Source organism: Rhizobium sp. PP-CC-3G-465 (assembly GCF_004343445.1).
Lineage (GTDB): Bacteria > Pseudomonadota > Alphaproteobacteria > Rhizobiales > Rhizobiaceae > Ferranicluibacter > Ferranicluibacter rubi.
In genome coordinates, this window is record NZ_SLYH01000001.1 from 510632 (window position 1) to 624186 (window position 113555).

At 63.4% G+C, this 113555-nt stretch carries 99 protein-coding genes, 2 tRNA genes and 1 other RNA gene (1 of these 102 cut by a window edge); 59 read left to right on the plus strand and 43 right to left on the minus strand.

Features of this window, described 5'->3' with window-relative positions:
• From C8J33_RS02335 to C8J33_RS02345, 3 genes are all read left to right on the plus strand, one after another.
• Window positions 1-323, plus strand: the end of a protein-coding gene (locus tag C8J33_RS02335; RefSeq protein WP_132447522.1) for an SfnB family sulfur acquisition oxidoreductase. 946 nt of this gene lie to the left of the window's left edge; only the last 323 of its 1269 coding nucleotides appear in the window; its start codon lies beyond the left edge, outside the window; it ends in the stop codon at window positions 321-323.
• Between the two features lie 272 nt (window positions 324-595).
• Window positions 596-1810, plus strand: a complete 1215-nt coding sequence (locus C8J33_RS02340) for a DUF2778 domain-containing protein (RefSeq protein ID WP_132662979.1) — start codon at window positions 596-598, stop codon at window positions 1808-1810.
• A gap of 228 nt (window positions 1811-2038) precedes the next feature.
• Entirely contained in the window at window positions 2039-2713 is a 675-nt protein-coding gene (locus C8J33_RS02345; RefSeq protein ID WP_132662980.1) for a spermidine synthase, read from the plus strand.
• Between the two features lie 4 nt (window positions 2714-2717).
• On the opposite strand, the gene C8J33_RS02350 is transcribed toward C8J33_RS02345, so the two are convergent.
• Window positions 2718-5276: a UvrD-helicase domain-containing protein gene (locus C8J33_RS02350; protein ID WP_132662982.1), complete on the minus strand. Its 2559-nt coding sequence runs from the start codon at window positions 5274-5276 to the stop codon at window positions 2718-2720.
• A 232-nt stretch (window positions 5277-5508) separates the two neighbouring features.
• Between C8J33_RS02350 and C8J33_RS02355 the strand changes: the two genes are divergently transcribed.
• The 4 genes from C8J33_RS02355 to C8J33_RS02370 all read left to right on the plus strand — a co-directional run bounded on the left by C8J33_RS02355 (window position 5509) and on the right by C8J33_RS02370 (window position 15510).
• Window positions 5509-6741, plus strand: a complete 1233-nt coding sequence (locus C8J33_RS02355) for an efflux RND transporter periplasmic adaptor subunit (RefSeq protein ID WP_132662984.1) — start codon at window positions 5509-5511, stop codon at window positions 6739-6741.
• On the plus strand, window positions 6738-9893 hold the full coding sequence (locus tag C8J33_RS02360; RefSeq protein WP_132662985.1) for an efflux RND transporter permease subunit: 3156 nt from the start codon (window positions 6738-6740) through the stop codon (window positions 9891-9893). Before C8J33_RS02355 ends, C8J33_RS02360 begins: the two co-directional genes overlap by 4 nt.
• Window positions 9894-10080: 187 nt before the next feature.
• Window positions 10081-11490: an FAD-binding oxidoreductase gene (locus C8J33_RS02365; RefSeq protein ID WP_132662987.1), complete on the plus strand. Its 1410-nt coding sequence runs from the start codon at window positions 10081-10083 to the stop codon at window positions 11488-11490.
• Between the two features lie 198 nt (window positions 11491-11688).
• On the plus strand, window positions 11689-15510 hold the full coding sequence (locus C8J33_RS02370; protein ID WP_132662989.1) for an AsmA family protein: 3822 nt from the start codon (window positions 11689-11691) through the stop codon (window positions 15508-15510).
• 119 nt (window positions 15511-15629) lie between these two features.
• Here C8J33_RS02370 and C8J33_RS02375 read toward each other — a convergent pair whose 3' ends face one another.
• The 5 genes from C8J33_RS02375 to C8J33_RS02395 all read right to left on the minus strand — a co-directional run bounded on the left by C8J33_RS02375 (window position 15630) and on the right by C8J33_RS02395 (window position 18289).
• Window positions 15630-15884 carry a ribbon-helix-helix domain-containing protein gene (locus tag C8J33_RS02375; RefSeq protein ID WP_132664420.1) on the minus strand — a complete coding sequence of 85 codons (255 nt, stop codon included), beginning with the start codon at window positions 15882-15884 and terminating at the stop codon, window positions 15630-15632.
• Between the two features lie 73 nt (window positions 15885-15957).
• Entirely contained in the window at window positions 15958-16182 is a 225-nt protein-coding gene (locus C8J33_RS02380; RefSeq protein ID WP_132662991.1) for a DUF4169 family protein, read from the minus strand.
• Window positions 16183-16188: 6 nt separating this feature from the next.
• Window positions 16189-16731 (minus strand): SspB family protein, encoded by a 543-nt coding sequence (locus C8J33_RS02385; protein WP_132662992.1) that lies wholly within the window; start codon window positions 16729-16731, stop codon window positions 16189-16191.
• Window positions 16732-16928: 197 nt separating this feature from the next.
• Window positions 16929-17326: a transfer-messenger RNA gene (gene ssrA, locus C8J33_RS02390) on the minus strand.
• A gap of 84 nt (window positions 17327-17410) precedes the next feature.
• Complete coding sequence (locus C8J33_RS02395; protein ID WP_092934351.1) at window positions 17411-18289, minus strand: transglutaminase-like domain-containing protein; 879 nt, start codon at window positions 18287-18289, stop codon at window positions 17411-17413.
• Window positions 18290-18638: 349 nt separating this feature from the next.
• Here C8J33_RS02395 and C8J33_RS02400 point away from each other — a divergent pair, with 349 nt between their 5' ends.
• The 5 genes from C8J33_RS02400 (at window position 18639) to C8J33_RS02420 (ending at window position 22827) form a co-directional block, all read left to right on the plus strand.
• Window positions 18639-19433, plus strand: a complete 795-nt coding sequence (locus C8J33_RS02400; protein ID WP_132662994.1) for a thymidylate synthase — start codon at window positions 18639-18641, stop codon at window positions 19431-19433.
• A complete protein-coding gene (locus C8J33_RS02405) occupies window positions 19430-19966 on the plus strand; it encodes a dihydrofolate reductase (RefSeq protein WP_132662996.1) in 537 nt (178 codons plus the stop codon). Before C8J33_RS02400 ends, C8J33_RS02405 begins: the two co-directional genes overlap by 4 nt.
• A gap of 144 nt (window positions 19967-20110) precedes the next feature.
• A complete protein-coding gene (hflK, locus tag C8J33_RS02410; RefSeq protein ID WP_132662997.1) occupies window positions 20111-21250 on the plus strand; it encodes an FtsH protease activity modulator HflK in 1140 nt (379 codons plus the stop codon).
• Window positions 21250-22197 carry a protease modulator HflC gene (hflC, locus tag C8J33_RS02415; protein WP_165910553.1) on the plus strand — a complete coding sequence of 316 codons (948 nt, stop codon included), beginning with the start codon at window positions 21250-21252 and terminating at the stop codon, window positions 22195-22197. The genes hflK and hflC overlap by 1 nt, the downstream gene beginning before the upstream one ends.
• A gap of 243 nt (window positions 22198-22440) precedes the next feature.
• A complete protein-coding gene (locus tag C8J33_RS02420) occupies window positions 22441-22827 on the plus strand; it encodes an ACT domain-containing protein (protein WP_110799174.1) in 387 nt (128 codons plus the stop codon).
• 36 nt (window positions 22828-22863) lie between these two features.
• On the opposite strand, the gene C8J33_RS02425 is transcribed toward C8J33_RS02420, so the two are convergent.
• Window positions 22864-23082 (minus strand): alkylphosphonate utilization protein, encoded by a 219-nt coding sequence (locus C8J33_RS02425; RefSeq protein WP_092934339.1) that lies wholly within the window; start codon window positions 23080-23082, stop codon window positions 22864-22866.
• A 321-nt stretch (window positions 23083-23403) separates the two neighbouring features.
• On the opposite strand from C8J33_RS02425, the gene C8J33_RS02430 reads away from it, so the two are divergent.
• Window positions 23404-25053 carry a DegQ family serine endoprotease gene (locus tag C8J33_RS02430; RefSeq protein ID WP_132662999.1) on the plus strand — a complete coding sequence of 550 codons (1650 nt, stop codon included), beginning with the start codon at window positions 23404-23406 and terminating at the stop codon, window positions 25051-25053.
• Window positions 25054-25101: 48 nt separating this feature from the next.
• Here the strand turns inward: C8J33_RS02430 and C8J33_RS02435 are convergent, their stop codons facing one another.
• Together C8J33_RS02435 and serB are read right to left on the minus strand one after the other, a co-directional pair.
• Entirely contained in the window at window positions 25102-25647 is a 546-nt protein-coding gene (locus C8J33_RS02435) for a GNAT family N-acetyltransferase (protein ID WP_132663001.1), read from the minus strand.
• Complete coding sequence (gene serB / locus C8J33_RS02440; RefSeq protein WP_132663003.1) at window positions 25644-26546, minus strand: phosphoserine phosphatase SerB; 903 nt, start codon at window positions 26544-26546, stop codon at window positions 25644-25646. Before serB ends, C8J33_RS02435 begins: the two co-directional genes overlap by 4 nt.
• On the opposite strand from serB, the gene miaA reads away from it, so the two are divergent.
• Window positions 26545-27441: a tRNA (adenosine(37)-N6)-dimethylallyltransferase MiaA gene (gene miaA / locus C8J33_RS02445; RefSeq protein WP_132663005.1), complete on the plus strand. Its 897-nt coding sequence runs from the start codon at window positions 26545-26547 to the stop codon at window positions 27439-27441. The genes serB and miaA overlap by 2 nt on opposite strands.
• A gap of 25 nt (window positions 27442-27466) precedes the next feature.
• Here miaA and C8J33_RS02450 read toward each other — a convergent pair whose 3' ends face one another.
• Window positions 27467-29512: an ATP-binding protein gene (locus tag C8J33_RS02450; protein WP_132663007.1), complete on the minus strand. Its 2046-nt coding sequence runs from the start codon at window positions 29510-29512 to the stop codon at window positions 27467-27469.
• A 381-nt stretch (window positions 29513-29893) separates the two neighbouring features.
• On the opposite strand from C8J33_RS02450, the gene C8J33_RS02455 reads away from it, so the two are divergent.
• From C8J33_RS02455 to ilvN, 4 genes are read left to right on the plus strand one after another with little or no spacing between them, the layout of a single operon-like run.
• Window positions 29894-31678: an acetolactate synthase 3 large subunit gene (locus tag C8J33_RS02455; RefSeq protein WP_132664421.1), complete on the plus strand. Its 1785-nt coding sequence runs from the start codon at window positions 29894-29896 to the stop codon at window positions 31676-31678.
• Between the two features lie 56 nt (window positions 31679-31734).
• Window positions 31735-32049 carry an AbrB/MazE/SpoVT family DNA-binding domain-containing protein gene (locus C8J33_RS02460; protein WP_110799167.1) on the plus strand — a complete coding sequence of 105 codons (315 nt, stop codon included), beginning with the start codon at window positions 31735-31737 and terminating at the stop codon, window positions 32047-32049.
• Complete coding sequence (locus tag C8J33_RS02465) at window positions 32030-32437, plus strand: type II toxin-antitoxin system VapC family toxin (protein ID WP_132663009.1); 408 nt, start codon at window positions 32030-32032, stop codon at window positions 32435-32437. The genes C8J33_RS02460 and C8J33_RS02465 overlap by 20 nt, the downstream gene beginning before the upstream one ends.
• 18 nt (window positions 32438-32455) lie before the next feature.
• Entirely contained in the window at window positions 32456-33028 is a 573-nt protein-coding gene (ilvN, locus tag C8J33_RS02470) for an acetolactate synthase small subunit (RefSeq protein WP_092934325.1), read from the plus strand.
• A 117-nt stretch (window positions 33029-33145) separates the two neighbouring features.
• Here the strand turns inward: ilvN and C8J33_RS02475 are convergent, their stop codons facing one another.
• Both C8J33_RS02475 and C8J33_RS02480 read right to left on the minus strand, forming a co-directional pair.
• Entirely contained in the window at window positions 33146-33988 is an 843-nt protein-coding gene (locus C8J33_RS02475) for an aldo/keto reductase (protein ID WP_132663011.1), read from the minus strand.
• Between the two features lie 63 nt (window positions 33989-34051).
• Window positions 34052-35146 carry an AbrB family transcriptional regulator gene (locus tag C8J33_RS02480; protein ID WP_132663012.1) on the minus strand — a complete coding sequence of 365 codons (1095 nt, stop codon included), beginning with the start codon at window positions 35144-35146 and terminating at the stop codon, window positions 34052-34054.
• 332 nt (window positions 35147-35478) lie between these two features.
• On the opposite strand from C8J33_RS02480, the gene C8J33_RS02485 reads away from it, so the two are divergent.
• Window positions 35479-36606 carry an ATP-dependent DNA helicase gene (locus tag C8J33_RS02485; RefSeq protein WP_132663014.1) on the plus strand — a complete coding sequence of 376 codons (1128 nt, stop codon included), beginning with the start codon at window positions 35479-35481 and terminating at the stop codon, window positions 36604-36606.
• Between the two features lie 42 nt (window positions 36607-36648).
• On the opposite strand, the gene C8J33_RS02490 is transcribed toward C8J33_RS02485, so the two are convergent.
• The gene (locus C8J33_RS02490; protein ID WP_132663015.1) at window positions 36649-37908 is read right to left on the minus strand and encodes a hypothetical protein; all 1260 of its coding nucleotides are present in this window, start codon (window positions 37906-37908) and stop codon (window positions 36649-36651) included.
• Window positions 37909-38479: 571 nt separating this feature from the next.
• On the opposite strand from C8J33_RS02490, the gene C8J33_RS02495 reads away from it, so the two are divergent.
• Window positions 38480-39235: a pyridoxine 5'-phosphate synthase gene (locus tag C8J33_RS02495; protein ID WP_132663017.1), complete on the plus strand. Its 756-nt coding sequence runs from the start codon at window positions 38480-38482 to the stop codon at window positions 39233-39235.
• 21 nt (window positions 39236-39256) lie between these two features.
• On the opposite strand, the gene C8J33_RS02500 is transcribed toward C8J33_RS02495, so the two are convergent.
• Complete coding sequence (locus C8J33_RS02500; protein ID WP_132663019.1) at window positions 39257-40141, minus strand: SDR family oxidoreductase; 885 nt, start codon at window positions 40139-40141, stop codon at window positions 39257-39259.
• Window positions 40142-40333: 192 nt separating this feature from the next.
• Here C8J33_RS02500 and C8J33_RS02505 point away from each other — a divergent pair, with 192 nt between their 5' ends.
• The gene (locus C8J33_RS02505; RefSeq protein WP_132664422.1) at window positions 40334-40699 is read left to right on the plus strand and encodes a winged helix-turn-helix transcriptional regulator; all 366 of its coding nucleotides are present in this window, start codon (window positions 40334-40336) and stop codon (window positions 40697-40699) included.
• Between the two features lie 11 nt (window positions 40700-40710).
• Here C8J33_RS02505 and C8J33_RS02510 read toward each other — a convergent pair whose 3' ends face one another.
• Window positions 40711-41433 (minus strand): aspartate/glutamate racemase family protein, encoded by a 723-nt coding sequence (locus C8J33_RS02510; protein ID WP_132663021.1) that lies wholly within the window; start codon window positions 41431-41433, stop codon window positions 40711-40713.
• Window positions 41434-41597: 164 nt separating this feature from the next.
• Here C8J33_RS02510 and C8J33_RS02515 point away from each other — a divergent pair, with 164 nt between their 5' ends.
• On the plus strand, window positions 41598-42062 hold the full coding sequence (locus C8J33_RS02515; RefSeq protein WP_110734192.1) for an Lrp/AsnC family transcriptional regulator: 465 nt from the start codon (window positions 41598-41600) through the stop codon (window positions 42060-42062).
• Between the two features lie 4 nt (window positions 42063-42066).
• On the opposite strand, the gene C8J33_RS02520 is transcribed toward C8J33_RS02515, so the two are convergent.
• Window positions 42067-42513 (minus strand): hypothetical protein, encoded by a 447-nt coding sequence (locus C8J33_RS02520; RefSeq protein WP_132663022.1) that lies wholly within the window; start codon window positions 42511-42513, stop codon window positions 42067-42069.
• 176 nt (window positions 42514-42689) lie between these two features.
• Between C8J33_RS02520 and C8J33_RS02525 the strand changes: the two genes are divergently transcribed.
• The 4 genes from C8J33_RS02525 to C8J33_RS27290 all read left to right on the plus strand — a co-directional run bounded on the left by C8J33_RS02525 (window position 42690) and on the right by C8J33_RS27290 (window position 47213).
• Window positions 42690-43334: a TetR/AcrR family transcriptional regulator C-terminal domain-containing protein gene (locus C8J33_RS02525; RefSeq protein ID WP_110734196.1), complete on the plus strand. Its 645-nt coding sequence runs from the start codon at window positions 42690-42692 to the stop codon at window positions 43332-43334.
• Between the two features lie 37 nt (window positions 43335-43371).
• Window positions 43372-44391, plus strand: coding sequence for a ketol-acid reductoisomerase (ilvC, locus tag C8J33_RS02530; RefSeq protein ID WP_132663024.1), 1020 nt, complete (start codon window positions 43372-43374; stop codon window positions 44389-44391).
• 549 nt (window positions 44392-44940) lie between these two features.
• Complete coding sequence (locus C8J33_RS02535; RefSeq protein WP_132663025.1) at window positions 44941-46170, plus strand: PLP-dependent aminotransferase family protein; 1230 nt, start codon at window positions 44941-44943, stop codon at window positions 46168-46170.
• A gap of 95 nt (window positions 46171-46265) precedes the next feature.
• Window positions 46266-47213: an SHOCT domain-containing protein gene (locus tag C8J33_RS27290; protein ID WP_207904003.1), complete on the plus strand. Its 948-nt coding sequence runs from the start codon at window positions 46266-46268 to the stop codon at window positions 47211-47213.
• Window positions 47214-47260: 47 nt separating this feature from the next.
• Here C8J33_RS27290 and C8J33_RS02545 read toward each other — a convergent pair whose 3' ends face one another.
• Window positions 47261-48319: an aldo/keto reductase gene (locus tag C8J33_RS02545; protein WP_132663026.1), complete on the minus strand. Its 1059-nt coding sequence runs from the start codon at window positions 48317-48319 to the stop codon at window positions 47261-47263.
• A gap of 174 nt (window positions 48320-48493) precedes the next feature.
• Here C8J33_RS02545 and C8J33_RS02550 point away from each other — a divergent pair, with 174 nt between their 5' ends.
• From C8J33_RS02550 to arsC, 5 genes are all read left to right on the plus strand, one after another.
• Window positions 48494-49597 (plus strand): endonuclease/exonuclease/phosphatase family protein, encoded by a 1104-nt coding sequence (locus tag C8J33_RS02550; protein ID WP_132663028.1) that lies wholly within the window; start codon window positions 48494-48496, stop codon window positions 49595-49597.
• Window positions 49590-50351, plus strand: coding sequence for an NUDIX hydrolase (locus tag C8J33_RS02555; protein ID WP_132663030.1), 762 nt, complete (start codon window positions 49590-49592; stop codon window positions 50349-50351). The genes C8J33_RS02550 and C8J33_RS02555 overlap by 8 nt, the downstream gene beginning before the upstream one ends.
• 90 nt (window positions 50352-50441) lie before the next feature.
• Window positions 50442-51359, plus strand: coding sequence for a PhzF family phenazine biosynthesis protein (locus C8J33_RS02560; RefSeq protein WP_132663032.1), 918 nt, complete (start codon window positions 50442-50444; stop codon window positions 51357-51359).
• A gap of 98 nt (window positions 51360-51457) precedes the next feature.
• Window positions 51458-51533, plus strand: a tRNA-Lys gene (locus C8J33_RS02565).
• Between the two features lie 225 nt (window positions 51534-51758).
• The gene (gene arsC, locus C8J33_RS02570; RefSeq protein WP_132663033.1) at window positions 51759-52181 is read left to right on the plus strand and encodes an arsenate reductase (glutaredoxin); all 423 of its coding nucleotides are present in this window, start codon (window positions 51759-51761) and stop codon (window positions 52179-52181) included.
• Window positions 52182-52327: 146 nt separating this feature from the next.
• Here arsC and C8J33_RS02575 read toward each other — a convergent pair whose 3' ends face one another.
• The 3 genes from C8J33_RS02575 to C8J33_RS02585 form a co-directional block, all read right to left on the minus strand.
• Window positions 52328-54187, minus strand: coding sequence for a TRAP transporter large permease subunit (locus tag C8J33_RS02575; RefSeq protein WP_132663034.1), 1860 nt, complete (start codon window positions 54185-54187; stop codon window positions 52328-52330).
• Between the two features lie 126 nt (window positions 54188-54313).
• Entirely contained in the window at window positions 54314-55321 is a 1008-nt protein-coding gene (locus tag C8J33_RS02580; RefSeq protein WP_110799150.1) for a TRAP transporter substrate-binding protein, read from the minus strand.
• 327 nt (window positions 55322-55648) lie between these two features.
• Window positions 55649-56386: a GntR family transcriptional regulator gene (locus C8J33_RS02585; protein WP_245507042.1), complete on the minus strand. Its 738-nt coding sequence runs from the start codon at window positions 56384-56386 to the stop codon at window positions 55649-55651.
• A 336-nt stretch (window positions 56387-56722) separates the two neighbouring features.
• Between C8J33_RS02585 and uxuA the strand changes: the two genes are divergently transcribed.
• The 6 genes from uxuA to C8J33_RS02615 all read left to right on the plus strand — a co-directional run bounded on the left by uxuA (window position 56723) and on the right by C8J33_RS02615 (window position 64223).
• The gene (uxuA, locus tag C8J33_RS02590; protein ID WP_132663036.1) at window positions 56723-57919 is read left to right on the plus strand and encodes a mannonate dehydratase; all 1197 of its coding nucleotides are present in this window, start codon (window positions 56723-56725) and stop codon (window positions 57917-57919) included.
• A gap of 3 nt (window positions 57920-57922) precedes the next feature.
• Window positions 57923-59332 carry a mannitol dehydrogenase family protein gene (locus C8J33_RS02595; RefSeq protein ID WP_132663038.1) on the plus strand — a complete coding sequence of 470 codons (1410 nt, stop codon included), beginning with the start codon at window positions 57923-57925 and terminating at the stop codon, window positions 59330-59332.
• Between the two features lie 38 nt (window positions 59333-59370).
• A complete protein-coding gene (locus C8J33_RS02600; RefSeq protein ID WP_132663039.1) occupies window positions 59371-60387 on the plus strand; it encodes a Zn-dependent oxidoreductase in 1017 nt (338 codons plus the stop codon).
• A 160-nt stretch (window positions 60388-60547) separates the two neighbouring features.
• Entirely contained in the window at window positions 60548-62257 is a 1710-nt protein-coding gene (locus tag C8J33_RS02605; RefSeq protein ID WP_132663041.1) for a methyl-accepting chemotaxis protein, read from the plus strand.
• Window positions 62258-62495: 238 nt separating this feature from the next.
• Window positions 62496-63524: a four-carbon acid sugar kinase family protein gene (locus C8J33_RS02610; RefSeq protein WP_132663042.1), complete on the plus strand. Its 1029-nt coding sequence runs from the start codon at window positions 62496-62498 to the stop codon at window positions 63522-63524.
• A gap of 3 nt (window positions 63525-63527) precedes the next feature.
• Window positions 63528-64223: a FadR/GntR family transcriptional regulator gene (locus C8J33_RS02615; protein WP_110728132.1), complete on the plus strand. Its 696-nt coding sequence runs from the start codon at window positions 63528-63530 to the stop codon at window positions 64221-64223.
• A 46-nt stretch (window positions 64224-64269) separates the two neighbouring features.
• Here C8J33_RS02615 and C8J33_RS02620 read toward each other — a convergent pair whose 3' ends face one another.
• The 3 genes from C8J33_RS02620 to C8J33_RS02630 are packed head-to-tail and all read right to left on the minus strand — an operon-like array spanning window position 64270 to window position 67552.
• Window positions 64270-65388, minus strand: coding sequence for an iron-containing alcohol dehydrogenase (locus tag C8J33_RS02620; RefSeq protein WP_110799144.1), 1119 nt, complete (start codon window positions 65386-65388; stop codon window positions 64270-64272).
• A 5-nt stretch (window positions 65389-65393) separates the two neighbouring features.
• Window positions 65394-66359, minus strand: coding sequence for a 4-hydroxythreonine-4-phosphate dehydrogenase PdxA (gene pdxA, locus C8J33_RS02625; RefSeq protein ID WP_132663044.1), 966 nt, complete (start codon window positions 66357-66359; stop codon window positions 65394-65396).
• Window positions 66356-67552 carry a sialidase family protein gene (locus tag C8J33_RS02630; protein WP_132663046.1) on the minus strand — a complete coding sequence of 399 codons (1197 nt, stop codon included), beginning with the start codon at window positions 67550-67552 and terminating at the stop codon, window positions 66356-66358. The genes pdxA and C8J33_RS02630 overlap by 4 nt, the downstream gene beginning before the upstream one ends.
• Window positions 67553-67874: 322 nt before the next feature.
• Here C8J33_RS02630 and C8J33_RS02635 point away from each other — a divergent pair, with 322 nt between their 5' ends.
• The 7 genes from C8J33_RS02635 (at window position 67875) to C8J33_RS02665 (ending at window position 75323) form a co-directional block, all read left to right on the plus strand.
• Window positions 67875-69374, plus strand: a complete 1500-nt coding sequence (locus tag C8J33_RS02635) for an ABC transporter substrate-binding protein (RefSeq protein WP_110799142.1) — start codon at window positions 67875-67877, stop codon at window positions 69372-69374.
• A gap of 96 nt (window positions 69375-69470) precedes the next feature.
• Complete coding sequence (locus C8J33_RS02640; RefSeq protein WP_110799141.1) at window positions 69471-70385, plus strand: ABC transporter permease; 915 nt, start codon at window positions 69471-69473, stop codon at window positions 70383-70385.
• A 10-nt stretch (window positions 70386-70395) separates the two neighbouring features.
• Entirely contained in the window at window positions 70396-71319 is a 924-nt protein-coding gene (locus C8J33_RS02645) for an ABC transporter permease (protein ID WP_092936285.1), read from the plus strand.
• Complete coding sequence (locus C8J33_RS02650; RefSeq protein WP_132663047.1) at window positions 71312-72928, plus strand: ABC transporter ATP-binding protein; 1617 nt, start codon at window positions 71312-71314, stop codon at window positions 72926-72928. The genes C8J33_RS02645 and C8J33_RS02650 overlap by 8 nt, the downstream gene beginning before the upstream one ends.
• Before the next feature lie 39 nt (window positions 72929-72967).
• The gene (locus tag C8J33_RS02655; RefSeq protein ID WP_132663048.1) at window positions 72968-73855 is read left to right on the plus strand and encodes a dihydrodipicolinate synthase family protein; all 888 of its coding nucleotides are present in this window, start codon (window positions 72968-72970) and stop codon (window positions 73853-73855) included.
• 133 nt (window positions 73856-73988) lie between these two features.
• A tRNA-Lys gene (locus C8J33_RS02660) sits at window positions 73989-74064 on the plus strand.
• Window positions 74065-74387: 323 nt separating this feature from the next.
• Window positions 74388-75323: a dihydrodipicolinate synthase family protein gene (locus C8J33_RS02665; RefSeq protein ID WP_132663050.1), complete on the plus strand. Its 936-nt coding sequence runs from the start codon at window positions 74388-74390 to the stop codon at window positions 75321-75323.
• Window positions 75324-75507: 184 nt separating this feature from the next.
• Here C8J33_RS02665 and C8J33_RS02670 read toward each other — a convergent pair whose 3' ends face one another.
• From C8J33_RS02670 to xylF, 4 genes are all read right to left on the minus strand, one after another.
• Window positions 75508-76494 (minus strand): aldo/keto reductase, encoded by a 987-nt coding sequence (locus tag C8J33_RS02670; protein WP_132663052.1) that lies wholly within the window; start codon window positions 76492-76494, stop codon window positions 75508-75510.
• Window positions 76495-76779: 285 nt separating this feature from the next.
• Window positions 76780-77535 carry an ATP-binding cassette domain-containing protein gene (locus C8J33_RS02675; RefSeq protein ID WP_132664425.1) on the minus strand — a complete coding sequence of 252 codons (756 nt, stop codon included), beginning with the start codon at window positions 77533-77535 and terminating at the stop codon, window positions 76780-76782.
• Window positions 77536-77633: 98 nt separating this feature from the next.
• Window positions 77634-78947: a sugar ABC transporter permease gene (locus C8J33_RS02680; RefSeq protein WP_132663053.1), complete on the minus strand. Its 1314-nt coding sequence runs from the start codon at window positions 78945-78947 to the stop codon at window positions 77634-77636.
• Window positions 78948-79129: 182 nt separating this feature from the next.
• The gene (gene xylF, locus C8J33_RS02685) at window positions 79130-80170 is read right to left on the minus strand and encodes a D-xylose ABC transporter substrate-binding protein (protein WP_132663055.1); all 1041 of its coding nucleotides are present in this window, start codon (window positions 80168-80170) and stop codon (window positions 79130-79132) included.
• A 208-nt stretch (window positions 80171-80378) separates the two neighbouring features.
• Between xylF and C8J33_RS02690 the strand changes: the two genes are divergently transcribed.
• On the plus strand, window positions 80379-81608 hold the full coding sequence (locus tag C8J33_RS02690) for an ROK family transcriptional regulator (protein ID WP_132663056.1): 1230 nt from the start codon (window positions 80379-80381) through the stop codon (window positions 81606-81608).
• A 3-nt stretch (window positions 81609-81611) separates the two neighbouring features.
• On the opposite strand, the gene C8J33_RS02695 is transcribed toward C8J33_RS02690, so the two are convergent.
• A complete protein-coding gene (locus C8J33_RS02695; protein WP_132663057.1) occupies window positions 81612-83258 on the minus strand; it encodes a Na/Pi cotransporter family protein in 1647 nt (548 codons plus the stop codon).
• A gap of 176 nt (window positions 83259-83434) precedes the next feature.
• Window positions 83435-84097, minus strand: a complete 663-nt coding sequence (locus C8J33_RS02700) for a TetR/AcrR family transcriptional regulator (protein WP_132447475.1) — start codon at window positions 84095-84097, stop codon at window positions 83435-83437.
• A 116-nt stretch (window positions 84098-84213) separates the two neighbouring features.
• Between C8J33_RS02700 and C8J33_RS02705 the strand changes: the two genes are divergently transcribed.
• The 5 genes from C8J33_RS02705 to C8J33_RS02725 all read left to right on the plus strand — a co-directional run bounded on the left by C8J33_RS02705 (window position 84214) and on the right by C8J33_RS02725 (window position 91161).
• Entirely contained in the window at window positions 84214-85299 is a 1086-nt protein-coding gene (locus C8J33_RS02705; RefSeq protein WP_165929713.1) for an efflux RND transporter periplasmic adaptor subunit, read from the plus strand.
• On the plus strand, window positions 85296-86375 hold the full coding sequence (locus tag C8J33_RS02710; RefSeq protein WP_132663060.1) for an efflux RND transporter periplasmic adaptor subunit: 1080 nt from the start codon (window positions 85296-85298) through the stop codon (window positions 86373-86375). The genes C8J33_RS02705 and C8J33_RS02710 overlap by 4 nt, the downstream gene beginning before the upstream one ends.
• Window positions 86372-89464, plus strand: coding sequence for an efflux RND transporter permease subunit (locus tag C8J33_RS02715; protein WP_132663062.1), 3093 nt, complete (start codon window positions 86372-86374; stop codon window positions 89462-89464). The genes C8J33_RS02710 and C8J33_RS02715 overlap by 4 nt, the downstream gene beginning before the upstream one ends.
• Before the next feature lie 184 nt (window positions 89465-89648).
• Entirely contained in the window at window positions 89649-90350 is a 702-nt protein-coding gene (locus C8J33_RS02720; RefSeq protein ID WP_132663063.1) for a haloacid dehalogenase type II, read from the plus strand.
• 19 nt (window positions 90351-90369) lie between these two features.
• Window positions 90370-91161, plus strand: coding sequence for an aldolase (locus C8J33_RS02725; protein WP_132663064.1), 792 nt, complete (start codon window positions 90370-90372; stop codon window positions 91159-91161).
• A gap of 16 nt (window positions 91162-91177) precedes the next feature.
• On the opposite strand, the gene C8J33_RS02730 is transcribed toward C8J33_RS02725, so the two are convergent.
• The 3 genes from C8J33_RS02730 to C8J33_RS02740 form a co-directional block, all read right to left on the minus strand.
• A complete protein-coding gene (locus C8J33_RS02730) occupies window positions 91178-92659 on the minus strand; it encodes a PAS domain-containing protein (RefSeq protein WP_422038038.1) in 1482 nt (493 codons plus the stop codon).
• 162 nt (window positions 92660-92821) lie between these two features.
• Entirely contained in the window at window positions 92822-92974 is a 153-nt protein-coding gene (locus tag C8J33_RS02735; RefSeq protein WP_110799129.1) for an entericidin, read from the minus strand.
• A 62-nt stretch (window positions 92975-93036) separates the two neighbouring features.
• The gene (locus C8J33_RS02740; RefSeq protein WP_132663067.1) at window positions 93037-93636 is read right to left on the minus strand and encodes a DNA-3-methyladenine glycosylase; all 600 of its coding nucleotides are present in this window, start codon (window positions 93634-93636) and stop codon (window positions 93037-93039) included.
• Window positions 93637-93737: 101 nt separating this feature from the next.
• Here C8J33_RS02740 and C8J33_RS02745 point away from each other — a divergent pair, with 101 nt between their 5' ends.
• Window positions 93738-94043 (plus strand): hypothetical protein, encoded by a 306-nt coding sequence (locus C8J33_RS02745; protein WP_132663068.1) that lies wholly within the window; start codon window positions 93738-93740, stop codon window positions 94041-94043.
• 29 nt (window positions 94044-94072) lie between these two features.
• Entirely contained in the window at window positions 94073-95095 is a 1023-nt protein-coding gene (locus tag C8J33_RS02750) for a YihY/virulence factor BrkB family protein (protein WP_132663069.1), read from the plus strand.
• 107 nt (window positions 95096-95202) lie between these two features.
• On the opposite strand, the gene C8J33_RS02755 is transcribed toward C8J33_RS02750, so the two are convergent.
• Window positions 95203-95379, minus strand: a complete 177-nt coding sequence (locus tag C8J33_RS02755; protein WP_110799126.1) for a DUF2735 domain-containing protein — start codon at window positions 95377-95379, stop codon at window positions 95203-95205.
• 423 nt (window positions 95380-95802) lie between these two features.
• On the opposite strand from C8J33_RS02755, the gene C8J33_RS02760 reads away from it, so the two are divergent.
• On the plus strand, window positions 95803-96843 hold the full coding sequence (locus C8J33_RS02760; RefSeq protein WP_110799125.1) for a glutamine synthetase beta-grasp domain-containing protein: 1041 nt from the start codon (window positions 95803-95805) through the stop codon (window positions 96841-96843).
• A 351-nt stretch (window positions 96844-97194) separates the two neighbouring features.
• Here the strand turns inward: C8J33_RS02760 and C8J33_RS02765 are convergent, their stop codons facing one another.
• The 4 genes from C8J33_RS02765 to C8J33_RS26890 all read right to left on the minus strand — a co-directional run bounded on the left by C8J33_RS02765 (window position 97195) and on the right by C8J33_RS26890 (window position 98899).
• Complete coding sequence (locus C8J33_RS02765) at window positions 97195-97905, minus strand: TerC family protein (protein WP_110799124.1); 711 nt, start codon at window positions 97903-97905, stop codon at window positions 97195-97197.
• 228 nt (window positions 97906-98133) lie between these two features.
• Complete coding sequence (locus C8J33_RS26885) at window positions 98134-98304, minus strand: hypothetical protein (RefSeq protein WP_165929714.1); 171 nt, start codon at window positions 98302-98304, stop codon at window positions 98134-98136.
• 87 nt (window positions 98305-98391) lie between these two features.
• Window positions 98392-98574, minus strand: a complete 183-nt coding sequence (locus tag C8J33_RS02770) for a hypothetical protein (protein WP_092934233.1) — start codon at window positions 98572-98574, stop codon at window positions 98392-98394.
• Between the two features lie 148 nt (window positions 98575-98722).
• Window positions 98723-98899 (minus strand): hypothetical protein, encoded by a 177-nt coding sequence (locus tag C8J33_RS26890; protein ID WP_165910555.1) that lies wholly within the window; start codon window positions 98897-98899, stop codon window positions 98723-98725.
• Window positions 98900-99540: 641 nt separating this feature from the next.
• Here C8J33_RS26890 and C8J33_RS26895 point away from each other — a divergent pair.
• Both C8J33_RS26895 and C8J33_RS02775 read left to right on the plus strand, forming a co-directional pair.
• Complete coding sequence (locus C8J33_RS26895; protein WP_165916921.1) at window positions 99541-99705, plus strand: hypothetical protein; 165 nt, start codon at window positions 99541-99543, stop codon at window positions 99703-99705.
• A 118-nt stretch (window positions 99706-99823) separates the two neighbouring features.
• Window positions 99824-100060, plus strand: a complete 237-nt coding sequence (locus tag C8J33_RS02775; RefSeq protein ID WP_110728106.1) for a DUF6894 family protein — start codon at window positions 99824-99826, stop codon at window positions 100058-100060.
• A 13-nt stretch (window positions 100061-100073) separates the two neighbouring features.
• Here the strand turns inward: C8J33_RS02775 and C8J33_RS02780 are convergent, their stop codons facing one another.
• From C8J33_RS02780 to C8J33_RS02800, 5 genes are all read right to left on the minus strand, one after another.
• Window positions 100074-102107, minus strand: a complete 2034-nt coding sequence (locus C8J33_RS02780) for an acyltransferase family protein (protein ID WP_132663071.1) — start codon at window positions 102105-102107, stop codon at window positions 100074-100076.
• A gap of 172 nt (window positions 102108-102279) precedes the next feature.
• The gene (locus C8J33_RS02785) at window positions 102280-103317 is read right to left on the minus strand and encodes a sulfate/molybdate ABC transporter ATP-binding protein (protein WP_110799120.1); all 1038 of its coding nucleotides are present in this window, start codon (window positions 103315-103317) and stop codon (window positions 102280-102282) included.
• Between the two features lie 17 nt (window positions 103318-103334).
• Window positions 103335-104222: a sulfate ABC transporter permease subunit CysW gene (cysW, locus tag C8J33_RS02790; RefSeq protein WP_110799119.1), complete on the minus strand. Its 888-nt coding sequence runs from the start codon at window positions 104220-104222 to the stop codon at window positions 103335-103337.
• Window positions 104212-105069, minus strand: a complete 858-nt coding sequence (gene cysT, locus C8J33_RS02795; RefSeq protein ID WP_132663072.1) for a sulfate ABC transporter permease subunit CysT — start codon at window positions 105067-105069, stop codon at window positions 104212-104214. The genes cysW and cysT overlap by 11 nt, the downstream gene beginning before the upstream one ends.
• 6 nt (window positions 105070-105075) lie before the next feature.
• On the minus strand, window positions 105076-106032 hold the full coding sequence (locus tag C8J33_RS02800) for a sulfate ABC transporter substrate-binding protein (protein WP_422038040.1): 957 nt from the start codon (window positions 106030-106032) through the stop codon (window positions 105076-105078).
• A gap of 239 nt (window positions 106033-106271) precedes the next feature.
• On the opposite strand from C8J33_RS02800, the gene C8J33_RS02805 reads away from it, so the two are divergent.
• The 4 genes from C8J33_RS02805 (at window position 106272) to C8J33_RS02820 (ending at window position 112511) form a co-directional block, all read left to right on the plus strand.
• Window positions 106272-106826 carry a DUF924 family protein gene (locus C8J33_RS02805; RefSeq protein WP_132663074.1) on the plus strand — a complete coding sequence of 185 codons (555 nt, stop codon included), beginning with the start codon at window positions 106272-106274 and terminating at the stop codon, window positions 106824-106826.
• A gap of 185 nt (window positions 106827-107011) precedes the next feature.
• Window positions 107012-109885, plus strand: coding sequence for a mechanosensitive ion channel domain-containing protein (locus tag C8J33_RS02810; RefSeq protein ID WP_132663075.1), 2874 nt, complete (start codon window positions 107012-107014; stop codon window positions 109883-109885).
• 172 nt (window positions 109886-110057) lie between these two features.
• Entirely contained in the window at window positions 110058-110891 is an 834-nt protein-coding gene (locus tag C8J33_RS02815; RefSeq protein ID WP_110799114.1) for a response regulator, read from the plus strand.
• Window positions 110892-111191: 300 nt separating this feature from the next.
• On the plus strand, window positions 111192-112511 hold the full coding sequence (locus C8J33_RS02820; protein WP_245419860.1) for a diguanylate cyclase: 1320 nt from the start codon (window positions 111192-111194) through the stop codon (window positions 112509-112511).
• Between the two features lie 29 nt (window positions 112512-112540).
• Here the strand turns inward: C8J33_RS02820 and C8J33_RS27870 are convergent, their stop codons facing one another.
• Entirely contained in the window at window positions 112541-113548 is a 1008-nt protein-coding gene (locus tag C8J33_RS27870) for a GlxA family transcriptional regulator (protein WP_110728558.1), read from the minus strand.
• Window positions 113549-113555 lie beyond the last annotated feature (7 nt).

Sequence of the window (113555 nt, forward strand, 5' to 3'; positions counted from 1 at the left end):
GGCTGCACGCCGCCGAAGCCCTGCTGGCGATCGCCGGCGATGCGATCGATGCGGGGTATGAGAACCCGACAGAAGAGGTGATTGCCGATGCGACGGTGAAAACCGCGGAGGCGAAAGTTCTGACGACGGAGATCGCCATTCTCGCGACGAACAAGCTCTTCGAACTGTCGGGGACGCGATCGACGCTGGCGAAATACGATCTCGACCGTCATTGGCGCAACGCCCGTGCGCACACGCTGCATGACCCGGTGCGCTGGAAGTTCTTCCATGTCGGCAATTTTTATCTGAACGGTCTCAATCCGCCGCGTCACCCCTGGAGCTGAAGCAACGAGCGCTGCGCGGTGGTGCCGTGTGGCGTCCGTTTTCCGTCTTTCGCGAAGCCGCGGGCATGCCCTGCGGCTTCTTCATTTTTGACAATCCTCAGATTTCGGGATGCTCGTAAAGGAAATGGTTACCATGTTTCGCCATTCTTTCGCCTAGCCGCAGTGTTCTAGGGAGCGCGCAACTTCAGCGCCAGGCGACCCAAACGGCCGGCTTCGACGACAGTGCGTAGTGCTGTTTTCGGATTGCGTAACCAATTTGGGTAAAGAGTTCCATGGCGCTAGCGATTGAGAATGTTCGACAGGTCGATACGCGTTCGCAGACGCGCCCCCTCCGCCAGCAGTCCCCTTCGCCGCATAAAGCCGGCCCTGCCAAAACGCAGCGCTCGCGTCTCTTTCCTGCCGTTCTCGCCGCAGGCGTCGGCCTTGCCGGCGTCGGCTGGCTCATGGCCACCATCCTCACGATGCATGGCGTTGCCGGCGATCTCGCGACCGGCGGGCGCCCGACATTCCAGACCTCGCTTGGACTCAACGCCATTCCCCGCGGCCCGGTGGGCGAGCGGACGGTGCATGTGGCGAAATTCTCGCGTCTCGTGAAGACGCCGGTCGTCGCCGTTGCCGCAGCCAAGACGCAGCCGCAGATGGCATCCGCCAGCACCGTCCACCGCATCGTTCTCGCCGCCCTGCCGCCCAAGCCGGCAACACCTGCCGCGACGGCAGCCCCTGTTCAGGTCGCCTCGCTCGACGCGCGCGCGGATGTCGCCGTTCCCTTGCGCGAGAATGCGATGCTGGAGTCGGATGCCCGGCCGACCGGATCGCTGCCCAAGCCCTTCAGCCTTGTTCTCAATGACGATGAGACGACGGAGCATCTGCCTGATCTCGGACCGCTCCCGCTATCCCGTCCGGGGATTACGATCGAGGCGGACGACGCGCTGACCGCGAGTGAGCGCCCTCGCAAGCCGCCGGTGCAGCTGGCCTATGCCAAGCCGAACGCGGCGATCGACATGGATGACGACGAGCCGTCCATGGCGCCGCGTAAGCCGCTGTTCGGCAACCGCAAGGGCGTCGCCTATTACGATATCTCGGCCGGCGTCGTGCATATGCCGAACGGCGAGAGGCTGGAAGCGCATTCCGGGATCGGCAAGCTGCGCGATAATCCCGATGCCGTGCACATTCCGATGAAGGGCCCGACACCGCCCGGCACCTACAAGGTGACCATGCGCGAAGCGTTGTTTCATGGCGTGGAAGCTGTTCGCCTGACGCCGATCGACGGGGTCGCACCGCATGGCCGCGTCGGTCTTCTGGCGCACAGCTATCTTTTGCGCAACCGCGGCGACAGCCATGGCTGCGTCGCCTTTGCCGACTATCCCCGCTTCCTCAAAGCCTTCAAGCGCGGCGAGGTGACCCAGATGGTTATCGTCAGGAGCATGAAGGGCGGCTTCTCCAAGCCTGCAAAGACGCTCGCTTCGCTCTTCTCGCGCAACGGGTGAGGTTGGTGTAAAGACAGAAAAACCCTCTCTGGCCTGCCGGCCATCTCCCCCACAAGGGGGAGAAGACTCGGAGCAACGCCCCGCTACCTTGCTGATGGGAGTGGGGCGGTGGCCACAAGTCTTCTCCCCCCTTGTGGGGGAGATGGCTGGTAAGCCAGAGAGGGCCTTGTTTCTTCACAACCACCACGCCGGAGCCTTTCAGGCAGGCGTTTCTGCGGGACTTAAGCGATGCTTCCTTGGATCGAGATCGACACGGCCGATATTCCCGGCGGTGGCGGGCAGTTGCGGCTGAAGAGCCGGGGCCAGGAATTTTCGATCATGCTCGGCAGTAACGAGCTGATGAACAGCCGGCTCAGCGGTTCGGAAGAGGCGCTGGCGTCTCTCGCACGCGAGAAGATCGGCGATCGTCCGCGTCCCGCCTTCCTTATCGGCGGGCTCGGCATGGGGTTCACGCTGCGCGCCGCGCTTGCGATCCTGCCTGGAGATGCCGAGGTTGTCGTGGCCGAACTGGTGCCCGCCGTTGTGCGATGGGCGCGGGGGCCGATGGCGAGCGTGTTCAAGGGCTGTCTCGACGATCCCAGGGTGACGATCTACGAAGGTGATGTCGGTGCGTGCATCGCGGCCGCGCGTTCGGCCTATGATGCGATCCTGCTCGATGTCGACAATGGTCCCGATGGGCTGACCCGTGCCTCCAACGACAGCCTCTACGACCATCAGGGCCTGCGGGCGGCGCAATCGGCGCTTCGACCGGGTGGCGTGCTGGCCGTCTGGTCCTCCGGGCCGGATCCGCGTTTCACGCGTCGGCTGAAAGATTCAGGGTTCGAGGCCGAGGCGGTCTCCACGCGGGCCAATGGCAAGCGTGGCGGGGCACGTCATGTGATCTGGCTGGCGGTCAAACGCTAGGATCTCACACCTTCTCGACGAAACCGTCCAGAACGCGTTTCTGGCCGGCACGGTCGAAATCGATGGTGAGTTTGTTGCCCTCTATACCCGCGATATTGCCGTTGCCGAACTTGATGTGGAACACGCGGTCGCCGACGCCGAATTTCGACGGGGTTTCGACCGTCGAGCGGACGGTCAGTTCGCCCTCGATGGTGCGGGCCTTGGGGCCGCTTTCGCCATAGCCGATGCGGTCGATGGCGACGCCGGAGCGGTTGCCCCAGTTGTCGCGGGTCGCATCGGTCTTGTTGGCCTGCGCGCGCTTCCAGCCCGGTGTCGCATAGGTGTTCTGGAACGGCTCCTGCTTGTCGAAACGGGATTGGCCATAACCGCCGCGCCCGTAGCCGCCATAGGACTGCTCCATCTCGGCCACTTCGACGTGATCGACCGGCAATTCCTCGATGAAACGCGAGGGGATGGTCGATTGCCAGAGGCCGTGGATGCGGCGGTTGGAGACGAACCAGAGGTGGCAGCGACGCTTGGCGCGGGTGAGGCCGACATAGGCGAGGCGCCGTTCTTCCTCCAGCCCCGAGCGGCCGCCTTCGTCCAGCGAGCGCTGATGCGGAAACAGGCCTTCCTCCCAGCCGGGGAGAAACACCGTTTCGAATTCCAGTCCCTTGGCGGAGTGCAGCGTCATGATGTTGACGGCGTCGAGGTTCTCGTTCTGCTCGGCATCCATGACCAGCGACACGTGTTCGAGGAAACCGCGCATGCTCTCGAACGCTTCCATAGAGCGCACGAGTTCCTTCAGGTTTTCGAGCCGACCCGGCGCTTCCGCCGTCTTGTCGACCTTCCACATGTCGGTGTAGCCGGATTCCTCGAGGATGATTTCGGCAAGCTCGGTATGCGGCGTGTTTTCCAGCAGCCCCTGCCAGCGGCGCACCATGGTGACGACGTCGAACAGCGACTTGCGGGCCTTGGCCTTCACCTCGTCGGTCTCGATGATATCGGCGGCTGCCGCGAGCATCGGGATATCGCGGGCGCGGGCATAGTCGTGCAGCAGGCGGATGGTGGTGTCGCCGAGGCCGCGCTTCGGCGTGTTGACGATGCGCTCGAAGGCGAGATCGTCGGCATCCTGGCAGACGAGCCGGAAATAGGCCATCGCATCGCGGATCTCCATGCGCTCGTAGAAGCGCGGGCCGCCGATGACGCGGTAGTTGAGGCCGAGCGTGACGAAGCGATCTTCGAACTCGCGCATCTGGAAGGAGGCGCGCACGAGGATCGCCATGTCGTTCAGCTTGTGCTTGTCGCGCTGGAGTTGCTCGATTTCCTCGCCGACGGCACGCGCTTCCTCTTCCGAATCCCAGGCTGCGTGAACCTGGACCTTCTGGTCCTCGGGGTCGTGCCGATCGGTGAAGAGCGTCTTGCCGAGACGACCTTCATTGTGCGCGATCAGATGGCCGGCAGTGGCAAGGATATGGGCGGTCGAGCGGTAGTTCCGCTCCAGCTTAATGACAACCGCGCCCGGGAAGTCCTTGTCGAAGCGGAGGATGTTGTCCACCTCCGCACCGCGCCAGCCATAGATTGACTGGTCGTCGTCGCCGACGCAGCAGATATTAACGGTATTGTCCGCCGTGCGCGGCTCCCCCTTCGCGGGGCTCGGTCGCTGGGCCAGAAGCCGCAGCCACATGTATTGAGCGGTATTGGTGTCCTGATACTCGTCCACGAGAATATAGCGAAAGCGGCCGTGATATTCGCGCAGCAGGTCGGGATGCTTGCGGAAGATGGCGATGGGGTGGAGCAGCAGGTCGCCGAAGTCGCAGGCGTTCAGCGTGCGCAGGCGTGCCTGATAGGCGGCGTAGAGGTCGCGGCCCTTGCCATTGCTGAACGCGCGCGCGTCGCCTTCCGGGATATCGGCGGGCGTCAGGCCCTTGTTCTTCCAGCCGTCGATCAGCTGGGCGAACTGCTTGGCCGGCCAGCGCTTGTCGTCGATGGACTCGGCCTGCAGGATCTGCTTGATCAGGCGGGTGACGTCGTCCGTGTCGAGAATGGTGAAGTCTGAGCGGATGCCGGCAAGCTCCGCATGACGTCGCAGCAGTTTGACGCCGATGGAGTGGAATGTGCCGAGCCAGGGCATGCCCTCGACCGCGCCGCCGACCAGAACGCCGATGCGCTCCTTCATCTCGCGCGCCGCCTTGTTGGTGAAGGTGACGGCGAGGATCTGGCTCGGATAGGCGCGGCCGGTCGCCATGATATGCGCGATGCGCGTGGTGAGGACGCGCGTCTTGCCGGTGCCGGCACCGGCCAGCACGAGCACGGGGCCATCCAGCGTTTCCACGGCAAGGCGCTGCTCCGGGTTGAGGCCCGAGAGATAATCCGGCGCACGATCGCGGTCGCGAGCAGCCATGGCGCGGGCTGCAAGACCCGAAGGTCCTTGTGCCGGGGCGTTGCCTTGATCCTGCCCGGGACGCCCATCGCGTGCACCAACGGGCGCATCTACCGGGTCAGCGCCTCGGCGTTCGCCTCTCGCGGGCGCGCGTGCGGGCTCTTCGTCGAAGAAGGGGATGTCGTCGAAACCGTTGCTCATGCGGTTCAATGTAGTGATTCGGGTCCGAAAGGCCAGAATTGCGTTCTTCTTTTATTCCCCGGGCAGAAAGGCGGCGATCTCCTGAACCGGGGAAATCCATCATCATTACAATTGCGTAATGATGAGCTTGCGGGATTGCGTGAGATGCGGACTGCCCGGTACTTTGGGACAAACCGTCGCATTCCGCTCATCTGAACCGTCCCTGTCGGGAATGCCCACGTCGGAGACCTGCATGCAGATCTGGAAACAGCTGGCCGTCAGCCTCGCCATTCTCCTCGTCGGCCTCGCCGCCTGGGTGCGCTTCGTGCCGTCCGCCGGGCCGATGCTCGTGTCCGCCGGCGTGCCCGGCAGCGTCGTCGCACTGGTCGCGCCGTCGGCTGCATCCGGCGACAAGGTGCAGGGACAGGGACGGGGCGGACAGAGCGGAACGCAGCGGGCAGCGGCCGGCAACCAGACGCCGCTCGTCGTCACTGAGGCTGCGGGAACCGCGCTCGTCAACGATCGGCTGAACGCCATCGGCAATGGTGAGGCCATCCTCTCGGTGACCGTCACGCCGCTTTCCACCGGCAATCTCACGGAAGTGCTGGTGAAGTCCGGCGAGCGAATCGAGCAGGGGCAGGTGATCGCCAAGCTCGACAGCGACGAGCAAGTGCTCGCCGTCGCACAAGCCAAGGTGCTGCTGGACGCTGCCCGCGACAAGGTGGAGCGCAACCGCCGCCTCGGCAATGCGGTTTCGATCGCCACGCTGCGCGAGGCCGAGTTCGCCGAGCAGGCCGCCGAGTTGGCGCTGAAGACCGCCGAACTCGATCTGACGCGGCGCGACATCGTCGCTCCGTCCAAGGGCATCGTCGGCATCATCACCGTCAATCCCGGCGATTATGTCACCACCTCGACGCCGATTGCCGTGGTAGATGACCGGTCGCAGATCCTCGTCGATTTCTGGGTTCCCGAACGGTTCGCCAACAGTATAAAGGTCGGTCAGGAGGTCTCGGCGGTTGCCGTGGCGCAGGTGACGCGTCAGCTGACCGGTGCCATCCACGCCATCGACAACCGGATCGACCAGGCCAGCCGAACGCTGCGCGTGCGAGCGCGCCTCGACAATCCGGACGACAGCCTGCGGGCCGGCATGTCCTTTTCGGTCAACGTCCGCTTCCCCGGCGACAGCTATCCCACCGTCAATCCGCTCGCGGTGCAGTGGAGCGCCGACGGCTCCTATGTCTGGCGCGTGGTGGACAGTAAGGCGGAGCGCGTGCCGGTGACGATCATCCAGCGCAACTCCGACAAGGTGCTGGTGGATGCCAAGCTCGAAAAGGGCGACATGGTGGCGACCGAGGGCGTGCAGCGGCTGAGGGACGGAGGCGAGGTCAAGGTTGCCAATGCGTCGGCGGGCGCTGTAGGTGATGCGGGCGAGCAGAAGGTTTCGAGCGCGCAACCCGTGGTAACGGGCGCGGAGGCCGCGCGATGAGCGGCCCCCACAAGACAGGGGCGGGCGGGTCTGCGGGGTTTACTGCCCTTTTCATCCGACGGCCGATCCTTGCGCTGGTGGTCAATACGCTGATCATCGTCGCAGGCCTTGCGGCGCTGAACGGCGTCGAGATCCGCGAATTGCCGGAGGTCGACCAGCCGGTCGTGTCCGTCAATACGCGCTTCGAGGGGGCGGCACCCGAGACGGTCGACCGGGAACTGACCTCGGTGATCGAAGGCGCCGTGTCCCGCGTGCAGGGCATCAAGGACATCTCGTCCACATCGCAATATGCCCAGAGCCGGGTGACGCTCCAGTTTTCAGACACGACCGATATCGGGCAGGCGTCCAACGATGTGCGCGATGCGCTCGGCCGGGTGACGAACGATCTTCCCGATGGTGCCGATGCGCCGCAGATCGTGAAGGCGGATGCCGACAGCCAGCCGATCCTGCGCCTCGCGCTCACCTCCGACACGCTGTCGATGGAAGACCTGACGCTGCTAGCCGAAAACGAGGTGACCGACCGGCTCGCCTCCGTCGAAGGCGTGGCCGATGTCCAGCTGAACGGCGAGCAGGAGAAGATCTTCCGTATCGACGTCAACCAGGGCAAGCTCGCTGCCCGCGGCCTGACGGTGGCCGACCTGCGCACGGCGCTGGCCAGCGCCTCGCTCGACGTTCCCGCGGGATCGCTGACCAGCGCCAATCAGGACCTCTCCGTCCGTGCGACGGCGGACCTGCAGACGCCGGAACAGTTCGAGAAGGTCATCCTCGGGCCGAACGTGCGGCTCGGCGACGTCGCGACGGTGACGATGGGGCCGGATATCGGCACCTCGTCGCTCCGCTCCGGCGGCAAACAGGGTATCGGCCTCGGCATCATCCGGCAGGCGCAATCGAACACGCTCGATATTTCGAACGGCGTGAAGACCACGGTGGCCGAGATCGGCAAGATCCTGCCGCCGGGCACGGAGCTCACTATTACCAGCGACGATGCCGTCTTCATCCAGGGCGCCATCCACGAAGTCGAGATCGCGCTCGTCGCCTCCGTCATCATCGTGACGGTGGTGATTTATATGTTCCTGCTCGACTGGCGGGCGACGCTGATCCCGGTGCTGACCATGCCGATCGCGCTGATCGGCACCTGCGCTGCCATCTACATGGCCGGCTTCTCGATCAATATTCTGACGCTGCTCGCGATCGTGCTGGCCACCGGCCTCGTGGTGGATGACGCGATCGTCGTGTTGGAGAACATCGTGCGACGGCGAAGCGAGGGAATGGGACCGCGTGCGGCGGCCGTTCTCGGCACGCTCGAAGTGTTCTTCGCGGTCATCGCGACGACGGCGACGCTGGCGGCCGTCTTTATTCCGCTGTCCTTCCTGCCGGGGCAGACGGGTGGTCTCTTCCGCGAGTTCGGCTTCGTCCTCGCGTTTGCCATCATTCTCTCCGCCTTCGTGGCGCTGACCTTCTGTCCCATGCTCGCCTCGCGCATGCTGAAGGCGCAGCCTGACGGCCATGGCCATAGCGGGTTCCTCGGCCGCATCGGCGGCATGTTTGCCCGTGGTTACAGGCGCTCGCTCAAGGCGTGTCTCGATTCGCCACTCGTCGTGGGTCTCGCCGCCGTGATGGTCGTCATCGCCGGCGGCATCGCGTTCACGACACTGCCGTCCGAACTGACGCCGACGGAGGACCGGGCGCGCATCCTGCTGCGCATGCAGGCGCCGCAGGGTGTCTCGCTTGATTACACGCAGGCGCAGATGCGCCGGGTGGAGGATGCGCTGCAGCCGATGGTGAAGGCCGGCGAGATCGCCAATGTCTATTCCATTTCGGGGCAGGGCGGTTCGGTCAACAATGGCTTCATGGTCCTGTCGCTCTCATCCTGGGGTGATCGCGAACGGACGCAGCAGCAGATTTCGCGCGAGATCTCACGCCTGTCCGCCGAGATCCCCTCGATCCGGGTCTTCCCGGTGCAGCCGAACAGCCTCGGCATTCGCGGCGCCGGCAACGGCCTGCAGCTCGCACTGGTCGGCAACGACTACAAGGCGCTCGGCGACGCCGCCGCCCAGCTGGTGCGGCAAATGGAGGATAGCGGTCGCTTCGAAAACGTGCGTCTGAACTACGAGGCGAACCAGGCGCAGCTGTCCGTGACCATCGACCGGGAGCGCGCGTCCGATCTCGGCATCGATATCAATGGCCTTTCGGCGGCGCTGCAGGCCATGCTCGACGGCAACAACGTCATCGACGTCTATGTCGAAGGGGAGGCCTATCCGGTCAAGCTGCTCTCGACCACCAATCCCGTCAACGACCCGACCGACCTCGAAAACCTGTTTCTGAAGACCGGGGACGGCAAGATCGTGCCGATGTCGTCCATCGCCACCGTGAAGGAGCAGGCCGTCGCGCCGCAGCTGTCGCGCGAATCGCAGTTGCGCGCCGTGTCGCTCTCGGCGGGCCTAGCGCCCGGCACGGGCCTTGGCGAGGCTCTGGCCTATGCCGAGCAGGTTGCCAAGCCGTTGCTGCCGACCGGCTCCCGCGTGGTGCCGCTGGCGGAAGCCGCGACGCTCAACGAGAACTCCGGCGCGCTGTTCGTCACCTTCGGCTTTGCCATCATCATCATCTTCCTCGTGCTGGCGGCCCAGTTCGAAAGCCTGATCAGCGGCCTCGTCATCATGTCCACGGTGCCGCTCGGGCTCGCCTGCGCTGTGTTCGCGATGGTCCTCACGGGCAACTCGTTGAATATCTACAGCCAGATCGGGCTCGTGCTACTGGTCGGCATCATGGCGAAGAACGGCATCCTGATCGTCGAGTTCGCCAACCAGCTTCGCGACCGCGGGCAGGGTCTGCGCGAGGCGATCGAGAATGCTTCCAACATCCGGCTTCGTCCGGTAATGATGACGATGATCGCGACCATCGTCGGTGCCGTGCCGCTCGTGCTCGCCAGCGGCGCAGGAGCCGAAGCCCGTGTTGCGCTCGGCTGGGTTCTCGTCGGCGGCCTCGGCCTTGCGACCGTGGTCACGCTGTATCTGACGCCGGTCGCCTATCTCGCCATCGCCCGCTTCTCCAAGCCCCAGGTAGACGAGGAGCGGCGATTGCAGCGCGAGCTTGCCGCGGCCTACGGCGTGCACGAGGTCGAGCCGGAAGAGAGGCTGCGCGCGGCAGAATAGGCCGGCGCGCTGCCCGATGTCTCGAACCGGCGCAGCTGTGGCGCTTGCGTCCCATGCGTTCCGAAAATGCGCGGTAACGCTCGTGCGACGAAGGAGGCGCTGGACAAAGTGATTCCGGATTCTACAGTAGGGCATTGATATTTCAGCAGGACCGCAGGTAAAGGGCCGGCGGTGGAGGATGCGGTCGATGGCTCTCAAGGCGATCAGGTCGGGCGTTCGCAACGAAGCGGGGATCGTTGTGGCGATAACGGCGCTGAAGGCGCAGTTCGGCGAACGCTTGCAGACGGGTCAGGCGATCCGGGCGCAGCATGCCCACACGACCACCTATATCCCGGCGCAACTGCCGGACGCTGTGGTGTTTCCTGAAAACAGTGCCGAGGTTCAGGCGATCGTCGGGATCGCCGGGGAAAACCGCGTGCCGCTGATCCCGTTCGGAACGGGCTCGTCGCTCGAGGGTCATGTCAATGCGCCGCATGGCGGCATCAGCGTCGACATGAGCCGGATGAATCGCGTTCTCTCCGTCAACGAAAGCGATCTCGACTGCACGGTCGAACCCGGCATCACGCGAGAAGAGCTGAACAGGGAGTTGCGCGCGACCGGCCTGTTCTTCCCGATCGATCCCGGCGCCAATGCATCGATCGGCGGCATGGCATCGACGCGCGCCTCTGGCACCAATGCCGTGCAATATGGCACCATGCGGGAAAACGTTCTCGCGGTCACTGCTGTCATCGCCGACGGGCGCGAGATCCGGACCGCGCACCGGGCACGCAAATCTTCGGCGGGCTACGACCTCACGCGGCTGTTCGTCGGTGCGGAAGGCACGCTCGGCGTCCTGACCTCGGTCACTATTCGGCTGCACGGTATTCCCGAGACGATCGCGGGCGGCGTCTGCGCGTTTCCGGATATTGGTGCCGCTTGCAACGCCGTCATCCTTACCATTCAGTCTGGTATTCCCGTTGCGCGGATCGAGCTTCTGGACGAGACGCAGGTGAAGGCGAGCAACGCCTATTCCGGGCTGCACCTGCCGGAGATGCCGACACTCTTCGTTGAATTCCATGGCAGCGCGGACAGCGTGGCGATGCAATCGGCAGCATTCGCGGAGATCGTCGAGACGTTCGGCGGCGGTGATTTCAGCTGGACCTCGAATGCCGACGAGCGGGCGGTGCTTTGGAAAGCGCGGCACGACGCCTACTGGGCGCAGAAGGCGTTGCGGCCGGACTTCGCCATGCTCTCGACCGACGTCTGCGTGCCGATCTCACGGTTCGCGGACTGCGTCGAGGCGACACGGGAGGACATTCGCGAAAACGACCTGATCGCGCCTATCGTCGGCCATGCCGGCGACGGAAACTTTCATGTCGGCCTCCTGTTCGACGACAAGGATCCGGCCTATGTCGATCGGGCGGAAGCGTTCGTGGAGCGGTTGAATGCCCGGGCGCTTGCAATGGATGGAACCTGCACGGGAGAGCACGGCATCGGGCAGGGGAAGATGCCGTTCCTGGAGGCGGAGCTTGGCGATGCGCTGGATCTGATGCGTCAGGTCAAGCGCGCGATCGACCCGGTGGGAATCTTCAATCCGGGCAAGATTTTTATGGGATGAACGAGAATTTGTCGCCGTGCCATGCTACTGCATCGCCAGCGCGGTGCCTCGCCCGCAAGGGAGTGATGGCAGATATTTGATGTCTGCCGGCCGGCATTCTGGCGTCGTTGACGACGCGGGGTGCAGGGCGGCAAAGGCCAAGAGGTTACACCAGCCCGTTGTGGGCTGCGTGCAGGATCGGACAGGACGTAAGGCTCGGTGCTTTCGCGTATTTTCGTCATCGTCGGCGGTTTGTTTGTGCTCGCGCTGTTTGCTGCGCTGATCGCGCCGCTGTTCATCGACTGGACGGATTTCCGCAAGGACTTCGAGCGTGAAGCCGGGCGGATTATCGGGCAGCCGGTCGTCGTGCACGGCAGCGTCGATGCGCGACTGATCCCCTTTCCCTCCGTGACGCTCAACGACGTCCGCATCGGCGAAACCGAGGCCGGAGCGCCTTTGGTGCAGGTCGAGCATTTCTCCATGGATGCCGAGCTGGCACCGTTCCTGTCCGGTGAGGCACTGATTTTCGATATGCGGCTGGACAAGCCGAAGGCGAAGATGCGGCTTCTGCCGGATGGTACGCTCGACTGGGCGCGGGGTCGCCGCGCCGCCATTCCCGCAAAGACCGTGGTGCTCGAAAACGTCGAGATCACGGATGGCGAGATCGAGTTCATCGATGAGCAGACCGGGCGGACGCGCGAAGTAACGGGGTTGAACGCCGATCTTTCCGCGCGCACCCTTGCCGGACCCTGGAAGGTCGAAGGGCGCGCCGCGCTCGATGGTGAGGCCGGCAGCTTTTCTTTCTCCAGCAGCGAGCCGCTGGAAGGCGGCGGGCTGCCGTTGCGGGCGCGGCTGACGCCCGACAAGCGCCCGTTCGGCGTCGATCTCGACGGCGAGTTGAAGATCGTCGAATTTCGCCCGGTCTATCAGGGCAAGTTCACCATGACAGAGAACCGACCCGCCGATGCCCCGAAGCGCGAGGACGATGCGGCGGCGCTTAGAATCAACGGACAGTTCGAACTGACCAATGACCGGATTCGCGTGCCGGACTACCGCGTCGAGGTCGGCCCGCGGGACGATCCCTATCTGGTGACCGGCGAGGCGACGCTCGACACCGGCAAGACACCGGAATTCCTGCTTCTGGCCGATGGACAGCAGATCGACGTCAGCCGCATCGGCGGCAAGCCGGGTGCTGCCGGCAAGACCGGGCGTGATCCCGCGATCTCCATCCGCCAGCGGCTTTCCGCCATGATGGAGATCATCGCCAATATCCCCATTCCGCAGGTGCCGGGCCGCGCAAGCCTCAAGCTTCCCGCCATCGTCATTGGCGACACCACGGTGCGCGACGTGCGGCTCGATCTTCGTCCCGATGGTGCGGGCTGGATGATCGACAATGCGGTGGCGCAGTTCCCCGGCCGAACGCAGCTCGAAGCCAAGGGCCGGCTCAACCTGTCCGGCCAGCGCGCCTTCCGGGGCGACCTTCTGGTGGCGTCCAACCAGCCGTCGGGGCTCGCCTCCTGGCTCGCCGGCTCAGTCGATCCCGCGATCCGCCGGCTTCGCACGGCCGGCTTTTCCGCAACCGTCAACCTGACGGACACGCTGCAACAGTTCGAGCGCCTGGAAGTGGCGGTGGGGCCGGCGACGCTGAACGGGCGCGTGGAGCGGCAGGCGCTGAACGGTGTGCCGCCGACGCTCTCCCTGCAACTGAAGGGCAACCGGATCGATCTCGAAGCCTTGCAGGCGCTCACCGGGCTTGTGGCAGGCGATGCCTCCTACGAAACGCTGCTGTCGCACACGATCGCCGCCGATATCTCCGCCGACACGCTGCTGGCCTTCGGCGAGGAAGCGCGGGACGTGCAGCTGGTGGCGACGCTCAAGAACGGTCAGGTGCAGGCCGAGCGCGCATCGATCGGCAGCATTGCCGGTGCACAGCTGGCGGCCTCCGGGCGCATGGGCGGCACGCTTACTGCACCGATCGTCTCGGCCAAGATGAAGATCGCCGCGCCGGACATGACCTCCTTCTTCCAGATGGTCGAGCGGCACGCGTCGGCCCATCCCATCCTCACGCGGCTCGCCCGCAGCGGCGGCTACTACAATGATGCGGCGCTGGACGTGACGCTGACGGCGGGCAGCCGCGAGGGCGATGCGCCGGTGACCTTCGGAATCGTCGGCACGGCCGGCGGCAGCCGCGTCGCCGCGAACTATCAGGCGCCGACGATCGCGCAGGCGCTTGCGGGGCAGGGCATCTTCCTCGAGGCGACGCTTGAGAACCCGTCGAGCCTCGTGCTGCTCGGACAGGCGGGTTTCGATCCGCTGCCGTTCGACACGGATGCCAACGGGCTCCTGTCCATCAAGCTTCAGAGCACGGAGGGCGATAGGGCGAACGGCACGTTGAGTTTCACGACCGAAAAGACGGCGCTGAACGCCAGCGGCGAGATCGACCTGTCGCGGGATCGTTTCCTCAGCGGTCAGACCAAGATGACGCTGGAAAGCCAGGATTTCGAGCCCTTTCTGCTGGTGCAGGGCATCGCCCTGCCGCAAACGGGAACGGGCCTGCCACTGAGCCTGAAGAGCGACGTGACCGTGACGCCGGAGGCGGTGACGCTTTCCGGCGTGGAGGGCAAGGCCGACCGGAACGGCTTCAGCGGGCAGATCGCCTTTGATCGCATCGTGCCCGGCAAGGCCACCGGTCAGCTGGCTTTGGATACGCTCGATTTCGCCTGGGCGGCCGAAGGCCTGCTCGGGCCGGTGCAGGATCCGCTCGAGGGGACGCTCGCGACATCTCCGGTCGCGCCCGTTGCCTGGAATGGATACGATGTTGCGCTGGATCTCACCGCCAAGCAGGTCTGGCCCGGCGTCTATGGCGCCATTTCCAACATGATCGGCAAGGCCGTCTGGAAGGGCGACCAGCTCGAAATCACGGATGCCGCCGGCGAATGGCTGGGCGGCAAGATGTCGGGCCGCATGCTGCTGGGCAATGGCAGCGGGTCGGGCTTTCTTCAGGCGCGGCTCGATCTTGCCGGTGGTGATCTGTCTGCGGCGGCGTGGAAGACCTCCGGCGCCTCCGTTGCTAATGGCCGTTTCGATCTGTCGCTGGCGCTGGAGGCTTCGGGCAAAACCGCAAAGGGCATGGCGGAGTCGGCCAGCGGGTCCGGTGCCGTCAACCTTTCCGATCTCACCGTGCGCGGCCTCAATGTCGGCGCGCTTCCCACTATTCTTGCCGGAGCCGACCGGCTCGAAGGCGAGATTACGCCCGCGGCTGTCGAGCCGATCGCCCGTCCGGCGATTCTTTCCGGCGACGCTGCCCTCGGCACGGTCAAGGTGCCGTTCAGCATCGCCGGAGGCACGCTGCGCGCGCAGAACGTGACGTCCAAGGTCGATGGTGCGACGGTGACCGGTGATGCCGAGGTGTCGCTGCCCGACCAGACGCTGAATGCCGCCCTGCATGTCGTCTTCAATGTCGGCGACCAGACCGTTGCCGGTGCCGAGCCCAAGGTCGAATTGTCCTATAAGGGCGCGCTGGACGCGCCGGGCTTCCAGTTGCAGACCGGGGAACTCGCGAGCTTCCTGTCGCTCCGTGCCTTCGAGCGCGAACGGCGGCGGGTGGAGATCCTTCAGGCCAATGTACTGGAAAAGCAGCGCCTGCGCCGGGAGGCCGCTCTCTACAAGGCGCGTGCCGAGGAGCGCGAGGCCGACCGCGTGAGAGCTGCGGAAGAGCAACGGCGCCGTGCACTCGCGCTTGAGGAAGCAGCGCGGCAGAAGGCGGAAGCCGAGGCGCGCGCGGCTGCCGCCGCCAAGGCCGCAGCGGAGGCGAAGGCCATCGCCGACCAGTGGGCTGAGCAGGCAGAACGCATGGCCGCGGAGAAGAAGGCCGCCGCAGACGCCCGCGATGCCGCACGGGCCGCGGAACAGGAGCGCCAGCGACGCCTGATGCCGGTCGATCCCGGCGAACAGGTGGAGCGTGGTGGCACTCTGCCGGCGCCGGGGGCGATACCGGACAGGCTGAACTTTCAGACATTGCCGGGCGTAACGCCGCAATAATCAGGCGCGCAGAAACGTGTGGTCTTCCGACCGTCTCTGACGGCAGGAGAGGTCTTGGCGACATAATGCTAAGAGCGCTGCCTTCACCGGACTCCTGAAAACGATTCGGATACCAGGCCTCAAGCCTGTCCCGCGTCGTTCCTATCGGGCGCCGATGAGTCCGCACCCTGCGACTTGACCCAGGCGAGCACGTGCACCCGAAGCGCAGAGGACAGGTTGCTGTCGGCCGGGCGGGCATCGTCGATCTCGGCGATGAGCCGCGCAAGGGGAACGGCTCGGGCGGCAGCAATGGCTTTCAGTTCCTGCCAGAAGACGTCTTCCAGTGAAAAGCTCGTGCGATGGCCATGGAGGGTGGCGGAGTGTTTCTTCAGCATGGCCGGTGCGGCCGTTTGGGCGTTCGAGCCGCCGCGCATGTCGCGTAGCGCCAGCCGATCGGCTTGGAGCGGATCAATCCTTGTCCTGCCCGTTCTTGTCCTGCATGCCGGTCTCGGACGGCGTCTCCCGCCGACCCTGGTCCAGCCGACGCTCGGCCGTCTCGTTCAGCGCTTTCGTCAGCGTCTTCTCGGACTTAGTGCGGCCGAAGGTGATACGGTTCTGTTCCGCGGTCTTCTCATCATTTGCGCGGGTCTTCTGCTTGCGAAACTGGCGCAGATTGACGACGTCGCCCGTCATGATGCGTCAGTTCTTCTTGCGGAAGGCGTCGAGGGACACAACGGAAGCGCCGGCCTTGCCGTCTTCGGCCTTCGGTGCTTCGGCTTCCGCCTCTCCGTCGCCATCGACGGTTACGCTCGGGCGCTCCACGGTCACGCCGGGATAGGCAGTGATCTCGGCGGTTTCGGTTTCGGCATCCTCGTCTTCGGCAACGGCCACGTCGAATTCCAGTTCGAAATTCACCGAGGGGTCATAGAAACCGCGAATCGCGTTGAACGGAATGACTAGCTTTTCCGGTGTGTCGGAGAAGGAGAGGCCGATTTCGAACAGCGATTCCGTGACCTTCAGCTCCCAGAACTGGTGCTGCACGACGATGGTCATCTGCTCGGCATATTTGGATTTGAGATGCTGGGAGATGCGCACGCCGGGCGCGCCAGTCAGAAAGGTGATGAAGAAGTGGTGATCGCCCGGAAGGTGACCTGTCGCTGCAACTTCGCTCAGAACCTTGCGGATAACGCCACGCAGCGCGTCCTGTGCGAGAATGTCGTAGCGGATATGGTCCTGGCCCATCGGATCCCCGTCTTGTCTAGCTGTTTCTGTGTGCACTGCCATGTGCCGCGCGAACGGCGACCGACCGCGCGTCGTTCACGAAACCATTTGCACTATTGATGGACGATTTCAAGGCGCAGCGGTCGGAGGTCGGGAATTGGCATCGCCGCCCATGCGTCCATCACATGGCTTCGGGTACTTGCAGTCCTGTGGGGAGAAGTGGAGGTTTCTGTTGCCAGGTACCTCCGAACCCCGCCTTACGGTGCGAACCGGAAGGACTTGATTTGAAGTGTCACACCGCGATTAAGCAGCGAGACGAGCTTCCGCATAGTTGTCGTTTGCAACTACTGTTAAGCCCGATAACGGTGGTACAATGCCGAGCAAAAGTTCGATCTTTACGCCCTTGTCGATCCTATTTCGCCCCCATCAAAAGCCGGCCTTTAGAGCTTTCGCCGTTCGGACGCTCTGTTTCCAGAACATCTTCGGGCCGGTTTTTGGTGGAGGCGCCGGGTACCGCCCCCGGGTCCAATAGGTTTATTACACCGACAGTTTATTGCCATATCCGCCTTACGACGGCAGGATGGATATAGGCGTTCCCGCAGCCGATGAAAAGGGCAAAGCGCATGGAAAAAGGGCACCTCCGCGGAAAAGCAGGGTGCCCTTTCGTATCTCCGTCAACAAGCGGTCTGCGCTGCCGTCTTCAGGCGGCGTCCTGCTCGATTTCGGCGATCTCGATGCGGTCGTCCGTCGAGATGGCGTCGATCGTGCGGCCGGGCTGCTCGGGCGAGCCGTCTGCATGCTCGATGGTGATGTCGACGGCGCCGGGGTCCATGAGACCGAAGGGCGTGCAGAAGGCGATCTCGGCTGCATCGCGGCCGACGCCGATGCGCACGAGGCCATCGAGATTGGCCTGGCGCGTCGCATCGAACAGCCACCAGCGGCCGTCGAGATAGGCTTCGAAGACGGCATGGAAATCGGAGGGACGCAGGCCGTAGGCATAGCAGCTGACGAAGCGGGCGGGGATGCCGAGGGCCCGGCAGAAGGCGATGCCGATATGGGAGAAATCGCGGCAGACGCCGGCGCGCAGCAGCAGGCTTTCATCCGCCGTCGTCTGGCCGTTGGAAGAGCCGCGCTGGTAGTCGATATTGTTGTAGATCCAGTTGCAGATCGACGTCACGCGCTCATGCCCCTTCGGCAGGTAGCCGAACTCGCGGAGGGCGAAGGCGGCAAGGCGGTCCGAGGAGACGAAGCGCGAGGGCAGGAGGAACGGCATGATGTCGAGCGGGATTTCCGACAGCGGCGTCTCGTTGATCGTGGCCGGATCGGCGCGGAAGACGTCCAGGGTGACTTCTGCGGCGTAGTTGATTTCCAGTGGGCCGGGGGCGACGTCGATCTTGAAGTAACGGTTCTGCTCCTCCGGCACGGTATAGGTCCAGCGCGGGCCCTTGGGGCTGATCGTAAGCGTTTCCTCCAGGTCGTGGTGGCGCTGCAGCTTGGCGACTTCGACGTTGAAGATGAACACGGTGGGTTCGCGAACCTCATAGGTGAGGGTGCAGCCAAGCTTGTAACGGACGGTCATGAGCGCGCTTTCGTAGAGGGAGGATGCAGGCCGGGCGGACGCTGGGAGGTGGCGTTGCCCGGATGACGGGTATGATGAAGGTGCCGGGGAATGCGCTGGACACAAAAAGGTTCCATCGCCTTTCCGAAATTTGTAAACGTCATGCCGAAATTGATAAATGTCATGAATGTCAGGCCTGTGACCAATGCTGCAGGACGACACCACGAGCGATTGTCCGGTAATGTAAACCGGGATGCGTAAATCGCCAAGGTGTCGGCAGTTCGCTTTGGAGAATGGGCTTCCGGGTCTATCGCACGGGCACCACAGGTCTTATTCTCAGATGGACTCGAAGTTCGCGGACACGCCGATCATGAAACAATATCTCGACCTCCTTCGCCATGTGATGGACACCGGCTCCGACCGCAGCGACCGGACCGGAACGGGCACGCGCTCGGTGTTCGGCTACCAGATGCGGTTCGACCTTGCGGAGGGTTTTCCGGTTCTCACGACGAAAAAGCTGCATCTGCGCTCGATCATCCACGAGCTTTTGTGGTTCCTCCGTGGCGATACGAACATTGCCTATCTCAAGGAAAACGGCGTCAGCATCTGGGATGATTGGGCCAACGCGGCGGGCGATCTCGGCCCGGTCTACGGCTATCAGTGGCGCTCGTGGCCGGCGCCCGACGGGCGGCATATCGACCAGATCGCGCAACTGGTGGAAGGATTGAACACCAATCCGCATTCCCGCCGGCATATCGTGTCGGCCTGGAACCCCGCTTTGGTGGACGAAATGGCGCTGCCGCCATGCCATTGCCTGTTCCAGTTCTACGTGTCCGATGGCAAGCTTTCCTGCCAGCTCTATCAGCGCTCCGGCGATATCTTCCTCGGCATTCCCTTCAACATCGCGTCCTACGCTCTGCTGACGATGATGGTGGCGCAGGTGACGGGGCTGCAGCCGGGGGATTTCGTGCACACGCTGGGAGATGCGCATATCTACAGCAATCATTTCGAGCAGGCGCGGCTGCAGATGACCCGGACGCCGAAGGCGCTGCCGGTCATGCGGCTGAACCCTGACGTGAAGGACCTGTTCGCGTTCCGCTACGAGGATTTCGCGCTGGTGGGCTATGAGGCCGAAGCGGCGATCCGGGCGCCGATCGCGGTATGACGGCTATAAGGATCGTCATCGTGGTTGCGGCCGCGCGGAATGGCGTGATCGGTCGGGACGGGGACATGCCCTGGCGGCTCCCGACCGACCTAAAGCATTTCAAGGCGTTGACGCTCGGGCGGCCGGTGGTGATGGGTCGCAAGACGTGGCAGTCGATCGGCCGCCCGCTGCCGGGCCGTCCGAACATCGTTATCACGCGCGACGAGACCTTTGCGCCAGACGGTGCCGAGCGAGTCGGTTCGCTGGAAGACGGCTTGAAGCTGGCGGGGGAGAAAGCGACTTATCTTGGCGTGGACGAGGTCTGCGTCATCGGGGGCGGTCAGGTTTATCGCGATGCGATGTCCTTTGCCGACATTATTCATATGACCGTGGTCGAGGCCGATCTCGACGGCGATACGGTTTTTCCAACGATCGATACTTCGATATTCGAGAAGGTTTCCGAGGTTTCACCGCCGCGTGGCGAGAAGGACAGCCATGGCGTCGTGTTCACGACGTGGCAGCGGCGGACCGGCATCGGTTCGCTCGAACTTTAGCAATAAACGGAACGAAATTGCCTTGTTAACGCCAAAGTTATGACGCGCCGCGTTGAAAGGCCTCGGGGCCATCCCTATAACGGGTTTACTTCCCAGTCGGTTCCGCCGATTGCCGGAGGTGGGAGTGTAACGAAAGAGGTATGAATGCCCTGGAGCAATCAGAACGGCGGCGGCGGTGGTCCTTGGGGCGGCGGCGGCGGTAACGGCGGCAATGGCGGTGGTGGAAACAAGGGCCCCTGGGGCCAAGGTCCCAACCGCCCGCGTGGCGGCGGCGGTGGCCGTGGCAATGGCGGTCCGCCGGATCTCGAGGAGATCTTGCGCCGGGGTCAGGACCAGCTGAAGAACGTCGTTCCCGGCGGCTTCAACGGCGGCGTGGCTGCAATCATCGGCCTGCTGATCGTCGGCTTCATCCTCATCAATTCCGTCTACACCGTCCAGCCGGACGAGCGTGGCGTCGAGATGCGCTTCGGCAAGCCGAAGGAAGAGATCTCGATGCCGGGCCTGCATTATCATTTCTGGCCGCTGGAAACCGTCGAGCTCGTCAAGGTCACCGAGCAGCAGCAGAACATCGGCAGCAAGTCGGTCTCGGCCGATCCGTCGTCTGCCGGCCTGATGCTGTCGGGCGACCAGAACATCGTGAACGTCCAGTTCTCGGTGCTGTTCTCGGTCACCGACCCGAAGGCCTATCTCTTCAACGTCGAGGATCCCGCCAACACCCTGCAGCAGGTTTCCGAAAGCGCCATGCGCGAGGTCGTCGGCCGTCGTCCGGCACAGGACATCTTCCGCGACAACCGTCAGGCGATCGCGCAGGACGTTAAGGCGACGATCCAGGCGACCATGGACACCTATGGCGCCGGCATCTCCGTCAACACCGTTGCGATCGAGGATGCGGCTCCGCCGCGCGAGGTTGCCGATGCGTTCGACGAGGTGCAGCGCGCCGAGCAGGACGAGGATCGCTTCGTCGAGGAATCCAACCAGTACGCCAACCAGGTGCTCGGTCGGGCCCGCGGTCAGGCGGCCCAGAACCGCGAAGAAGCGGCGGCCTACAAGGACCGCGTCGTCAAGGAAGCCGAGGGTGAGGCGCAGCGCTTCGTCTCCGTCTACGATGCCTATGCGCAGGCTCCCGACGTGACGCGTAAGCGTCTCTATCTGGAAACCATGCAGGAGGTTCTCGGCAAGTCCAAGAAGGTCATTCTCGACGAGAGGAACGGCCAGGGCGTGCTGCCTTACCTGCCGCTCACCGAAATCGGCCGACCGGCCCCGCAGGTCGGAGGAAGCAACTGATGAATAGCCGTCTTCCCTATTTCCTGATCGCGTTCGCGGTCATCCTGATGGCCGTCTATTCCTCGGTCTTCGTCGTTACCGAACGCCAGCAGGCGGTCGTCGTCCGCTTCGGTCAGATCCAGGACGTGAAGACCGAGCCGGGCCTCTATTTCAAGCTGCCCTTCGCCTTTATGGATGCCGATCGCGTCCAGTATGTCGAGGACCAGGCCCTGCGCTTCGACCTCGACAATATCCGCGTGCAGGTTTCCGGTGGTAAATTCTACGAGGTCGATGCCTTCGTGGTCTACCGCATCCAGGATCCGCGCCGCTTCCGTGAAACGGTGTCCGGTGACCGGTCCTCCGCCGAAGCCCGGCTTCGCACGCGTCTCGATTCGTCGCTGCGTCGCGTCTACGGTCTTCGCGGCTTCGAGTCGGCTCTTTCCGAAGAGCGCGCGTCGATGATGCGGGAAGTTCGTGCCGATCTGAAGACCGATGCCGAATCGCTCGGCCTTAACATTCAGGACGTTCGTATCCGCCGTACCGACCTGACGCAGGAAGTCTCGCAGCAGACCTTCGACCGCATGAAGGCGGAACGTCTCGCCGAGGCGGAGTTGATCCGCGCCCGGGGTAACGAGCAGAGCCAGCGCCGCCGCGCCATCGCCGATCGTCAGGTCGTCGAACTCGTGGCCGACGCGCAGCGTGATGCGGAAATCCTGCGCGGTGAAGGCGAAGCCGAACGGACGCGCGTGTTTGCGGAAGCCTTTGCGCGCGATCCGAGCTTCTTCGAGTTCTACCGCTCGATGACCGCTTACAGCGCAGCGATCGCAAGCCCGGAGACGACGCTGGTGATTTCGCCGGACTCGGAGTTCTTCCGCTTCTTCAACAGCTCGCAGGGTGCGCCCTTGCCGTCCGCGGCTCCGGCCACCCCTGTTGCACCGGCCGCCCCGGCGACGCCTGCCGCGAACTGAGCCAAAACGAACCATATGATAAAAGAAGGGGCCGGCAGCGATGCCGGCCCCTTCTTTCTTGACGGCATGCGCTAGGGATGGCAGGGCAAGCTTGCAGGGCGGCGCATCTCCCATGTCCGGCCCTCACCGAATGGTTTGACCTGCTGCTTCAAGCGCAGCAGACGTTACGTCCACAACGCTTGTTGCCCGTCAGGCCCGATGTCCAAGGCCTTTTCTCTGGCGCTGGCGTATCGAGGGGTATGAATGTCTCGCAAACTGCTGATCCGGCTGGTTGAAGCCGAATATTCGATCACCCGGCTGAATGTCGGCTCGCCTCTGCCGGAATGGCTGCCGGGCGCCGGCTTCTGGTCGGTCTCCTCATCGCGGGAGGAAATGACGCTCGTCTGTCGCGCCGCGCGCGTGCCGACCGGTGTGATCTCGTCGAATGGCTGGCGGTGCCTCCGGATCGAGGAGCACTTCGCCTTCGATATTCCGGGCATTCTGTCGTCCGTGCTGGATCCGCTTTCGACGGCCGGTGTGGGCCTGTTTGCGAACTCGACCTTCAGCACCGACTACATCTTCATTCTCGGCTCCGACCTTGACAAGGCGGTCGCCGCGCTCAGGGCCCACGGCCATGAGGTCATGGTCTGAGCGGGATCACCCCGAGCGCGGTCAACCTTGGTCCGGTCAGGCCTTCTTAAGGAATTCCGTGCGCAGCACGAGGCCCTTGACCTTTTCCGCATTGCATTCGACTTCCGCCGGATCGTCCGTCAGGCGGATGTTCTTGACCAGCGTGCCGCGCTTCAGCGTGACGGATGTGCCCTTGACCTTGAGGTCCTTGATCAACGTCACCGAGTCGCCATCGGCGAGTTCGGTTCCGTTGCTGTCCCTGACGACGATGCCCATGGTTGTATCTCCTCTGGCGCGCCCCCGCGCCTGCGTGTGAGTTTCGCCGCTTATGACGCCCGGGCGGTGCCGGCGCAAGGGCCTGCGGCACCGGATGGTCTGCGGTGCCTCGTCGCATCCGGGCCATAACGAAAAGATGACTGGACGGGTCGGGCTTGCGCCTTATCTTCGCTTCCATGGGCGTGCAGGACTTCGGACTGTATGCCTCGCCTCTATCTGCTTGCGTACCGTGCGTCTGGCGCGCCCGAGGCTTTTCCTTCCGCCGTGCTGCCGGTAAGGTACCGGCGAACCGACGGCATATCTTTCCGAAACGAGGACTTCATGGGATCACACCGCTCCAGCTTCACCCGGACGGCGGCGCTTGCCCTGTCGACGGCTCTCGTTTTCGCAGGCCCTTTCGAGGCGGTGGCCCAGGTCGCCAAGCCGATCGCGCCGCCAGCGGCCACCGGGCCGCTTCCGGTCCCGCCGCAGCCGTCGCCCTCCATCGCCCCGCCGGGACGCGCCGCGCAGGGCCCCGATTCGGTGGCCGATCTTGCTGCCGGGCTTCTGGATGCCGTCGTCAACATTTCCACCTCGCAGAACGTGAAGACGGACGACGACGCGCCGATGCCGAAGGTGCCGCAAGGCTCGCCCTTCCAGGATTTCTTCGACGAATTCTTCAAGGGCCAGAACGGGCAGGGTGCGCCCGGCCGCAAGGTCGAGTCGCTCGGCTCCGGCTTCGTCATCGACCCCACCGGCTACATCGTGACCAACAACCACGTCATCGAAGGTGCAGATGATATCGAGGTCAACTTCGCCAACGGTTCGAAGTTGAAGGCGAAGCTGATCGGAACGGATACCAAGACCGACCTTGCGGTGCTGAAGGTCGAGCCGAAAAAGCCGCTGACGGCGGTGCCGCTGGGTGACAGCCGCACGATGCGGATCGGCGACTGGGTGATGGCGATCGGCAATCCGTTCGGGCTGGGCGGTACGGTCACCGTCGGCATCATTTCGGCGCGTGGGCGCAACATCAATGCCGGTCCCTACGACAACTTCATCCAGACGGATGCCGCCATCAACCGCGGCAATTCGGGCGGTCCTCTCTTCAACATGAAGGGCGAGGTGATCGGCATCAACACGGCGATCATCTCGCCCTCCGGCGGCTCGATCGGCATCGGCTTTTCCGTGCCGACGGAGCTTGCGTCCAACGTCATTACCCAGCTGAAGGATTTCGGCAAGACCCGGCGCGGCTGGCTCGGTGTCCGTATCCAGCCGGTCACCGACGATATCGCCGAAAGCCTCGGCATGGACACGCCGCGCGGCGCACTGGTCGCCGGCATCATCGAGGGCGGCCCGATTTCCAAGGGCGAGATCAAGTCCGGCGACGTCATCACCAAGTTCGACGGTCGTGATGTTGCGGAGATGCGCGATCTGCCACGGGTGGTGGCGGAAAGCCCGGTCGGCAAGGCTGTGGACGTCATCGTCATCCGCGATGGCAAGGAGATGACCGTGCAGGTCACGCTCGGCCGGCTGGAAGATGCCGATGTTGCGAGCGCCGAAGCCTCTACGGATGAGGCGCCGGGCTCCTCGGACGACGCTCCGGCGACCAAGGGCGAGGGCGAGGGCGAGGGCGGTGCGGGCAGCCAAGAAGGCACCGATCAGGCGGAGCCACCGGCCGCCGATTTGCCGAAGTCCGATGAGGTGCTCGGCATGAAGCTGGCCCTGCTGGAGGCGCCGAACCGCCGCAGCTTCGGTATCGGAGACGATGTCGAGGGCGTCGTCATCACCGAGGTTGCCCAAAGCTCGGCCGCGGCCGAGCGGCGGATTACGGCGGGCGATGTCATCGTGGAGATCGGTCAGGAAGCCATGAAAACACCCGAGGACGTGACCGCTCGGATCGAGGAACTGAAGGCCGACGGACGCCGCAATGCCTTGCTGATGATCTCCAACAAGACCGGTGAACTGCGCTTCGTCACGGTGCGCATCGAGTAGCAGGCAGATCGCGTCGGAAACGATGGGCCTCCGATGGGAGGCCCACGATCACTCCGGGCGCTTCCGGCGATAGAGCACGTGGCGTTTCAGATGCGGATGCGTGTCCGGCACACGCGGATGGTCGAAGTCTCCATCGATAGCGCGGACGAGGCCGATGCGCTCCATCACGGCGATGGATCGGTGGTTATCGGCGACCGCGAAGGAAACGATCTCTTCGAGGCCGCGCGTCTCGAACCCGAAGGCGAGCAGGGCGCTTGCCGCTTCCGTCACATAGCCTTTCGACCAGTGGCGCCGCGCCAGGCGCCAGCCGATCTCGACGGTGCCGATCGGCAGAATCGGAGCGAGATCCGGAATGGCCAGGCCACAGAAGCCGATAGGCTCATTGGTCTCCTTCAAAGCAAGCGCAAAGAGGCCATAGCCCGTGTCCGCGATGGCCTGACGGTTTCGGTCGAACAGGGCGTCGGCATCCGCACGATCCCGGCGGAACGGGAAGAACGTCATGACCTCCGGATCGCTGTTGATCTCGAAGAAGAGATCCCGATCCGACTCCTGCCAGTTGCGGATGCGAAGGCGTTCTGTTTGCGTGATGATCATGCGCGATCGGTGGGGATGACGAAATCGGTTTTGCGGTAGCCCTGGATGTAGAGGAGCGCGGTAAGGTCGCCATGGTCGATGCGGATCTTCGCTTCGGCGGAGACCGTCGGTTTCGCGTGCAGGGCGACGCCCGAGCCGGCGAGTTTGATCATGCCGAGATCGTTGGCGCCGTCGCCCACCGCCATCGCATCTTCCGGCGTGATGCCGAGACGTTCCGTGATCTCGATCAGCGCATCGACCTTGGCCTGACGGCCGAGGATCGGCTCCTCCACGGTCCCGTCGAGAATGCCGTTCTCGACCACCAGCCGATTGGCGCGGTTCTCGTCAAAGCCGATTCGCGCGCCGATGGGGCCCGTGAAGACGGTAAAGCCGCCGGAGACGAGGGCGGTATAGGCACCCTTCGCTTTCATGGTTGCGACTAGCTCGATCCCGCCGGACGTCAGCGTGATGTGCTTGGCGATCACGTTGTCCACGACGCTGATCGGCAGGCCCTTGAGCAGGCCGACGCGTTCGATCAGGGCCGGTTCGAAGGCGATCTCGCCGTTCATGGCCCGCGCGGTGATGGTCGCGACCTGCTCCTTCAGGCCGACTTCGGCTGCGAGTTCGTCGATGCATTCCTGCCCGATCATGGTCGAATCCATGTCGGCAATCAGCAGGCGCTTGCGCCGCGTTTCCGCATCCTGCACGATGACGTCGATCGGCTGTCCGGCAACGGCATCGCGCAATTGCCGCTCGGCCTCGGCCGGGTCGGTGCCGTCGCGCAGGGCGATATCGCAGGCGACCCCGTCGGCAAGCCAGTAGAGACCGGACGCCTGAACGGCCGCTGCGGCCTTTTCACCGAGAGCCGCGCTCAGCACCGGATTTGACGGATTGGCGACAAGCGTGGCAACGAGAGCCATGATGAAAAACCTTGAAAGAGGACAGGACACGATCCTGATAACGGGACCGACCGCCAGCGGCAAGTCCGCGCTGGCCGTTCGGCTGGCGCAGGCGCATGGCGGCGTCGTCGTCAATGCCGACAGCATGCAGGTCTACGATACGCTCCGCGTGCTGACGGCGCGGCCTTCGGAGGCGGACATGGACGGCGTGCCGCACAGGCTCTACGGGCATGTGCCGGCCGGCCAAAGCTATTCCACCGGCGAATGGCTGCGGGAAGCGACCGTGCTTCTGGGTGAGCTTCGCGCGGAGGGGCGCGTGCCGGTCATCGTTGGTGGCACCGGGCTCTATTTCAAGGCGCTGACGGGCGGACTTTCGGAGATGCCGGATGTGCCGGACGAGATCCGGTCGCGCCTGCGGGCACGCCTTCAGGCAGAGGGGCCTGATGGATTGCATGCGCGACTCGCTGAGATCGACCCGGATACGGCGGCCGTGCTGAAGCCCGGGGACGGGCAACGCATCGTCCGGGCCCTCGAAATCTTCGAGGCGAGCGGCCGGTCGATCCGCGGGTTTCAAGCCACGCGCGGCGCGATGGTGGTCGATCCGGACCGGGCGTTGAAGATGGTCGTGATGCCGGAGCGGGACGAGCTTCGCCGGCGGATCAACCGACGGTTCGAGACGATGCTGGATCAGGGCGCGATCGAGGAGGTCGCGTGTCTGCTGGCGAAAGACCTGTCACCCGATCTGACGGCTATGAAGGCGATCGGCGTGCCGCAGATCGCGGCGATGCTGCGCGGAGAGATGGACCGGCACAGCGTCATCGAGACAGCGTCGGCTGCGACGCGGCAATATGCCAAGCGGCAGATGACGTGGTTTCGCAACCAGCTGGACGAGAGCTGGGAGCGCGTGGTGCCTTGAGCAAGCCGTTTCATAAGGCGTCGGCCTACTTGCGGATCAAGCTGCCGAGCGGCTTCTTGAGCAGGCTTTCGCGAAGGGATGGTGCCCGCGTGGACGCTGACGGGTCGTCCAGCGCCTGAGGCGCCGGCGCTTCGGGTGGGCGACGATCGGTTTCGCCGCCGAGGATTTGCCGGCGATAGGCGTTGAAGCGGTCGGCCTGCGGATTGGATATGGGATCCGGGTACTGCGGCTCGACGCGCGGCAGCATGTCGGGGCGATAGCTTTCAAGTCTTTCCGAGCTGGCTGGTGTTTCCGCTCGGTTCTGGCTTTCTTGCCGCTCGGGCGTGCGAGGCGAGAGCGGCGGCGGCTCGATGCTGTCGCTGAAGGAGAGGCTGCCGGCTCCCAAAGGGCTCGTGGAGTATGGCGTCGTCTCGCCGCCGGAGCTTGCGCGCATTCGCGCGACGATCGTGCGCAGGTCCACATTGGCAGGCGTGTCGTCGTCGGCCTTCATCAGCCCGCCGGCCGCCTTCGGCAGGCGGCTCTCCGGTATGCGTTCGAATCGCATGCGCATCGGCACGGAAACGGCCTCGCCGAAGGCGATCGCCTCGCCGTTTCCGATCGAAGAGAGGAAGCTCATGGTCGAGACGGAGGAATCCGGAATGGCCGAGCGGATGATGTCCTGGTCGCGATCGTTCGACAGGCGCATGGCAAAGACCGTCGAGCACTGCGAGAGGATCGTCGGGTCGAGTTCGCCCGGGCGCTGTGTGATCATGCCGAGCGAGACGCCGTACTTGCGGCCTTCCTTCGCGATACGGGCGATAGCCTGGCGCGTCGGCAGGAAGCCGAGCGACTGGTCGGACGGGACGTAGCGGTGCGCCTCCTCACAGACGACGAGCATGTGGACGCCGCCATTGCTCCAGAGGCCGATTTCGAACGCCATGCGGCAGAGCACCGACGCGACCGAATTGACGACCTCCGAGGGGATGCCCGCCAGCTGGAACGTGGTGATGGGGCGACCGTCGCCGGGGATGCGGAAGATCTTGGCGATCGTCTCGAGGATCGTGTCGTTGATCGTGTTGGACGAGAACATGAAGGTATAGCGCGGGTCGTTGACCGCCGCCATGATGCGGACCTTCAGCGAGCGAAGCGCCGGCTTTTCCGTGCGACCTTCCAGACGGCCGATGCGCTCGTCGATCAGCGCCATCAGGTCGGCGATGCGATAGGGGACCGGCGTATCCGCCGTCAGGGAGCTTTTCTCCGTCTGGCGTCGCATCAGGCCGCCGTCGCCCTTGAAGCCCTTCTTGGCGTCGGGAATGAGATCGCGGAGGATGTCGAGTTCCTCGGCAATGGCGGGGCGTCCCCGGAAGACGACTTCCGCGAATTCCTCAAGCCGCATCAGCCAGAAGGGCAGATCCAGCGTATCGGTATCGATGACGACGGCATGGTCGGGGAAGGCGGCTGCGAACTCGTTGTGAGGATCGAGGATCAGGATGCGCAGCTTGGGATCGGCCTCGATCGCCTTGCGCAGGAGCAGCGTCACGGCTGTGGATTTGCCGACGCCCGTGGTGCCGACAACGGCGAAATGCTTCGACAGCATGGACGGAATGTGGATCGCCGCATCCAGGCTTTCGTCCTGCGTCAGCTTGCCGATGGAAAAGCTGCCGCCGCGGCCGGTGTCGTAGATGCGCGCGAGGTCGGCGGTGCGGATGCGGTGCGCGATGGCGCCGAGATAGGGATACTGGCTGATGCCGGCGGAAAAGGCTTCTCGCCCGTCGATATCGACGCGAACCTCGCCCACGAGTTCCACGTCGATCCGGAAGATATTGTCTTGCTGCTCCGCCCAGTTGTCGTCGCTCGTGCGCATGGAGGAGACGAGGGCGACGACGCGATTGACGCCGACGGTGATGGAGACCAGCCGCCCGACGGACCAGAGTTCCGTCAGGGACGTCTCGCCGTTTTCCGCAAGGGCTGCAATGGTCGCGCGGGAGCCATTGCAGGCGATGACGCGACCGAGGAAACGATTGCCCCGGGCGACCGTGTCGCGCCTGTCCGCCTCCGCTGTGCGGCCGTCGGCCTGAAGTTCGTTGCTCACTACGTCGTAACCCCGCTTAAGGGACGGAATGTAAGCGAGGGACTTTAAGAAGATGTTTCTCTTCGGCTATTTTTGATTTCGCTGGCGTTCGGAAGGAGCGGTTTCGCTGCCGATCGCGATAGGGTCTTGCGCTGTTGCCACAGCAGGGCGCCCGCCCGGCAAAGGTGTAAAAAGCGTTGACGACACGGCCGAATGCCGGTATCAGTGCGCCCCATGAACATTCAAGCAATCATTCTTGTGGTGGGATCGCGCATGGGCAGGATGGTGTAACCATCCGGCGATAGCCACCCATGCGCAAACCAAGGCTCCTGACGGGGCCTTTTTTTATGCCTTCGAACAAGCAGAGCACAGGATCGAGACATGTCGGGCGGGAATAGCGAAATGGATGCAACGAGCACGGATAACACGATGACGGGCGCGGAGATCGTTCTGCGCGCACTCAAGGACAATGGCGTCGAAGTCATCTTCGGCTATCCCGGTGGTGCCGTCCTTCCGATCTATGACGAGATCCACCAGCAGGAAGACATCAAGCATATCCTCGTCCGTCACGAGCAGGGCGCCGGCCACATGGCCGAGGGCTATGCGCGCTCCACCGGCAAGGTTGGTGTCATGCTCGTCACCTCCGGCCCTGGCGCAACCAATGCCGTGACGCCGCTGCAGGACGCGCTGATGGATTCGATCCCGCTCGTCTGCCTGTCCGGCCAGGTTCCAAGCTCGCTCATCGGCTCCGACGCCTTCCAGGAGTGCGACACGGTCGGTATCACGCGGCCCTGCACCAAGCACAACTGGCTGGTCAAGGACGTCAACGAGCTGGCAGCCACCATTCACGAGGCGTTCCGCATCGCGCGGTCCGGTCGTCCCGGCCCGGTTCTGGTCGATATCCCCAAGGACATCCAGTTTGCGACGGGCACCTATACGCCGCCCTCCGCCGTTCCGATCCAGACGAGCTACCAGCCGAAGGTCGATGGCGATATCCGCCGGATCGAGGAAGCCGTCGCGCTGATGAAGACAGCGCGCCGTCCGATCATCTATTCCGGTGGTGGCGTCATCAACTCGGGCGACGCGGCGACACGTTTGCTGCGCGAACTGGTTTCGCTGACGAACTTCCCCATCACCTCGACCCTGATGGGCCTCGGCTGCTACCCGTCATCCGGCACCAACTGGCTCGGCATGCTGGGCATGCACGGCACTTACGAGGCCAACATGGCCATGCATGATGCTGATGTCATGATCTGCATCGGCGCGCGCTTCGACGACCGGATCACAGGCCGGCTGAACGCGTTCTCGCCGAACTCCAAGAAGATCCATATCGACATCGATCCGTCCTCGATCAACAAGATCGTCCGCGTCGACGTTCCGATCGCCGGCGATGTCGGACGGGTTCTCGAGGAGATGGTTCGTCTGTGGCATGCCGGATCGGCCGATCTCGACAAGACGCGGCTTAACGACTGGTGGGGCGACATCGCGCGCTGGCGGGGCCGCAAGTCGCTGTCTTACAAGCCGAGCGACGACGTCATCATGCCGCAATACGCCATCCAGCGCCTGCACGCGCTGACGAAGGATCGTGACACTTACATCACCACGGAGGTCGGCCAGCACCAGATGTGGGCTGCGCAGTTCTACGGCTTCGAAGCGCCGAACCGCTGGATGACCTCGGGCGGCCTTGGCACGATGGGCTATGGCTTCCCGGCCGCCATCGGCGTTCAGGTTGCACATCCCGACAGCCTGGTCATCGATATCGCGGGCGATGCCTCGATCCAGATGTGCATTCAGGAAATGTCCTGCGCCGTCCAGTACGCGCTGCCGGTCAAGATCTTCATCCTGAACAACCAGTACATGGGCATGGTGCGGCAGTGGCAGCAGTTGCTGCACGGCAACCGTCTCTCCAACTCCTACACGGAAGCGATGCCCGACTTCGTCAAGCTGGCGGAAGCCTATGGCGGCGTCGGCATTCGCTGCGACAAGCCGGGTGAACTGGACGATGCGATCCTGCGCATGATCGACAGCCCGGCGCCCGTCATCTTCGACTGCCGCGTGGCGAACCTTGCCAACTGCTTCCCGATGATCCCGTCGGGCAAGGCGCACAACGAGATGCTGCTGCCGGACGAAGCCACGGACGAAGCAGTCGCCACCGCGATCGACGCCAAGGGCCGGCAGCTGGTTTGATTGCACGGACGGGACGCTGTAGTGTGGCGGCGTCCCGTTCGAGAGAGGTGAGGGCCATGGCAAGAGTGAGACTTTCGGAAACCGGCGATTTGCATGTGCCTCTCGAGTTGCGAGAGAGGCTTGGTCTTGCTCCCGGCGCAGAAATGGATCTGACGACCAGCGACGGGCGGATGATTGCCGTCCCCGTGGAACATACGAGAGCGCCGGAAAAGAAGACTCTGAGTATGGTGGAGTTTCTTGAGCGGATACCACTCTACGAAGGCCCTCCAATCGATTTGACGGAAGCGTTGATAGATGAGGCTCTTCTGGCAGAAGCGAAACGTCGGTTTGAAAACGTAAATCGGCAATGGCATGACGACCATAACGATTGATACGAATATTCTCTTCCGGATCCTTCTTAAGGATGGCAGTGATCAATGGCAGCTTGCTGCGCGGCTCCTGCAGTCTCATCGCATCGTGATCATTCCCACTGTCCTTCTCGAAACAGAGTGGGTTCTCCGCAGTGTTGCAAAATATTCTCGCAGTCGCGTCTTGGAGCTCTTTCAAACGATAATGGCATCGCATGACTTCGTGATCGTCGATCGAGACGACACCGAAAGGGCTATTGCGGCCTTCGAGGCCGGAATGGACTTTGCGGATGCCATGCATCTCTGCCTCAGCGATGAGGCCACGACGTTCGTCACCTTCGACCGCGATCTCGTGCGGCGGGCGAGACGGTACTTGCCAAGTGCCAGCGTTGAACTGGCAGACATACTCTAGAGGAAACGGACCCAGACCATGAACGCCCATCTACAGCCGACCGGCTCGGCCTACTTCATTGCCAAGGAAACCGAAATTGCGGAGAAGCATACGCTGTCCGTTCTGGTGGCCAACGAGCCGGGCGTTCTGGCGCGGGTGATCGGGCTGTTTTCCGGGCGCGGCTATAACATCGAGAGCCTGACCGTGTCGGAGACCGAGCACGAAGCGCATCTTTCGCGCATCACGATCGTGACGCGGGGGACGCCGCATGTTCTGGAGCAGATCAAGTCGCAGCTCGAGCGACTGGTGCCGGTTCACCGCGTCGTAGACCTGACGGTGCGGGCCGGTTCGCTCGGCCACGACCGGCCGATCGAGCGTGAGGTGGCCCTGGTCAAGGTCAAGGGAACGGGCGAAAACCGGGCGGAAACGTTGCGGCTCGCCGATGCGTTCCAGGCCAAGGTGGTCGATGCGACGGTGGAGCATTTCATTCTGGAGATCACCGGCAAGTCGTCGAAGATCGATCAGTTCGTTGCCGTCATGAAGCCGCTTGGCCTTTTAGAAGTCTGCCGCACCGGCATCGCCGCGATGAATCGCGGTGCGCAGGGCATGTGATAATGCCTTGTCTTTCAGATGCTTGAGGCGGGTCTTGCGGATACAGAATCCGGCGCCTCATGTAGCGAATCAAGCACAAGGGCCGCGTCTTCGTAAGGAGGCGCGGCCGTTGTCGTTTCAGATCATTTCGAGAGGGCGTTTTCGCGAGGGCGGCGGGAAGGCGGCATCGAGCTTGGCCTTGTCCTCGTCCGTCAGACGGATGTCCAGTGCGGCAAGATTCTCCCGGATGCGGTCGGGCCGACCGGTCTTGGGGATGGCGATGACATCCGGCGTTGCCAGCACGAAGGCGAGTGCGATCTGGGCGACCGTCGCGCCATGCGCGGCGGCGACGCGCTTCAGGGTGGCGTTGCCAAGCAGGCGGCCTTCGTCGAGCGGCGAATAGGCCATGATCGGCACCCGCCTCTCTGCGCACCAGGGTACGAGGTCGAAGGCGATGCCTCGGCGCGACAGGTTATAGAGAACCTGATTGGTCGACATCCTGCCCGGTGCCAGTTCCTCGACCTCCTCCATGTCGTCGACATCGAAGTTTGAGACGCCCCAGGCGCGGATCTTGCCGTCCTGCTGCAGGCGCTCGAACGCCTCCACCGTTTCGGATAGGGGAACGCCGCCGCGCCAGTGCAGGAGATAGAGATCGATATGGTCTGTTCCGAGCCGCTTCAGGCTGTCCTCGCAGGCGCGCAGCGTCTTCGAGCGCGCGGCGTTCGACGGGAGAACCTTGCTGACGATGAAGGCGTCGTCGCGACGGCCCGCAATGGCTTCGCCCACCACCCGTTCCGCACCGCCATCCGCGTACATTTCCGCGGTGTCGATCAGCGTCAGACCGAGATCGAGACCCAGTCTGAGGCTCGACACTTCGTCCGTGCGCGAGGCAGGACTCTCGCCCATATGCCAGGTGCCTTGACCGAGAACGGGAACCGAAGTGCCGTTCGGGAAGGTGGTGCGGGGCAAAGTCGTGGTCATCGGGCGCATCCTCTCTGTGTCTTCAGGGGGATATAGGCGCCTACCGGTCGGACGGAAGAGGCGTCATGCCGGAGGCAGGCGGGCACCGGCGCGCTTTGCGACGAAGCGGGCGAGCGGCGGGCCCATCGCCATGACGAGGAGCAGCCGCGCCGTCTGCAAGGCCATGACGAAAGAAATGTCCACATTGCTGGATGCCGCGATGATGGCGATCGAGTCCATGCCGCCTGGGCTGGTCGCAAGATAGGCGGTCAGCGGATCGATGCCTGCGGTTTGCGTCAGGATGAACGCGAGGATGCCCGAGATTCCCATCAGCACGAGGATGGAGGCGACGGTCGGCAGGAGGACGCGGCGGGCATGGGCGATGACGGGCCGCGTGAAGCCGAGGCCGATATTCCAGCCGAGAGCGGCATAGCTGATGGCGAGCAGCCATTCGGGCAGGTGGATGTGAACGCTGCCGGTGACGCTGAGCAGTCCGCCGATGAGGAAGGGCATCAGGAGAACGCCGGCGGGGATGCGCAGGTACCAGCCGAGCATGCCGCCGAAGACCGCAACGGCAAGCGTCTGTGCCAGCGAAAGGGCGGCGATCGGCTCGAACCAGACGATCGCTGTGGGGGCACCTTCAAGCCCTGCCCAGTAGCGGGCGACGAGGGCGGCTGCTGCGGCAACGAAGACCACGCGCAGATATTGCATGAAGGCGACCAGCCGCACATCGGCGCCATAGGCCTCGGCCATCACCATCATCGTGGTCGCGGCGCCCGCCGAACAGCCCCAGATGGCCGTCGTGCCGGGCAGCACATTGAGCCGGGTGATCATGTAGCCGCTCAGCGTGCTCATGGTGATGACGCAGACGACGATGCCGAGAAAGAGGGGCCAGTTTCCAAGGAAGGTGCCGACGATGTCGCCGGTGATGGAGCCGGCAATCATGGTGCCGATGAGCGTCTGGCAGGCGAGCACAAGCACGCGGTTGAGGCGAATGGTGCCGCCGTTCAGCCCGACGATGCCGCCGGCGACCATGGGGCCCATCAGGAGCGCTGCCGGGATGCCGAGCGCTTCAAGGCCGCCGGCAATCGCGAGGGAGAGAACCAGCAATAGCGACCATTGTACGACGTGCGACCGCCGGCCGAGGCCGGTCTTCACGGGAGAGAGGTGTGGTGTCATCAGGCAAGCCGATCTCAGGCATCTCCAGCCGAACCGCGGAGGTTTCGGCGCAGGACATGCGGAAAAGCAATGGCCGGATATTCTCTGGTGAGCCAAGGTTCACCGGTAATGCTCGGGCCGGGATAGGAGACATCCGGCGCGTCACGCGCAGGTGCCTGTCGTCAGCGGGTTAAGGACCATGGGCGGTTGGAAGTCAAGGTTCGGGCTCGCAGAGGCAGACCCCGGATGCTTATCTGTCTTTGCTCTCGGCACTGCGCCGTGTGGCCCATCCCACAAGGGGAAAGCGCACGGTCGGGCTTGCGCTCCGGCGCCGAATCCTGCCACGTCGTCTCATGGAATTTGCACCCCAGCAGGATGAGGCGCTGAAGGCTGTCAGCCAGTGGCTGAAGGCCGGGCGCAAGCCGTTGTTCAGGCTGTTCGGCTATGCCGGAACAGGCAAGACGACGCTTGCGCGCCATTTTGCCGAACATGTCGATGGCGAGGTGCTGTTTGCGGCCTTCACCGGCAAGGCGGCGCAGGTGCTGCGCTCCAAGGGCGCCTCCAACGCCAAGACCATCCATTCGCTGATTTATCGGCCGCGCGGCGAGGAGGAGGTTTCCGACGAGGAAACCGGCAAGACGTCGGTCTCGCCCATGTTCTCGATCAACCGCCAGAGCCCGGTCGCGAAAGCGGCGCTGATCGTCGTGGACGAATGCTCCATGGTCGATGAGGCGCTCGGCAAGGACCTGATGAGCTTCGGCACGCCGATTCTCGTTCTCGGCGATCCCGGGCAGTTGCCGCCGGTCACCGGCGGGGGATATTTTACCAATGATGAGCCCGATTACCTTCTGACCGACATCCACCGGCAGGCGCGCGACAATCCGATCATCAAGCTTGCCATGCAGGTGCGCGAAGGCAAGGAGATCATGTTCGGCGACTACGGCACGGCGAAGATCATTCCGAAGTCCGAGGTGACGCAGGATCTCGTGCTCAAGGCCGACCAGGTGCTGGTGGGCACCAACAAGACCCGGCGCCGCTACAATACGCGGCTGCGGGAGCTGAAGGGGTTCACGACGGAATACCCTCAGTCCGGCGACAAGCTTGTCTGCTTGCGCAACGACCCTGCGAAAGGGCTGCTCAACGGGTCTCTCTGGCAGGTGATGACCTCGTCCAAGGAGACGGTGAAGCCGGGGATCAACCTGATGATCCGGCCGGAAGACGACGACATCGATCGGGGTGCGGCCAAGATCAAGCTGCTCAAGACCGCCTTCGAGGATGTCGAGTGGGAAATCCCCTGGTCGACCCGCAAGCGTTACGACGAGTTCGACTACGGTTATGCATTGACGGTGCACAAGGCTCAAGGGTCGCAGTGGAACGACGTCGTGCTGTTCGATGAAAGCTGGGCTTTTCGCGACACGCGCGAGCGCTGGCTTTACACGGCGATCACGCGCGCTGCGGAAACGCTGACGATCGTACGCTGATCCGAACCACATCTCGTGCATCCGGATCGAAGCGCTCACCCGTCAGGGGTGAACGTTCCGCTTGAGCTCGCTGGCGCTGATGACGAATTCGCGCTCGTTCTTGCGCTTGCCCAGCAGCTTTTCCTGGCAGAGGCGCGCCTGCTTCAGAGCATCCCGGCTTTTCTCGCGGCGATAGGTGTCCGTGATCAGCATGCACTGCATCAGCGGGCTCGATATTCCCTTGTCCACGGCATAGTGGAAGAGGTCGCCATTGGTCGCCAGCGTCCTCGCAGCGATCCCGAGGCTTTCGAAAAGCAGGTCGAAATCGTTGGAGAGGTTTTCGTTGTCGATCCATATTTGCGAGACGATATCGCCGGTCGCATCGCTCGACACGGTGACGCGGGTCTGACTGTCGGTCTCCGCGGGACTGATGGAGATCGTGAAGGCGAGGGGGCTCTTCGATGGTGGAGGTGACGCGGGTATGCGCGGCTTCGAGACCGGGATGATGACCGTGTAGTAGTCCATCGCGCCGCGGATCTGCCCGGCAAGCTGTGCCGCAAGGCTCGTTTGCTCGCCATCGGAGCGAACCGTAACGCGCGGCAGGTCGATATCGTTCGCCATCGTGGAGATCGAAAAGCGGGCCTGAACCTGCGGGCTGACGCCAAGCGCCGTCGAACTCAGAGGCACGAAAAGAAGGAGAGGGAGAAGAGAGATCATGGCGACGGGCGATGCCAGCGGAGCTGGAAGCCAGCTCGGTCTCGCCCGCCGGGTGATCGACAAACGCGATCTCGCGCGAGCGCTGGCGGTTGCCGGCGGTGCCTCGCTCACCGCGCTTTCATCCAACACGTCAGCGGGCGTCGCCTCGTTGACGATCTCGACGGGCTCCGCCTCTCGAGGTGCCATCTCGACGATCGCGGCAGCGCTCACCATCTCCACGCTCGTCTCGGGGTCCATTGCTTCCGGCACATTCGCCATGGGCGGGCGGCGCAGGTAGATGGGTGCGTATCCGCCTTTGGGAATATCGATCTGCCAGACGGCGTCCTTCCCTTCGGCTTCGTAATAGGCTGCCAGAAGCTTGCGCAGCTTGCCGGCGTGAACGCGGACGAGGGGATCGCTATCGGCGTTGAAGGCGTCCGGCCGGCGGAAAACGTCCACGGCAATGGTGTAGCCCTTCAACTGCATGGCCTGCCCGGCCAGGTCCTTCGTGACGACGTAGGAAAGGAACGCGCGCAGACGCTCGGAGCGCGCGAAAGCGGTGCCGGACAGCACATCGGCAAGAGCCCTGCGAATTTCGGTATCAGTTGGTCTGTCCAACGGCTTCAAGACACTGTGCCTCCTTCCTTTGAAAACGGCCTGCCGGCCATCCCCGTCCCAGGGAGGCACGTGCGTCATTGCGATTCTCGACGTCCTCGATTCCCATCAAGCACGTATTCATGCGGTCTGACCAGTAAGACGCATGTTATCATACAAGCAAGATTTTTTCCCGTTTTGCACGATGCAACCCTCACATGCCGGCATCGCCGATTTTCGCCAAAAACGCTCATTTATGGACGAAAAGCTGTCTTCGGGCACGACTCGACGCCCTCAAACCACGTTCTGCGCGCCTATTGTTTGTCCTCGCTTTCCTCCTAGCAAGGTCTGAAATGCGTGGCGTTTAAAAATGATGTTATTTACTTACTAATAATGGAGAAATAAATCGGTGGCGCACCATACGGGGCTTCGATCCGCATTTCGGTGCTGCATTCAGCCGCGAGCGCTCCGTGATCCCATGGTGATCGACCGAGGCTCGGCCGTTACCAGCTCTGGAACGGCGTCTCGCAGGATGGTAGAGGTGGCGTCGTCGCACAGCCGCGTCGTCCGCCGTTCCGATTTCCCCGGTTTCCATAGGTGTCACATGCCCGCCAAGCTTTCGGTCAATCTCAACGCGATCGCCATGCTGCGAAACCGGCGCGATCTTCCGTGGCCTTCGGTTGTCGGCATCGGCAAACGTGCGCTTGAGGCCGGTGCGCATGGGCTGACCGTGCATCCGCGTCCCGACCAGCGTCACATTCGCTTTTCGGATCTCGGTCCCCTGCGCACGCTGATCGACGAGATGTTTCCGCAGGCGGAATTCAACATGGAGGGCTATCCGAATGCCGAGTTTCTGGGGCTGGTCGAGCGGCATCGCCCTCAGCAAGTGACGCTGGTTCCCGATGACCCGGCACAGGCAACGTCGGATCACGGATGGGATTTCCGGGCAAACCAGGCGCTGCTGACGGATGTGATCACGCGCCTCAAGGATCTCGGGCTTCGCGTCTCCTTGTTTGCGGACGGTGATGGCGACCGGGAAGCGCTCGAGATCGCACGAGCGACCGGGGCCGACCGGATCGAGCTTTATACCGGTCCTTACGGCGCCTGCTTCGGCGCGCCGGACCAGGCGGCGGCGATCGCGAAGGAACTGGGGCGCACGGCCGAGATCGCTCGCGAACTGGGCCTCGGGGTCAATGCCGGCCATGACCTGACGGTGGAAAACCTGCCGCTGCTCGTCGAGCACGTTCCCCATCTCGATGAGGTCTCGATCGGCCATGGCCTGACGGCCGATGCGCTGGAATACGGGATGACGGAAACGGTTCGCCGGTTCCGTCGGGCCTGCGGCGAGCTTGTCGCCTGACCGCAGGCCTTCCTGGGTCGATCAGCCGGCGAGCGCGGCCTTGTTTGCCTCAAGGAAAGCCTTAAGCGACGTCGATGGCCTGCCGGTCAGTGTTTCCACCGAGTCGGTGACGATCTCGATATGGCCGAGGCGGGTGTTCGCGTCGAAGGACACGAGCGTCGGGATGAGGAAGCCGGGGAGACCGGCGCCAGCCAAACCTTCGGCAAGTTGTTCGTCGGTCAGGTTGACGACGGCGAGCGGCTTGCCCGTGACCTCGCTGACGAGCGCGGCCACTTCGGCATTGGTGTAGCCGACGGGGCCGGTGAGGGTCAGCGTGACATTGCCGGTTTCGTCGGCCAGAAGCGCTGTGACGGTGGCGGCGGCGAGATCGGCACGGGCGACGTAGGACGTACGACCATCACTTGCCGAGGTGTACCAGGTGCCCGACTGGAGGGCGCTCGGCAGCGACAGGAACAGGTTCTCCATGTACCAGCTGTTGCGAAGGATCGTATAGGCGAGCCCCGACGCCTTGATGGCTTCTTCGGTGCCGAGGTGATCCGGCGCGAAGGTGACGGCCGATGTCTCGGCATTTGGCAGGGACGTGTAGAACAAACGACCGACGCCTGCGCGCTTGGCGGCGGTAACGGCATTGCGGTGCTGGGTCAGGCGCTGGCCGGGAACGGCGAGCGCATCGGTCGAGATGATCAGCGCCTTGTCGATGCCCTGGAAAGCAGCGTCGAGCGTGGCGGCGTCATCGAAGTCTGCCGTGCGCAGCGTCACGCCCTTTTCGGCATAGGCAGCCAGCTTGCCCGTATCGCGGCTGGCGGCGACGATGTCGGCGGGTGCGACCTTGCCCGAAGCGAGGAGGGCGTCGAGAACGAGACGGCCGAACTGGCCGGAGGCGCCGGTGACGAGGATCGTGGACATGGACTTCCTTCTCAAGAATGACGGCTGCCGCATTGCAGGCTGAGCCAATGATAGATATGGTCTCAAAAAGAGACTTTCTCTTCATTCCTCACTGAGGCGTCTCTGTAAAGGTGGCAGTTTTTTCGCCTATAGGCACAGAAAGGAAACCGACCGGTGAACACGAATGTCCGCAAGACCCGAGGTGAAAGCGCCATGATCATCGGCGGCATGGTCTTTACGCCCGGGAATTGCCCCATGCGCGACGTGCTCGGAAATATCGGTGGCAAGTGGACGACGTTGATGATCCATGCGCTGAGCGAGGGGTCGATGCGGTTTTCGGCGCTTAAGCGTACCATTCCGGATATCTCGCAACGCATGCTGACGCAGACGCTGCGCGATCTCCAGCGCGATGGCTATATTTCGCGCACGGTCTATCCGACCAATCCGCCGAGCGTGGATTACGCCCTGACGGATCTCGGACGCTCGTTCCTCACCGTGCTCCTGCCGCTTGTGGACTGGTCGGCGCAGCACCACGGTGCCATTCGCGAGGCCCGCACCGAATTTGATGCCACGATGTAGCATGGTCGGCTTCAGGCCGCCTTTTTGCTGGTTGTTTCCGTCGCTCCGTCCAGTGCGAAGGCAACGGCGGCCTTTGCATGGATGGCGGTCGAATCGAAGCCGGGAAGGGCGAGGGCATCGGGGTCGAGAATCAGGCAGATCTCGGTGCAGCCGAGGATCACCGCATCGGCACCTTCGGCCTTCGCCTTGGCGATCACCGCATGCAGCGCCTCACGCGAGGCATCATGGACATGGCCGGCGCAAAGTTCCTTGAAGATGACGTCGTGGACGAGCGTACGATCATCAGCCGAGGGCACCATGACGTCGATCCCGAGGCCCGCCATGCGGTCCGCATAGAAGCCGTGCTCCATGGTGTAGCGGGTGGCCAGCAGCAGCGGGCGGCGAATGCCCGCCGCGGTCATGGCCTTTGCAGTCTCGTCGATGATGTTGATGAGCGGCACACCGATGGCGGCCTGCACGTCCTCTGCCACGAGATGCATCGTGTTCGTGCAGATCAGAACGCAGTCCGCACCGGCGGCCTCCAGACCACGCGCAACGTCGGCGAGGCGCTTGGCGGCATCGGGCCAGCGGCCGGCCAGTTGGAGATCCACGATCGACTGGAAATCGACGGAATGCAGCAGGACTTCGGCCGAGTGCAGGCCACCAAGGTGGGAACGCACCGCTTCGTTGACCATGCGGTAATAGACCGCCGAACTCTCGAAGCTCATTCCACCGATGAGACCGATCTTGCGCATGATGTCGTTTCCCCTGCTTAGCTCGCGATGACGGTCATGATGCGGCGGATCGCGTGGCATGTGCTTGCATTTTCAAGCTCTTCTCGTTCGGGAGACGCAATAGAATTGCGCTTTTATCCGCATTCGTGCAATATTTCGGCGTAACATTCCGTGGAGGCGCCAGAATGCTCGACGATCGCGACCGAAAGCTGCTGGGACTGTTGCAGGAGGATGCGGACCAGTCGGTGACGGTGCTGGCCGAAAAGATCAGCCTGTCGCTCTCGGCCTGCTCGCGCCGCATCCAGCGGCTGGAAGAGGCGGGCTACATCGCACGCCGAATCGCGGTGCTCGATCGCGACCGGATCGGCGTGCCCACGACCGTGTTCGCCCTGATCAAGACGACGCAGCATTCCGACGAGTGGATCGACGGGTTTCGTCGGATTATCCGCGACATCCCGGAGATCGTCGAGGTGCACCGGCTGACCGGCAATTACGATTACATCCTGAAGATCGTGCTGCCGCGCGTCGAGCATTACGACGTCATCTACAAGCAGATCGTGCGCAAGACGGAACTCTTCGATGTCTCCGCCTCGATTTCGATGGAGGTGCTGAAAAGCGGCGGCGCGTTTCCGGTCGATTACGCCGTTTAAATCCTCAGTTGTTGATGCTGGTGATGGCCCAATGCGAGACGCTGCAGTCGTCCGTGTCGCAAATTGCCGACATCCACAGCGCGCCATTCGCAAAGCCGACGCCGTCGCTGTTGACGATGAGGTCGCCATAGGTCTGTTCCGCCACGCTGTTCTGCGTTTCCTGCGTCACCAGCTTTTCGTAATTCTCCACCATGTCGTCTTCCGACTGGATGTCGTAGCTCTCGCCATTGGCGTTGACGGTCAGCGGGTACGCGCCGAGATTGGCCACGGTAACGGGATCGCCAAAGCGCATAGCCTCCGTGAGGAGCTTGAAACTGTCATCGAACCCTTCGGAATTGCCATGGAGCGCCTCGATCCTCTCCCGGGCCTCCGACGTCGATTGCGCAAAGCCTGGATGCGCTGACAAAAGCGCGGCGACGAGCGTGAAGGCGATGGCGCAACGCTTTAGCATAGTGTTCCTCCCGAATATCTCCGGTCGATCTGTAGACCAGCCCGCGGCGAAGCGGGAGGTCCATTCTTGCGTTTTCGCGCATTCGATAAATTTGCCCCAGCCGCTTGACCGACAGCGTAGCATCCGGCATAAGAAGAACCGTACCGTACGGTACTCATTTTGAAGGTTTTTCACCCGTGTCGTCCCTGTCCACCCAGCCGGAATTTTCGCCGCGCCAGAACGCTGTTCTCGACAGCGCGCTTCGGCTGCTGGTCGATGGCGGCGAGCGGGCCTTGACGACGGCAGGCGTTGCGAGGGCGGCGAACTGCTCCAAGGAGAGCCTCTACAAGTGGTTCGGCGATCGCGACGGCATTCTGTCGGCGATGATCGGCTATCAGGCGAGCAAGGTGCGCACGCTGGAAGAGCGCGCGGAAACGCTGACCGTGGACAGCCTGCGCGCGCATCTCGTGGTGTTCGCGCGCGATCTGCTCGACGTCCTCAGCGGCGACGTTTCGCTGGCGCTCAACCGTCTTGCGATCGGGCAGGCGAGCCGTGATGGCTCCCATCTCGGGCAGATGCTGCAGGAGCGCGGCCGCCGCCAGATCGGCAAGCGTGCCGGAGGGCTGCTCGATGCCGGACGCAGGGCAGGGCTGTTGCGGTTCGACAATGGCGAAGAAGCCTATGGCATGCTTTACGGGCTCGTCGTCACCGATCTGCATCTTCGCATGCTGCTCGGCGAAGACATGAAGCTGACGAAACAGGATTTCAGCCGCAGGGCGGAGCGGGCGGTCGACGCCTTTCTCGATCTTTGCGGCACGAAGAAGCAAACGGCCAAGCCCTGAAGGCGGCCTAGAGTTCAACAAGGGAAGGATACATTCCATGCGCGTCTATTACGATCGTGATGCCGATCTCAATCTCATCAAGTCCAAGAACGTCGTTATTGTCGGCTACGGCAGCCAGGGTCGCGCCCATGCGCTGAACCTCAAGGACAGCGGCGCCACCAACGTCGTCATCGCCCTGAAGGCCGGTTCGCCGACCATCAAGAAGGCCGAAGCCGATGGCTTCAAGGTCATGACCGTTGCCGAAGCCGCCAAGTGGGGCGATCTCCTGATGATGGCGACCCCGGACGAGCTCCAGGCCGACATCTACAAGGCCGACATCGCCGGCAACATCCGTGACGGCGCTGCCATCGCCTTCGCACACGGCCTCAACGTCCACTTCGGCCTCATCGAGCCGAAGGAGACGCTCGACGTCGTCATGATCGCACCGAAGGGCCCGGGCCACACGGTTCGCGGCGAATACCAGAAGGGCGGCGGCGTGCCCTGCCTCGTTGCCGTCGAGAAGGATGCTTCGGGCAACGCGCTCGATCTCGCGCTCTCCTACGCCTGCGGCGTTGGCGGCGGTCGTTCGGGCATCATCGAGACCAACTTCAAGGAAGAGTGCGAAACCGACCTCTTCGGCGAACAGGTCGTTCTCTGCGGCGGTCTGGTCGAGCTGATCCGCGCCGGTTTCGAAACGCTGGTCGAAGGCGGCTATGCGCCGGAAATGGCCTATTTCGAGTGCCTGCACGAAGTGAAGCTGATCGTCGACCTGATCTATGAAGGCGGCATCGCCAACATGAACTACTCGATCTCCAACACGGCCGAGTGGGGCGAATACGTCACGGGTCCGCGCATCATCACGTCTGAAACGAAGGCCGAGATGAAGCGCGTTCTGCACGACATCCAGACCGGCAAGTTCACCTCGGACTGGATGCAGGAATACCGTTCGGGCGCCGCGCGCTTCAAGGGTATCCGCCGCATGAACGACAACCACCAGATCGAGGAAGTCGGCGCCAAGCTGCGCGGCATGATGCCCTGGATCGCCAAGAACCAGCTGGTCGACAAGGCCAAGAACTGATCCGCCTTTCACGGTTGGAACAAGAGAATGCCGGGCTGTCATGCCCGGCGTTTTCGTTCATGACAACAATCAGCATCCTCGTTGTTTTTGCAGTGCAAAATAGATTGTGCTTCGCAAAAATTTACATTGAAGGTTGCATGATCGCGCTGTTGGGCGCACACTGATCCTGTCTCGTTCCACATCGAGGAGGATAGTGTGATGACGACTGTGATGGAGTATTTCGCCTGGTTCGACTTTGCGATTCTCTGCGCCATCGGCGCCCTGATCGCGTGCAGTGTGACATCCGGCAATGCTTGAGACGCGTCAGCAACGCTGATGCTTGCGGAGGACGGCAGAGGACCGGACCTTCCAGAGAGACCTCGCCGGGCATTCGTGCCCGGCGCTCCATGTCCGGCATAATCTCCCATGTCACCCATCCGCTTCACCCCGCCGCCCGCCTCTCTCGGTCGTCCCGCAGAGAGGACTTTTTCCGCTGATTTAGGTCAGTATTGTTGACTTATTCCGCCGGCCGTGATGTGGTTCGGCAAAAGCATTATCGAGGAAACATCCATGCTGGACTGGGAATCCATTTTCGCAACGCGCTCGAGCCGTATGCGCGCGTCGGAAATCCGCGAACTTCTGAAGCTGCTCGATCGCCCCGACATCATCTCGTTTGCCGGCGGCATTCCGGACCCGGCCTTGTTTCCGGATGCGGAATTCAAGGCGGCCTATGCCGATATCTTCTCAGGCCCGTCCGTCGGTGCAGCCCTTCAGTATTCGGTGAGCGAAGGTTACCTGCCGCTACGCGAATGGCTGGTCGGCGAAATGGCGAAGATCGGCATCCCCTGCGAGGCGGAAAACATCCTCATCACATCCGGGTCGCAGCAGGCTCTCGATTATCTCGGCAAGCTGTTCCTGTCGCCGAACGATACGGCGCTGGTGACGTGGCCGACCTATCTCGGCGCGCTGCAGGCCTTCAATGCCTATGAGCCGAACTACGACCAGCTGACGCCCGGCGGCAATCGCACGCCTGCGGCCTATCAGGAAACGGCCGCAAAGGGCGGCGGGCGCGTCAAGTTCGCCTATCTCTCCGCGGATTTCTCCAACCCCACCGGCGAGACCGTGACGCGCACCCAGCGCGAAGCGCTGATCGACATGGCCGACGAGATGGACATCGCCATCATCGAGGATGGCGCCTACCAGTCGCTGCGCTTCAACGGCGATGCGATCCCGCCGATCCTCGCGCTGGAAATCGCCCGCAAGGGCGCCATCAACGAGACGCGCACGATCTATAGCGGTTCGTTCTCCAAGACGCTGGCGCCGGGTCTTCGCGTCGGTTTCGTCGTGGCCGCCATGCCGGTCATCCGCAAGCTCGTCCTGATGAAGCAGGCGGCCGACCTGCACTCCTCGACCATCAACCAGATGGCGATCTGCCATGTGGCCGAGCGCGGGTTCGACCAGCAGGTCGACAAGATCCGTTCCGTCTACAGCCAACGCCGCGATGCGATGCTGAAGGCGCTGGAAACGCATATGCCCGACGGCGTGTCCTGGACGCGCCCGGAAGGCGGCATGTTCGTCTGGCTGACGCTGCCGGTCGGCATGGAGGGTGCCGCGCTGCTGGCGAAATCATTGGTCACCGCCAAGGTCGCCTTCGTGCCCGGTAAGGCCTTTTTCGCCGATGGCTCCGGCGCCAACACGCTGCGCGTCAGCTTCTCCTGCGCCAATGAGACCATGATCGAGGAGGGCATCTCGCGCCTCGCCAATCTCATCCGCGGTGAAATACTCGCCAAGGTCGCCTGATCGTCTGCAAGCATCGCTCTATGTATTCGCGTACCACTCTGTCATGAGAGGGGTACGCGGCTTTCTCCGCGTGATGTCACCTGAGAGGACGATCGATGCAGGGCCAGAGCGATGCCACAAAAGCCTTTATTTCCGACCTCGCCGGACGCTTCCAGCTGAGCGAAGGCGCCGTGACTGCCATGCTCGTTGCGGTCAAGCGCGGGCACGGCACGATGGCGCAGTTCGATATCGCCGAACTCGGCGGCCACGGCCAGTGGATGCGCGGCGGCATGACCATGGTCGGCGACATGTTCAATCACGGGCTGAAGAACACGGTCGACAATCTTTGCAACAGCCTGGCTGAAGCGCTGACTTCGGGACGCATCGACCTGCCGGGCGCATCGACCGGGCAGCACGCCTGGTGGCCGCAATGGCTGGGCGTTCCCTCCAGCACCGGCGCGCAGAACGACAGCGCCTATGCGGTCTTCCCCTCCCAGCGCTGCCTTGCGATCAAGGACAAGGACGGCGTCACCCTCTACGATACCGAGGACCACCTGATCTCCGGCGTCGGCCAGCAGCAGGGCTTCGGTGGCTCGCAGACCTTTACCAGCCAGCGCGGCTCCTTCTCCGTTTCCGGCCTTCGCCGTCTCAACAATGGTGGGGATCTGCCCGGTGCCGAGCCGATCGGCAACCACGACAAGAACCATGCCGGCGCGGGATATTCCGATGCCCCGAGCCGTTCCGATCCCTGGTCTGTGCCAGAAACGGGCGCTGGCGAGAATGCCGGGGAAAACTGGCCTTCCGCCCAGTCCGCACCGCTCGCCGCCATCAGCCCCTCGAGCGCATCGCTTGAGGAGCGTCTGGTGGACGCGGCAGAATCCCGGCAGGAAGTCTCCGTTCCGTCATCGGATCGATCGCAGCATGCGGCCTCGACCGCCCAGCCGGCTTCGGACGGCCTGCAGATCATCGCCCTGATCGAGAAGCTTGCTGCCCTGCGGACCGCCGGCATTCTTTCGGACGAAGAGTTCTCGGCGAAGAAGGCCGAGCTTCTCAAGCGTCTTTGATAGCGTAAAGCCCGCGGCGGATGATCGCTCCGCCGCGGGTTTTTTCTTCAGGCCTTGGCAATATGCGGACCGAGCAGAGATAAATCCGCCTCGCCAAGGCGCTCGGCTGCTGTCTGCATCTGGTGCCAGTAGGGATAGAGGATGGGCGGTGCGCTGACGGTGTCGAGGCGGTTGCGTTCGTCCTCCGTCAGTTTCAGGTCGGCGGACGCGAGGTTGTCGCGGAACTGGTCTTCCGTCCGTCCGCCGATGATGACCGAGGTCACGGCCTTGCGGCCGATCAGCCAGGCCAGCGCCACCTGCGCGGCCGACACGCTGCGGCTTTCCGCGATCTCGACCAGCACATCCACGATCGACCACAGGCGGTCCACGTCGCGGATCGGCGGTTCCGTCCAGCCGGCGGCCTGTCGGCTGCCTTCGGGCGTATGGTTGCGCCGGTGTTTGCCGGAGAGCAGGCCGCCTGCAATCGGGCTCCACACGAGGACGCCGAGGCCCTGGTCGATCGAGATCGGCAGAAGCTCGTATTCGGCCTCGCGCGCTTCGAGCGTATAGTGGATCTGCTGGCTGACGAAGCGGTGGCGATGGTCGCTGGCGCTGATCCCCATGGCCTTCATGATGTGCCAGCCGGAGAAATTCGAGCAGCCGATATAGCGGACCTTGCCATGCTGCACGAGCGTATCGAGCGCCGCCATCGTCTCTTCCAGCGGCGTCTGCCCGTCCCACTGGTGGACCTGGTAGAGGTCGATCACATCCGTGTTCAGCCGCTTCAGGCTCGACTCGCATTCGCGGATGAGGTGGTGGCGCGACAGGCCCTGATTGTTGACGCCTTCGCCCATGGGAAAGCGTGCCTTGGTCGCGATCAGCACATCGTTCTTGCGCTTGCCGCCGAGAACTTCGCCGATGATTTCCTCCGAGGCACCGGCGGAATAGGCGTTGGCGGTGTCGATCAGGTTGACGCCGGCATCGAGGCACATGTCGATCAGCCGACGCGCCTCCTCCACGCCCTGGCTGCCGACCATCGAGGCCCAGCCTTTGCCGCCCATGGTCATCGTGCCCATGGTGATGGTGGAGACCTTGAGGCCCGAGCGGCCGAGATGGCGATATTCCATGCTGTTTCCTCCTGTTGTCCGTCGTGAAGCCGAAGATAGGGCGCGGCGGCGATGGCGGGAACGGCATCGGGAGCAAATGAGGCATGGCTTGCGAGGGGCCTGCGTTCCACCTCTTCCGGACTTGCCTCTTCCATCGGCCGGTCTATGGTCTGGCATCAGACAGCGGATGCCTTCATGACCCTTCGACTTGCGACCTTCAACATCGAAAACCTCATGCGCCGGTTCGATTTCTCCGGCTTCCGCAACCCATCCAAGCAGGACCGCGTGCTTCGCCTGTTCGATATCGGCAACGAGGCGGCCTATGAGCGTCTGGAAGAGGCTCGCACGATCACCCACGCCGACGACACGCGGCAGATGTCGGCGCTGGCGATCGCCGATTGCGATGCCGACATTCTCTGCCTGCAGGAGGCCGACGACATGGCTGCGCTGGAGGCCTTCGAATATGGCTATCTCTATCGGATGATGGGCAGCGGCTATCGCAAGAAGGTGCTGATCGAGGGGAATGACGGACGCGGTATCGACGTCGCCGTGATGATGCGGGAGACGACGCGCGACGGCGAGGCCATCGTCTGCACCAGCGCCATCTCGCACGCGGCGCTGACCTATGCCGACCTCGGCCTTCACGATGCGCACATCGCCCGCACGAATGTGCCGGAGGACCGCATCTTCCGCCGCGATTGCCTGCAACTGGAACTGACGATCGGCGGGCGGCCTTTGATCCTGTTCGTCGTGCATTTCAAGTCGATGGGGCCGAGCCGGGATGGGGTGGACGGCCGGCTTTCCACCATGCCGGTGCGGCGTGCCGAAGCGCTTGCGGTGCGGAGCATTATCGAAAAGCGGTTCGCCGCTCACATGCAGGATGCAAGCTTTGCCATTTGCGGCGATATGAACGACTACCGCGAGCGCATCGACGTCACCGGCGACCGCCGCAACGGCTACGCTTTTTCACCGGCGGCCGACATGTCCGCAGCGCTCGACGTGTTTGCGGCGGACGGCTTTGTCGAGAACGTGGTGCAGCGCCGGCCGGTGCTCGACCGCTGGACGCTGTTCCACAGCCGCGGCCCGGCGGAGCGCCATCTCTGCCAGCTCGACTATATCTGGCTGTCGCCGGCGCTTGCCGCGCGCAATGCCGAGGCCGTGCCGGAGATCATCCGAGCCGGACAACCCTACCGCACCGTGTTTCCGCCGGGACAGGATGTCGAACGCTATCCCCGCATCGGCTGGGACCGTCCGAAGGCATCGGACCATTGCCCGGTCGTGGTCGCGCTCGATGTCTGAGGCGTCGCAGATCCGCCCGTCCGGCATCGGTGCGGGCTGGCCCGCGGAACGCACGATCTTCCCGGTCGTCGGCACCGACCTGCGCGTCCTGCCGGGGCCGCATCCTATCCTCGCGCAGCATGGTCCTGAGATTGCGGCGAACTGGGTGCGGGAACAGGCTGCCAATCCCGCGCTCTTTAATGGCGAGATGGTGTTGCAGCACCGCCTGACCGTGGAAGCCGGTACCATCGTGGGCGAGGGCTACCTCGCGCCCTATGCGGCGTTTCTCTGGTGGCGCAACGTGTCTCGCCCTCCGGTCGCCTGCCACCTTGCCGCCATTCCCGTCATCGAGACCTCGGACGGGGCCGTCATCGCGGTGCGCATGGGGAAGCGGACGGCCAATCCGGGCAAGGTTTACTGTGCGGCCGGCTCGATAGATGCCTCCGACATCGTGGAGGATGCTCGTGGCCGGGTCTGCGACGTGCCGGGCAACATGCGCCGCGAGGTGCTGGAGGAAACGGGGATCGATATCGCGGAGGCGGAAGCCGGGCCTTTTCAGGCGCTGCATATCGGCGGCGCCGTCACGCTGTTTCGCCGGCTCCGTTTTGCGGAAACGTCGGCCTCCATTCTCTCTCGCATCCAGCACCATGTCGAGACCGCCGAGGAGGAAGAGATCGACGGTGCGGTCGCGATCTTTGATGCCGATCCCGAGAAGCACAACTACCAGCCGTTCATGCGGGTGATCCTCGCGCATATCTTCGGAAAGCCGCAATGACGTTTTTGCCTTGCCCGCGGCGGAACGCGAAGGCAAGGTTCGCCGGCGGCCGATGATACCGAGGCGGGCGCATGGAGTGGGAGAACGGATTTGGCACGCCGCTACGCGATCTACGACGTCTTCACCAGCGAGAAGCTTCAGGGCAATCCGCTCGCCGTGGTTTTTGATGGCGACGGTCTTTCGACCGAGGCCATGCAGGCGATCGCCGGCGAATTCAATCTGTCGGAGACCGTGTTCGTCTGCAAGCCGGAGAACCCGACGTCTGCCGCGCGGCTACGCATCTTCACGCCGGGCACCGAACTTCCCTTCGCCGGACACCCGACCGTCGGCACGGCCGTGGCGCTGGCAGAGGACGCGCAGGCCGGCGAGGGCGTCAACCGTGATCTTGTGCATGTGCTCGAGGAGAATATCGGCCCGGTGCGCTGCGCGGTGAAGCTGCGGCCGGGCGAGGCCGGCTTTGCGGAGTTCGACCTGCCGCGCAAATCCGTGCGGCTGGATGCGCGCTTCGACATCGGCAGGATCGCCGACGCCTTGAGTTTGAAATCGACGCAGATCGGTTTTGAGAACCACGTGCCCGCCCTCTGGAGCGCCGGCGTCCCGTTCGTGGCCGTGCCGTTGCACGACCTCAAGGCCATGACGGACCTGGAGTTCGATGCGGCGCGCTGGGAGCAGATCGCGCCGATGGCCGACGGGCGGCTGGCCAGCGCCTATCTCTATTGTCGTGGCGGCATCAATCATCACGCCCGGTTCCACACCCGCATGTTCGCGCCCGCCATGGGCGTGCATGAGGATCCTGCGACCGGCTCGGCGCTCGCCGCCTTTTCCGCGGCAATTCACTGCTTCGACCAGTTGACCGAAGGGCATCACAGCTTCCTCGTGGAGCAGGGCGTGGAGATGGGACGGCCCTCCTACCTGCACCTCCATCTCGACATCGCGAACGGCGACATCGTCGGCGCGCGGATCGGCGGACACGCGGTCAAGATCGCTGCCGGTGAACTCTATCTCTGATAAGTTTGCAGTTTCCACGGATTCCTGTCCCCGACAACTGGACAAGCCGCGCGAAGGCCTCTATACGCCGCGTCAGACCGCAGCAATGCAGTCGTCGTGGGTGATTAGCTCAGTTGGTAGAGCAGCTGACTCTTAATCAGCGGGTCGTAGGTTCGAACCCTACATCACCCACCAAAACGTCCTTTGCCGTGATTTGTCCTTCCGCCTTTCGTGTTCGAAGGACCATTCTTCACGAGATCTCCCGTGTGCTCCCCTTCATTTCAGTCGGGACGGCCCTCACTTCTTTCCGAAGAGTGATTGCCGAATATGCCGAAGCAGAAGCATAATCCCTGTCACTGGAGCGTTTGACGCGAGCAGGTTCTCGCGCAGACACACCGATGAACAGGAAGGCCTGAGACCATGGATGTCACCATCTACCACAACCCCGCCTGCGGGACCTCGCGCAACACGCTGGCGCTGATCCGTCACGCCGGGATCGAACCCACGGTGATCGAATATCTGAAGGCTCCGCCCACCCGCAATCAGCTTGTAAAGATGATCGGTGACGCCGGCCTGACAGTGCGACAGGCGATCCGCGAGAAGGGCACGCCCTACGCGGAGCTCGGGCTCGATGATCCCGACCTTTCCGATGAGCAACTGCTCGACGCGATGCTGACGCATCCGATCCTGATCAATCGTCCCTTCGTGATCACGCCGATAGGCACCCGCCTCGCGCGTCCCTCCGAACGCGTGCTGGATATTCTGCCGGCAACCCAAAAGGGCGCGTTCGCCAAGGAAGATGGCGAAGAGGTCCTCGATGTTGAGGGCAAACGCATTGTTTGAAAAGCCGGCGGGCGGGATCGGTCGTTTCTAGCCGGCAAGAGGGACTCAAACGCAGTACAGCCGAGCGATGTCGCCCGGCTGTTCGTTCTGTTGCGTGGCGTGATCCATGTGGTTGATCCAGTGGATATTCGGTTGTCTTCTGCTGATTACAGGAAGCCGATCGAGATCCAGGGGACGAAGATGATCAGCAGCAGGGCGCAGAAGAGGGCGAGGAGGTGGGGCCAGACTTTGCCGATGACATCGTCTGGCGACACGCGGCCGATGGCGCAGGCGAGGTAGAAGCCGACGCCGAAGGGCGGTGAGAACAGGCCGAACCCCATCGCAAAGACCGCGACGATCGCATAATGCACCTCGTCGATGCCCATCAGTTTGGCGATGGGAAAGAGGAGGGGGCCGAAGAGAACGATCGCAGGGACGCCCTCAAGCACGCTGCCGAGAATGATGAAGGCCAGCGCCGAGAGCAACAGGAAGCCCATCTTGCCGCCGGGAACGCCCTGCATGAGATCGACCAGATATTGCGAGAAGCCGGACTGCGTCAGCGCCCAGCCCATGGCTGTGGCCGCGCCAACGACGAGCAGGATCGAGCCGGAGAGCGAGGCTGCATCGACCAGCATCGGATAGAGCCGGCGCCACTTCATCTGACGATAGAACAGGGCTCCGACGAAGATGGAGTAGATGATGCCGATCGTCGCGACCTCCGTGGCGGTGGCCACACCTTCGACGACGGCCGTGCGGATGACGATCGGCAGGCCGAGGCCGGGGATGGCGGCGAGGAAAAGCTTGAGCTTCGTCTTGCCGTCGATCTTGCGGGCTTGGCTGTTGTCTTCGCCGCGCGTCTGGATGAAAACGACGACGCACAGCGCAAGCATGCCGACGAAGGCGGGCAGGAGGCCTGCGGTGAACAGGGCCGCGATCGATACGCCGGTGACGGAGCCGACCGTGATCAGCACGATCGACGGGGGAATGGTTTCCGACATCACGGCAGATGCCGACAGCAGGGAGACGAGGTCGCTGTCCTTGTTGCCGCGCTTCTTCATTTCGGGAAACAAGGCAGGAGCGACGGCGGCCATATCGGCAGCCTTCGCGCCGGAGATGCCCGAGACGAGATAGATTGCGCCGAGGAGCACATATTGCAGGCCGCCGCGCAGGTGGCCGATCAGCGAGACGAGGAAGGCGATCATCGCCTGTGCAAGGCCGGCCATTTCGATGACCGCGCCGAGGAAGACGAACATCGGAACCGAGAGCAGGATCATGTGCGACATGCCTTCGCTCATCCGCCCGGGAACGATCGAGATCGGCACCCAGCTGGCGAAATTGAGATAGGCGGCTGTCGCAAGCACGAAGGCGAATGCGATGGGGACGCCGAGCATGATGCCGAGGAGGACGAGGCCGATGAAGAAGATCAGCAGGCTGTAATTGCCGATTTCCTCGAACCAGGGCATCGCCAGCTGGAAACAGCCGAAGACGGCGGCGAGGACGAGAAGGCTGACCGCGATCTGCGCCAGCGAGCTGGCCCGCAGCATCTTGTCGGCCGCGGTGATAAGCATCAGCACGACGCCGACGAGCAGTGCCGCTTCGCGCCAGGCTTCGCTGATCTGCAGAACGGGCGTCACGCTGATGATGCGCTCTTCGACATGTTCCCAGGTCGGGAGCAGCATGAGCGCGAGCAGCGTCGTCACGATCACCATGGCGAAGGCATTGGCGCGATTCTCCCAGACGGGCGAAAGCTTGCGCACGAAGGCGGTGAGCCGCATGTGCTGACCGCGCCGCAGGGCGACGACGGATCCGAGCATGGTCATCCATACGAAGAGGATCGTCGCGACCTCGTCGGACCAGATGAGGGGCGTGTGGAGGAGGTAGCGCGCCGTGGTCGCCCAGCCGAGAAGAATGATCTCGGCAAGAACGATCGTGGCAGCAATGGCTTCGACGAGATGGCCGAAAAGGCGGTCGAAGCGCTGGAATGCGCCGTTTGGAGCGGGCAAGTCCGCGGTGGTTGTTGCTTCCATGATGGTTCCCCCCGAAAATCCGCTTCAACGCGGCACATCGTCCTGTTTCAGGAGAGCCCAGCGGCTTCCCGAAGCAACGCGGCGCACAGTCCCTGTTGGTGGGGGCTATGCGCCGCGATTTGGTCGTCAGAGCGTGCCGACGTCCTTCTCGAGCAGGCCCCAGGCTTCGGCGCCGAACTTTTCCTTCCAGCCGGCGTAGAAGCCGGCCTTTGCCAGCACGTCGCGGAAGGGTGCCTTGTCGACCGTGTGGAACGTCAGGCCGGCGGCCTCGATGTCGATCCGGGCCTGTTCGTTCAGGGCCTTGATGTCGGCGCGTTCGTTGACGGCGGCGGTCGACAGCTCTTCCAGAATGATGGTCTGGGCTTCGGCAGGTATCGCCGACCAGCGACGGTTGTTGCAGAAGATGTGGTGACCGTCCCAGATGTGGCCGGTCATCGAAACGTGCTTCTGCACCTCATAGAGCTTGGAGCTCTGGATGAGCGCCAGCGGATTCTCCTGGCCATCTACGATGTGCGTCTGGAGCGCGGCGTAAAGCTCGCCGAAGTTCAGCGGCGTCGGGGCGGCGCCCAGGGTCTGGAACAGCGTGACCCAGAGCTGGTTGCCGGGAACGCGGATCTTCATGCCTGCGAGGTCCGCCGGCGTCAGGATCGGCTTGCTGCCCGTCGTGATGTTGCGGTAGCCATTGTCGAGCATCTTCGGGAAGACGAACAAGCCGGCCTCGAAGAAAGCCTTGCGAACGAAATCGCCGAGATCGCCGTCCATGGCCTTCCAGACATGGTCGTAAGTGGGGAAGGCGAAGGCGACTGCATTGATGGCGGCAAACGGTACGATGGTCTGGTTGACGCTCGACGTGGACATCAGATCGAGGGCGCCGCCGCGGACCTGGGCAAACATGTCGGACTCGCCGCCGAGCTGGCTACCCGGATAGACCTGCAGGTCGATGGCACCTTCCGAACGTGCAGCGATCGCTTTCGATGCTTCGACGATACGGGTGACGCCAGGGTGCGTGGGCGGGAAGGCCGTGCCGTAACGCAGCTTGACCTTGGAGGCCGCGCGCAGAATGCCGGGGGCTGCAATCAGCCCCGCAGCGGCACCCGCCGCAAATGTGCCGAACGTTCTCCGTGTAATGTTCATGATGTTCCTCCCAGGTTGATATGTGTCAATCCTCCCGCTGCAGCCTGTGCCGCGCGGTTCGGTCGTCGGGGTCGGTGGTGGTGAGCGAGACGGGCTGACGAAGCCGTCCCTTGGATCATCCGGTATCTTGCGCCCCCGCGGCCGGTTCGGAGATCACGATCTCCGTAGCGATCAAGCTCCGTGGCAATCCAGCGATGGCATTCCGTCGATGCAGTTCCCCCTGCCTCCTCCATTCGCCGATCCGCGGCTATCCTCCCATCTTGTCTATGACTACCATGGTAGAATGTCAACCAGGTGCGGGGAAGGTATTTTAGAGACGTCGGGAATTCACGCTTCGATGAGATCAGCACGCTGTTCGCGCAGGCGATGCGCCGTGCGCAGGACCTCGCGCAGATGCGCCGCCATGCTGTTTCCAGCCGTGACGGCATCGCCCGCTTCGATGGCATCCACGACGGCGCGGTGTTGTCCGAGGAGGGTCCTGAGGTGAGATGGGTCGGGCAGGCTGAGATAGCGCACGCGGTCCATCTGCAGCTTGACGGACTGGATGACGCGCCAGCTCTTCGACAGCGATGCCTCCTCGCAGAAGCTGCGGTGGAAGGTTTCGTCGAGATCGAGAAAGAGGTCGAGCGCCTCCGCATTCACGGCCTTTTCCTGATCGTAGAGATTGCTTTTGATTTCGGTCAGGAAGCGCCGGGAACAGCCGGCTGCCAGGCGTTTTGTGATGGAAACCTCCAATGCTTCTCGAATGAACTGTGCTTCTTCGACGTCCCGAAGGCGAATCGGTGCGACGAAGCTGCCGCGTTGCGGGAGGATGTCGATGAGGCCTTCATCGGCCAGCCGGATCAGGGCCTCGCGCACCGGTGTGCGGCTGACGCCGAGCTGAAGGGAAAGCTCTTTTTCGCTCAGTGCCTCGGATGGCATCATGGCGAGCGTGATGATCGCGCGCCTCAGCTTCTCGTAAATCTGCGCCGCGATCGGCTGGCGGGGATTGATGGTCAGAAGAACCGAAGAGGCGGGCCCCCCCATTCCGGATTCCGAGATCTCATCCGTACGTTTCACCACCATTTCGGCGATCCTTCATGTCTTTCGTTTGAACGGTAATCGCACAGTTCCGAGAGAATATCCACGCCCGACGCGTTGACAGTCTGCCATGGTAGTATATTAAATGATGCGACCCTAATGGTCGGGATGGCGAGGAGCGCGTCCCGACTCGGTCGGCTGGGGAGGCTTCCGTGATTCACTTACCGTCGATTCGGATCGACCGATTCGTATCGTCAGGCATTTCCCTTGGCCGGGCCCGGTCGATGTCGGTCACGCCCTGTGTGGCGTGTCGGTGCGGCGCTTTGGGTTCCCGATGAGACGTGCGCACGCGAAGTCGCAAAGCCCGAAGAGGAAAAAAGCATGAGACATATCTGGCGCTGGTTTGGTCCGATTGACAAGGTCACGGTGCAGGATGCCGCGCAGGCCGGGGCCCGCGGCATCGTCAGCGCATTGCATCATGTGCCGACAGGCACCGCTTGGACACTGGACGAAATCCAGAAGCGGCAAGCGGAGGTCCGCGCGGGTGGTCTGGAGTGGGAACTTGTCGAGAGTATTCCGGTATCCGAGAGCATCAAGACGCAGACCGGCGACTGGAAGGCGCATATCGAAGCCTGGAAGGAAAGCCTGCGGCAGCTTGCCAAGGCGGGTATCTCGACGGTCTGCTACAATTTCATGCCGGTTCTCGACTGGACGCGGACGGATCTTCGTTGGGAAACGGACGACGGCGCCCGCGCCATGCGCTTCGACCTCGTGGATTTCGTCGCGTTCGATGTTCACGTCCTCAAGCGCCCGGGTGCTGCCGAAGACTATCCCGCAGCGCTGTTGGACGCCGCCAGGCAACGCTTCGCCGAGATGTCGTCGGACAAGATCGCTGCGATTTCGCGCAATGTCGGTGCCGGTCTGCCGGGTTCGTCCGACGGCTACAGCATCGATGAGCTCAATGTTGCCCTGACACGCTATGACGGGATCGGCGCGGAGAAGCTGCGGGCCCATCTCATCGATTTCCTCGCCGAAGTGGCCCCCGTTGCCGAAAGCCTGAATATGCGCCTGTGCGCCCATGGTGACGATCCGCCGTGGCCGCTCCTCGGCCTGCCGCGTGTGCTTTCGACCGAAGCGGATTATGTGAAGGTGCTGGAGGCGGTCGATCTGAACGCCAATGGCGTCACCTTCTGCACCGGTTCGCTCGGCGCCCGGTCCGACAACGATCTGCCGGCCATGATCAAGCGCCTGGCGCCGCGCATCCATTTCGCGCATCTGCGCAATGTGACGCGCGAAACGGATGGCTTGCCCTGCTCGTTCTTCGAGGCGCAACATCTGGGTGGCAATACGGACATGGTCGCAGTGATTGCCGCGCTGGTCTCCGAGGAGCGCCGTCGCAAGGCCGAGGGACGTGAGGACCACGTGATCTTCATGCGGCCCGATCACGGCCAGGAGATTCTAGAAGACCTGACGCGCGGTGCGCAGCCGGGCTATCCGGCCATCGGCCGCTTGAAGGGCCTCGCGGAATTGCGCGGCATCGAGCAGGCTTTGTCTCATGCGGAATATGGACTGAATTAAGCGATGACACGGCTCGATAGGACGACCCATATCCCTGCCCATGTCGAACGCCCGGCGTTCGATCCGGCGACCTTGAAGGCCGGCATCGTTCACATCGGCATCGGCGCCTTTCATCGGGCCCATCAGGCTGTCTATACCGATCTGGCACTTGCGGCCGAGGGTGGCGACTGGGGGATCGTGGGCGCAAGCCTGCGGTCCGTCGAGATCGTCGCGGATCTGAAAGCGCAGGATCATCTCTATAGCGTCGTCACCCGCGGGGCGAATGCCGATCGAGCGCGCATCGTCGGCTCGATCATCGAGGCGATCGCCGCGACGGAACAGCGGGAGCATCTTCTCGACCGGCTTGCCGACAATGCCATCCGCATCGTCACGCTGACCGTGAGCGAGAAGGCCTATGGCATCGATCCGGTGTCGGGAGGGCTCGACCTTTCCCATGCCGCCATTGCGCGTGATCTTGCAAGCCCGGGCGCGCCTGTCGGCGTCATCGGGCTTCTGGTCGAGGCGCTGGCACGCCGCATGCAGCTTGGGCGCAACCCCTTGACCATTCTCTGCTGCGACAATCTTCCGGGCAACGGACAGGTGGTTCGTCGGCTCGTTCTGGAGATGGCGGAGCGCCGGGATGCAGCGCTGGCGCAGTGGATCGAACGGGAGATCCGCTTTCCCTCCAGCATGGTCGATCGGATCGTGCCTGCGGCAACGGATGCAACGCGGAGTTTGAGCGCGTCCCTCATCGGGGCGGACGATCGTCTGGCGCTCGAAACCGAGCCCTTTACCCAATGGGTCATCGAGGACGATTTCGCTGCCGGCCGCCCCGCCTGGGAGGCAGGCGGTGCGATCTTCGTCAGGCACGTCCATGCCTATGAAACGATGAAGCTCCGGCTTCTCAACGGCTCGCACTCGCTCTTCGCCTATCTCGGCCAGCGCCACGGCCTCAAATATGTCCGGGATGTCATGGCCGTTCCTGAGCATGCCGAGCGGGTTCGCCGCCATATGCATGCCGTCCTGCCGACGCTCGACGCCGTGCCGGAAATCGACCTTGCCGCCTATTGCGACCAGCTCGTCGCGCGCTTCGCCAATCCGGCCATCGCGCATCGCACGGCGCAGATCGCCATGGACGGAACGCAGAAGATGCCGCAACGCATCTTTGCGCCGGCCATGGAACGGTTGGCAGCCGGCGATGACGCCGCAGGTTTTGCCGATGTCGTGGCACTGTGGCTTGCCTATGTCGTTGCCGTCGATCGGCTGGACGATCCGCGTGCAGATGAGCTGAAGGTCGCCGCGCAGCAGGCGGTTGCCGCCGGATCCGCCGCGCCCTTCTTCGAGGTCGTCGGCTTGTTTCCACCGGCACTCCAGGAAAACACGGCCTGGCGCGCCTTGGTCGATGCCCGGCTCTCGGCGATGAACGCTCTCTGAAAACACCGAGGCGCGAAGGCGCGCAGGAGACTGACGACATGGTGACGATTTCCGTTCGCGAGCCCTACAAGCTTGAAATCGACGACAGACCCGTTCCCCAGCCCGGCCCCGGTGAGGTCGCGATCCGGGTTCGTCGTGCGGGCATTTGCGGGTCCGACATGCACATCCTCCATGGTTCCAACCCCTTCGCGGTCTACCCGCGCGTCATCGGTCACGAATTTGCCGGTGTCATCGAGGCGCTGGGCGAGGGCGTGTCGTCGCTTGCCATCGGCGAGCATGTGGTCGCCGATCCGGTCATCTCCTGCGGCACCTGTTATCCCTGCCGTATCGGGCGCTCCAACGTCTGCGCCAACCTGCAGGTCATCGGTGTCCATCGCGATGGCGGCTTCCGCGCGGTGGCGATCGTCCCCGAGGCGAATGCCGTCAAGGTCTCGTCGACGCTCGGGCTCGACGTCGCCGCGCTTGCCGAGCCGCTGGCGGTCGCTGCCAACGTTCTCTGGCGCACGGAGTGCACGAATGAGGACGTCGTCCTGATCTATGGGGCGGGCACCGTCGGCATCACCGTTCTTCAGATGGCCAAGATGAAGGGTGCCCGCTGCATCATCGCCGATATCGACGCCGATCGCCTCGTGCGCGCACGGGAATTCGGTGCGGACGTGGTCATCAATTCGCGCGAGCAGTCGGTGGCCGAGGTCGTCGCACCGGAACTCGGCGGTCTCGGTCCGTCGATCGTCATCGACGGTGCCGGCATTCCGAGCCTGCTCGAAGAGGCCTGCCGGGTCGCGGCACCTGCCGGACGCATCGGGCTTTTGGGCTTTTCGCCGGGCCCCTGCAACATCAGCCAGCAGGAAATCGTCCGCAAGGAACTGACGCTGGTCGGCTCGCGCCTCAACCGCCGTTTCATTCCCGAGGTGATCGGCTGGCTGGAAGCCGGTCTGCTGCGTCCGGAAGCCATGATCACGCAGACATTTGACGCCCGTGACGCCCGCGCCGCGTTCGATCTTGTCGAAAAGCACCCCGAACAGACGCTGAAGGTTCAGCTCGTTTTCTCCTGACATGCGTGCGATGGCGGCCTTTTGAGCACAGGCGGAGGCCGCCCATCGTTAAAATTGGGTGACCTGACCCGGAATGCCCCGCTAGTTCTCGTATTCAATCTTAGTGATCCCTTAATTTTAAACTCTGATAGTCCTTCGCATATTTGATGGAGGATTAACGATGGCTGGGCTTTTTTCATCGACGTCAGACAGGGTTTTGGAGGCGCTCGATCGATCGTCCGCTATCATCGAATTCGACATGACGGGGAAGATTCTCAAGGCGAACAAGAACTTTTGCGACCTTCTGGGCTATGCCGAAAGCGAGATCGTCGGCCGGAACCATCGTATCTTCGTTGAAACGGATTATGCGGCATCCGACGATTATGCGGCCTTCTGGAAACAGCTTCGGGACGGCAATTTCGTCAGCAGCGAGTTCGCGCGGATCACGAAGACCGGCGCGGAAGTCTTCATTCGCGGCAATTACAATCCGATCAGGAATGCGACAGGCAAGGTCGTGAAGGTCATCAAGTTCGCCAATGATATCACCGAGATGAAGATCGCCAGCATCGATTCCGGTGCCAAGATCGACGCGATATCCCGTGCGCAGGCCGTGATCGAGTTCAAGCCCGACGGCACGGTCATCACCGCCAACGACAACTTCCTCAACGCCCTCGGATACGGCCTTGCGGACATCGTCGGCAAGAACCACAGCATGTTCGTCGATTCCGCCTATCGCGCGTCCAGTGCCTATGTCGACTTCTGGAAGAAGCTGAATGCCGGCGAGTTCGTCTCCGGAGAGTTCACACGCATCGGCAAGCGCGGGCAGGAGGTCTTCATTCAGGCGTCCTACAATCCTGTTTTCGATCTGAAGGGCCGGGTCATGAAGGTCGTCAAGTTCGCGACCGATGTGAGCGAGCGCGTGACGAATGTCGATCGTCTGGCGGAGAGCCTGTCGAAGCTTGCGGACGGCCATCTCGGGCAGCAGATCGAGACGCCGTTCCTGCCGAGCCTCGACAAGCTGAGGACCGATTTCAATGCAGCCTGTCGTAAGCTCGAAAGCGCGCTGAAGGCGGTGAGGTCGAATGCTGAAGCGATCGCTGCCGGTGCGGACGAGGTTCGTGTGTCGGCCGACGACCTTGCGCGGCGAACCGAACAGCAGGCGTCTTCCGTCGAGCAAACCGCGGCGGCGCTCGAGGAAATCACCACCACGGTCAAGGGATCCAGCCAGCGTGCCGAGGGCGCGGGCGTTCTCGTCGGTCGCGCCAAGGAAAGTGCGGATCATTCCGGCGATATCGTGCGCGAAGCGATCTCGGCCATGGACAAGATCGACAATTCCTCCCGCGAGATCGCCAACATTATCGGCGTCATCGACCAGATCGCGTTCCAGACCAATCTGCTGGCGCTGAATGCCGGTGTCGAGGCGGCACGGGCAGGGGACGCCGGCAAGGGCTTCGCGGTCGTCGCCCAGGAGGTTCGCGAACTCGCCCAGCGCTCTGCGGTCGCTGCCAAGGAAATCAAGGCGCTCATCACGACCTCGACTTCGCATGTCGAAGACGGTGTGTCGCTCGTCAGCAAGGCCGGCGAAGCCCTGCAGACGATCGCCGGGCATGTCCAGCAGATCAACGAGGATATCCGCGCGATCGTGGAGGCCGCCCGCGAGCAATCCACCGCCCTCGGCGAGATCAACCAGGCCATCAACACGGTCGACCAGGGCACACAGCAGAATGCGGCCATGGTCGAGGAGCAGACGGCCGCAAGCCATGGTCTCGCGGAAGAAGCGCGTGCGCTCTTCCATCTGCTGGAGCAGTTCCAGTTCGACGAACCGGTGTCGCATCGGACGGTCTCTTCCACCTCCGTTGCACGCGGCGGCCGCACCAAGGTTGCTGCCTGATCCGTCAAGGCTAGAAGACCTTTAGAGGAACGGCCATCGTGTCCCTGTGACGCGATGGCCGAACTGTTTCCAGACCTGTATCGGTTTGACCCCAGCGGTCTTGCTACGGCTGCGGGTGGGTCGTGATCACTGCGCGTTCGAGAATAACGGAATACCTGTCATATCCGGACGGAAAATCTTGACAAATCAATACATCATGTTCGAATAAAGATGACAACTTATTACGGAGACTGTCATCTTGCTGGTCATTCTTGCCGACGATCTCACGGGCACGCTCGATGCTGCGGCGCCCTTTGCTGCGCGGGGTTTGACCGTCGAGGTCGCCCTCGCACCGGCTGCGATCTCTGAGGCTCTGGCAGATGGGCCGGATGTTCTCTCGATCAACGTCCAGTCGCGGGAAGTCGGTGCAGAAGCCGCGCAGGCAGCGACACGTGCCGTTCTCGCCGCCTTGCCTGCGGACGTCTTGCTCTTCAAGAAGGTCGATTCGCGGTTGAAGGGGCATATTGCCGCTGAGCTCGACGTAATGCTGTTTCGGGCGGCGCTGGTGGCCCCCGCGATCCCTGACTTCGGCCGTTTGGTGAAGGACGGGAAGGTCTGCGGCTTCGGCGTCGATGTGCCGATTCCGGTTGCCGATCGCCTCGGGGTGCATGCCGGCAAGGCGCGGATACCCGATACGGCCGACATGGACGCAATGGCGGCGCACCTCGATGACGCTCTGGCTGCGGGCGTCGATCTGCTCGTCGGCGCACGTGGCCTCGCCGAAGCTTTGGCGCGGCGGATGACCGGCAATGCGCAGGCACACGCGGCCGAGGTTCCTGTCGGGCCCGGCCTGTTCGTCATCGGGTCGCGCGATCCCATCACACTGGCGCAGATCGAGCATCTTCGCACCCGTCATGCGCCGGCTTATGTCGCCGCACCGAACGGACGCCTGTCGCCCGATGATCGTGCGGGTACCGCCCTGACACTGGTGCAGGCCGTTCCGGGCGAGGAGGAGGTGTCGTCGCTCGATGTTGCACGTCATCTCGCCTCGGGCGTCTATCCCGGCTGCGTGGACCCGTCGGCGACACTGATTCTTTCGGGGGGCGCAACGGCGGAGGCGGTGCTCGAGCGGATGGGCATTCATCGGTTCCGGCTGATGGGAGAATGCATGCCTGGTCTTGGTGTTGCCTTTGCGAACGGGCATTGCATTATCGCGAAATCCGGTGGCTTCGGCGGAGCGGAAACGCTGAGCGAAATCGCCGGGCAGATGCTTCGGGACAGGGGTTGAGGAATGGGACTGGAAGCGGGAACGACACGCAAGAGCCTCGGCGACGTGGTGTTCGAGCGCATGCACCGCGCCATCAAGTCCGGGGCCTACCAGCCGGACGAGCGCCTGCCGACGGAGCATGACTTGGCAGCGGAGTTCGAAGTGTCGCGCCCGATCATCCGCGAGGCGTTGCGGCGCCTGCGGGAGCAGGGGCTGATCTACTCGCGGCGCGGTGCGGGAAGCTTCGTGCGCGCGCTGGGCCTGAAGGAGCCGCTCGGTTTCGGGCAGCTCGAAAACGTCGCCGATCTTCTGAACTGTTACGAGTTCCGGCTGACGCTGGAGCCGGCTGCCGCCAGTGCCGCCGCGGCGCGGCATACGGAGGCAAGCCTCACCGCTATCGCCCAAGCGCTGGAACTGATGCGGGATGCGACCAACCGGCAGTCGCATCGCGTAGACGCGGATTTCGAGTTCCATCTCGCCATCGCCCGGGCGGCGCGCAACTCCTACTTCTCGACGGCCATGGAAGCCCTGAAGGAGCACATCGCCGTCGGCATGAAATTCCACGGTGCCTCCGTGAAGCGCGACAGCGCCGGGCTTGCCCGGGTTTTCGGCGAGCACGAGGCCATCGCCAAAGCCATCGCCTCGGGCGATGGTCCGCTCGCGGGACAGTTGATGCGGGAGCACCTGACGGGGTCGCGCGAGCGGCTGTTTCCCAACTGAGATGCATGATGCCAGCGTCTTCCGTCGGAAGACGCTGGCCGGGCCGTCAGTAGGCGGCGCGGTAGATGGCGAGGACGTCTTCGACGCTCATGTCGATGGGGTTGTTGTCCATCAGACGACGGTTGGCGTGGGCATCCGCCGCATAGACCGGCAGATCGGCCTCGGTCGCGCCATGCGCGCGCAGCGACATCTCGATGCCGAGATTGCGGCAGAAGGTGTGGGCGGAGCGCTGGAGGTCGTCCTGCGAAAGCCGTTCGCCGAGACCGAGCGCCTGGGCGACTTCGGCGGACTTCTCCGCTGCCACCGGCTGGTTGAAGGCGAGAACCTGCGGGAAGATGATGGCGTTCGCCAAGCCATGGGGCAGGCGAAGCCGTGTACCCAGGGGGTAGGCGATGGCGTGGCCTGCCGCGGTGTTGACGGGCCCAAGGCATATGCCGCCGTAATAGGAGGCGAGCATCATTCCCTCGCGGGCTTCCGTATCCGTGCCGTCGCGGACGGCGCGAGCGAGAAAGCGGCCGACGAGATGAAAGCCCATGCGGGCAAAGCCGTCGATCATCGGATGGGCGCGGCGGTTGGTGAAGGCCTCGACGCAATGCGCCATGGCATCCACGCCGGTCGCGGCCGTCACGGCCGGGGGGACGGAGTAGGTCAGTTCAGGATCGAGCACGGCGACATCGGCGATCAGGTGCGGGCTTTCCACCGCGATCTTGTTGCCTTTTCCGGGATCGGTGATCAGCGAGCGGATGCCGGCTTCCGATCCCGTGCCGGCGGTGGTGGCGACCTGCACGAGGCGCGTGCGACGACCGGCGACCTTGTTCGGTCCTGCCACGTCGGCCAGCGTCTGGTCGCCGTCCCAGAGGGCCGCCACCAGCTTGGCGACGTCCAGCACCGAGCCGCCGCCAAGGCCGACGATCAGGTCGGGACTGCAGCCGCGCGCGGCCTCGATCGCTGCATCCAGCGTCGTGATATCGGGCTCGCCGGGAATGGCGTCGAAGACGGTGATGCGGCCCTTCAATGCAAGGCGATCGATGAAGCCGGCGGTGATGGGCGTTGCGATGACCAGCACAGAGGTCGCGTCGGCGGCCCAGGTACCGACGTCGCGGATGGTGCCGGCGCCGACGATGAGGCGACGCGGCTGATGAAGGGTGATGGGCGCGATGGTCATGGCGGTTATCCCTGCTCTGCGTGCGCGGCGCGGCCGGCGACGAGCTTGCGCGCATAGGCGATCGCTTCCAGCATGTTGCCATGGTTGGCGATGCCCTTGCCGGCGATATCGAAGGCCGTGCCGTGATCGACCGAGGTGCGGTCGATGGGGAGATCGACGGACACGTTGACGGCCGTGTCGAAGGCGACGAGCTTGATCGGGATGTGCCCCTGATCGTGGTACTGCGCGACGATGAGGTCGAACGCGCCGGTATAGGCGCGGTGGAAGACCGTATCCGCCGAGATGGGACCGTGTGCATCGATGCCTTCGGCGCGCGCCGCCGCGACGGCGGGAGCGATCTGGTCGTCGTCCTCGGTGCCGAAGAGACCGTTCTCGCCGCAATGCGGATTGATGCCGGCAATGGCGATGCGCGGTGCAGCATAGCCGATGCGCTTCAGATGGGCGTCGCCGGCGCGGATGGTGGCGAGCACGCGCTCGGTCGTTGCCCGCTGGATGGCTTCCTTGAGGGACACATGCGTGGAGACGTGGATGACCTTCAGCTTTTCGGAGGCCAGCAGCATGTAGGCGGCCTTGGAGCCGGTGAGGCTGCGCAGCATGCCGGTGTGGCCGTCATAGTGATGGCCGGCAAGGTTCAGTGCTTCCTTGTTGATCGGTGCGGTGACGATGCAGCCGATGGTCTTGGCCTCCGCATCGCGCACGGCCTTCTCGATGAAGCGGAAGGCGGCGTCGCCGGCGACCGGGCTCAACTGCCCCCAGGCGAGCGGTGCACCTTCGATCGGCAGGTCGACGACGTAGGGGGTCAGGTCGATGTCGAGGCCCAGCGCATCGCGCGCGGCTTCGAGCGTCGGCAGGTTGCCGTAGATGCGGGTGCGGTCCCGGTCTTCCCCCGACATGTCGAGGAGGGCACGCACGGAAATCTCCGGGCCGACGCCGCAGGGGTCGCCCATGGTGATGCCGATGATTTTGCTCATGAAAGTCTCCGTCCAGCCGCACTGTCCCAGCCGGGAGCCAGGCGGACATGTTTGATCGCGCGACGATGATAGGTGTAGGCGAGATGCAGCGTCCCGTCCGGCTCTTCGAGCAGCCAGGGATAGGACATCTCCTTGTTGCGGCCGTCGATGGAATCGTTCGACAGGCAGGTTCCGGGTCCCGTCTCAACGACCAGCCTTTCCGGAAAGGTCAGGCCGTCGTCTGTCGAGAGGCAGAGCGCGACCGGGGCGCGGGGCACACCCCAGACCGGCACGCAGCCGCCCGTGGGGTCCGCATCCGGCCGGTCGTCCGCCTCGCCGAGTTCGTCATAGAGCGAGGCGCGGCGTTCCCCAGACTGGCTGGCATTGACCGGGTTGCAGATGATGGCGAGCCGGCCATCCCGCAGGCGAGTGGCGGCGATGGAAGAGTTGTTGTTCGGCACGTCGGTGGGGGCCGGCGCCGACCATGTTCGCCCGCCATCCGTGGTTTCGGTACGATAGATGACATCGGCCTGCCGGCGGCGGAAGAAGGCGGCGTATCGGTCTTCTCCGAGGCTGACCGGGCCGAGATGGACGCAGCCGATGGAGGCATCGATATCCTGCAGCCGCCACGTTTCGCCGCCGTCCTCCGAGATCGCGACAGCCGCGGTGTCGTGGCTGCCGTTCCATTTCTGGTTCGGCCGCTGGATGCAGCGGAAGATCGGCAGCAGCCAGGCGCCGTCCGCCCGGACGACGATACCGGCGCGCACGAAGCAGCCGCGCGGCAGATCGAGATAGCGCCCGCCCGGCGCGGTGAGCACGAGCGGATCGTCGGCATCGCGAAACACCTCGACCATGCGGATGCGGCATTCGTCCTGGTTTCCGGAAGGCTGCGAGGTGTGGAACAGCCAGAGCTTCCCGTCCGGTGCGGCAAAGAACATGGGGTTCTGTTCGGAATGGGCCGGATCGTTGCTCAGTTGCTGCGGCGGCCCCCAGGTCGAGGCGCCTTTGGGAAGTACGCAGGCGAAGATCGAAATGTCCGACTTGCCTTCCAGCGTACCGCCGAACCAGGCGCAGACGAGCGCGCCATCCTCCAGTCGATGCAGAAAGGCGGCGTGGTTCTGAATCATCGGCGAGGGAAGCAGCGCTTCGTCCCGTCCGGACGTCACGGGTACAAGGGCTCCGCTCATGCCGCGGGCGATTTCTTCGGGATTCATCTTGTCCTCCATGCTGGTCAGAAGTCATGGAATTTGTATAGTTGTCAAGTTTTCCAATGTCATTCCGTTGAAATATCGATCCTTTCTAAAATATTATCTATATGAATTTAAATGTATTTTTGAAGAAAAATTTTTTGTGAGAAATGACATGAGAAATTAATTTGACAAAGTTGTGGTGAGGTCCGATGGTATGGTCAGCCTTGGCGAGAGGAAGCTCGGGACAACGGATCATTGCCGACCGGACGTTTCGAGCGGCAGCGCGACATCGATGCCTTGAGAGAGCCCGATCGCGTTCAACGGATGGAAGAGGGAGGAGACTATCGTGAAGAAAACACTGATTCTCGGCGCGCTGATGTTGTGCACCGCCTTGACGCCGGCATTTGCCGCGTCCGGCCCGATCAAGGTCGTGCTGGCCGAAGAGGCCGACCTGCTGGAGCCCTGCATGGCGACCCGCTCGAACATCGGGCGCGTGATCATGCAGAATGTCAGCGAGACGCTAACGGAACTCGACGTGCGCGGACAGCAGGGCGTGACGCCGCGGCTGGCCGAGAAATGGGAGCAGAACGCCGACGGTTCTTGGCGCTTCCATCTGCGCCAGGGCGTGAAATTCTCTGACGGCACGACGTTCGATGCCAAGGACGTGAAGCACAGCTTCGACCGCATCTTCAGCGACAAGAACGCCTGCGAATCCCGCCGTTACTTCGGCGGAATGAAGATCGAGGCGAAGATCGTCGACGATCACACGGTCGATTTCAGTGCCGACCCCGTCCAGCCGATCCTGCCGCTCTTGATGTCGCTCGTCACCATCGTTCCCGAGGAGACACCGCTCGAGTTCATCCGCGAGCCCGTCGGCACCGGCCCTTACAAGCTGACCAACTGGACGCCGGGCCAGCAGATCGTGCTCACCGCCCGTGACGACTACTGGGGCGCCAAGCCCGACGTGACGGAAGCGACCTACCTGTTCCGTGCCGACCCTTCGGTTCGCGCCGCGATGGTGCAGGCCGGCGAAGCGGATCTCGCGCCGTCGATCTCGCAGCTGGAAGCGACGAATGCCGCGACCGATCTGTCCTATCTCGACAGTGAGACCGTCTATCTGCGTATCGACCACAATATCGCGCCGCTCTCCGACGTTCGCGTCCGGCGTGCGCTGAACCTCGCGATCGACCGTCAGGCGTTCCTCGGCACGCTGGTTCCGGAAAGCGCGGTTCTCGCCACGGCCATCGTGCCGCCGACGACGCTCGGCTGGAACCCGGATGTGAAGCAATTCCCGTTCGATCCTGAAGGTGCCAAGAAGCTGCTCGCGGAAGCCAAGGCCGATGGCGTGCCGGTGGATACCTCCATCGAGGTCATCGCCCGTTCCGCAAACTTCCCGAACGTCACGGAAATCATGGAAGCCATCCAGGGACAGCTTCAGGATGTCGGCTTCAAGATCGACCTGAAGTTCGTCGAAGTGGCCGAGCACGAGGGCTACTATTCCAAGCCCTTCAAGGAAGGTCGCGGACCGCAGATCGTCGCGGCGATGCATGACAACTCGAAGGGCGATCCGTCGTTCTCGATGTTCTTCAAGTACGCGACCGAAGGCACGCAGTCCGGCTTCTCCGATCCGAAGGTGGACGACCTGATCAAGCGGGCCTCGGCTGCCGTGGGTGACGAGCGCGCCAAGCTCTGGTCCGAAGTCATCGCCTATGTCCACGATGATGTGGTGGCCGACGTCCTGCTCTTCCACATGGTCGGCTTCGCCCGGGTTTCGGAGCGTCTGGCGTTCACACCGACGATCGCTACGAACTCGACGCTTCAGCTGTCCGAGATCAAGATCAAGTAATGCAGGATGGCGGGCGCTCCGGCGCCCGTCGCCAGGTTACGGCGGCGGCGGGATGATCCCGCCGCCCATGCCGCAGGAATTTCTGGCGAGGATGCCATGTTAAGCTTCATTCGAAAACGCGCCATCGCCAGCCTGATCTCCCTTGTCGGATTGATCGTGCTGGTGTTTTTTCTTTCGCGGCTGACGGGCGATCCCGCAGCGCTGTTTCTCCCCGTCGAAGCCTCTGCCGAACTGAAGCAGCAGTTCCGCGAACTGCATGGCCTCAACGATCCGCTGATGGTGCAGTTCGCGAATTACGTCGGCGATGTCGTCACCGGCGATTTCGGCGAATCGCTGCGCAAGGCGCGCCCGGCGCTCGACGTGGTTCTCGAAGCTTTCGTCTGGACGCTCTGGCTGGCCGCCATCACCATGTCGCTTGTCACGGGTGCGGCCATCCTCGTCGGTTCGCTCGCCGCTTTTCGCGCGGGTGGCTTCTTCGACCGCTTCTCCTCGATCGTCTCGCTCATCGGCGCCTCCGTGCCGGATTTCTGGCTTGCCATCGTCGCCATCGTCGTCTTTTCGGTCAATCTCGCCTGGTTGCCGACGTCGGGCACGGGCTCGATATGGCACTGGATCCTGCCGATCTGCGTGCTTTTCGTGCGTCCCTTCGGCATCATCGTCCAGATCGTGCGCGGCTCGATGATCGGTGCGCTGTCTTCCGCCTACGTCAAGACGGCGCGGGCGAAGGGCGTGAAGTCCGGGCCGATCATCTTCATCCACGCGTTGCGCAACGCCATGCTGCCGATCATCACCGTCATCGGCGATCAGGCGGCAAGCCTGCTTAACGGTGCCGTGATCGTCGAGACGATCTTCGGTTTTCCCGGCGTCGGCAAGCTGATGATCGACAGCATCCTTCAGCGGGACTTCAACGTCGTGCTGGCGGCGATCCTCGTTACGGCGCTGGCCATCTTCCTCATGAACCTGCTGATCGACATGGCCTATGCGCTGCTCGATCCGCGCATCCGGCATTGAGGGGCAAACCATGACACTCCAGACGATCGACGCGCCGCTCTCCGAAGAGCCATCCTTTCTCGTGCGCATGGGCCGCATGCTGTGGGCCGACAAGTTCGCGCTCTGTGCCGCCATCTTCCTTTTGATCATCCTGCTCCTCGCGATCATCGGCCCGCACTGGCTGGGCGATCTCGCGACCAAGCAGAACCTGCGCGGCCGCAATGCCGCGCCGTTCGACTGGGAACGTGGCTGGGTCTGGTGGATGGGTGCCGACGCGCTCGGCCGGCCGCTGCTCGCCCGCATCGTGGTCGCGACGCAGAACACGCTGATGGTCGCGGCGGGTGCTGTTGCCATTTCCTCCATCACCGGCACGCTGCTTGGCCTGATCGCCGGCTTCTCCTCGCCGCGCGTCAACCAGATCATCATGCGGCTTGCCGACGTGATCATGTCGTTCCCGTCGCTGCTGATCGCGGTCATCGTGCTCTACGTTCTCGGCGCCTCGATCCTCAACCTGATGCTGGTTCTCGCCATCACCCGCATCCCGGTCTACCTGCGCACCACGCGGGCGGAGGTCTTGGAAATCCGCGAGCGCATGTTCGTTCAGGCAGCAAGGGTCATGGGTGCTTCCAGCAAGCGCATCCTTTTCCGCCACATCCTGCCCGTGGTGCTGCCGACGTTGACGACGCTTGCGACGCTCGATTTCGCCTATGTGATGCTCGCCGAAAGCGCGCTGTCCTTCCTCGGCATCGGCATTCAGCCGCCGGAAATCACCTGGGGCCTGATGATCGCGCAGGGTCGCCAGTATCTTCAGAACGCCTGGTGGCTGTCGTTCTGGCCGGGTCTCGCCATCATCCTCACGACCATGTCGCTGAACCTCCTGTCCAACTGGATGCGGATCGCGCTCGATCCCGTGCAGCGCTGGCGTCTTGAAATGAAGGGTCGCAAAAATGGCTGACCATCTCCTTGAGGTCCGCAACCTCTCCGTGGAATTCCACACCGCCGTCGGCGTGGTGAAGGCGGTTCGCGACATCTCGTACTATCTCGACCGTGGGGAAACACTGGCCATTCTCGGCGAGAGCGGCTCGGGCAAATCCGTCTCGTCCTCGGCCATCATGAACCTCATCGACATGCCGCCGGGGCGGATCAGCGGCGGGCAGATCCTGCTCGACGGCGTCGATCTCCTGACCATGCCGGCGCAGGCGCGGCGCGAGGTCAATGGCCGGCGCATCGCCATGATCTTCCAGGATCCGCTGAGCCACCTCAATCCGGTCTACACCGTGGGTTGGCAGATCCGCGAGGCGCTGACGGCACATGGGACGAATGGTGCCAAGGCACAGGCCGAAGCCCTCCGGCTGATGGGCCGCGTCGGCATTCCCGATCCGGAGCGCTCGCTCGACAAGTATCCGCACGAGTTTTCCGGCGGCCAGCGCCAGCGTGTCATGATCGCCATGGCGCTCGCGCTGCGGCCGGACCTGCTGATCGCCGACGAGCCGACGACCGCGCTCGACGTGACCGTCCAGGCGGAGGTTCTGGCGCTGCTCGAAGAGCTGCAGCAGGAAACCGGCATGGCGATCCTCATCATCACCCACGATCTCGGCGTCGTTGCCGAAGTCGCCGACCGCGTCGTCGTGATGGAGAAGGGCCAGCTGGTCGAAAGCGGTACGGTGCGCGACGTCTATCGCAATCCACAGCATCCCTATACCCGCAAGCTCATTGCTGCCGCCCCCGGCAAGGGCGAGATGCATGCGCCGCTTCCCCGGGTCGAGCCCGTGCTGCAGGTGCGCGATGCCCGCAAGACCTATGGCGCCTTCGACGCGCTGAAAGGTGTCTCGTTCGACCTCATGCCCGGTGAGACGCTGGCGGTGGTGGGCGAAAGCGGATCGGGCAAGTCGACGCTCGCGCGCATTCTCCTGCGCCTTGATGAGCCGACCAGCGGCAGTGCGCTGTGGAAGGGCAGGGACCTTTTCCAGATGGGTGCTGCCGAACTCTACAAGTTGCGGCGCGACCTGCAGATGGTCTTTCAGGACCCGACACAATCGCTGAACCCGCGTATGACCGTCTACCAGCTGGTGTCGGAGGCCTGGGTCATCCATCCGGATATCCTGCCCAAGGCCAAATGGCGCGCCCGCGTGGCGGAGCTGCTCGTGCAGGTCGGACTTGGGCCGGAGCATATGGGGCGTTATCCGCACCAGTTTTCCGGCGGGCAGCGGCAGCGCATCGCGATTGCGCGCGCCTTGGCGCTGGAGCCGAAGCTGATCATCTGCGACGAGGCGGTCTCCGCGCTCGACGTCTCGGTGCAGGCGCAGGTGATCGCGCTGCTCGACAATCTTCGCAAGACCATGGGCATCGCCTTCATCTTCATCGCGCATGACCTGCCCGTGGTGCGCGACTTCGCCGACCATGTGATGGTGATGCAGAACGGCAAGGTGGTGGAGCTGGGCACCGTTCGCGAGGTCTTCGAGACCCCGCGCGAGGCCTATACACAGGCGCTGCTCGCGGCCGGTCTCAATCCCGATCCGGACGTCCAGGCCGCCCATCGCGCGGCGCGCCTCCAGCGGGCCTGAGACCTGCGGCTGCACACATCAAGAATTCAGGAGAACGTCATGTCCAAGAAAGCTTTCGTCGCGCTCGTCACCTGCTTCAACGACGATGAAACGATCAACTACGCCGCCACCCGCGCGCAGGTGCGCCGGCAGGTGGCGGCCGGCAACAACATCATGTGTGCCGGCACGAATGGCGACTTCTCTGCCCTGACCTATGACGAGAAGGTGCAGCTGACGGAAGAGGTCGTGGACGAGGTCGGCGGCAAGGTCGATGTCATCGTCAATGCGGGCATGCCGGCGACCTTCGAGACGCTGAAGCTTGCCCGGGAATTCGACCGCATCGGCGTCACCGGCATAGCGGTCATCACGCCCTTCTTCATCGCCTGCACGCAGGACGGCCTGATCCGGCATTTCTCGACGGTCGCGGACGCTGTGCAGACGCCGGTCTATCTCTACGACATTCCCGCCCGCACGCAGAACCACATCGAGCCGGAAACGGCGCGGGCACTTTCCGTGCATGGCAACATCGCCGGCATCAAGGATTCCGGCGGCGCCAAGGAGACGCTGGAGGCCTATCTCGCGGTGGGTAAGAGCGTCGATGGCTTCGAGGTCTATTCCGGCCCGGACCATCTCGTGCTCTGGTCGCTGCAGAACGGCGCCGCAGGCTGCATCTCCGGCCTCGGCAATGCCATGCCAGACGTGCTCTCCGGCATCCTCAACGCTTTCAACAGCGGTGATATCGCCGAAGCGGAACGTCAGCAGGCGATCTACACAGCTTTCCGCACCGATCTCTACGCGCTCGGCTTCCCGCCGGCGCTGGTCAAGCGCGCGCTCTACCTCACCGACCCCTCGGTCGGCGCCAGCCGCCAGCCGGCCTTGCTGCCCGACCGCGAGCAGGACGAAAAGATCGCCGTCATCCTCAAGCGCTATGGTCTCATGGCGGCCTGATCGGCTTTCAAGATTTCCCGTAGGACATCGCAAAAAGATGCCTGCTGCAACTGGACAAGCCGGGCGAAGGTCTTTATACGCCCGGTCACACCGCAGCGATGCAGTGTCGCACCGCGGATACGCAGTGTGGGATGGGTGATTAGCTCAGTTGGTAGAGCAGCTGACTCTTAATCAGCGGGTCGTAGGTTCGAACCCTACATCACCCACCAAATTTCTTCATGCACATTGCTATGATGTTTGACCGCGCTTCTGGCGCGGTTTTCGTCGTTTCTTGTTTGCCTCTCCCACGCGCATCGTTTTGTCGTTGGGCCGTCATTTTTCGACGCGTGTTGCAGCACTTCGAAGACCGAAGCGCCGATAGCGCAGCTTGCGGACCATCGACGCCTCCACCGTCTTCGCGATGCATCTCCACCCGTCTAAATCTCCTGTATTTATTTTGTCGACAGAGATTGCGCGATTTGCTAAAGCCTTCTCAACAGCGGGCGAGCGATGGGGAACATCGTTCGGTTCGCGCTTCTTTTGGAGAGATGAGATGACCGATTCCGTTTTTGCCGGCTGCATTCCCGCTTTGATGACGCCGTGCCTGCCCGATCGCACGCCGGACTTCGATGCGCTGGTGCGCAAGGGTCGCGAACTGATCGATCTCGGCATGTCGGCCGTCGTCTATTGCGGATCGATGGGCGACTGGCCGCTCCTGACGGACGAGCAGCGGCAGGAAGGTGTGCGTCGTCTGGTGGAGGCCGGCGTTCCCGTCATCGTCGGCACGGGTGCCGTCAGCACGGCCTCTGCTGCCGGTCATGCGGCACACGCCGCGAAGGTGGGTGCGAAGGGCCTGATGGTCATCCCGCGGCTTCTGTCGCGCGGCTCGTCGCTGGCTGCCCAGAAGGATCACTTCTCGGCTGTCCTAAAGGCGGCCGACGGCCTGCCCGCCGTCATCTACAACAGCCCCTATTATGGCTTTGCCACGCGCGCCGATCTCTTCTTCGCGCTGCGCGCCAGCTTTGCGAACCTCGTCGGCTTCAAGGAATTCGGCGGCAAGGCCGACATGACCTATGCGGCCGAGAACATCACCACCGGCGATGACGATCTCATCCTCATGGTCGGCGTCGACACGGGCGTCTATCACGGCTTCGTCAATTGCGGCGCCGGCGGCGCCATCACCGGCATCGGCAATGCGCTTCCGAAGGAAGTGCTGCACCTCGTCGCTCTGTGCGAAAAGGCAGCTGCCGGCGACGCCGAAGCGCGCCGCGATGCGAAGGAGCTGGAAGAAGCGCTGTGGGTGCTTTCCACCTATGACGAAGGCCCGGACCTCGTCCTGCACTACAAGTATCTGATGGTGCTGAACGGCGACGCGGAATACGAACTGCACTTCAACGAGGGCGATGCCCTCAGCGCCTCGCAGCGCCGCCACATCGAGAATCAGTACAAGCTGTTCAAGGCCTGGTACGCTTCGCGCTATCCCGCGTAAAGGCCTCGTCTGACGACATGAAAAAGCCCATGCCGCTAACCTGCGGCATGGGCTTTCGTCGTTTTAGGGCTAGAGCAAATCCAGCAAAAGTGCGAAGCGGTTTTGCGTCCGGATTTGTGTGAAAACAAAGAGATAGAGAGTTTTTGCGATTCGAAGAAGAGCAGAAATTCTCTAGCGTTTCAGCCTACCATTTCTGGTGGACGTGCGGGGCGATCAGGCTCCTGTAGATCTCGCGCGCGGCGGCCATCACGTCGTTCGAAATAGGCGCGAGATCGGCAGCGGCGGCATTGGCGCGGGCCTGTTCCGCATTGCGGGCGCCGGGGATGACGACGGTGACGGCGTCGCTCATCAGGATCCAGCGGAGGGCAAAAGCCGCCATGGTCGCACCTTGAGGTACCAGCTTGCGCACCTCCTCGACCGCCTGCAGGCCGACCTCGAACGGCACGCCTGCGAAGGTCTCGCCGACGTCGAACGCATCGCCGTTGCGGTTGAAATTGCGGTGGTCGTCCGAGGCGAAGGTCGTGTCCGCCGTGATCTTGCCGGACAGGAGGCCGCTGGCGAGCGGCACGCGGGCGATGACGGCGATGTTCCTGCGGCGGGCTTCCTGGAAGAACAGGTGGTCCGGGCGCTGGCGGAAAAGGTTGTAGATGATCTGGATGCTGACGACGCCGGGATATTCGATCGCCTTCAGCGCTTCCTCGACCTTCTCGACCGACACGCCATAGCCGCCGATCTTGCCAGCCGCTTGAAGCGCGTCCAGGCCTTCGAACACTTCGGGACGATAGAGGACCTCGGTCGGCGGGCAATGCAGCTGCACGAGGTCAAGACTATCGACGCCGAGATTGGCAAGGCTGCGGTCGATGAAGCCTTCGAGGTTTGCTTTGGTGTAGCCCTCCGTGACATGCGGGTTCAGCCGGCGGCCGGCTTTTGTGGCCACCATCGGCCGCGTGTCCCCGCGCGTCTTCAGCACATCGGCAATGATCTTTTCCGAGCGGCCGTCGCCGTAGACGTCGGCGGTGTCGATGAAGGTGATGCCGGCATCCAGCGCGGCGTTGAGCGCCGCGCGGCCATCGGCCTCGCTGACGTCGCCCCAGGATCCGCCGATCTGCCAGGCGCCGAAGCCGACATTGGACACGGTGAACGGCAGTCTGCCGAAGGAATGGTTTTTCATGATGATCTCCCTCGACGACTTCCGGAAAACGTGCGCTTTCCGGAAGTCGTCTGTTTCTTGTTTTGTCGCATTGTCCGACGCCGAAGCGATTCCGCTTCGGCTGGAAATGCTGACGTCGAAGTCCCCTGCGGCGACCCGAAATGCGGGCCTCAGAGTGCCTTCCTGTCGAAGGCTATGGCCGAAGGATATGGCCATGGCAAGCAAAGCCATGCTCGCGGTGAAGGTTCCCAAAACAAAGCCGGGCATTGCTGGAATGCCCGGCTCGATGACGCGTGAGGATGGCTGTCAGGCCGTCTGCATGGCGCCGGGACCCGGAATTGCCTTCGGCGGCACCTTGCCGAGGATGATCATGCCGAGCACTTCGTCCTTGGTGACGTCCTCGGTGCGGGCATGCCCGACGACCTGGCCGTTCTTCATGACGGAGACCCGATCGGCAAGATCGAAGACGTCGTGAATATCGTGGCTGATCAGGAAGATGCCAATGCCTTCGCGCTTCAGCTGCCGGATGAGATCGCCGACCTGCGCCGTTTCCTGCGGCCCGAGTGCGGCCGTCGGCTCGTCCATGATGAGGATGCGGGCGTCGAACAGGATCGCACGGGCGATCGCCACGGACTGCCGCTGCCCGCCTGAGAGCGCCTTCACCGGCTCCTTGAAACGGCGGAAGTTGGGATTGAGCCGCCCCATCACTTCGCGGGCCTTGGCCTCCATCGCCACGTCGTCCAGCGTGCCCCACGGGGTGCGCAGTTCGCGCCCGAGATAGAGGTTGGCCGCCGCGTCCACATTATCGGCGACGGCCAGCGTCTGGTAGATCGTTTCGATACCGTATTTCTTGGCGTCGCGCGGATTGGAGATCTCGGCCGGCTGGCCATTGATCAGGATCTCGCCGGCATCGCGCTTGTAGGCGCCCGAGAGGATCTTGATCAGCGTCGATTTGCCGGCACCGTTATGGCCGAGAAGCGCCACCACTTCGCCGGGGTAGAGATCGATCGAGGCGTTGTCGACGGCGTGGATGCCGCCGAACGAGATCGACACGTTCTTCATCTCGACCAGCGGCGTGCCGGATGGGACGGCCGTGGCGCTGCCGCTGGCGGCTGTTGCCGGGATGCCTTGGGGTGTTGTCGGGGTCATGATCGGCCTCCTTACTTGGCGCGCGCGCGATAGACGGTGTCGAGCCAGACGGCGACGACCAGCACGAAGCCGACGACGATGCGCTGGAGCGGGCTGTCGATGCCGAGAAGCACCATACCCGACTGCAGGGACTGCATGACGAAGGCCCCGAGCATGGCGCCGGCGATGGTGCCGACGCCGCCGGCCAGCGACGTCCCGCCGATGACGGCTGCGGCGATCGTATAGAGCTCGTCGAGCTCGCCCTGCGCATTGGTGGCGGCGTTGAGGCGGGCGGTGGAGATGGCGGCGGCGATGGCGCAGAGCATGCCCATCAGCGCGAAGATGCGCACCGTCACCCAGCGGGTCTTGATGCCGGCAAGTTCCGCCGCCTCCTGGTTTCCGCCGATGGCAAAGACATAGCGGCCGAAGCGCAGGCGCGTGGAGATGAAGGTCATCACGATGCCGACGGCAATGGCGATGAGCACGGGAACGGCGATGCCGTGGGAGATCTTCAGCCCGCCCTCGGGCACGGGAATGGCGTTGGCCTCGGCATAGCGAAGGGCGATGTTGACGGGCCAGTAATAGTTGTTGGCAACGAGCACGGCCCCGATGACGACGGCGCAGGAGAGGGTGGCCAGCACATATTCCGCCCAGACCGGCCGGCGCGGAAAGCCGAAGCGCTTGCGCTGCTTGCGGGCGTTGAGAATGGCCCCGACGATGGCGAGGCAGGCGATGAACCCGACGACCCAGCTGGCGGTGGCGCCGATGGAGCCTTCTGTGCCGCCGCCCATGAGGCGGAAGGTGGCATTCATCGGGGCAACCGTCTGCCCTGACGTGACGAACCACGTGGCGCCGCGCCAGACGAGCAGGCCACCGAGCGTGACGATGAAGGAGGGTACGCCGAGAAAGGCGATGATGACGCCGTGGAGCGCGCCGATGAGGCCGCCGACGACGACGCCGCAGGCGAGAGTGACGATCCAGATGAGCGAGCTGTCGAGGCCGAGATATTGCGGCAGGATCTGCGCCTGCATGACGCCCATCACCATTCCGCAGAAGCCGAGCACGGAGCCGACGGAGAGGTCGATGTTGCGCGTGACGATGATCAGCACCATGCCGGTTGCCATGACCGCGACGGACGAGGTCTGCACGGTGAGGTTCCAGAGGTTGCGCGGGGTCAGGAACAGACCGCCCGTCAGCAGGTGAAAGCCGATCCAGATGACCAGCAGCGCGCCGATCATGCCGAGCAGGCGCGTGTCGATCTCGGTGGCGCGAAAGAAGCGCCGGACCGGATTTTCGGTCGTCGCCCGTGCCGGGTTGAATGGTATCGTATTGGTGGTTTCGGCCATAGCCTCGTCGTTCTCCCTCATGAACCGGGCAATGAACCGGGCAGGCGTGCCGTGTTTCCACGACCGTGCGCGATCCTCTGCCTGTGCAGATCCCTCATCCGCTCAGATCGGGGGCGGACGCGGCATGCTCGATGCCCCGTCCGCCCCGTTTCACGTTGGCTTGCCGATCCGTTGCAGGCCGATCAGTTGCAGGCGGCGACCGAGCCGGCCTTCACGCCCTGGCAGGCTTCTTCCTTGCTGATCCACTTGGCGTCGATCACGGCGTTCAGATTGTCCTTGGTGATCGGCATCGGGGACAGGAAGACGGACTTCATGGCCACCTTCTTCGGGCCGCCTTCGAAGGTCTGGACGTCGGTGATAGCGTCCATCTTCTTGCCGTTGGCGAGATCGACCGCGATTTCCGCGGCGCGCTTGCCGAGAACGCGGCTGTCCTTCCAGACGGAAACGGTCTGGGTGCCGAGCGCGACGCGGTTGAGTGCCGCCTTGTCGGCATCCTGGCCGGAGACGGGAACGGAGCCTGCAAGACCCTGCGCGTCCAGCGCTGCGATCGCGCCGCCGGCGGTGCCGTCGTTGGAAGCAACCACGGCATCGACCTTGTTGTCGGCGGCGGTCAGGAACTGCTCCATGTTCTTCTGGGCCAGTTCCGGCTTCCAGCCGTCGGTGTAGGCTTCGCCGACATTCTTGATCTTGCCGGCGTCCATGGCTTCCTTCAGCACTTCGACTTGGCCGGAGAACAGGAAGTCCGCATTCGGATCGGACGAGGAGCCCTTGATGAAGACGTAGTTGCCTTCGGGCTTTGCCTTCAACACTTCGCGGGCCTGCATACGGCCGACTTCCTTGTTGTCGAAGGTGATGTAGAAGGCGGCGGGGTTTTCGATCAGGCGATCGTAGCCGACGACCGGAATGCCTTCGGCGGCGGCCTTCTCGATGGCCGGGCCGATCGCGTCGCTGTCCTGCGCCAGCACGATCAGCGCGTTGGCGCCCTGCGAGATCAGCGACTCCACATCGGTCAGCTGCTTGGCGGCGGACGACTGGGCGTCGGCCGAGATGTACTTGTCGCCGGATGCTTCGAGTGCCGCCTTGATGGCAGCCTCGTCGGTCTTCCAGCGCTCTTCCTGGAAGTTCGACCAGGATACGCCGACGACGAGGTCCTTGGCCTGCACGGCGGAGTGCAGGGATACGATGACGGCAACGCCGGCCATGAGTTTCAGAACGGATTTCATCAAAACCTCCCAAACGCGGCTGACCGTTCGCGCGAACCTCCCGCACGACCCCCGCCCAGCCCGAAAACCTGCCGAACCCTCCTCCTGAGAGTTTTTTCTCGACAGTCGAGAAAATAGATGTCAGAGATTTTCAGGGCTGTCAACACGGTCATTTCTGGGGTTTTTCGACAGGTTTTTTGGATTTCGGGCAGGGAAGGTCAGGCTGCGCATGCTCATCAAGTCCGGCTCTGAACAGATGCGGCAGCAGAACATCCTGCTCGTTCTCTCAGGCCTGCGGCGTCATGGTCCGCAGTCGCATACGGACCTTGGGACGCGCACCGGACTGTCGTCGGCGACCGTCTCCGCCATCACCGTCGAGCTGGAAAAGGCAGGCATTCTCGAGCGGAGCGAGCAGCAGCCGGGGGCAGGGCGCGGCCGGCCCCGTGTGCTATTTTCGCAAGCGCGCAATTGTGGCTATCTGATCACCGCACAGATCTCGTCGGATGCCGTGCAGTATTCGCTGGTCGATTATGCCGGCCGGCTGATCGACCGTTTCGATGAGGCGCGGCGGCACGATGTGCAGAGCACGTCCCGCTTCGCGCCCCAGTTTCGCGAGGCGCTGGCCCGACTCGCCGAGCGTTCGCGGCTTGCGCGCGAGGCGGTTATGGCGATTTCGATCAGCAGCAAGGGCACGGTCGATGCCGACGGGCATCGGCTGCTTTGGTCGCCCTTGCTGGGCGAGCAGGAAATCGACTTCGCCGCTCTGCTCGCGCCCGACTGGCGCGCCGTCGTGACGCTCAGCAACGAGACGCTGCTGGTGGCGCAAGCGCTCGGGATTGCGGCGAAACCTTCCGCAGAGGACCATGCACTGGCGGTCGTGTCGCTCGGTCACAGTATCGGGCTCGGCATCGCCCGCCTGCGGCGACATGACGAGGTGGAGGCGAGCGCGCCCAATTTCGGGCATATGCTCCACGCCCCGGGCGGCGGGCTCTGCCGCTGCGGCGGCCACGGGTGCATTGAGGCCACCGCCGGGTTCTACGGCATCTTGCGCACGGCCTTTCAGGTGCCTGCGGATACGATCCCGGCGAAATTTGTGCCGCTGCCGGAGATGGACAAGATCGCGCAGACGGCGCGCGGCGGAAACCGGATGGCGAGCTACGCTTTCCGACAGGCAGGGCTTGCGCTCGGCAACGGGCTGTCGCGGTTGATGAGCTTTCACGGCCGCCTGCCGATCGTCTTCACCGGACCGGGGACGCGCTATTTCGACCTTCTGGCGCCGGGTATCGACGAGGGGCTTTCCGCCTCGCACGAGGTGCGGCTGAAGGGGCGGCCCGAGATCACGGTACACCCCGACGAGCAGCGGCTCGTCTTCGAAGGGCATCTCGACCGGGCTCTGACGGGGATGGATCAGGCCATCGCCGAAGCCCGGCTCTCGCCCTCCGAGAAGCGCTCTGCCTGATTGTCAGACGCCGAGGGTCTTCAGCCGGCTTTCGCGCAGCAGGCCGCTCGCATCCATGATCGGATGGGCGACGGAGACGATATGGGCGTTGATGCGCTTGAGGTCGCGCAGCATGTCGAGATGCAGCGAGCTTGTCTGCAGGCTGTCGGCATGGCCGTCGCGCAGGCGCTGGAAATGCCGTTCGGCTGATTGCTTCTCGAGATTACGGACCTCGACCTTCACCTCCATCAGCTTGCGGGCAAGGTCCATGTCGCGGGTGACGAAGATCGTCTGGGCGATGCGCAGATTGTCGATCGTCATGTCGAACAGGGTCTGCAACTCCTGAAAGCCGGCGTCGGAGAACTTGAGCCCGAGCGTGATCTTCTTTGTCACCTGATCGAGCAACCCCTTCTCGATGATGTCGCCGACATGTTCGAGGTTGATCGCATAGTCCACGATGACGATGGAGCGTCGGCCGTTCTCGTCGTCCAGTCCCTTCCGGCCGAGCTTCGAGAGGTAGATCTTCACCTCCTGCTGCAGGCTGTCGACGCTGTGCTCCAGGCCTGGGATCTGGCGTAGCGGTGCCATGTCGTTGGTGCGGAAGCTGTCGGAAGCGAGGATCAGCATGCGCTCGATGAGATCGCCGACGCCGAGCACCTCGCGCGTGGCGCTGGTCAGGGCGACGACGGGGGTGGAGAGTTCGTGGTCGTCGAGGAATTTCGGCGCATTCTCCCGCTCGGGCTGGTCCGGCACCATGCGCATCATCAGGATCGACAGGCTGCGGGCGAAGGGCCAGGCCGCGATCGCCAGCAGGATGTTGAAGATGAGATGCGCATCGACCGGCAGCTTTTCCGGCGGCAGGGGTAGGCGGCCAAGCAGATCCGCGCCGATGCCGGCCAGTGGCAGGGCGATGAGACAGCCGCAGGTGCGCACGATCAGGTTGCCGAGCGTCACCCGCCGCGCCGCCGGTGGCCCGTTGAGGGTGGCGACGAACGGTGGGATGGCGCCGCCGAGATTGGCGCCGAGCACCAGCACGACGATGAGGCCGGGGGAGAGAATGCCGGTCGAAGCCAGCGACAGGATCAGGACGACGATCGCAAGGCTCGATGACGATACGAAGGCGAGCACCGCGCTGAAGATGAGCGCGACCAGCCAGGCTCCGTCGAGAAGCCCGATGAAGGCGGCGAGCGCCGGCGACGCGCGCATAGGCTCCGTCGCAAGACCGAGGAGATGCAGCGAGAGCAGCATGAGGCCGATGCCGATCAGCGCCGTTCCGCCGCCCTGCCGTCCGCTATGTTTGCCGCGATAAAGAACGGTGCCTGAGAGAATCAGTAACGGCGAAAGCCATTCGATGCCGGTCGAGACGATCCAGGCGGTAACGGCGGTGCCGATATTGGCGCCGAGAAGCACGATCTGCGCCAGCCGCTGCTTGACCATGCGGCGCTCCACGAAGGACGACACCATGAGCGCCGTGGCCGTGGAACTCTGAAGGGCCACGGTTGCCACGAAGCCGGAGAGAAAAGCCCGCCAGCCGCGCTTCGTGCCCGTCGCAAGACCCGTGCGCAGCCGGGCGCCGAAGGCGCGCGATACCCCGTCCTTGACCAGCGACAGGCCGAAGAGCAGGAGCGCGATGGCGCCGAACAGGTTGATCATGACGATGGTGGATTGCATCGATCTTTATCCCGGCATGTCCGGCAGGTGGGGCTTCGCCCGCAGACATCAGGGAGCATAGGATGCGCAATGAGGCGGGGCAACGATACTGCTGAAAGTAGCGTGTGGTGCTCGTCTTGCACGGTGTCGCTGCGACGCCGGTCGTCGCTCTCTCCCCACAAAGCGACGAATGTGCTTCAGGGAGCCTGAACGGCCCCGTTCGGCATCAGCGAGGGACGCACGAGCGACAGCAGATGGTCGATGCGGCCCTCCCGCTCGCGATCCGTCATCGGCTGCGGCCGGCGGATGAGGGCGGTCACCAGCGATTCGCCGATGATGGCGCCGACGAGCAGGCTTGCGAGTTCCGACGGACGCTCCGCCTTCAGTCGGCCGGTCGCGTTGAGGCGGGAGAGGATGCCGGTCAGCTTTTCCTTGCAGTAGCGCAGGCCGTTGTCGTGAAAGGCGGCTGCAAGTTCCGGCGCGTGCGCGCTTTCGGAAATGACCAGCCGGGTGATGTTGACTTGCCGATCGGAGAGGACGAAGGCCGAGAGCCGGGAGAGGATATCGGCGATCACGACATCGGCCGGCTGATTCTCTTCCGGCATATCCAGCTTGATGTCGTCATGCATGACCCGGTCGATCAAGGCGACGAACAGGTTTTCCTTGGTTCCGAAACTCCGATACACCGTCTTCTTCGACATGCCGCAGGCCTTGACCACATCGTCCATATGCGTCGAGCGGTATCCTTGCGAGACGAAACATTGCTCCGCGGCAGCGAGAATCTGGTCCCGGCGCTCGTCTTCGCTCAGAGCGGCAGGACGGCCGGGTTTTTTCTTGATACTATATCCGCATATGCTCATGAGGGCCCTCTTGACTTTCGGAAACCGATGAGTTTTCTATCAATAGGAAACTGCAGGGTTTCCCGTCAAGCCCGAGAGGCCTCTCCTCCGGACGAAACGGCAATATGGATCCGATCATGACCTTCCCCTTCGTCCGTATGGCGCTCGTCGCTGCCATGGCGGTGTCTTCTCTGACGGCCTGTTCCGACGATGAGGCGCCAGCACCGAAGCCGGTGCCGCGTGTCCGCGTCGAGACCGTCGCTCCCAAACCCTCGAAGAGCGAGATCAGCCTGACGGGCTCGATCGCCGCGCGCACCGAGACCAATCTGTCGTTCCGGACCAGCGGCCGCATTATCGAGCGGCTGGTCGATGTGGGCGATGCCGTGCACAAGGGTCAGCTCCTCGCCCAGATGGACGACGAGGTGCAGCAAGCAGATCTTGCATCCGCTCACGCCACGCTGTCGGCTGCCAATGCCGACGTATCGCATGCGATGGCGGCGTTCGCGCGCCAGCAGACGCTGCTTCGCGCCAATTCGACGGCGCAGACGACCTATGATCTTGCGGAAGAGAACCTGAAGGTCGCGCGGTCCGCGCTGAAATCGGCCGAGTCCGCGCTGACGAATGCCGAGGAAACGCTGTCCTATACCAAGCTCACCGCCGAAGCGGACGGGATCGTGACGGCGCGTGATGCGGATGTCGGCGAAACGGTTCAGGCGGCGCAGGCCGTCTTCTCCGTTGCCGTAGACGGCCCACGGGATGCCGTCTTCGATATCTACGAGTCGCTGCTGGGCAGCGGAGAGCCGCCGGACGTCACCGTCAGCCTGGCGTCGGACCCCTCCGTCGTCGCCCGCGGCCCGGTGCGCGAGATCGCGCCGACGGTCGATCGGCAGACGGGCACCGTGCGCGTCAAGGTCGGGCTCGACCAGCCGCCGGCCGGCATGACGCTCGCCTCGGTCGTGCGGGGCACCGTGTCCCTTGTCGGCCCGCCCGCCTTCACGCTGCCGCCGACCGCGCTGGCCGCGTCGGGCGGAAAGCCCGCTCTGTGGATCTTCGATCCCGCCAACACCACCGTTTCGCTCCGCACGGTGACGCTCGCCGAATACCAGACCGGCGCCATGATCATCGCAACCGGCCTGAAGGCCGGCGATCAGGTCGTCGTCGATGGCACCAAGCTGCTGCGCCAGGGCCAGACCGTCATGCTGTCCGAGGGGACCACCCCATGAAGCCCGTTCTCATTCTCCTTCCGCTCGCCTTTATGTTGGCGGCCTGCTCCGACGACACGGAAGCGCCGCCACCGCCGCCGCGGCCGGTGAAGTCGCTGGTGCTGGAGGAGACGAATTCCGTTCCGCTGTCCTTCGCCGGCACCGTCGAGCCGCAGATCGTCACCAATTACAGCTTCCAGATCCTTGGCCGCATGATCTCGCGCAACGTCCAGGTGGGCGACGGCGTGGAGCGCGGTACGTTGCTGGCCGTGCTCGAAGCCACGGCGCTGGAACAGGACGTGCAGGCCGCACAGGCGTCGCTCGTCAGCGCGCAGGCGTCCGCCAACAATGCCCGTGTCGTTGAACAACGCCAAAAGGGCCTTTTCGCCAAGACCGTCGTGTCGCAGGCCGCCGTCGAGGATGCCGTGCAGGCCGCGCAGGCTGCGCAATCCGCCGAGGTGCGGGCGCGGTCGAACCTTGCAAAGGCGCAGGAGCGTCTGAGCTATGCGAAGATTGCCGCCGACTACACCGGCGTCGTCACCAGCACGGCCGCCGAACCCGGCCAGGTGGTTGCCGCCGGACAGACCGTGGTGACGGTGGCACGGCCCGACCTTCGGGACGCGGTGGTCGATCTTCCCGCCTCGGCGGCCTCCGGCGTCAAGATCGGCGATCCCTTCGCGGTCGTTCTCCAGTCCGATCCGACGACGGTGGTCAAGGGTCGCGTGCGTCGCATCGAGCCCTCGGCCGATCCTGTGACCCGCTCGCAGCGCATCCGCATCGCGCTGCAGGCGGCCCCCGCAGCCTTTCGTCTGGGGTCCATCATCTCGGTGTCGCTGCCTGACACACGTCCGTCCGAACTGCTGCTGCCCGCGACCGCCATCGTCACGCGTGATGGCAAGACGCTGGTGTGGATCATTCCGGACGGGACCGATGCGGTTGCCACGCGCGAGGTGACGACGGACAGCTCTGGCACCGGCACCCGCGGCGATCGCGTCTCCATAAGCTCCGGCCTCAAGCGCGGCGACCGCGTCGTGGTCGCCGGGGTCAACAGCCTGACCGAGGGACAGAAAATCCGTATCTCCGGAGATGTGAAATGAAGCCGTTCAACCTGTCGGACTGGGGACTGGGTCACCGCTCGCTTCTCTGGTATTTCATGCTGGTCTTCTCGCTTGCCGGCTTCCTGTCCTACCTCAATCTCGGTCGCGAGGAGGATCCCTCCTTCACGATCAAGACTATGATCATCACCGCGCAGTGGCCCGGCGCCACCGTCGAGGACACGATCAAGCAGGTGACGGAGCGGATCGAGAAGAAGCTCGAGGAGCTGCCGCAGCTCGACTACACCAAGAGCCAGACGGTGGCCGGCCAGACGACGGTGTTCGTCTATCTGCGCGAAACGACGCCGGCAGCGCAGGTCGCGCCGACCTGGGTGCGGGTGCGCAATCTCGTCAGCGACATCAAGGGCAATTTCCCCTCGGGCGTTCAGGGGCCGTTTTTCAACGACAGCTTCGGCGACGTCTACGGCAATATCTATGCCTTCACCTCTGACGGGTTCTCGCAGCGCGAGCTTCGCGACACGGTGGAAGCCGTGCGAGCGGAGGTGCTGACCGTACCGAATGCCGGCAAGGTCGACATCATCGGGGCGCAGGACGAGGTGATCTTCCTCGAATTCTCCTCCCGCCAGCTGGCAGCGCTCGGCATCGACCAGCAGAGCGTGGTCGATACGCTGCAGGCCCAGAACGCGGTCGCCCCCTCCGGCGTCATGCAGGACAGCCCGGAGCGCATCAGCGTTCGCGTCTCCGGCCAGTTTTCCTCGGAAGAGAGCCTGCGCAACCTCAACCTGCGGGTCAACGACCAGTTCTTCCGGCTGAGCGACGTTGCCTCCATCCGCCGTGGCTACGCCGATCCGCCAAGCACGATCTTTCGCTACAATGGCGAGCCGGCGATCGCGCTTGCGGTCAACATGAAGCAGGGCGCCAATCTTCTCGCTTTCGGCGAGGCGCTGACGGAGCGCATGGATACGATCGAGCGGAAGCTGCCGGTCGGCATCGATGCGCATCTGGTCTCCGACCAGCCGAAGATCGTCGACGAGGCCGTGTCGGGTTTCACCCGGGCACTGTTCGAGGCTATCGCCATCGTGCTTGCGGTCTCCTTCGTCAGCCTCGGCCTGCGGGCCGGGCTGGTGGTCGCCGTGGCGATCCCGCTCGTTCTCGCGATGACCTTCGTCATCATGGAATATCTCGGCATCTCGCTCCAGCGCATCTCGCTGGGCGCGCTGATCATCGCGCTCGGCCTGCTCGTGGACGATGCCATGATCGCGGTGGAGATGATGGTGGCGCGGCTGGAGGCGGGCGACGACCTGCGCAAGGCCGCCACCTATGTCTACACGTCCACGGCCTTTCCGATGCTGACGGGCACGCTGGTGACCGTCGCGGGCTTCATTCCCGTCGGCCTCAACAACAGCGCGGCCGGTGAGTTCACCTTCACGCTGTTCATCGTCATCGCCTCGTCTTTGATCCTCTCCTGGATCGTCGCGGTGCTCTTCACACCGCTCCTCGGCGTTCTCATCCTGCCGAAGACCATGAAGCAGCATCATGGCGCAAAGGGCATCGTCGCCCGCATCTTCTCGCGCCTGCTGCTGATCTGCATGCGCTTTCGCTGGGTCACGATCGCCGTGACGCTGATGGTGTTCGCGGGTTCGGTCTACAGCATGCAGTTCGTGCAGCAGCAGTTCTTCCCCTCGTCGGACCGTAACGAGCTTATCATCGACTGGAACCTGCCGCAGAGCGCATCGATCCGCGAGACACAGCGGGAGATCGCCCAGTTCGAGGCGGAGAAGCTGAAGGGCAATCCGGATGTCGAGCACTGGTCGAGCTATGTGGGGCAGGGCGCGCTGCGCTTCGTCCTGTCGTTCGACGTGCAGCCGAACAGCCCGGCCTTCGGGCAGACGATCATCGTCAGCAAGAGCATCGAGGCGCGAGACCGGCTGAAGACGGATCTCGAGGCCTATCTCAAGAAGACGTTCATCGGCACGGATGCCTATGTGAAGCTCCTCGACATCGGCCCGCCGGTCGGCCGTCCCGTCGCCTATCGCGTCAGCGGGCCGGAGATCCAGACGGTGCGGCAGCTGGCGCTCGACCTCGGCAATATCGTTGGTGAGAACAAGCATCTCGGCGACGTCGCCTACGACTGGAACGAGCCATCGCGCGTGGTCAAGATCGACGTGCTGCAGGACAAGGCGCGCCAGCTCGGCATCACGTCGCAGGCGATCGCCACCACCATCAACGGTATCGTCGGCGGCGCGACCGCGACGCAGGTGCGTGACGATATCTACCTCGTCAACATCGTCGGCCGTGCGGTCGAGGCGGAGCGCAGCTCCATCGAGACGTTGCGCGACCTCCAGCTGCCGGTCGGCGACGGGCGGTCCGTGCCGCTCGCAGCCGTCGCGTCCTTCCGCTACGATGTCGAGCAACCGCTGATCTGGACCCGCTCGCGCATTCCGACCGTCACGGTGCGTGCCGGCATGATCGACAAGGTCCAGCCGGCGACGGCGGTTGCCGAGCTCGATCCGGCCGTGAAGTCCTTCGAGGCGACGCTACCCCCTGGCTATTCGATCGCCGTTGCCGGTGCCGTCGAGGAAAGCGGGAAGGCGCAGGGACCGATCGCCGCCGTCGTGCCGCTGATGCTGTTCGTCATGGCGACGATCCTGATGATCCAGCTTCAGAGCTTCAGCCGGCTGTTCCTCGTCTTCGCGGTCGCGCCGCTCGCCATCATCGGCGTCGTCGCGGCGCTGCTGCCGAGCGGTGCGCCGATGGGCTTCGTCGCCATCCTCGGCATCCTCGCGCTGATCGGCATTCTCATCCGCAACTCGGTGATCCTGATCGACCAGATCGAGACGCTGCGGCGGGAGGGAGTTGCCCCCTGGCGCGCCGTGGTCGAGGCGACGGAGCATCGTATGCGGCCGATCATGCTGACGGCCGCCGCCGCCAGCCTCGCGCTCATCCCGATCGCGCGCGAGATCTTCTGGGGCCCCATGGCCTACGCCATGATCGGCGGCATCATCGTCGGTACGGTCCTGACGCTGCTCTTCCTGCCGGCGCTCTATGTCGCCTGGTTCCGGATCCATGAGGAGAAGCCGGAGGCACAGCCGACGACCGATGCGCATTCGGCACCGCAGCCACAGGCCTGACGGCTCTCGCATCGATCGTCATGATCTCCGCCGCCCGTTCATCCGACGGGCGGCGTTTTCGTCTGGCATATCGGCTCGGCCTGACGGACAGGTCAGCGTCAAACCCGATCGTGCGCATCCGAACATTTCATTTCCCAATGGTGGAATCCTTTGCCAAAACATCGGGGACCAAGGAGACGATGCGATGACATTGACCGGACCGCGGCCGGACTGGCTGACATTCGATTGCTACGGAACGTTGATCCAGTGGGACGAGGGCCTGATGGCGGCGATCTCGACGATCCTGTCGGGGCAGGCCGGGACCGTCGATCCCGGCGCTTTCATTTCCACGTTCGACGGGTATGAGCATGCGCTCGAAGCCGAGCGGCCGCATCGGTCGTTTCGCGAGGTCAGCGCGCTCGCGCTGGAGAAGACGATGGTGGCGTTCGACCGTGCGTTCGATCCCGCGGATGCCGAGATCCTCACCGGATCGATCGGCCGGATGCCGCCCTTTCCGGAGGTGGTGGAGACGTTGCGCCGGCTGAAGGACGCAGGCTTCAAGCTGGCCATCATCTCCAACACGGACGACGCGATCATCGCGGGAAATGTCGCCCAGCTCGGCGGCGTTATCGATCGGGTCATCACGGCAGAGCAGGCGGGTGCCTACAAGCCGTCGGCGCAGATCTTCCATCACGCGTGGAATAGCCTCGGCATTGCGCGCGAAGAGCTGGTGCATATCTGCGCCAGTCCGCATCTCGATCTTGTGGCGGCGCGAGACTTGGGCTTTCGTACGATCTGGATCGACCGGGGAACGGGGCGCAAGCCGCCGGAGGATTACCGGCCGGATGCGCGCGTTCCCACGCTCGACCATGTGCCCGGCCTGTTTCAGGCCGCCGGCTGGATGTAACAGGATTCTGGAGCCCGACATGGCGCATGAACTGACGATCCCCAAGACCGGCCCCGCGCTGCTGCGCAATTCGTCGCTCGAGACGGAGGACATCTGGCAGGCCCGTGTCGATCTCGCCGCGAGCCTCCGCATGGCGGCGCGGCTGGGGCTAGAGGAGGGCATCTGCAACCACTTCTCGGCCGTCGTTCCGGGCCATCCCGATCTCTTCCTCGTCAACCGCCTCGGCTGGGCCTTTCAGGAGGCGACGGCATCTTCGCTGCTGATCTGCGACTTCGAGGGCCATGTGATCGCGGGCGACGGCGTGCCGGAGGCGACCGCCTTCTACATCCATGCCCGGCTTCACAAGATGAGCCCGCGCGTCGGCGCCGCCTTCCACACGCATATGCCGAATGCGACGGCACTCAGCATGGTCGAGGGTGAGCCGCTTGTCTGGGCCGGACAGACCGCGCTGAAGTTCTACGGCCGCGTTGCGGTGGACGAGGATTATAACGGGCTGGCGCTTGACGAGCGGGAGGGCGACCGGATCGCTGCCGTCCTTGGTGACAAGGACATCCTGTTCATGAAGAACCACGGCGTGATGGTCTGCGCGCCGAATATCGCCGAGGCCTGGGACGATCTCTATTATCTGGAGCGCGCTGCCGAGGTGCAGCTGAAAGCCATGAGCACCGGTCGGCGGCTTCTGCCGGTGTCGCATGAGATCGCAAGCGTCGCCGCCCGCCAGATGCGGGAAGGAGACCCGGAAAGCGCCCGGCTTCATCTGGAAAGCGTGCGTCGCGTGCTGGACCAGCAGCAGCCCGCCTACCGGAGCTGACGGCTGAGGAAACGCTTTAGCCGAGGCGCATGTCCTCGCCGTCTTCATCTTCGTCGCCGATCGGCGCTTCCATCGTGAAGACGACGCCCGTGACGTCGTAGCGCAGTTCGGCGCTGCCGCCGAGACTGTTGGACAGCACGCGCTCGATCATGCGGGTGCCGAAGCCGCGGCTGGTCGGAGGCGAGACCGGCGGCCCGCCGCTCTCCTCCCAGGTCAGCTTCAGCCGATGCAGGGACGCGTCGGGCATGGCGTGCCACCGGATACGGATGCGTCCCGACAGGTTGGAGAGCGCGCCATACTTGATGGCGTTGGTCGCCAGTTCATGCAGGGCCATCGCCAGAGTCAGCACGAGATTGGACGAGATTTGCAGGTCCGGCCCGTCGATGTCGATCCGGTTGGGATAGCTGTCCCAGAACGGATCGAGCGTCGCCCGGATGATCCGGCCGAGATCGGCACCGGAAAAATTGCCGGAGACGAGCAGGTCCTGTGCCGCGCCGATCGACTGCAGGCGCGAGGTGATGGCCTTGCCGGCTGTTTCCTTGTCCGGCGCCTGCCGGAGCGTCTGGTTGATGACCGACTGCACCGTCGTCATCAGGTTCTTCATGCGGTGGCTGAGTTCGCGCACGGTGATCGCGCGCGCTTCCTCGGTCCGCTTGCGGTCGGTGATGTCCATCGACAGTCCGGACATCTGGGAGGCGTGACCGTCGGCTTCGTAATAGACCAGCCCGCGAATATGCACCCAGCGCAGCCGGCCATCGGGAAGCACGCACCGGTGCTCGACATCATATTCTTCGTGACGTTCCACCGCCTTGCGGAAGGCGTCGCGCACCCGCGCCTGGTCCTCCGGCAGAACGGCATCGAGAAGATTGTCGACGGTGAAATCCTGGTCCGGCGCATAGCCGAAGTTCGCCTTGCAATCCGGCGAGGCAACGAGTTCCATGGTAGCGATGTTGAGCGTCCAATAGCCGAGATGGCCCGCCTCCATGGCAAAGCGCAGCTGCGTCTCATTGCGCTTCAGTTCCGCCGTTCGCTTCTGGACCTCGCCCTCCAGGAGGTCACGGTCCCGCTCCAACCGTACGAGGCGATCACGCTCCAATGTGACATCGAGCTGGGACGCAAAGAAGTAGGTGAGTTCGCCCTTCTCATTGAAGACAGGGGAAATCAGCAGGCGATTCCAGAAGGGCTCGCCATTCTTCTTGTAGTTCACGACGTCGATTTCGATCGGATGCCGATTGGCGATCGCTTCTCGCACCTTCTGGATATCGCCGCGATCCGTATCCGGCCCCTGCAGGAAACGGCAGTTCGTGTTGATGACCTCGTCGCGCTCGTAACCGGTGAAACGGAGAAACGCGTCATTGGCAAAGACGATCGGATTGTCGGGCTTGGAGGGGTCCGTGATGATCATCGGCATGCGCGTCGAGCGCACGGCCGCTGCGAAGGGATCGGGGCCCAGGTCCTTCCGGACGATCTGGGCTTCGATGCGCTGGTGCTCTGTCACGTCGTTCAATGATCGTCCTCTCGGTGACCTTTCTCCTAGACGGTAAATTCAGGGCGGCCATTTAAAAAAACAATATCTGCTGTCGAAACTTGGCAGTACGAACCGCGTCCCGGCTGCGGGACGCGGTGATCGCGTGAGATGCGTCAGGAAAGCTACAGAGCCTCATTTTCCGTTTTGCGACAGCACGCGGTTGCTCGCATCGTCAAGCGCCCGGCTCGTGTCCTGCCCGTCACGCTTTAGGCCGTTTGCCGTATTACCGCAGCCGGTCAGCGTGAGGGCGGCGATGCCGAGGATGGCGATGATGATCGGGCGCATGGTGTCTCCTATGGGTTGAGGATGTTTTCTCGGACAGAAAAATGTGGCGAGACGGGACTTTTTCAATCCTCATTTGGGGATGTGTTTGAAACCCGTGTCGATGCCGCTTTCGTCCGCGTGAAACTGCGGCTGACATAGCGAGAACCGGCGAGGCCGAACCGCCAGGGATGTTCGATCGCCTTGGTGATGCCGATCCGGGGCCCTGCGATCACCTCCGGGGGCGCCTCTGGGCCTGAGAGAAAGAAGGGGGCAGCAAACAGGGACAGACCATCATGCCCGCCATCGATGCCGAGCGCTTGGCAGACCCGGCCGGGCCCGGCGCAGAGGAGCCTCGGCTGATCGAGCCCGCGGCGTTGCGCCATGACATCTTGTCCGGATGTCGGCTGTAGAGCTCGGATCAACACGGCGCTGCCCGGCCGGCAGACCATGTTGACGCACCAGTGAATTCCGTAGGACCTGTAGACATAGGCATGCGCCGGCGGCCCGAACATGGCTCGGTTGCGGGGCGTCGGACCGCGAAAGCTATGCGACGCGGCATCATCGGGCTCGTAGGCCTCGGTCTCCACGATGATCCCGCCGATACCATCCACGAACAGGGATGCACCGATCAGATCCCGGGCAACGTCCACGGCGGAGCGGTCGAAGAAGTCAGCGTCGATCATCAGGTTTTCTGTCGTTCCGAGCCTGCATGTCAGGTCGATCTGGTGGGCTTCCGAGGGAACCATACCGGCAATATCCCGTTTTCAGCAAAAGGAGATTTGTCATGTTCGTCAAGGATTTCATTCGTGTAACGCTTCTTTCCACCGCGTTGGTTTTGCCGGCCGGTACGACCTCCGCGCAAGCGCAGCAGGGTGAATGCGCCGCCGGCGTGCCGCCGTCCGGAACCGCGCCGAATGCCAATTCCGGCAGCGGCTCGCTGACCGAGAAACTCGACGACTGCAACGGCGTGCTCAAGCCCCCGGCCGTTGGCGATGGCGAGATCGTCGAGCCGGCGCCTCAGACAGGTCAGATGCCGGTGATTACGCCAAATGATGTGCCGCAGGATGGAAATCCGCCGCAACAGCCGTAAGTCTCTCTCAAAGACTGTGAGAGGGTTCTATGGCAGACGGACATCAGGCCGGCAGGCAAGCAGCAACAATCGGCGGTGTTCCGCTCAACGATAGCGCTGGGGGAAGCGACAGACGGGGCCGCCTTGCGGAAAAGCCCTCGGCCATTCCCTATCCCGGGTTGAAGGATGTCTTCTGGCGTGTCATCGCCGAGATCGGCGAGGACCGGGTGACGCTGATTGCGGCCGGCGTCACCTATTATCTTCTGCTCGCGCTCTTTCCCGCTCTTGCCGCGCTCGTCTCCATCTACGGTTTCGTTGCGGATCCGGGCGCGATCGGTGCCCAGGTAACTCTCCTCTCTGATGTCGTGCCCACAGGATCTCTCGACATCATTCTCGACCAGTTGAAGACGCTGGCAACGCAGAAGACGTCCACTTTGTCGATCGGCTTCGTTTTCGGTCTCGTCGTCGCGCTGTGGAGCGCGCACAACGGCATGCGCGCCTTGTTCGACGCGATGAACATCGCCTATGGCGAAGCCGAAAAGCGCGGCTTCTTGAAAATGACGGGTCTCGGTTTTCTCTTCACCCTCGGTGCGCTCGGCGTCGCCGTTGTTGTGATCTCCGCGATCGGCATTTTGCCGGCCGTGCTGTCCTTCCTCTGGCTCGATCGCTGGGTGGAGCTTCTGGCGCGGTTCGCGCGCTGGCCGCTGATGCTGGCCATTGTCTGCTTTGCCACGATGATGCTCTATCGCTATGGCCCGAGCCGGGAGACGGCGCAGCTGCGCTGGCTCACCTGGGGGGCGGCCTTCACCAGCATCGCCTGGCTTGGCGCATCGCTCGGCTTTTCCTACTACATCGAGAACTTCGCCAACTACAACGCGACCTATGGCACCCTCGGCGCCCTGATCGGCTTTATGGTGTGGACTTGGATGTCGGTGATCATCCTCATCGTCGGGGCGGAGATCAATGCCGAGCTGGAGCATCAGACGACGGTCGATTCCACGACCGGACATCCGATGCCGATGGGCGAGCGCGGTGCCTATGTGGCCGACACCATCGGCGATCCCGCGGCGTAATCACGCCAGATCAGGCAAGTCCCTCATGGAGCGGACATGAAAAAAGCGATTGTCGCATCTCCGCGGCAATCGCTCTTAACGTCTGAAAGAATATCGCATCTGTACCCTTACTGGGGCTTCGTCTCGTTCATGGCGGCTTCGTGGTACCAGCTGTCGATGATCACGGGGGAGGCCGGAGCCTCGACCTTCGCATCCATGCCGGTCTTCCAGGTCTTCAGCCCCTTGAGGCCGCCGATCGGGAATTGGTAGATCGTTGCCGAGTGGCGCTGTGGTGTCGTTGTCATGGCATCGGCTCCCTTTTCTGTGTTGGAGTTATATGACGTTCATATGCACATATTTTGCGCTGAATGTCTAAAAATAAATCAAATCTCTGTCGGGTTTTCGCGCATTTCTGCGTTGGGCGGCAGATTTCCGGTCGTCGCACGGTGTTTCTGCCTTCATTTTCCACTTACCAACGGTCGTGCTCACACCTCTGTTGCCGACGCGGCTCAACCGACTGCCGTTCCGGGCCGGGAATTGTCTCGTCTTTTCAATCGCACGGTGGTGAGGCCCCGGTTTCCCACGCTTCAGCCGTTAACAAAATCGTCATCTTCGCCGAGTGGGCGACAAACTGGCACGGCTTGTGCATTCCTTACAGTTCAGAGGGGCCGGTTTTCGGTTTCGGGCATCGACCTCCTGGATTGCTCACCACCTATGAGAGATTTGTCATGACCAAGTATAAGCTCGAGTACATCTGGCTCGACGGGTACACACCGGTACCGAACCTGCGCGGCAAGACGCAGATCAAGGAATTCGACGCGTTCCCGGCACTGGAGCAGTTGCCGCTCTGGGGCTTCGACGGTAGCTCGACCATGCAAGCCGAAGGCCGCAGCTCTGACTGCGTTCTCAAGCCCGTCGCTCTCTATCCCGATCCGGCCCGTACGAACGGCGTTCTCGTGATGTGCGAAGTCATGATGCCGGATGGCGTCACGCCGCATCCGACCAATGCCCGTGCGACGATCCTCGACGACGAAGGCACGTGGTTCGGTTTCGAGCAGGAATACTTCTTCTACCAGAACGGCCGTCCGCTCGGCTTCCCCGAGCAGGGCTACCCGGCTCCGCAGGGCCCGTACTACACAGGCGTCGGCTACAGCAATGTCGGTGACGTCGCACGCGAGATCGTCGAAGAGCATCTCGACCTTTGCCTGGAAGCCGGCATCAACCACGAAGGCATAAACGCCGAAGTGGCCAAGGGCCAGTGGGAATTCCAGGTGTTCGGCAAGGGCTCCAAGAAGGCTGCCGACGAAATCTGGATGGCGCGCTACCTTCTGCAGCGCCTGACTGAAAAGTACGGCATCGACATCGAGTACCACTGCAAGCCGCTCGGCGACACCGACTGGAACGGCTCGGGCATGCACTGCAACTTCTCGACCGCCTACATGCGCGAAGTCGGCGGCAAGGCTTACTTCGAAGCCCTCATGGCCCAGTTCGAAAAGAACCTCATGGACCACATCGCCGTCTACGGCCCCGACAACGACAAGCGTCTGACGGGCAAGCATGAAACGGCTCCGTGGAACAAGTTCAGCTACGGCGTGGCCGACCGCGGTGCGTCCATCCGCGTTCCCCACTCCTTCGTCAAGAACGACTACAAGGGCTACCTGGAAGACCGCCGCCCGAACTCGCAGGGCGACCCCTACCAGATCGCTTCCGCCGTCCTCAAGACGATCTCGGAAGTGTCCACCGAAGGCTACGCTTCCGCTGCAGCCTGACACCATCAGCGCGCTCCGCCTCTTTGCCGCTGGCGCAAGGGCGAGCCGGTGACGTGTCTGCGACGCAGGCCAATTGAAGACAATGACAAACGGCGCTGGGCAACCAGCGCCGTTTGTCATTGTCGAGACGACAGGATTCGAACGGATCGATATCGACGTGGCCGCGCGTCATATGTGGCGCGCCCGGCTTGGCTGTTGTGCCGGCGTGGTTGCTCCGGATCACTGCGCGCGACCAGGGAAGGGTGCAGAGACGAGAAAGCCCACCCGCCGGTTTTGGCGAAAGGGCTCGACGTTCTAGCAGTCTGCCACAATCATCTGCAGAACAGCAGCGATATGACGCTCTTCAGCGCGTTACGGCGCGGGCGCTGCGGCCGGAGGTGCTACCGGAGCGACTGCGGGGGGCGCGACGGGTGTTGTCGTCACGGCTGGCGTCGTGGCGGCGCTGCCGTCGATGTAGGGCAGGATTTCCATACCGCCGTGGTAGAGCATGCTGAGTGCCACGTAGAAGATGACGGCGAGGCCGACATAGGCGATCCAGCGGTGCTTGTGCAGCAGGTTGGCGATGAAGCTGGCGGCAAGGCCCATGAGCGCGATCGAGACGATCAGGCCGATGACGAGCACGGTCGGGTGATCCTGTGCTGCACCGGCGACGGCAAGAACATTGTCGAGCGACATGGAAACGTCGGCGATGACGATCTGCGTTGCCGCCTGCAGGAAGGTCTTGCGGACGCGGGTTTCGTCTGCGGCATCGCCCGTTTCATGCGCCGCATTCTGGTCGGCCTGGCGCAGTTCGCTCCACATCTTCCAGCACACCCAGAGCAGCAGCAGACCGCCGGCGAACTGAAGACCGACAATGGCCAGAAGCTGGACGGTGATGGCAGCAAAGGCGATGCGCAGTACGGTTGCGGCGATAATGCCGACGAGGATCGCCTTGCGGCGCTGGTCGGCCGGCAGTCCTGCTGCGGCAAGGCCGATGACGATGGCATTATCGCCCGCCAGCACCAGATCGATGGCGATGACCTGTAGAAATGCAGCCAATCCGGCTGCAGTGAAAATTTCCATATCCGATACGTCTCCCTCGTGCCGTTCGCTTTGAATGACAATTGCGTTATCTGTCCGCTAAAGCCATTCAATCGGGTAAGGCAAGGAGAAATCGAGGAATTCGACATCCTGTCGCTGATCGTCGTCGCGGGATGTCACAAATTGGCATTTCGAGAGAGTATCGATGTCACTCAATGGCTCGTTGAAGCCCAAACGTTCCTCTGTCGAGGACGGAATTCGCTCGATGTTCTATCGGCGCAAGGGCTCGACGGAGATACTCTCGCGCTGCGTCACATCATAGAGCGCCGGTTCGATCCGGCTCCTTTCGACATTGGGGAGATAATAGAAGTGAACGAAGCCTAAGGCGAGCAGACCGCCGATGACGTTCATGGCGGCGAAGATCAGGATTTCAGAATCCATTTTGCGTCTCTCGTGAGAACGCCCCGGTTTCGGTGAAGGCAGTACGACCCTTTAGCCCAAGGGTCGTACTGCCGGTTTCGATCTGTCCTAAAGTGCAGGTACGCGGCGCTTTGCCGCCATCAGCAAGTCTAATTCCGTCATGGAGGGTCCGAAGCGCTCATAGAGGCGTTTTGCCTCGTCGGTCTCCAGACCGTAGCGCGACTGGAACTCTTCCAGCGTGCAGGATTCGCCACGCACCGTCTTTCCCCGTATTCCCTTCAAATCCGTCATGTCACCGCTCCCTTGCACGTCTCAACTGCAAACTCGCATGTGAACGCCTCGGTTTCGGCGAAGTTCCCTTCGCGTCGCGCAATTCGGAGACACGCAGGAAGGTTTGGGGGAGGCGACGTTTGAAGCACTGTAGCGCGCACTTGGCCGCTCAGGCTTGCCGATGACCCTGGAGAGCGTTCAGAGTGGCCATCCCTGCCGCCTGCGCCTGAAGCTGGGATGAGAACTTGCCAGATGCGGGGTGGGTGACGCCGCGAAAGGTCAGTGTGAAGCTCCATTTGCCATCCCGCTGCTTGGCAACGGTTACGTTTGAGGTCGCCTGTGTCATTTCGTCTCTCTCCCGCTTGGGGCCCGCCATCCGTCTTGGCACTGCCGTCCGTGTCGATGGTTCTCCCTTAGTCCATCTCGACCGCAGCGGAAATCGCTTTCGCATGTGAGGCTAAGGGGAGGTGCTCTCTTCGCATGTGCAAAACGCATAGCTGCGATGCAATAAATCTGCTCGCACGAGCCGCGGAAAATTGTATGATGAACCTATCGAAGCGATGCACCTCCTCCCGCAAAGCTTCGACGTCCTTGACGATCCTATCCTCCTCCCGGGATTGTCGATGGTGGTTGCAGCTTATCCTCCTCCCAAGCTGCCAACCGGAATTGAGAGCCTGCTGCACCTCCTCCCGCAGCGGGCTCTTTTCGTTTTCGGGTGAGTTTGTCGCGGAGCTATCAAGGTTCCGCCCATCTGCGCGTGAGGGATGCCTGAACGGCACCTGCCCACCTCCGGATCGAAGTCCCTCTCCAATCGTGGTGCGCCGACTCCGCATCGACAAGCATCTGTCATTTCATCACCACGCCGCTATGTCAGAGGAACATCAAACATAGGCACGCGTTCCGACTGTTCGTTCGAAAGATGAACCGAATGCCGGTCGTGGTGACCGCGAGCCTGTGTTCCGTAGGGTGATTGTCGAGGAGAGCATTTTGCCAGTTCGTACCATCATGCTGGGGGTCTTCGGCTTCGTGATTGCGGCGATCCTGAGCGTCGTCGTCGTCCAGCGTCTTGAAGGGAAATCCGGCGACCAGTCCATTACCCCACCGGATCCGCTCGTCGTCGCGCCGGAAAAGGCTGCGGAGCAGAACCCTTGAGCGCCGCAAGCTCGCCAAAATCTCAAGGCCAACCGCCGGCGCCCTTCATGCCCGTCTAGGCGTTAGCCCTCTTATTCTGCCGTTCACCCTCGCTGAACGTATCATCAAGGCGGTCGTGATGCCTCTGTTTTACTTCAATCTGTTCGATCATGAAGGTTTCTCTCGGGCGGAGGAGCCCTATGCCTTCACGGATGTCGCCGCAGCGCTGGCCGAGGCCGAGGTCGTGCTTGCGGAAATGGCGCTCGATGGTCTTCCGCGAGGGCCCGACAGCCGTATCGAGGTCGAGGTGCTTGATGTGAACAGGACCTGCGTCGCGAAGGTCAGCCTCGAACTGCGGCGGCAGATTTTCACCTGACGCCCATCGTAGCTCAACGGCCAGCCGAAGCGGTTGCTCCCAGACCACGGACCGCGTCGATGATCGGGGGCATCAGCAGCCCGGCACCGGCATTCGACAGGTGGTCGTCGTCGAAATAGAAGATCCGGTCCGTCGAAAGGCTGTTGATGCAGCGGCCCTGAACGAAGCTGTCGCAGAAGATAGCGGATGGTTTGATTTTCGCGAGGCGCGGATGGTCGAGCGTGTCGAAAGCCGCGATGACGGCGGCGTTGCGGGCTCGGTAGCGATCTGACGACGTTCCCAGTGGCTCGACATCCGTTGATGTCATGGCCGCGCGGGCCAGCAGATCCGGTACGTTCCAGCCCGCTTCGGGTATGGGGTAGACCAGCACGACGTTCACGCCGCGGTCGAGATAGGCATGGATATCGGCGAGAAACGCCGCGAGCACGCGCTCCTTGCGGGCAGGATCGGTCTCGCTGCCCATGTCGTCGCGACGGTCATAGAGGTCGGCATAGGTCGGTTTCAGGGCCTCGATGCCGCCCTCGCCATTGTCGAAGGCATTCCCATCCAGATAGAGCGACCAGCGGCTGACCATGATGACGGTCTTGATGCCGCTCTTGGCGATATAGTCCTCCACGCCTTCGAAGAAGGGGTTGCAGCGGAGGCGGTATTTGGCGTTCGAGACCACGAAGCCGGAAAAGCCGGCACAGGAGGAGTGGGAGAGAGCGTAGAGGTCCAGCCCCGCGCTCGCGAATGCCCGCAGAGCCTCGCCGGTGATCGCGCCGGCGTGGGAATCACCGATCAGGATCGTGTCGCTCTTCTCCGTGTTCGGCGTCATGCAAGCACGGATCGGATGGGGCAGCGTCGCCTCGCCCTTGTCGAACAGACAGGTCGTCATCGCCGGGTCGGGGTGAGCCTGCACCTCGAGCGCCGCGAGGGCCGCAGGTGGCAGGCGGAACGACAGACCGTCGTCCAGCCGCCCCGCTGCTCCGACCGCCATCATCACAACGGCGACCGCGCCGGTCGCGGCGAGAATACGGGGGGCGCTGGCGAGCGCCTTGATGCGGCCGGTGCGAAACGGCGTCTCGACGAAACGCCAGGACAGGATGGCGAGGAGCACGGCGGCAACGGTCAGGAGTGCCATCAGAAGAGGCGTCGGCTCGGTCAGGCTTCGAATGCGCGCGAAGGCGAACAGAGGCTGGTGCCAGAGATAGAGGCTGTAGCTGATCAGCCCCATGCCGGTCAGCAGCCGCAGGGATAGGAGCCGATGCACGAGCGTGCCTTGGCCGGCAAAGAGAATGATCAGCGCGGTGCCGCCGACCGGCGCCAGCGTCCAGGCCGAGGGAAACGGCGTGCCATCGTCATAGAGGAAGACCCCGGCGAGCACCGCGGCAAGGCCGATGAGGGACAGGACGTCGTTGCCGGGCTGCTCGCGCTTGAGGAGAATGAGTGCGCAGAGCGAGCCGGCCAGCAGTTCCCAGGCGCGGGTGTGGGGAAGGTAGAAGGCTGCGTTCGGAAAGGCCACGGCGCCGTAGACGGCGAGCGCGAAGCTGGCGAGCGCCATCAGGAGAACGGCGGCGAAGCGGAGGCGGGCGCCGTAGCGATGGAGGATCATGAGAAGGATTGGGAAGACGACGTAATATTGCTCCTCAACCGCGAGGCTCCAGGTGTGCAGCAGAGGCTGCTTCTCGGCGGCGGCGGCGAAATATCCGCTTTCCTGCCAGAAGAGCACGTTCGACAGGAACAGGCAGACGGCGATGATGCTCTCGCCAAAACTTTTCATCTGCGCCGGCAGCATCCAGGCCCAGGCGAAGGGCAGGCAGCAGAGGATCACGGTGAAGAGCACGGGCATGATGCGCCGCGCCCGCCGCTCGTAGAAGCCGAGAATGGTGAAGGTGCCCTTGTCCTGCGCGGCGGCGATGATCGTGGTGATCAGGTAGCCGCTGATGACGAAGAACACATCGACGCCGACATAGCCGCCGGCGAACCAGCCGACGCCCGCATGGAAGAGGATGACCGGGACGACGGCCACGGCCCGGAGGCCATCGATTTCGGGTCGGTGCTGCATGGGGTCTTCGCGTCAGGGGGCTGGCGGGTATGGAGAACGTAAAAAGGCGGCGGAGCATCGATCCGCCGACTAAAGGAATAGGCCACCGCCGGCATTCTTCAAGACGCTAATGGAATAGCGCCCCCGCATTCTTCGCTGGTGTGGCCGAGGCGCACATCCCGGTCGGGCCACCTCAGGAGCGGAACAGGCGCCAGCGATTGGGGCGGAAGGCGATGCGCGTGCCGGGGGTGGCTGCGACATCGGAGGGCAGTTCGATCTCGATGCGGCGCGTGCTGCCGGCGATATCCAGTTCCACATGCCGCGTGCCGGCGACGCGCCGGCTGAGCGTGACGACGCCGGCAAGACAGCCGCCGCAGCCGTCGAGCAGGTCGATGTCGTGTGGGCGGAAATAGAGTTCGGCCGGTCCTGCCGGCTCCCCCGGTGCGCTGACGCCGATCGAGCGATCCTCCAGCCACAGCTGTCCATTCTCGACGCGCACCGGCAGGGTGTTGGACTGCCCGATGAAGCCGAAGACGAAGGGGGAGTTCGGCGTGTCGTAGATCTCGTCCGGCGTCCCCACCTGCTCGATCCGGCCCTTGCTCATGACCACGACGCGGTCTGCGAGTTCCAGCGCCTCGTCCTGATCGTGCGTCACGAAGACGGTGGTGTGGCCGGTGCGGTCGTGTATCTCGCGCAGCCAGCGGCGCAGCTCCTTGCGCACCTGCGCGTCCAGCGCCCCGAAGGGTTCGTCGAGCAGCAGCACGTTCGGCTCCACCGCCATGGCGCGGGCGAGTGCGACGCGCTGGCGCTGGCCGCCGGAAAGCTGTGCGGGATAGCGCTTCTCCAGGCCGCCGAGCTGCACGAGATCGATGAGATCTTCGGCGCGCTTGCGGATGTCGGCTGCAGCGGGGCGGCGAGACGAGGGGCGCACCTTGAGGCCGAAGGCGACATTGTCGATGACCGTCATATGCCGGAAGAGGGCATAGTGCTGGAACACGAAGCCGATATTGCGCTCCTGCACGGTCTTCTTCGAGGCATCGTCGTCGCCGAAGAAGATCGTGCCGTCGGTCGGGCTTTCCAGCCCGGCAATCAGCCGCAGCAGTGTCGTCTTGCCGGAACCCGAGGGGCCGAGGAGGGCGATGAGTTCGCCCGAGCGGATGTCGAGCGAGACCTTGTCGAGGGCCGGGAACCGGCCGAAGTCCTTGCGGATGTCCTGAACGCGTACTTCCATGAAACCGTATACCTTTTTCAGTGCTTGCGTGCGGCGGCGATCTGCGCACTGAATTTGAATTCGAGCAGCGACTTGATGACGAGCGTGACCAGCGCCAGAAGCGCGAGCAGCGTGGCCACGGCAAAGGCGCCGATGAAATTATATTCGTTGTAGAGGATTTCGACCTGTAGCGGCATCGTGTTGGTCATGCCCCGGATATGGCCCGAGACGACCGACACCGCACCGAACTCGCCCATGGCCCGCGCATTGCAGAGCAGCACGCCATAGAGCAGGCCCCATTTGATGTTCGGCAGGGTGACGTACCAGAAGGTCTGCCAGCCGCTGGCGCCGAGCGACAGCGCGGCCTCCTCGTCGCTCGTGCCCTGTTCCTGCATCAGCGGAATGAGTTCGCGGGCGACGAAGGGGAAGGTGACGAAAACCGTGGCGAGCACGATGCCGGGAACGGCGAAGAGCACCTTGATGCCATGGCTGCCGAGCCAGGGGCCGAGCAGGCTGTGCGATCCGAACAGGAGCACGAAGACGAGACCCGAAATGACCGGCGATACCGAGAAGGGCAGGTCGATCAGTGTGGTCAGGAACGCCTTGCCCTTGAACTCGAACTTGGCGATGGCCCAAGCGGCAGCGATGCCGAAGACGAGATTGAGCGGTACCGCGATGGCCGCGACCAGCAGGGTCAGCCGGATGGCCGCCCATGTTTCCGGATCGGCGATCGCTTCGAAGAACGCGCCCGGCCCCTTGCGCAGTGCCTCGGTGAAGACGATGGCGAGCGGGAGCACCAGGAACAGGCCGACAAAGGCAAGCGACAGGGCGATCAGGCCGTAACGAGCGAGGCGGCTTTCCGAGGTTGCCGACCGCACCATTTCGGAGGTGCCGCTGGAGGCGGGTGCGACAGCATCATGCGCCATAACCATACCTCCGCCGGCTCCAAGCCTGAATGGAATTGATGACGAGCAGCATGACGAAGGAGATGATCAGCATGACGGCGGCGATCGCGGTTGCGGCGGGATAGTTGAACTCCTCCAGCCGGATGACGATGAGCAAGGGTGCAATCTCCGAGACGTAAGGCAGGTTGCCGGCGATGAAGATGACGGAGCCGTACTCGCCGACGCCGCGGGCGAATGCCAGCGCGAAACCGGTCAGCACGGCCGGCGCGAGGCCCGGCAGCAGCACGCGGCTGACGGTCTGGAAGCGTGTGGCGCCCAGCGTCGCCGAGGCTTCCTCGACCTCGCGGTCGATCTCTTCCATGATCGGCTGCACCGTGCGCACCACGAAGGGCAGGCCGACGAAGATCAGGGCGAACACGATGCCGAGCGGGGTGAAGGCTACCTTGATGCCCAGCGGCGTCAGCAGGCTGCCGATCCATCCGTTGGGTGCGTAGAGTGTCGTCAACGCGATACCGGCGACGGCCGTCGGCAGGGCGAAGGGCAGGTCCACCATCGCATCGATGACGCGCCGGCCGAAGAATCGGTAGCGCACCAGCACCCAGGCCAGCAGCACGCCGAAGACGACGTTTGCCAGCGCTGCGAGGAAGGCGGTGCCGAAGCTGATCTTCAACGCGTTCAGCGTCCGCTGGTCGGTGGCCAGCGTCCAGAACGTGCTCCAGCCGAGTGTGCTCGATCGCCAGGCGAGGCCAGAGAGCGGAATGAGAATGATGAGAATGAGCCATGACAAAGTGACGCCGAGCGCCAACCCGAATCCCGGGATGACGCTCGGCTGTCGAAATTGCCACCGCTGAGGGAGGCTTATGGTCATGTAATCTTATTGCCCCGGCTTGTAGATCTGGTCGAAGACGCCCCCGTCTCCGAAGAATTTCGGCTGAGCTTCCTTCCAACCACCAAATTCGTCGATGGTCGAGAGCTTCACGTCGGCAAAGCGCTTGATATCGTTCGGATCGGCCGCTTCCGGCTTGAACGGGCGATAATAATGCTTGGCGGCGATCTTCTGCCCGACATCCGAGTAGAGATACTGAAGGTAGGCCTCGGCCACCTTGCGGGTGCCCTTCGTGTCAACATTGCCATCGACCAGCGCCACTGGCGGCTCGGCCTTGATGGAAATCGAGGGGGTGACGATGTCGAAGCTGTCGGGGCCGAGTTCCTCGAGCGAGAGATAGGCCTCGTTTTCCCAGGCGATCAGCACGTCGCCGAGGCCGCGCTGGACGAAGGTCGTCGTCGCGCCGCGGGCGCCGGTGTCGAGAACCGGCACGTGCTTGAAGAGCTGGTTCACATAGTCCTGCGCCTTGGCATCGTCGCCGCCGTTCTGCGCGCGGGCCCAAGCCCAGGCAGCCAGGAAGTTCCAGCGCGCGCCGCCCGAGGTCTTCGGGTTCGGCGTGATCACCTGGATGTCGTCCTTGACCAGATCGCCCCAGTCCTTGATGCCTTTCGGATTGCCCTTGCGGACAAGGAAGACGATCGTGGAGGTATAGGGCGCGCTGTTGTTCTCGAACTTCGTCTTCCAGTCGGCGGGGATCTTGCCGCTTTCCTTAGCGATAGCATCGATGTCGGCTTCGAGCGCGAGCGTCACCACGTCGGCCTCGAGGCCATCGATGACGGAGCGTGCCTGCTTGCCGGAGCCGCCATGAGAAGTTTGGATCGTCAGCGTTTCCCCGGTATCGGTCTTCCACTTCTCGGCGAAGGCGGCGTTGAAGTCCTTGTAGAGTTCGCGTGTCGGGTCATAGGACACATTCAGGATGGTCTGATCGGCAAAGGCGAACCCCATACCCCCGACCTGAATGCTGGTGGCCAGCAGGGCCACCGTGAAAAAGCGGGATATTCCCTTTGCGTTCATTGATCTCGACCTCCGTGTTGTCGGACGTACTCTAGCGGGTCTGTCGAATAGGATAACAAAGAAGTTTGCGATTGCGACGCCCTTTGGAGAAAAGTCCTGCCGTCAGGTCTCCCGCTCGCGCAAGATTGATGCAACAAGGCAGTCTTACGTCCGGCAAAGAGGGGATACCCATGAGCGAAACGCTGTGCACGCCGCAGGAGGTCGTCTCGTTCTGGTTCGAGGATATCGACCCGGAACATTGGTACAAGGCGCACCCGCAGCTGGATGCGGAATGCGACCGGCGTTTTCGCGCCACGCATCTCGCCGTGTCGCGCAATGTGGGCCCGGACTGGCGGGAGACGCCGGCGGCGCGGCTTGCGACCCTTATCCTGTTCGACCAGATGTCGCGCAACATCTATCGCGGTTCGCCGCTCGCCTTCGCCACGGATGGTCTCGCGCGTCGCGAAGCGCGGCTGGCGCTGGAAGCGGGTGCCGATCAGGCAGTCGCGCCGGTGCAGCGCGCGTTCTTCTACCTGCCGTTCGAGCATTCCGAGGCAATGTCGGATCAGGATCTCGCGGTGCAGCTCTTCACCGCGCTGGGCGATCCCATGCTTCTCGATTTTGCCGTGCGTCACCGCGAGATCGTCGCCCGTTTCGGTCGTTTTCCGCATCGCAACGCCATTCTCGGGCGCATGCCGAGCCCGCAGGAGGAAGCCTTCCTGCTGCAGCCGGGTTCGCGCTTCTAACCTCTGAGCGGGATAGCCTGCGGCGGGAAGCCCAAAATTCGCCATACCGAGCCGCCAACGGGAGCGCGTATGGCGTTCTCCTGCCGCATGATTCTCTCGGCCGTGTGCCGCGTTCTTTCTTTCAGTACCTTTCGGCTTCGTCCGTCGGGAAGACAGACCCAACCGTGAAAGCGTGTTCCCCAACGATGCTTCGTTTCCTCGCCATTGTGCTCATTCTCGTTTCCAGCCTGTCGCCGGTCCTCGCGCAGCAGTCGGCCCCCAGCCAGCCGACCCAAAGCCAGCCAGCTGCGCCCGCGCAGCCAACGACCAGTCAGCCCCCGGCAACACCCGCCACACCGGCTGCGAGCGTCGGACGCCAGAATGCCGGCGATGGCGGGCCGGTGCGGGACCGGCTGGACGATGCGCAGGCCGATACGGCGCAGCAGCTCGAGGCGGCACGCAAGCGGCTCGATGCGCTTGCGGCGCAGGTCGAGACCGCCGACGCTGCGGAAACCGCGCGTTCGACCCAGGCCAACAATTCGAATGCTGCCGACAACCGGCTGGCCGAAATCAAGGCGCAGGTGGACGACCTGTCGCAGCAGGTCGGCGGCCAGATGGATGCGGCCCGCACCCGCATCGAGCAGATCAAGGCGCGGTTGACCGAACTCGGCGATCCGCCGGCGGCCGGTGCGGAGCCCGAAGCCTCCGTCGTGACCGACGAGCGGGGCCGCCTGATCGCCGAGCGCAACGCCCTGAACGCCGTGACCGGAACGGCGGAAACGCTTGTCGCGGATGCCAACGCGCTCTCGACGACGATCACCGAGAAACGCCGTTTTCTGTTTTCCAGCACGCTGCTGCGGCATACGGACATCAACATCGACATGCTGGTCGATGCGGGCCAAGCGCTGGTGGTCGAGGCACAGGCGTTCTCCCGCAATATCGGTAGCTGGCTGACCTTCGTCTTCACCTTCAAGCGCGTGCCGCTGATGTCGGCGCTGTTCCTGTCGCTCTGCTCGGCGCTGGTGCTTCTGGCCGGCACGCATCGGCTTTTCGCGCCGCTTCTGCGCCGTTCGGTGCGGGATCTGAACCCCACCTACATCGCCCGCCTGTCGCGCGCCTTCGGTTCGACGCTGGTACCCACCATCGCGTCCGCCACGTTTGCGACGACGGCCTTCTTCTTCCTCCAGTCCTTCAATGTGCTTAGGCCGGACATCGCGCCGATCGTGGTGACGTTTCTCGCGCTCTGCGTCGCGCTGCAGTTCGTCTGGACGATCTCGACGGCGGTTCTGGCACCCGGCCAGGCCGTCTGGCGGCTGGTGCGGGTGTCGGATCGTGGCGCGCGATTGCTGGTCGCCCTCATCATGGCGATGGCCTTCGCAAATCTCTTCGATTACCTGCTGGAAACGATCAGCGTCACGCTCGGCTCGCCTCTGGTGCTGACGGTCGCCAAGAGCCTGATCGCCTCCATCCTCATCGGCCTGCTGCTGATGGCGATCGCGCTGATCCGCCCGGTCATTCCGCAGGGCCAGCCGCTGGACGGGCAGGGGCGACCGTGGCCGCGTGCCATCTCCATTCTCCTGCTTCTGGCGGGCCTCGGGCTGATCACGGCGGCGCTCTCCGGCTATGTCGGGCTGGCGCGTTTCATCGCCACGCAGATCGTCGTCACAGGCGCGATCTTCGTCACCATGTATATCGGCATTCTCACCGGCAAGGCGCTGGCCAAGCAGAACGCACTCGCCAAGACGGTCGGCGGCCGCTACCTGTCGCATCGTTACCGGCTGGAGCCGATGGCGCTCGACCAGATCGGGCTTGCGGTCGGGCTCAGCATCTACCTGCTCGTCGCCATGTTCTTCGTGCCGCTGCTGCTCCTGCAATGGGGCTTCAAGATCGCGGATATCGAGGCGTGGGCCTACCGGATCTTCACCGAAATCCGCATCGGCACGATCACCATCTCGCTCGTCGGCATCTTCGCCGGCATCCTGCTCTTCATCCTCGGCTTCGTCATCACCCGCTGGCTGCAGCGCTGGATCGACGGCAGCGTTCTGGCGCGCAGCCGGGTCGATCTCGGGGTGCGCAACTCGGTCAAGACGGGCATCGGCTATCTCGGCATGGGCATTGCCGGCCTGATCGGCATCTCCGCCGCGGGCCTCGACCTGTCGAGCCTCGCACTGGTCGCCGGCGCCCTGTCCCTTGGCGTCGGCTTCGGCCTCCAGAACATCGTCTCGAACTTCGTCTCCGGCCTCATCCTGCTCGTCGAGCGACCGTTCAAGGTGGGCGACTGGGTCATCTCCGGAACGACCGAGGGTTTCGTGAAGCGCATCTCGGTGCGCGCGACCGAGATCGAAACGTTCCAGCGGCAGACGATCATGGTGCCGAACTCGCTGTTCATCAACGCGTCCGTCGGCAACTGGACCCACCGCAACAAGCTCGGACGCGTCGATATCACCTTTTCCGCGCACTCCTCCAACGATCCGCGCAAGGTGGTGGAATCGCTGCGGGCTGCGGTGACCGGGCTGCCGAACATCTTGCGCAATCCCGAGCCGATCATCGTCTTCCGTGGCTTCACGTCGTCCGAGCTCGAGTTCGAGGTGCGCGTGTTCCTCGCCGATATCCTGCAGGGCGTTTCCGTTCGCACGGATGTCCGCATGGCGGTCTTCGAGCGCTTTCAGGCCGATGGCATCGCGCTGGGCGGTCCGGCTGCACCCGAAGTGCCGATCAAGATTTCGCCGGAGGATGCCGAAGTGCTCTCGGCCATCTTTCAGGGAACGCGGTCGGAGGCTGCACGGGGGTCCTCGCTGTTGCCGGGGGACGCCGGCGGCTATGTGGAGCAGCCGAGCGTCGAGCCTCCGGACAGCCGTGGCAATGATGTGCCGGACTCGTCCGAGAGCGACCGGCGTGATGCGCTGCAGGGCGAGGAGCTGCGTGCCGAGGCCAAGCCCGGCGTTTCCGCTGCGGCTTCGCCCGCACCTGTCACGCCTGCGAAAAAACTCGATATCGGCGAAGACAAGCCGGCACCGGAGAAGGGCACGGACGGGACGAAAAGCGGTGCCCGCAAGCGCCGGCCCGGCCGGCCGCGCTGAGCGTCGTTCGGAATTTGACGGCATGAACGTGACGCCGGTGAGGAATGTTTTCGTGTTCTCCGCCGGTTTGTCGCCGTATTCCTGAAAAAGCCACCCTAGGTAGCGGCCTTTTAACGACTGCGAAAACCTTTTTTGCTAATGTCTCCCTCAGTGTAGAAAAAGAGAGCGCGCAATGTCGTTTTTCGGTGTGTCGGGGATGTATTACTCCGGAGAGTCCCTGCAACAGCACCGTATTGTGCTCGCGGAAGATAGTAATCTCTTCGCGGCAATGGTGTCGAAGCGCCTCAAGGAGCTCCTCGATATCGACGTCATCGTCTGTAAGGACTATGACGAAGTCACTTTCGCCATCGAGAACGCTTCCTTCCCCGCAACGCTTGCCATCTCGAATATCAATCTTCCGGGCGCTGAGAACGGCGAGGCGCTGTCCTATCTGGTCGATATGAGCATTCCGACCATCGTGTTCACGGGCACGTTTCAGGAGAGCACGCGCGAGTCGATCCTCGCCAAGGACATCGTTGATTACATCATCAAGGACAGCGTCTTTGCCGTGGATATGCTGGTGGAATCCGTGTGCCGCTTTCTGACCAATCACCGGCACCACGTGATGATCGTGGACGACAGCCCGACGGCGCGCGCGCTTCTGACGACGCAGCTCAAGCGGTTCAACTTCCGCGTCAGCACCGCCGATTGCGGCGCGATGGCGCTCGAACTCCTGAAGCGCCATTCGGATATCGGTCTCGTCATCACCGACTACAACATGCCCGATATCGACGGCTTCGAGCTGACCCGGCGCATTCGCGGCGCCTATGGTCCGCACCAGCTGCGCATCATCGGCGTATCCTCCTCCACGAACCGTCTCCTCTCGGCCCGTTTCCTGAAGGCCGGCGGCAACGACTTCATCATGCGGCCGTTCGTCAACGAAGAGTTCTATTGCCGCGTCAACCAGAACCTGGACACGCTGACGAAGATCCGCACGCTCGGCTCGCAGATGGCGCTCAGCGCCTGATCTGACGAACGGCGACACGCTCGGTCCAACGTCACCGACATGACGCTTTCGTGTGCCTCATGTGCACCAGGCGCCCGTTCCCGGGCGCTTGGTGTTTGCGTTGCGCCAGGCCGATCCTCCCGATCTTCCATCCATGGCGAGTGTGACTCGTACCGTTTTTCGGGTCGCGTTAACGGAACACAAAACCCTTTGTGGTAAGCCATACGAGACATAATAGATCCCGCCTGCGCAGCATCGACGGCCGGGATCTTGGGGGAGCAGAACCGATATACGGTATCCTGCTCGAAAAGGGTGGGGACCTTGACGTTCAGCAAGCAAGAGCAGACCGGCGATGCCGCGCTGAAGCAGAGCGGCAGGCATCTGCTGCTGATCGAAGATTCCCGCGTCTTCTCGACGCTTATCCGTCACGAGATCCAGAACGGTGAGGCCATGACGGTGACGCATTGCGCCTCGCTTGGCGACGTCACGCGGGCGCTGGAGTGCCAGAGCTTCGATGTCGCCGTGCTCGACCTCAACCTTCCCGATGCGCCAAACTGCGAGGCGCTCGACCTCGTGCTCTCGCACGGCATTCCCGCCATCGTCTTCACCGGCAGCTTCAACGACAGCACGCGCGAGCGTGTCATGGCGCGCGGTGTGGTGGATTGCATCATCAAGAACGAGCGCGACTCTGTGTCTTCGGTCGTCGTGGCCGTCAATCGCATGCTGACCAATGCCGGCACGAACGTGCTGGTGGCCGACGACGATGCGGAACGCCGGCAGGCGCTGGCGTCGGTCCTGCGCGAGCAGCGGTTTCGGGTGACCGAGGCAATGACGGGGCAGGACGTGCTCAGCGCCGTGATGGAGGGCCGCGTCGATCTGGTCATCTCGGAATATGCGGCCAGCGATCTTTCCGCGCAGCAGCTTCTCGTCGGACTGCGGTCCTATGAATGCGAAACGACGGTGCCGATCATTGCGATGGCCCCACAGTCTGCCCGGGGGCAGGCGGCGCGGTTTCTCAAAGCGGGCGGCGCCGACTTCGTCGAGCGGCCGTTCGACCGCGACGAGTTCATCAGCCGCATCAACCGCTCGATCACCGTCCACCGGCGCATCGCCTCACTGCAGCGGCTGGCCTCCCGGGATTACCTCACGGATCTCTACAACAGACGCTTTTTCTTTCAGGAAGGGCCACGCATTGTCGAGCAGTGCTTCCGCCGCAATGTGGGTTCCTCGATCGCCATTCTCGACATCGACCACTTCAAGCGGCTGAACGATACGTTCGGCCACGAGGTCGGCGATCTCGTGCTGAAGGCGGTCGCACGGACGCTGCGCAATTTCGTCGGCAACGACCACCTGCTCGCCCGCCTCGGCGGCGAGGAGTTCGGCGTGCTGTTCGACGGGCTCGATATCTCCGCCGCCACCCTCTATTGCGAGCAATTGCGTGAAACGATCGCCCGGACGCAGGTCGTCACCGACGACGAGGACCTGTCAGTCACCGTGTCGATCGGCCTTGCGCCCATCGAGCAGCGCGAGGTATTCGACAACTACCTGCACGCCGCCGACCAGTTCCTCTACATGGCCAAGCACGCCGGCCGGAACCGGATCGTCTCCGAACTCACGATGATCAATACGATGGCGTCCTGATACTCGACAAGCGGATTGGGCGAGCGGCCTTAACGAGCGGACTGGGCAAGCGTCACCTTGCGGTCGGCGCGCTCCTGCTGCGGCGAGCGGTTGTAGAGTTCGCGATAACACTTGGAGAAGTGCGAGGCGGAGACGAAGCCGCAGGCGACGGCTACCTCCACCACAGGCATGGCCGACTGGACGAGGAGGTGGCGGGCGCGGTCGAGCCGGATTTCCAGATAGTAGCGGGCAGGCGAGCGTCCCATTTCCTGTCGGAACAGCCGCTCGATCTGGCGGCGTGAGAGACCGGCACTGTCGGCAAGTTCCAGCAGTGACAGAGGTTCGGCGAGATTGCCTTCCATCAGCTCGATGATCGACAGGACCTTGGCGTTCTGCACCCCGAGGCGGGCGCGCAGCGGCAGGCGCTGGCGATCATGCGGGCCGCGGACGCGGTCCGTCAGCGCCTGTTCACAGACGCGATTGACGAGGTTCTCGCCGAAATCCTGATCGATCAGGTTCAGCATCATGTCGAGCGAGGCGGTGCCGCCGGCGCAGGTGTAGATGTTGCTGTCGATCTCGTAGAGATCCGCAAAGACGTCGACCTGCGGGAAGGCTTCAGCGAAGCCCGGCAGGTTTTCCCAGTGGATCGCGCAGCGCTTGCCCGTCAGCAGGCCGGCCGAAGCCAGCACATGGGCGCCCGTACAGAGGCTCCCGACGGCAACACCGCGATTGTAGACCTCGCGAAGCCAGGCATTGACGGATTTGTTCTGAAAATCCTCCACGAACACGCCGGAACAGACCAGCACCATCGACGGCCGGCTCTCGCCGCCCAGGTGCTTGCGCTCGTCGGCGACCGACGAGTTCACCTCCAGCGCGATGCCGCTGGAGGACACGACCTGTGCGCCGTCGGTGGAGGCGAGCCGCCAGGAATAGGCGTCATAGCCCAGCATCCGGTTGGCGATCCGCAGCGTCTCGATGGCGGCCGCGAAGGGCAGAAGCGAAAAATTGGGAACAAGGAAGAAGACCAGCGAGCGCTTGGCAGTGAGCGGCTTGTTCACGAGCGAT

Excerpts from the sequence above, each read along its gene's own strand:
- C8J33_RS02340 (WP_132662979.1), top strand. The coding sequence starts at position 596 with ATGGCGCTAGCGATTGAGAATGTTCGACAGGTCGATACGCGTTCGCAG.
- C8J33_RS02345 (WP_132662980.1), top strand. The coding sequence starts at position 2,039 with ATGCTTCCTTGGATCGAGATCGACACGGCCGATATTCCCGGCGGTGGC.
- C8J33_RS02350 (WP_132662982.1), bottom strand. The coding sequence starts at position 5,276 with ATGAGCAACGGTTTCGACGACATCCCCTTCTTCGACGAAGAGCCCGCA.
- C8J33_RS02355 (WP_132662984.1), top strand. The coding sequence starts at position 5,509 with ATGCAGATCTGGAAACAGCTGGCCGTCAGCCTCGCCATTCTCCTCGTC.
- C8J33_RS02360 (WP_132662985.1), top strand. The coding sequence starts at position 6,738 with ATGAGCGGCCCCCACAAGACAGGGGCGGGCGGGTCTGCGGGGTTTACT.
- C8J33_RS02365 (WP_132662987.1), top strand. The coding sequence starts at position 10,081 with ATGGCTCTCAAGGCGATCAGGTCGGGCGTTCGCAACGAAGCGGGGATC.
- C8J33_RS02375 (WP_132664420.1), bottom strand. The coding sequence starts at position 15,884 with ATGCTGAAGAAACACTCCGCCACCCTCCATGGCCATCGCACGAGCTTT.
- C8J33_RS02380 (WP_132662991.1), bottom strand. The coding sequence starts at position 16,182 with ATGACGGGCGACGTCGTCAATCTGCGCCAGTTTCGCAAGCAGAAGACC.
- C8J33_RS02385 (WP_132662992.1), bottom strand. The coding sequence starts at position 16,731 with ATGGGCCAGGACCATATCCGCTACGACATTCTCGCACAGGACGCGCTG.
- C8J33_RS02395 (WP_092934351.1), bottom strand. The coding sequence starts at position 18,289 with ATGACCGTCCGTTACAAGCTTGGCTGCACCCTCACCTATGAGGTTCGC.
- C8J33_RS02400 (WP_132662994.1), top strand. The coding sequence starts at position 18,639 with ATGAAACAATATCTCGACCTCCTTCGCCATGTGATGGACACCGGCTCC.
- C8J33_RS02405 (WP_132662996.1), top strand. The coding sequence starts at position 19,430 with ATGACGGCTATAAGGATCGTCATCGTGGTTGCGGCCGCGCGGAATGGC.
- hflK (WP_132662997.1), top strand. The coding sequence starts at position 20,111 with ATGCCCTGGAGCAATCAGAACGGCGGCGGCGGTGGTCCTTGGGGCGGC.
- hflC (WP_165910553.1), top strand. The coding sequence starts at position 21,250 with ATGAATAGCCGTCTTCCCTATTTCCTGATCGCGTTCGCGGTCATCCTG.
- C8J33_RS02420 (WP_110799174.1), top strand. The coding sequence starts at position 22,441 with ATGTCTCGCAAACTGCTGATCCGGCTGGTTGAAGCCGAATATTCGATC.
- C8J33_RS02425 (WP_092934339.1), bottom strand. The coding sequence starts at position 23,082 with ATGGGCATCGTCGTCAGGGACAGCAACGGAACCGAACTCGCCGATGGC.
- C8J33_RS02430 (WP_132662999.1), top strand. The coding sequence starts at position 23,404 with ATGGGATCACACCGCTCCAGCTTCACCCGGACGGCGGCGCTTGCCCTG.
- C8J33_RS02435 (WP_132663001.1), bottom strand. The coding sequence starts at position 25,647 with ATGATCATCACGCAAACAGAACGCCTTCGCATCCGCAACTGGCAGGAG.
- miaA (WP_132663005.1), top strand. The coding sequence starts at position 26,545 with ATGATGAAAAACCTTGAAAGAGGACAGGACACGATCCTGATAACGGGA.
- serB (WP_132663003.1), bottom strand. The coding sequence starts at position 26,546 with ATGGCTCTCGTTGCCACGCTTGTCGCCAATCCGTCAAATCCGGTGCTG.
- C8J33_RS02455 (WP_132664421.1), top strand. The coding sequence starts at position 29,894 with ATGGATGCAACGAGCACGGATAACACGATGACGGGCGCGGAGATCGTT.
- C8J33_RS02460 (WP_110799167.1), top strand. The coding sequence starts at position 31,735 with ATGGCAAGAGTGAGACTTTCGGAAACCGGCGATTTGCATGTGCCTCTC.
- C8J33_RS02465 (WP_132663009.1), top strand. The coding sequence starts at position 32,030 with ATGACGACCATAACGATTGATACGAATATTCTCTTCCGGATCCTTCTT.
- ilvN (WP_092934325.1), top strand. The coding sequence starts at position 32,456 with ATGAACGCCCATCTACAGCCGACCGGCTCGGCCTACTTCATTGCCAAG.
- C8J33_RS02475 (WP_132663011.1), bottom strand. The coding sequence starts at position 33,988 with ATGACCACGACTTTGCCCCGCACCACCTTCCCGAACGGCACTTCGGTT.
- C8J33_RS02480 (WP_132663012.1), bottom strand. The coding sequence starts at position 35,146 with ATGACACCACACCTCTCTCCCGTGAAGACCGGCCTCGGCCGGCGGTCG.
- C8J33_RS02485 (WP_132663014.1), top strand. The coding sequence starts at position 35,479 with ATGGAATTTGCACCCCAGCAGGATGAGGCGCTGAAGGCTGTCAGCCAG.
- C8J33_RS02495 (WP_132663017.1), top strand. The coding sequence starts at position 38,480 with ATGCCCGCCAAGCTTTCGGTCAATCTCAACGCGATCGCCATGCTGCGA.
- C8J33_RS02500 (WP_132663019.1), bottom strand. The coding sequence starts at position 40,141 with ATGTCCACGATCCTCGTCACCGGCGCCTCCGGCCAGTTCGGCCGTCTC.
- C8J33_RS02505 (WP_132664422.1), top strand. The coding sequence starts at position 40,334 with ATGATCATCGGCGGCATGGTCTTTACGCCCGGGAATTGCCCCATGCGC.
- C8J33_RS02510 (WP_132663021.1), bottom strand. The coding sequence starts at position 41,433 with ATGCGCAAGATCGGTCTCATCGGTGGAATGAGCTTCGAGAGTTCGGCG.
- C8J33_RS02515 (WP_110734192.1), top strand. The coding sequence starts at position 41,598 with ATGCTCGACGATCGCGACCGAAAGCTGCTGGGACTGTTGCAGGAGGAT.
- C8J33_RS02520 (WP_132663022.1), bottom strand. The coding sequence starts at position 42,513 with ATGCTAAAGCGTTGCGCCATCGCCTTCACGCTCGTCGCCGCGCTTTTG.
- ilvC (WP_132663024.1), top strand. The coding sequence starts at position 43,372 with ATGCGCGTCTATTACGATCGTGATGCCGATCTCAATCTCATCAAGTCC.
- C8J33_RS02535 (WP_132663025.1), top strand. The coding sequence starts at position 44,941 with ATGCTGGACTGGGAATCCATTTTCGCAACGCGCTCGAGCCGTATGCGC.
- C8J33_RS27290 (WP_207904003.1), top strand. The coding sequence starts at position 46,266 with ATGCAGGGCCAGAGCGATGCCACAAAAGCCTTTATTTCCGACCTCGCC.
- C8J33_RS02545 (WP_132663026.1), bottom strand. The coding sequence starts at position 48,319 with ATGGAATATCGCCATCTCGGCCGCTCGGGCCTCAAGGTCTCCACCATC.
- C8J33_RS02550 (WP_132663028.1), top strand. The coding sequence starts at position 48,494 with ATGACCCTTCGACTTGCGACCTTCAACATCGAAAACCTCATGCGCCGG.
- C8J33_RS02555 (WP_132663030.1), top strand. The coding sequence starts at position 49,590 with ATGTCTGAGGCGTCGCAGATCCGCCCGTCCGGCATCGGTGCGGGCTGG.
- arsC (WP_132663033.1), top strand. The coding sequence starts at position 51,759 with ATGGATGTCACCATCTACCACAACCCCGCCTGCGGGACCTCGCGCAAC.
- C8J33_RS02575 (WP_132663034.1), bottom strand. The coding sequence starts at position 54,187 with ATGGAAGCAACAACCACCGCGGACTTGCCCGCTCCAAACGGCGCATTC.
- C8J33_RS02580 (WP_110799150.1), bottom strand. The coding sequence starts at position 55,321 with ATGAACATTACACGGAGAACGTTCGGCACATTTGCGGCGGGTGCCGCT.
- C8J33_RS02585 (WP_245507042.1), bottom strand. The coding sequence starts at position 56,386 with ATGGTGGTGAAACGTACGGATGAGATCTCGGAATCCGGAATGGGGGGG.
- uxuA (WP_132663036.1), top strand. The coding sequence starts at position 56,723 with ATGAGACATATCTGGCGCTGGTTTGGTCCGATTGACAAGGTCACGGTG.
- C8J33_RS02595 (WP_132663038.1), top strand. The coding sequence starts at position 57,923 with ATGACACGGCTCGATAGGACGACCCATATCCCTGCCCATGTCGAACGC.
- C8J33_RS02600 (WP_132663039.1), top strand. The coding sequence starts at position 59,371 with ATGGTGACGATTTCCGTTCGCGAGCCCTACAAGCTTGAAATCGACGAC.
- C8J33_RS02605 (WP_132663041.1), top strand. The coding sequence starts at position 60,548 with ATGGCTGGGCTTTTTTCATCGACGTCAGACAGGGTTTTGGAGGCGCTC.
- C8J33_RS02615 (WP_110728132.1), top strand. The coding sequence starts at position 63,528 with ATGGGACTGGAAGCGGGAACGACACGCAAGAGCCTCGGCGACGTGGTG.
- C8J33_RS02620 (WP_110799144.1), bottom strand. The coding sequence starts at position 65,388 with ATGACCATCGCGCCCATCACCCTTCATCAGCCGCGTCGCCTCATCGTC.
- pdxA (WP_132663044.1), bottom strand. The coding sequence starts at position 66,359 with ATGAGCAAAATCATCGGCATCACCATGGGCGACCCCTGCGGCGTCGGC.
- C8J33_RS02630 (WP_132663046.1), bottom strand. The coding sequence starts at position 67,552 with ATGAATCCCGAAGAAATCGCCCGCGGCATGAGCGGAGCCCTTGTACCC.
- C8J33_RS02640 (WP_110799141.1), top strand. The coding sequence starts at position 69,471 with ATGTTAAGCTTCATTCGAAAACGCGCCATCGCCAGCCTGATCTCCCTT.
- C8J33_RS02645 (WP_092936285.1), top strand. The coding sequence starts at position 70,396 with ATGACACTCCAGACGATCGACGCGCCGCTCTCCGAAGAGCCATCCTTT.
- C8J33_RS02650 (WP_132663047.1), top strand. The coding sequence starts at position 71,312 with ATGGCTGACCATCTCCTTGAGGTCCGCAACCTCTCCGTGGAATTCCAC.
- C8J33_RS02655 (WP_132663048.1), top strand. The coding sequence starts at position 72,968 with ATGTCCAAGAAAGCTTTCGTCGCGCTCGTCACCTGCTTCAACGACGAT.
- C8J33_RS02665 (WP_132663050.1), top strand. The coding sequence starts at position 74,388 with ATGACCGATTCCGTTTTTGCCGGCTGCATTCCCGCTTTGATGACGCCG.
- C8J33_RS02670 (WP_132663052.1), bottom strand. The coding sequence starts at position 76,494 with ATGAAAAACCATTCCTTCGGCAGACTGCCGTTCACCGTGTCCAATGTC.
- C8J33_RS02675 (WP_132664425.1), bottom strand. The coding sequence starts at position 77,535 with ATGAAGAACGTGTCGATCTCGTTCGGCGGCATCCACGCCGTCGACAAC.
- C8J33_RS02680 (WP_132663053.1), bottom strand. The coding sequence starts at position 78,947 with ATGGCCGAAACCACCAATACGATACCATTCAACCCGGCACGGGCGACG.
- xylF (WP_132663055.1), bottom strand. The coding sequence starts at position 80,170 with ATGAAATCCGTTCTGAAACTCATGGCCGGCGTTGCCGTCATCGTATCC.
- C8J33_RS02690 (WP_132663056.1), top strand. The coding sequence starts at position 80,379 with ATGCTCATCAAGTCCGGCTCTGAACAGATGCGGCAGCAGAACATCCTG.
- C8J33_RS02695 (WP_132663057.1), bottom strand. The coding sequence starts at position 83,258 with ATGCAATCCACCATCGTCATGATCAACCTGTTCGGCGCCATCGCGCTC.
- C8J33_RS02700 (WP_132447475.1), bottom strand. The coding sequence starts at position 84,097 with ATGAGCATATGCGGATATAGTATCAAGAAAAAACCCGGCCGTCCTGCC.
- C8J33_RS02705 (WP_165929713.1), top strand. The coding sequence starts at position 84,214 with ATGACCTTCCCCTTCGTCCGTATGGCGCTCGTCGCTGCCATGGCGGTG.
- C8J33_RS02710 (WP_132663060.1), top strand. The coding sequence starts at position 85,296 with ATGAAGCCCGTTCTCATTCTCCTTCCGCTCGCCTTTATGTTGGCGGCC.
- C8J33_RS02715 (WP_132663062.1), top strand. The coding sequence starts at position 86,372 with ATGAAGCCGTTCAACCTGTCGGACTGGGGACTGGGTCACCGCTCGCTT.
- C8J33_RS02720 (WP_132663063.1), top strand. The coding sequence starts at position 89,649 with ATGACATTGACCGGACCGCGGCCGGACTGGCTGACATTCGATTGCTAC.
- C8J33_RS02725 (WP_132663064.1), top strand. The coding sequence starts at position 90,370 with ATGGCGCATGAACTGACGATCCCCAAGACCGGCCCCGCGCTGCTGCGC.
- C8J33_RS02735 (WP_110799129.1), bottom strand. The coding sequence starts at position 92,974 with ATGCGCCCGATCATCATCGCCATCCTCGGCATCGCCGCCCTCACGCTG.
- C8J33_RS02740 (WP_132663067.1), bottom strand. The coding sequence starts at position 93,636 with ATGATCGACGCTGACTTCTTCGACCGCTCCGCCGTGGACGTTGCCCGG.
- C8J33_RS02745 (WP_132663068.1), top strand. The coding sequence starts at position 93,738 with ATGTTCGTCAAGGATTTCATTCGTGTAACGCTTCTTTCCACCGCGTTG.
- C8J33_RS02750 (WP_132663069.1), top strand. The coding sequence starts at position 94,073 with ATGGCAGACGGACATCAGGCCGGCAGGCAAGCAGCAACAATCGGCGGT.
- C8J33_RS02755 (WP_110799126.1), bottom strand. The coding sequence starts at position 95,379 with ATGACAACGACACCACAGCGCCACTCGGCAACGATCTACCAATTCCCG.
- C8J33_RS02760 (WP_110799125.1), top strand. The coding sequence starts at position 95,803 with ATGACCAAGTATAAGCTCGAGTACATCTGGCTCGACGGGTACACACCG.
- C8J33_RS02765 (WP_110799124.1), bottom strand. The coding sequence starts at position 97,905 with ATGGAAATTTTCACTGCAGCCGGATTGGCTGCATTTCTACAGGTCATC.
- C8J33_RS26885 (WP_165929714.1), bottom strand. The coding sequence starts at position 98,304 with ATGGATTCTGAAATCCTGATCTTCGCCGCCATGAACGTCATCGGCGGT.
- C8J33_RS02770 (WP_092934233.1), bottom strand. The coding sequence starts at position 98,574 with ATGACGGATTTGAAGGGAATACGGGGAAAGACGGTGCGTGGCGAATCC.
- C8J33_RS26890 (WP_165910555.1), bottom strand. The coding sequence starts at position 98,899 with ATGACACAGGCGACCTCAAACGTAACCGTTGCCAAGCAGCGGGATGGC.
- C8J33_RS02775 (WP_110728106.1), top strand. The coding sequence starts at position 99,824 with ATGCCTCTGTTTTACTTCAATCTGTTCGATCATGAAGGTTTCTCTCGG.
- C8J33_RS02780 (WP_132663071.1), bottom strand. The coding sequence starts at position 102,107 with ATGCAGCACCGACCCGAAATCGATGGCCTCCGGGCCGTGGCCGTCGTC.
- C8J33_RS02785 (WP_110799120.1), bottom strand. The coding sequence starts at position 103,317 with ATGGAAGTACGCGTTCAGGACATCCGCAAGGACTTCGGCCGGTTCCCG.
- cysW (WP_110799119.1), bottom strand. The coding sequence starts at position 104,222 with ATGGCGCATGATGCTGTCGCACCCGCCTCCAGCGGCACCTCCGAAATG.
- cysT (WP_132663072.1), bottom strand. The coding sequence starts at position 105,069 with ATGACCATAAGCCTCCCTCAGCGGTGGCAATTTCGACAGCCGAGCGTC.
- C8J33_RS02800 (WP_422038040.1), bottom strand. The coding sequence starts at position 106,032 with ATGGGGTTCGCCTTTGCCGATCAGACCATCCTGAATGTGTCCTATGAC.
- C8J33_RS02805 (WP_132663074.1), top strand. The coding sequence starts at position 106,272 with ATGAGCGAAACGCTGTGCACGCCGCAGGAGGTCGTCTCGTTCTGGTTC.
- C8J33_RS02810 (WP_132663075.1), top strand. The coding sequence starts at position 107,012 with ATGCTTCGTTTCCTCGCCATTGTGCTCATTCTCGTTTCCAGCCTGTCG.
- C8J33_RS02815 (WP_110799114.1), top strand. The coding sequence starts at position 110,058 with ATGTCGTTTTTCGGTGTGTCGGGGATGTATTACTCCGGAGAGTCCCTG.